Origin of the sequence: Mycolicibacterium duvalii, from assembly GCF_010726645.1 — a bacterium.
Lineage (GTDB): Bacteria > Actinomycetota > Actinomycetes > Mycobacteriales > Mycobacteriaceae > Mycobacterium > Mycobacterium duvalii.
The window spans coordinates 2,505,684-2,621,026 of record NZ_AP022563.1 but is presented as its reverse complement, the minus strand read 5'-3'; the positions used below and the strand labels follow the sequence as shown (position 1 = coordinate 2,621,026).

Genomic DNA, 115,343 nt, shown 5'->3' with positions numbered 1-115,343 from the left:
GGAGCTGTCGGTGGCGCTGGACTTCTACCTGACCGAGACCACCGCGCAGTGCGACTACGTCCTGCCGGTGACCACGATGTACGAGCGCGACGACTTCCCGCTGACGTTCCAGCTTTTCCAGGCCACGCCGTTCCGGCAGGCCACCGAGGCCGTGGTGGCGCCCGTCGGGCAGTCCCGGCCGGAGTCACAGATCGTCGGTGAGCTGATCGGGCGGCTGTCCGGTCGGGTGCCGGCGTTCACGGCGCTGACCGCGATGGGCACGGTGATGAGCCGCGTCGGCGTCGGCGTGACGGCGCGGCGGTTCGCCGACGGCATCATCCGGGTCGCTGGAGGCGGCGACCGGTTCGGGCTGCGGCGCGGCGGGCTGACGTTCGACCGGCTGACCCGGGAACATCCCCACGGCAAGATCCTCGACCCGCATCTGGGCACCGGCCGCCTGCGGCGGGTGATCGGTTACCCGAACCGTCGGATCCAGCTGCGTCACAACGCCATCGCCGAGCAGATCGCGACGCTGTCGGGCCAGCAGTACCCGGCTGACTATCCGCTACGGATGATCGGTATGCGCGAAACCCGTTCGGAGAACTCGTGGATGCACAACGCGCCGTTGTTGATGCGTGGCGAGCGCGGTCACCATGGCTTGATGAACGCCGATGACGCCGCCGAGCTGGGCGTCGAAGACGGTGCGCACGTGCAGGTCACTTCGCCCTACGGGCAGATCACCGTGCCGGTGAAGCTGACCAAGGATCTCACGGCAGGGGTGGTGGCGCTGCCGCACGGCTGGGGACACAAGGGCACCGGCGGGTGGCAGCTGGCCAACAAGGCCGGCGGCGCCAACGTCAACCAGCTGACGTCCAGCGATCCCGCCGACGTCGAGCCGCTCAGCGGAATGGCGTGGTTGACCGGCGTCCCCGTGCGTGTCGAACCGGTCTAGCGACCTCAGGCGATGGCGCCGCTGTCCTTGAGCGCCTCGATGCGGTCCCAGTCCATCCCGAGCTCCATCAGCACGATCTCGGTGTGCTCGGACGCCTGCGGCGCACGCGACGTCTCCAGCGGTTCGTGGTTGAACTGCACCGGACCGCGCACCACTTTGAACGGCTTGCCGCCGTCGGCGGCCTCCACCTCGACGACCATGTCGTTGGCCAGTGCCTGCTCATCGGTGCCCAGGTCGATCAGACTCTGGAACGGCGCCCACTGGCCCTTCATCGTCTTCAGATGCTGGCGCCAGTACTCGAACGGCTTGCTGCGAATCGACTCGGCGATCAGCCGGGCCGCCTCCTCGGAGTTCTGGATCAACGGCATGACGTCGTTGAACCGCGGATCGTCCGCGAGCTCCGGCAAGCCGAGGTGCTCGAAGGCGTCCCGGATGTAACCGGTCGGGCTCACGATGCACAGGTTGATGGTGCCGCCGTCGGCGGTCAGGTAATTCGCCATGAACGGATTGACCGCGCTGACCGAATCCGGCATCAGCGAGCGCATCGTCTCGCCGGTTTCCATGCCCTGGGTGACGCTGGCCCCGGCTGCCCACCACGCGGTCGAGAGCAACGACACGTCGATCTCGACGGCCTCACCGGTGCGCTCGCGGTGGAAGAGGGCCGCCGAGATACCGCCGGCGATGTTCATGCCGCCGATCGAGTCGCCGAACGCCGGAATGCCCTGCGAGAGTGCGCCACCGATCTCCTCCGGCGTCAACGCGTGCCCGACACCACTGCGAGTCCAGAACGCGGTGCCGTCGAAGCCGCCGGTGTCTCGTTCGGGTCCCTTGTCGCCGTAGGCGCTGCCGCGGGCGTAGATGATGTTCGGGTTCGCCGCGCGGATGTGCTCGACGTCGAACTTGTTCTTCTGCCGCTGAGCCGGCATGTAGTTGGTGAGGAACACGTCGGCGGTCCGGGCGAGTTCGTAGAGCACTTCCTGCCCCTCCGGGGTGGACACGTCGATTCCCACGCTGCGCTTGCCCCGGTTCGGATGCTCGATCAACGGGTGACGATCCGGGTCGAGTTGAAAGCCGCCCATGTTGATGAAGCCACGCTGGGTGTCACCCCGCACCGGATGTTCCACCTTGATCACGTCGGCGCCCCAGTCGGCCAGGACGGCGCCGGCAGCCGGGACGAACGTGAACTGTGCAACCTCGAGGACGCGGACGCCCTCCATCACCTTGATCAAACCCGTGGCCTTCCTGACGACGTTGTCGAACGGTAGACGGGAGTCTAACCCAGCCTCGATACTGTAACCTTTACCGTTGCGCGTCCGAGATGCGGTCGCGCTGCCCCGCGACCAAAAGGTGCCCGATGAGCGACGCCGTCACCGAGACCGGCCCGACCAGCGAAACCAGTATCGACATCGGTCGCCGCGCCGGTGCGCGGGCCGAACGGCGGATGCTCATCGCCGGTGCACTCGTCGACGCTGCCTCGGGTGCGGAATTCGACAACGTCAGCCCGGCGACCGGGGAGGTGCTGGGTACCGCGGCCGCGGCCGGGGCTGTCGACATGGAGCGGGCCATCGATGCTGCCCGGTCGGCCTTCGACACGACGGACTGGTCGACGAACCCCACACTGCGGCGCCGCTGCCTCGAGCAGCTTCAGGCGGCGCTGGAATCCGAAAAGGAGCTGCTGCGCGAGGAACTGGTCGCTGAGACCGGATGCCCGGTGATGACCACACAGTCCGCACAACTCGACTGGCCGCTGGCCGAGTCGTTGCGCTATCCGGCTCGGTTGATCGACAGCTTCGAGTGGGAGCGCCTCCTCGACGGAGGTGGCCTGTTCGGCGAACGCAACATCCGCGTGGTGGTCAAGGAGCCGGTCGGCGTCGTCGCGGCGATCACGCCGTCGAACTTCCCGATCGAGGTCATCCTCAACAAACTGGGCCCGGCGCTGGCGACCGGCAACACCGTGATCCTCAAACCCGACCCCCACACGCCGTGGAACGCCACCCGGCTGGGCCGCCTCATCGCCGAGCGCACCGACATCCCGCCCGGTGTGGTCAACGTCGTCACCACGCCGTCGAACGACGTGGCCGGTCAGCTCGGCACCGACCCCCGCGTGGACCTGGTGTCGTTCACCGGCTCCACCACCGTCGGCAAGCTGCTGATGCGTCAGGGCGCGGACACGATGAAGCGGATGTTCCTCGAGTTGGGCGGCAAGTCGGCGGCGATCGTGCTCGACGACGCCAATCCCGCAGTGATCGTGCCGACCGCGATCGGGGTGTGTGTGCACGCCGGGCAGGCATGCGCGGCGACCAGCCGGATGCTGGTGCACCGCTCGCTCTATGAGCAGGCCGTCGCCGATATCACCCTGGCGTATCAGCATGTGCCGGTGGGTGATCCGGTCGACCCCGCAACTCTGGTGGGACCGGTGGTCAGCGCCGCGCAGAAAGACCGGGTGCTCCGCGCGCTCGACGGCGCCCTTCGCGACGGGGCGGAGATCACCGTCGGCGGAGGGTCGGTCGACGGGTTGCCGGAGCACCTGATGCACGGCCACTTCGTGGCGCCCACCGTGGTGACCGGAGTGCCCAGCAGTGCCGCCATCGCGCAGCAGGAGATCTTCGGGCCCGTGCTGGTGGTGCTGCCGTTCGACGATGACGACGAGGCCGTGCGGATCGCCAACGACAGCGCGTTCGGGCTGGCCGGCGCGGTGATGTCGCGCTCGGAGGAGCGGGGCATGCAGATCGCCCGCCGCGTGCGCACCGGTGCGTTCGGCGTCAACGGCGGCATGTTCTACGGCGCCGATGCCCCCTTCGGCGGTTATAAGAGCAGCGGTGTCGGACGGCAGTGCGGCATCGAGGGTTTCGGACAGTATCTCGAGACCAAGACGATCGCACGCCGGGAGCGCCGGCGCAGTTGAGCCCTGTCCGTGAAAGTGAGGCCAAGGCTGCGATCTGGCGGAAAACGCAGCCGGGAACACTATTCCGCGGGGCGGAAGGTGACTGGCAGAACGGTGGGGGACCGGAACGGCTGGCCGTGGATGTGCGGATCGCCGTCGGTGGCCAGCGTGATGTCGGTCAGTCGGGTCAGCAGGCATTCGACGGCCACCCGAGTCTCCATCCGCGCGAGGTGCAGGCCCATGCAGGTGTGCTCACCGGCGGCGAACGAGATGTGCGGCGTCCTAGGGCGGAAGATGTCGAACTCTTCGGGTCGATCCCATCGCTTCTCGTCGCGGTTGGCCGATCCGATGCACACGTCGATGACCGATCCGGCGGGGATCGGCATCCCGTCGAGTTCGGTGTCGTCGGTCGCGAAGCGCTGGACGGTCGTCAGCGGTGTCTCGTAGCGCAGCCCCTCTTCGATCGCTGCGCCGATGAGGCTGTGGTCGGCGTTGACCGCGTCGAACTGGTCGCGGTGGGTCAGCAACAGGTACAACAGGTTTCCCGATGACCGGTAGGTGGTCTCCAGGCCGGCCGGCAACAGCAGCCGCAAGAACGAGTAGATCGCCTCGTCGGTGAGCTTCTCACCGTCGATCTCCGCGGCCACCAGATCGCCGATGATGTCGTCGGTCGGGGTGCGGCGGCGCTGCTCGATCTGGGCCAGGAAGTAGTCCTTCAGCGCCGCCGACGCCTCGAAGGCCCGTTGGTACTTGACCGTGTAGCTGATCAGTTCCTCGGCGCGCCGGCGGAACCACGGCAGGTCGTCTTCGGGCAGTCCGAGCAGCCGGGAGATGACGCGGGTCGGGAACTCGAAGGTGAAGTCGTGCACCAGGTCTGCTCGGCCCGCATCGATGAACTCGTCGATGAGTCCATCGACCACCGGCCGGACGATCTCGGGCTCCCACCGCGCCAGCGACCGCGTCTTGAAGGCCGCCGAGACGAGATTGCGGTGCGCCCAGTGCGGTTTGCCTTCCATGGCCAGAATGGTCGGCCCGATGAACAGACCGATGGTCGAGTCATAGATCTGGGAGTTGAAGATCCTGCTGTCGCGGAAAACCCGGTTGACCGCGTCGAAGGACACCGCGGCATAGAGGTTTTCGGGTTTGAGTGACGCCGGTGTCTTGGACCAGTCCATGACCGACCCGCGGAACACCCCGCCTTCGGCGCGTCGACGGGCGAACATCGGGTAGGGGTCGCGCAGGTCGATGGGTAGCTCGACTGCGACATCCGGCACCGGAGTCTCCATATAATTACTGTAACGCTTACAGTAGGGCGTGTACAGGAGTTGCGCGGCGACTCAGCGCGTGGCGGCGGCGCGCAATTGGGTCGCCGCATCTCCGATCGCGGGTCCGGCGTGGCCGGGCCACGCCGCGGCGGGGTCAAGCTCGGCCAGTTTGAGGATCGACTCCCGGGCGAGTGCCGTGTCGACGTTGTACGCGCAATGCGGCGGCCGGGGTTCGCAGCGGCGTCCGGTTTCGGTGTCGAGGGTGAAGAAGCAGTCGCTGACCAACGCCGTCCGGTCCGACGCGCGCCAGAGTCCGATCAGGCCCGGGGTGTGGCCGGGCAGGTGGAGCACTTCGAAGTCGGCAATCCGATCGCCGTCGGACAGTGTTTCCGAGATCTGCACCGGCCCTCCGTCCAGCATCCATTTCAGCGGAGTGCTCAACACGCGGGTACGTCGGCGCACCAGGGCGAGGTTCACGTTGTGCGCGCCACCGTCACCTTCTGCATCGGCCCGTTCATCGCGATGGCACAGCACGGGCACTCCGAGCGCCGGCGCCGCACCGCGGTGGTCGAAGTGCGCATGTCCCAGCACAATTCGCGTCAGGCCGCCCAGGCTGTGCGCGGCAGCGGCGATCCGGCGCGCCATCGGCTTGACTCCGGCGTCGAATGCCAGGACACCGGACCCGTCGCGGACCAGGTACACGTTCATGGTGTTCGGGGCGAAGCCACCGCGGACCAGCCAGACGCCGTCGGCGATGCGCTGCGGAGCCCGGGAGCCGAGACGCGGATGCTTTCCGATCCCACCTGCCGAGCACTCGATGAAATCACCCTCCCCAGCCGTGCAGCCGCCCGCCCGTGCATCCATACTGCACTCAAAACTGTAATACTTACAGTAGTTCGCAATACACTGGTTGTGCCCGCACACGGGCAGCGCTGGGAGGAGTCGGCAGTGGGTTCAGGCGTGCGTCGGATCGTCGTGGTCGGTGCGGGATCGGGTATCGGAGCGGCAACGGCGCGGTGGTTCTCCGGGCGCGGCGATCACGTGTTGGCCGTCGACGCTCGACCTCGCACCGAGAGCGTGGCCGCCGAGTGGCTGGTGTGCGACCTGCGCGACGCCGACCAGGTCGCGCAGACCCTCGCGACCATCGGCGACGGATGGGATGTGTTGGCACATGTGGCCGGCATTCCGGGCACGGCCGAGGCCGCCGACGTGTTGTCGGTCAATTATCTCGGCGCCCGAAGGATGCTCGACGGCATGTTGTCCCGGATGAACCGGGGCGGCGCCATGGTCGCCGTGGCCTCGACCGCGGCTCTCGGCTGGGAGAGCAACCTCGAGTTGCTCTCCACCCTGCTTGCGGTCGAGGACGACGCCGCGCTGAGTCACTGGCTCACCACCCAGGATCCGGCGATGGCCTATTACCTGTCCAAACAGGCGCTGGTGCTCTACGCCAAGCGACTGAGCGGCATCGCATGGCGAGAGTACGGCGTGCGAGTCAACACCGTCAGTCCCGGCCCGACCGAGACGCCGATCCTCGGCGAGTTCGAGCGGTCGATGGGTAAAGAAATGCTCGACGGCGTGCGCGCGACCATCGGGCGCCACGGCACGGTCGACGACATGGCGCCCGCCATCGGTTTCCTCGCCTCACCGGAGGCGCGCTGGATCAACGGCCAGGACATCCAGGTCGACGGCGGCTTCAACGCCACGCTGATGTATCCCATGCCGGCCAAGGCCGGCGCGTGAGCGCCGCGACTGCTGCGCTGACCCGCGCGGACAAGATCCTCTGCGCGGTCTACGGCGTGACCGCGCTCGTCGCGCTGGTCGCGACGTGGTGGCACAACGTCGCGTTCATCCTCAGCGGTCAGGGCCGCAGCATCACGGACTTCATCGCGGCGGCCTACGCGAACCACGCGGCCGCATCACTGACCAACGACGTGGTCCTGGTGGCCGTCGCCGCGGCCGTGTTCATGGTCGTCGAGGCGCGCCGGCTCGGAATCGCGCATGTATGGGCCTATCTCGTGATGAGCGTATTCATCGCCATCAGCGTGGCGTTTCCGGTGTTCCTGATCGTCCGCCAGGTCGTGCTCGCCCGTGGCCGACCTAGTGGGAGTTGACGGTGGCTGATCCGATGACTGCGCTCTTGGAGCGCCAGCGCGCATCGTTCCTCGCCGACGGGCTTCCCGACCTGGCGTTGCGACGCAACAGGATCGACCGATTGTTGGCGCTGGTTCTGGACCACGCCGACGAGTTCGTCGAGGCCATGTCCGCCGATTACGGCACCCGGCCGCGGGACGGTTCCCTGTTCACCGAGATCCTCGGCATGATCTCGGTGATCGAGCACACAAGGACCCACGTCAAGAAGTGGATGCGGCCAACCACGGTGCTGCCGTCGGGGCGGTTGTTAGCGGTGAAGGGCGAAGTGCAGCCGACCCCGAAGGGGGTCGTCGGCATCATCGGTCCGTGGAACTTTCCGCTCAACCTCGTTGTGCTGCCCGCATCCGCGGCGTTCGCGGCGGGCAACCGCGTCATGATCAAGATGTCGGACGTGACGCCGCGCACCGCGGCGCTGATGGCGGCGCTGGCGCCGGAGTACTTCGACCCGGCCGAACTGGCCATCGTCACCGGCGATGTCGACGTGGCTGCCGCCTTCTCGGCCCTGCCGTTCGACCACCTGTTCTTCACCGGCTCGCCGTCGGTCGGTGCGCTGGTGGCGCAGGCCGCTGCGGAGAACCTGGTGCCGGTGACACTGGAGCTGGGCGGCAAGAACCCCGTCGTCGTCGGCCCTGCTGCCGACATCGGTCGGGCCGCGTCCCGAATTGCGCAGGGCCGCATGATCAACGGGGGACAGGTGTGCGTGTGCCCGGACTACGTCTTCGTCCCCGCCGAACACCTGGAGAAGTTCTGCGCCGTCGTCCGCGACACCTGGCGCGCGATGTTCGGCTCGATCGTCGACAACCCCGACTACTGCTCGGTGGTCAACCGGGCCAACTTCGATCGGGTCACGGGGTTGATCGAGGATGCACGTGACAAAGGGGCGTGCGTGGAGGCGGTGATCCCGCCCCGGGAGCACCTGCCCGATCCGGCCACCCGGAAGATCGCCCCGACGCTGGTGCGCGGCGTCGACGAGACCATGCGGTTGGCCACCGAGGAGACGTTCGGTCCGGTGCTCACCGTGCGTCCGTACCGGAACCTGCGCGAGGTCGTCGACTACGTCAACGCGCGTCCGTCCCCGTTGGTCGCGTACTGGTTCGGTCCCGACGACGAGGATTTCCGCGGGTTCGTGCGTCGCACCCGCACCGGGGGTGTGGCGCGCAACGACTTCGGCGCGCAAATGATCCCGTCGGCCGCCCCGTTCGGCGGGGTGGGACGGAGCGGGATGGGCGCCTACCACGGCAAGGCCGGGTTCGACGCCTTCACCCACCACCGGTCGGTGGTGGGCAGCGATCTGCCGTTCACGGTCACCGGCCGCGCCGCCCCGCCGTTCTCGCGGGCGACGCGGTGGATGACCGCACTGGCGCTGCGCAGCGCCCGCAACCGCACGCGCCGCCGGCTGACGTGAATCAGCCGCCGCTGATCGCCTGTTCGCGCGCCCACCGGTAGTCGGCCTTGCCGGCCGGACTGCGCTCGATGACCGGCCGGAACACCACCGCCTTGGGCAGCTTGTAGCGTGCGATGACCTGGCTCGCGTGCTCGATCAATTCCTCGGCGGAGATCTGTGCGCCGTCGGCCAGCGCGACCACGGCCACCACCTCCTGCCCCCAACGCTCGCTCGGGCGGCCCGCGACGACCACGTCGGCGACTGCCGGATGGGAGGCCACCGCCGATTCCACCTCCTCGGCGAAGATCTTCTCGCCGCCGGAGTTGATGGTCACCGAGTCGCGGCCGAGCAGTTCGATCGATCCGTCGGCGAGATGGCGGGCCCGGTCGCCGGGCACGGAGTACCGCACGCCGTCGATCACCGGGAACGTCGCCGCGGTCTTGGTCGCGTCACCCTTGTAGCCCAGGGGCACGTAGCCGCGTTGTGCCAGCCAGCCGATGCCGTCGTGCCCGGGGGACAGCATCGCGCTGAGATCCTCTGCGGCGACGTAGGTGTCGGGTCCGGCATTGAACTTCCCCGTCGACACCGCCCCCGGCGCCGACATGTGCGTCATCTGGGCCCCGGTTTCCGAGGAGCCCACGCCGTCGACGACCATCAGGTTCTCTTTGGCGTCGATCAGCCGCTGTTTGGCCGTCGGAGTGAGTTGTGCGCCGCCGTTGGCGACGACGGCCAGCGAGGACAGGTCGGCGCTGGTGCGCTCGAACGCCTCTGCCAGCGGTCGCGCCATCGCATCCCCGACGACCGTGACAGCGAGGGGTTTCTCGCGCTCGATGGTCGCGATGACGTCGTCGACGTCGAGGTGGCTGGTGACCGCCGAGAACACCACGGTCTGGCCGGTGTTCATCGCGGTGAACACGGCCCACTGTGCAGCACCGTGCATCAGTGGCGGCAGGATCAGCAGGGAGGTTCCCGGGGACTCGGCGCAGCGCTGGGCGATCTCGTCGTAGGTCGACACCAGTTCGCCGGTGTAGAGGCTGCGCCCGCCGAACGAGGCCATGAAGATGTCGTGCGCACGCCACAACACGCCCTTGGGCATGCCGGTGGTTCCGCCGGTGTACAGCACGTACAGATCATCGGGCGACGGCGTGACCGGCGGCGGATCGGCCGGTCCCTGAGCCACGATCGAGTCGTAATCCACGGCGCCGGGCAACAATTCGTTGCCGGAGTCGTCGGCGATCTGGATCAGCACCCGCAGCTGCGGGAGGTCCGGCAACACCTCGGCCAGCCGGGGCGCGAACGCGGAGTGATACAGCAACACGGTGGCACCCGAGTCGGCCAGCAGGTACTGCAGCTCGCTCTTGACGTAGCGGTAGTTGACGTTGAACGGCGCGACGCGGGCCCGCCACGCGCCCAGCATGCCCTCGACGTACTCGGGCCCGTTGTGGGCGTAGATGCCCAGCAGGTCCTGCCCGACCTCGTGGCCGCCCAGCTGCGAGCGTTCGGTGTGGCAGCCCAGCCCCTGGTCGTGGAGGAAGCGTGCCAACCGGTTGGACCGCTCGACGACCTGGGCATAGGTCAGGCGGCGATCCCCCTGGACGATGAACTCGCGGTCGCCGATGACCGCCGCGATGGCGTCCGCGGCCGCAGGAACGGTGAACTGGGTCGTCTCAGACATACGGCCTCTCAGCGCTGGGGCGGAACAATCATTGAGGACTCTATCCTTCGAGTGTGCGGGCCGTCACTGCCGCTGGCCCATGCCGTCCTCACGCGGTGCCGGCGGGCGGTACCTCGTAGAACTGCTGAGCCCACCTGCGCATCGCCATGTAGGGCTTGGCGTCGACCTTCGCCAGCGGCGGATTCTCCACGTACTTCTGGTAACGCCAGATGTCGCAGTCCTCCCACACGGTCTTCAGGAACTGCTTCTCGACCTTGGCGCGCACCTCGGCCGGCGGGACGTCCGACGTCTCGCCCGGCACTTTGGGCCACCAGATCGAATAGAACATGTCCGAGACCTCGTCGTCGACCGGGGTGCAGGCGAAGATCAGCCGGTGGTTCGAGGAGCCCTCGAACGCGCTCATCGCGAAGCCGAGGCCGGAGAAATGGCTGTGGATGCGCAGTGCCATCGTGTCGGGGTCCTCGCTGCGGGCGTCGGGCCACCCGGTCAGGAAGCGCCACTCCTGGTCCACGTGCTCCCAGTGCAGACACACCGGGGTCACGGTGGCGCCGTGCACGTACCGGAAGTGCGAACTGTCCGGGCCGTTCTCGGCCACGATCTGCGGGTGCACCGGGATCGCGTCGGCGCGGCTGGAGAACTCCGGATAGGGCCGGTAATAGGCGTTGGCGTCGGTCTCGAACTGGGGGAACTTGTGAAAGATGTCGGGGAGCTCCCACTGCGGTTCCTTACCGTGCGGTTGGTACCACATGAAGATGCAGCCGTACTGCTCCTTGACCGGGTAGGAGCGCAGTCGCAGGCCGCGGTTGGGGCGGTCCGGCTGGTACGGGATGTAGGTGTTGGCCCCGTCGGGACCCCAGCGCCAGCCGTGGAACGGGCATTCCACGCAGTCGCCGACCACCTTGCCGCCATGTCCGATGTGGGCGCCGAGATGCTTGCAGTGTGCTTCGAGCACATGCAGTTCGCCGGACTCGTCGCGGTAGGCGGTCAGATCCTCGCCGAAGTACTTCAGCGCCTTGACATCGCCGACCTCGAACTCGGCCGACCACCCGATCATGAACCAGCCGGTGACCTTCCATGTGAACGGAACTTTCACGACATCTCCTTCGAAAGGGCCGGGGGCGCCGGCGAGGTGGCGGCCAGCGTGCGGCGGCGGATCACGGCCGAACCGAACGCGTCGATGAACTCCCGCGCGGCCCGCGGAGACCGGCCGTCGGCGCGGATCAGTGCCCAGGTCGCGCCGGCGGCGGCGAGTGCTTCGAGTGTCTCGAGCGTGCGGGCCGTCCCGGCGGCGTCGCCGACGTCGACCGCCGGGCAGATCACCTGCACATCCAGCGTGCGCGGATCGCGGCCGGCAGCGGCCATCCGGTCCCGCAGCCGCGTCACCGACCGGGAGAAGGCGTCGACGTCGGGAATCGCCGTCGTGCGCATCGTGGCGGCCAGCACCTCGGGAGCGATGATCGGCATCCACCCGGTGCCGTACTCGACCACGCGGCGCTGCGCTGCTGCGCCGTTGCCGCCGATCCAGATCGGGGGATGGGGCCGCTGTGCCGGCCGCTGCAGCCAGACCGGTCCCACCGTGGCGAACCCGCGGCCGCGCACCGGGGTGTCGGGATCCACCCAGATGCTCCACAGGGCCGCCAGTGCCTCGTCGAACAACGCTGCGCGGTCGGAGAATTCGACACCGAGCGCGGCGAACTCCGAGCGCAGGTAACCGGCGCCCAGCCCGGCGATGAGCCGGCCCCCGGACAGTCGGTCCAGCGTGGTCAGCGCCTTGGCGGCGAGGTAGGGGTTGCGGTACGGCAGCACGAACAGGTTGGTCATCAGGCTGATCCGTGTGGTCACGGCCGCCATGAAGCTCAGCGCCGCGACCGGGTCGAGGGTGTCGTGCCCTCCGTGGGCGCGCCACTTCATCGACGGGGCGGGGTGGTCGCTCAACGCCACCGCGTCGAAACCGGCCGCTTCGGCGGCGGTCACCACATCGGCGATCACCCCCGGACGGCCGAAGTCGGCGCTGGCGGCCGGCAGGTCGCCGGGATACTCCAAGGTGTATCGCATTGCCTCCGCCTCCGGCGTCGCAGTGGCTCGATCGCCGAATCCGTCCCATGCTCGGCGCCACTACTGTAATAGTTACAGTATCAATCGCAAAGCGACGCCGGCCACGAGCGGGCAAGGAAGAGTGACAGTGCCGCCGACGACTGCCGAACCGACCGGTCCCGACCAGTGCGACCCTTTCGACGTCATCGTCGTAGGCGCCGGGTTCTCCGGGCTTTATGCGTTGCACCGGCTGCGGGACCTGGGTTGTCGGGTGCGGGTGCTGGAGAAAGCCGACAGCGTCGGCGGCACCTGGCTGGTCAATCGCTATCCCGGCGCCCGATGCGACATCGAGAGCATCGAGTACTCCTATTCCTTCTCCGACGACATTCAGCAGGAGTGGGTCTGGACCGAGACGATGCCGGCGCAGCCGGAGATCGAGGCCTACCTGAATTTCGTCGCCGACCGCCTCGACCTGCGCCGTGACATCACCTTCGGTGCGGAGGTGGTGTCGATGACCTTCGACGAGCCGGGCGCCACCTGGAGGCTCGCGCTGGCGTCGGGGGAGACGGTCGCCGCGCGCTACGTCGTCGCGGCCACCGGCATCCTGTCGACCCCGCTGGAACCGGCCATCCCCGGCATGGACGACTTCACCGGAACCTCGCTGCACAGCAGCCGCTGGCCCCGCGACGGCGTCGACCTCGCAGGTCGGCGCGTCGGGGTCATCGGGACCGGCTCCACCGGCGTGCAGCTGATCCCGGTGGTGGCACGAGAAGCCGCCACCCTCACCGTGTTCCAGCGCTCACCGGCCTACACCCTGCCGTGGGAGGTCCGGGCTTTCGAGCCCGGCGAGCTTGACGACCTGAAAGCGCGCTACCCGGAGATCCGGGCCGCCCAGCGTGCGCACCCCGTCGGGGCAGCACGGCTCAGCGCGTTCTCAGTGATGCTGGAGATGCTCACCAAACCTCCGGTAAAGACGGCGACGCGAGAAGAGCAACTCCGCGCGGTCGACGAGGGTGGCGTGATGGGTGCGCTGAACTGGGGCGACGTGTTCTTCGACATCGAAGCCAACCGCATGGCCACCCGCCTCTACGGGGAGGCGGTGGCGCGCATCGTCAAGGATCCCGCGACTGCGCGGGCCCTGACCCCCAGCCATCCGTTCGGCTGCAAACGGCCCATCATCGATCAGGGATACTACGAGACCTTCAACCGCGACAACGTGACCCTCGTGGATCTGCGCGAGGATCCCATCGTTGCGGTGCGGCCCGACGGCATCGAGACGCAGCGCGGCCTGCATGAGCTCGACGTCATCGTCTATGCCACCGGATTCGACGCGATGACCGGCGCCTTGACGCGCATCGACGTGCGCGGCCGGGGCGGGAGGTCGTTGCGGGATTTCTGGTCCGACGAGGGGCCGCTGAGCTACCTGGGCCTGGCGGTGGCGGGCTTTCCCAATCTGTTCATCATCCAGGGGCCCGGCAGCCCCTCGGCGGCAACCAATTTCGTCGCCGCGTTGGAACAGCACGTGGAATGGATCGGTGATTGCGTCCGTTACCTGCGCGAGCACGGATTCCGCACCATCGAAGCGCAACCCGACGCGCAGCGCGAGTGGATCGAGCATGCCACCGCGCTGGTCGAGCCCACGGTGCTGGTGCATCCGTCGTGTCACTCCTGGTACAACGGCGCCAATGTGCCGGGCAAGAAGCGCATGTACATGGGCTACACCGCCGGCATCCCGGAGTACCGCCGCCGGTGCGACGAGATCGCCGCTGCCGGCTACACCGGGTTCACGCTGGCATGAAGGCGCCCGAGCGGGTCTGGCGGGTCACGGCCGATTTCGCCGGGGTGCTGCCTCGGGCGCACACCGCGCTCACCGCGTCCGGGGATTGGAACGCGTGGTCCCTGTCCGGCGCCCGCCAACTCGGTGAGGTGGTGCTCGACCAACTGGCGTTGACCGGCCTGACGCTGACCGCGCCGCCGCCGCGGCTCGAGCGCACCGCCGTGTCGTGCGCTCGGATCGTTGAGCAACTCGCCGGGGACAGCGTGGCCGAGGTGCACGCCGAACCGAACCCGTTGCGCGTCAGGTCACGTCGGCGCCGCCGGTTCGGTCGGCACAGCTACGAACAGGTCACGTTCGACCACGACCCCCTGCTGCCGGAGCCGTTGGCCGCCGAGGGCTTCGGCGGCCCGTCGACCGCCGTGCTGCACCTGTGCCGCGACGACGACCGGCCGCGGCCCTGGCTGGTGTGGGTGCATGGCGCCGGACAGGGCCAGCCCATCGACCTGCTGGTCTCGCGGGCCCGCCGACTCCAGGACGAGCTCGGCTTCAACATCGCGCTGCCGGTGCAGCCGGGCTGCGGCGTACGGCAGTCCCACTGGCCGCGCTATCCGGGCATGGATCCGGTGGCCAATGTCGCCGGGATGATGCGCGCGGTGTCGGAGGTGCGCGCCGTGGTGCGTTGGCTGCGACCGCAGGCCGAGGCCACCGTCGTCTCGGGGGTCTCCATGGGCAGCCCGGTGGCCGGGCTGGTGGCCCACCTCGAGCCGGTCGACGCCGTGGCGGTCTACACACCGATCGCCGGACTCAACGCGATGATCGCAGCCCATCTCGGGCGGTGGGGCCCGTCGGTGCGCGACACCGTCGGGGTTCTGCAATCCGGCGCCGCCGAGAAGATGATGACGGTGGTGGACTATCAGTCGGTCACGCCGAGCGCGCCGCCGGAGCGCCGGTTGGTCGTCGGCGCGTGGTATGACCAGATGGCGCATCGGGAGACCGCCCAGTCACTGCACGAGCGCTGGGGTGGCCGATTGCATTGGCACCGCGGAAGTCACGTCGGGCATCTGTTCGCGCCGGGGGTGCAGCGGGCCGGCGAGGAGCTGCTACGTGCGGTCAGTCGAAATGCCGCTGACCGTACGAGTCGATGATCCGGTCCCGGGCCGCCTGCAGTTCGGTCGGCAGGTGGTGGTCCTCGGCGACCACCACCCATTGGTACGCGATGCCGAACACCGCAGCGGTGATGTCACGCACCGCGGCGTCGACGTCGATGTCGGCGCGGACCGATCCGTCGACGATGCCGTTGCGCAGGCCGGCATCGACCTTGACCGCCCCGCTGCGTAACTGTGCGCGGACCCGGTCGCGCAGTGGTGAGGTGGTCTTGACCGCCTCGAAGGTCGCCACGAACATCGCTTTGAGCAGTGCGGGATCAGTGCCGTAGATCTCCTCGATGCGGTCGAAGTGGGCAAGCACCTGGGCCATCCCGTCACTGCCGGGGTCGGGGTCGGGGTTGAGCCGCTTGACGTACTCGCCGAGGAACTCCTCGAGGATCGCGTCCTTGCTGCCGTACCGCGCATGGACCATCGCCCTGCTGTACCCGGCGCGCCGCCCGATCTCGGCGGCCGTCGTTGCCTCCCAGCCTTTTTCGACGATCAGATCCGCGGCGGCCCGCAGCATGCGCCGGTTCGACGTCTCGACGCGCTGGGACTGGCGCAGGCCGCGCACGGGCGAAGGCACGCTTGCATGTTAAACCGTCGGCAACTAACTTAGTTGTTCAGCGTCAAATTATCCTGGGGAGGTCGATCGGTGACCATCGGGCACGCCGAGGTCCCCTCGGGGATCGGGGAGGTCACCGCCGAATGGCTCACCGCGGCCCTCCGGTCTGACAGCGGTCTGTCGAACGCGTTGCAGGTCAACGAGGTTCGGGCACAGCGTATCGCCGCGGACTCCGGCTTCTCGTCGCTGTTGTACCGCTTGAGCCTGGACGGAAGCCCTGAGGTACCGGCCACGCTGATCGCAAAACTGCCGGCCGACTCGGACGCGCGCGGCGCGATGGATCTGCTGGGCGGGTACCGGCGCGAAGTCGCCTTCTACCGTGAGGTGGCCACCCAGGCGCCGATGGACACCCCTGCGGTCTTCAGCGCCCGGATGGCCGCTGAGTCGGCAGACTTCGTCCTGTTGCTCGAAGATCTGCAAACGTGGGAGAACGCCGATCATCTGGCCGGTTTGTCGCTCGATCGGGCCCGGGTGGCCATCGCGCAACTGGCAGGTCTGCACGCGTGGTCGGTGCAGCCGGCCAATGTGACGTCGTTGCAGAGCTTTCCGAGCTTGGACGCACCGGTGGTCCGTGATCTGCTGCTACCGGCATTCGGTCCCGGGTGGCAGGTGTACCGCGAGCACACCACGGCCGCGATCCCGCGCCCCGTCGCGCGCTTCGCCGAACGTTTCGCCGAATGCGCCGGGGAGGCGCTGTCGGTGCTCGCCGAGCACACGATGCTGCTGCACGGCGACATCCGGGCCGACAACATGTTCTTCGACGGTGACCGGCTCAAGGTCGTCGACTTCCAGTTCGCCGCGACGGGCTGCGGCATCGCCGACATCGCGTATCTGGTCAGCCAGGGCCTGCGCACCGAGGTCCGCCGCGGGCACGACGAAGCGCTGGTCCACGAGTATCTGCAACAACTCGCGGCACGCGGCGTGACGGAGTATCCGTTCGACGACGCCTGGCGACGTTACCGTTACGCCGTCGTCTACTTCATGGTGCTGCCCGTCATCACCCTGCTCGGCTGGGATGCGCTGCCGGTGCGGTCACGGGCGTTGTGCCTCGAGCTGACCGACCGGGCGGTCGCGGCGATCACCGACGTCGGCGCGCTGGAGGTCTTCGCATGAGCCGATCCGCGCGCGAGGTGGTCGAACTGTACAACCTCGTGGTGTGGAACCGGCGCGACTTCTCCTTGGCGGCGGAATTGATGGGCGACAGCGTCATTCGCCACGATGTGGGGGAGTCGACGACGCTGACCCACCAGCAGGCCGTCGCGCGCATCGTCGATCACTGGGCGATGTTCGAGACCATTCGCTTCGACCTGAACCTGGTCGTGGCCGGTGACGACGGCGAGCACGTCGCGATCGTCTACCAATCCCCGATGACGCTCAAGGACGGCAGCGAAATGACCATCAGCAGCATGGAGATCTTCCGCGTGGTCGAGGGCAGGATCACCGAAGTGTGGAATTGCGGCTACAAGCAAGGAGTTTGGGCGTGACAGAGAAAACCCTCGACGAATTGGGCTTCTACCTGCTGGCCGGCGCCGGCGGTGAGGGCCCCGCCACGCTGATGGACGAAGCCCGCCGCGGCGAAGAGCTCGGCTTCGGAACCGGGTTCATCTCCGAGCGCTGGAACGTCAAGGAGGCGTCGTCGCTGACCGGCGCCGCGCTGGCGGTGACCAGCAGGATGCAGATCGCGACCGCGGCCACCAACCACAACACCCGCCATCCGCTGATCACGGGGTCGTGGGCCACCACCATGCACCGACTGTCCGGGGGGCGTTTCACGCTGGGCATCGGACGCGGTATCGGGGCGATCTACAACGCCTTCGGAATCCCGAGCGTGACCACCGCGCAGATGGAGGATTTTGCGCAGGTGATGCGCAAGCTCTGGCACGGCGAGCTGATCTTCAACCACGACGGACCGCTCGGCAAGTACCAGGTGCTGTTCCTCGACCCGGACTTCCGGGAGGACATCCGGCTGGCCATCGTCGCGTTCGGACCCCAGACCCTGGCGCTGGGCGGGCGGGAGTTCGACGACGTCATCCTGCACACCTACTTCACCCCGGACACGCTGCAGCGCGCGGTCCGCACCGTCAAGGAGGCCGCCGAACAGGCGGGCCGGGACCCGGCCCGCGTGCGCGTCTGGTCCTGCTTCGCGACCGTCGGCGACCACTTGCCCGAGGAAGTCCGGCTGAAGAAGACCGTGGCCCGGCTGGCGACCTATCTGCAGGGCTACGGCGACTTGCTGGTCCGGACCAATGGCTGGGATCCCGCCGTGCTGCAACGCTTCCGGGACGACGCGGTGGTGCAGTCGGTCGGTGGCGGGATCGACCACAAGGCCACGACGGAGCAGATCGAGCACATCGCCACGCTGATTCCCGACGAATGGCTCGAGCCGGCGGCCACCGGTTCTCCGCAGCAGTGCGCCGACCGGGTGCGCAAGGAATTCGATTACGGCGCCGACGCGGTGATCATGCACGGCGCCACTCCCGACGAACTCGCGCCGGTCGTCGCCGCCTACCGCGCCTCGTCGTCGTGATTTCGGCGTGATTGTCGTCGCCCAGCGTCGATAAACACGCCGAAATCGCGGAGGATCAGGGGGTGATGACGGTGCGGGTCACCGGTTGGGCCGCGGCCTGGCGGCTGGAGAGCCCCCGCTCGAGCGCGTCGAGCAGCACGTCGCGGGTCTCCTCGGGGTGGATCAAATCGTCGAAGCCGAGATGGCCCGCCGACCGGAACGACGCGTCGACCTCGGCCTGCCGCAGCTTGGCCTCGATGTCCTCGGTGGCGTGCGAGGCGCGGCTCAGCGCCGCCGCGCTCATCGCCCCCATCGTCGCCCCGGGGTAGGCGAACGTGGCGCTCTGGTTGTCGAAGCCCAGCAACGACATCACCATCGAGCCGAAGCCGTACGCCTTGCGCAGTGTCACATGCAGTTTCAGCGTGGTGGCGGCGGTCTGGGCGGCGAACATCCGGGCACCGCTGCGCAACACGCCCGTCTTCTCCGAGCGGCTGCCCGGCAGCATGCCCGGGTTGTCGGCCAGGAACACGATCGGCAGATGGAACGCGTCGGCGACCATGATGAAATGTGCGGCCTTGTCCGCGGCATCGGCGTCGATGGACCCGGCGAGCACCTTGGGCTGATTGGCCACCACGGCGACCGGATGCCCGCCGAGATGGGCGAGCGCGGTGATCATCGCGGGACCGAACTTCGGCTGCACCTCGAACCAGTCGCTGTCGTCGAAGACGACGTCGAGGACGGCGCGCATGTCGTAGACCTGGCGATTGCCGCGCGGCACGATGTCCAGCAGTTCCGGGGTCGTCCGTCGTGCCGTGGCCTCGCCGGCCGGCAGCGACGCCGGATACGACCACGCGCTGGACGGAAAATAGGACAGGTAGCGGCGGATGTCGTCGAGCACTGCCGCGTCGTCCTGGCCGAGGTTGTGGATCACCCCACTGGCCAGCGCCACCGCCGGCCCGCCCAGGTCCTCTTTGGTGATCTCCTCGCCGGTCGACTCCTTGACCACCGGGGGCCCCGCGGTGAAGATCGCGCCCTGGCCGGTCATGATCGTCCAGTCACACACCGGCGCGACCAACGCACCGTGTCCGGCTGACGGCCCGAACAGTCCGCTGACCGTGGGCACCTTGCCCGAGCACTGAGCCTGGGCCAGCAGGTCGGTGGGAGTGCGCCCGTAGTGTTCGCCGCTGGGCCGGAAACCCGCGCCCTCCAGCAGCATCACCATCGGAACCCGGTCGCGCAGCGCGAGTTCGGCCAGCCGGTACCGCTTGGCGTTGCCGCCGGGACCGATACTGCCGGCCAGGGTGGTGAAGTCCTCCGCTCCGACGAGCACCGGCCGGCCGTCGATGCGTCCGGAGCCCGTGACGATGCCGTCGGCGGCGATGTCGCCGCCGACCAATGTGCCGAACTCCCGGAACGAACCCGCGTCGAGCAGGTGGTCGATGCGGCCGCGCGCGTCGAGCTTGCCTTTGCCGTGGTGTTTGGCCAGCCGCTCGTCGCCGCCCATGGCCCGGGAACGGGCACGGCGGCGCGCGAGTTCGTCGAGTGTGTCCTGCCAATCCTCGGCACTGGCCATGCCCAGACTCCTGTTCTCCGGCGGCGCGCGACGTTGCGGCGTTGACCCTACTGAATTGCTTACTGTAGCTTCGTTCAGCATGGGTGCTGAAGGCGGCCTGAAGGTGGACGCCGCCGTCGTCAGTCAGTTGTCCCAGGTTCCGGTTGCAGCCAGAGCGCTGGAACGTCGCGGGTACGACGGGTGCTGGACGGCCGAGATCAACCACGATCCGTTCCTGCCGCTGACGCTGGCCGCCGAACACACCCACAGCATCGAACTCGGCACCAGCATCGCCGTCGCGTTCGCGCGCAACCCGATGACCGTGGCCCAGATCGGTTGGGATCTGCAGGACTACTCGCACGGCCGGTTCATCCTCGGGCTGGGGTCGCAGATCAGGCCCCACATCGAGAAACGGTTCAGCATGCCGTGGAGTAAGCCGGTGGCCCGGATGCGGGAGTTCGTCGAGGCGCTGCGCGCGATCTGGGCATGCTGGAACGACGGCACCCGGCTGGACTTCGACGGCGAGTTCTACACCCACAAGCTGATGACGCCGATGTTCGTGCCCCCCGGGCAACCGCACGGTGACCCGCGCGTGTTCGTCGCCGCGGTCGGGGACCGGATGACCCAGATGTGTGGCGAGGTCGCCGACGGCCTGCTGGCGCACGCCTTCTCGACACAGCGCTACATGCGTGAGGTCACCATCCCGACCTTGATGCAGGGGGTGGAGCAGGCCGGACGGCGACGCGGTGACATCGAGGTGGCCAGCCCGCTGTTCGTGGTGACCGGTCACGACGAGCAGGGACTGGCCGATGCGGCGGCGGCCGCCCGCAAGCAGATCGCGTTCTATGCGTCGACGCCGGCCTATCGCAACGTGCTGGAACTGCACGGCTGGGGTGACCTGCAGACCGAGCTGCACCGGCTCTCCCTGACGGGCGACTGGGACACCATGGGCTCGCTGATCGATGACACCACCCTCGGGGAGTTCGCGGTCGTCGGGTTGGTCGACGACATCGCCGGCAGGATCCGCAGCCGGTGCGACGGTCTGATCGACCGGGTCCTGGTGGGTTTTCCGGCATCCATCGACGAGGCGACGGTTGTCGACCTGGTCACCGATTTGCGCACGGGCGCATGACGAAGGAGACACCATGAGCGTTCGAATAGCCGATGAGGCAGCCAGGGTCTTCGCTGACCCGACGGCCTACGCCGACGAATCGAGATTGCATGCGGCGCTGGCCCATCTGCGCGCCCACGCGCCGGTGTCCTGGGTGGACGTGCCCGGCTACAACCCGTTCTGGGCGATCACCAAGCACGCCGACATCATGGCCGTCGAGCGCGACAACACGGTCTTCACCAACTCACCGCGGCCGGTGCTGACCACCGCCGAGGGCGATGCCCAGCACGCGTCGATGGGCATCAGCACGCTGATCCACCTCGACGACCCTCAGCACCGCAAGGTGCGGGCGATCGGCGCGGACTGGTTCCGGCCCAAGGCGATGCGCGCGTTGAAGGTCCGGGTCGACGAACTGGCCAAGACCTTCGTCGACCAGATGGCCGAGCGCGGCGGGCAGTGCGACTTCGTCTCCGAGGTCGCCGTCAACTTCCCGCTGTTCGTGATCATGTCGCTGCTCGGGATTCCGGAATCGGACTTCCCCCGCATGCTGACCTACACCCAGGAGCTCTTCGGCAACGACGACGCCGAGTTCCAGCGTGGCGAGAGCATGGAGGAGCGCGGCCTGGCGCTGTTCGACATGTTCAACTACTTCAACGAGATCACCGCCGCGCGGCGCGCCCATCCCACCGAGGATCTCGCGTCGGCGATCGCCAACGCCCGCATCGACGGTGAACCGCTGTCCGACATCGACACCGTGTCGTACTACCTCATTGTCGCCACCGCCGGGCACGACACCACCAGCGCGACCATCTCCGGCGGGCTGCAGGCCCTGATCGAGAACCCTGACCAGCTGCGCAGGCTCCAGCAGCACCCCGACCTGATGCCGCTGGCGGTCGAGGAGATGATCCGCTGGGTCACACCGGTCAAGGAGTTCATGCGCACCGCCCAGCAGGACACCGAGGTCCGCGGCGTGAAAATCGCTGCCGGCGAATCGGTTCTGCTGTCCTACCCGTCGGGCAACCGGGACGAGGACATCTTCTCCGACCCGTTCAATTTCGACATCGGCCGAGATCCCAACAAGCACATCGCGTTCGGCTACGGAGTGCACTTCTGCCTCGGTGCGGCGCTGGCCCGCATGGAGATCAACAGCTTCTTCAGCGAGCTGCTGCCCCGCCTGGCATCGGTCGAACTGGCCGGCAGGCCCGAGCACACCGCCACCATCTTCGTCGGCGGACTCAAGCACCTGCCGATCCGCTACACGATGTCGGGTTAGGCCCAATACCGTTCAGTTAAGACTACATGGGTGTAGTTTGTTGGTATGCCTCGCGCGGGTTGGCGGAAGCCTGAATCGGATCGTCGGTTGTCGGATCTGGTGTCTGTGGGTGTCCTGACGAGGGTGTTCCCGCCGGCGATGGTTGATGAGGTGATCGAGGCGACGGGGCGTACTCAGGTGCGTCATCGTGCACTGCCGGCACGGGTGATGGCGTATTTCGCCATCGGCATGGGCCTGTACTCCGATGGCTCCTACGAGGATGTGTTATCCCAGCTCACGGATGGTTTAGCGTGGGCTTCCGGGTGGCGTGAGCAGTATCAGTTGCCGGGGAAGTCGGCCATTTTCCAGGCGCGGGAGCGATTGGGGTCCCAGCCGTTGGCTGCGTTGTTCGCGAGGGTCGCTCGTCCGTTGGGCGCGGCGGATACGCCGGGGACGTGGGTGGCCGGACGCAGGGTGGTCGCGATCGACGGGACGTGCCTGGATGTGGCGGATAGCCCGGTCAATGAGGAGTTCTTCGGGCGTCCGGGGGTGAACAAGGGTGAGAAGTCGGCGTTTCCGCAGGCGCGGTTGTTGGCGGTCGCCGAGTGCGGCACTCATGCGATCTTCGCGGCCACGATCGGCGCCTACCGCGACGCGGAGTCCACGATGGTCGAGCACGTGCTCGATGCACTGACACCGGAAATGCTCGTGCTGGCTGATCGTGGATTCTTCTCATACGCGTTGTGGCGTAACGCTTCCGATACCGGAGCCGATCTGCTGTGGCGCGTGAGCACCGGACGCAACGGCCCGACCCCCACTCACGTCGAGGATCTCGCCGACGGTTCGTGGCTGGCCCACCTGCGCGCGGCCAAGGACCGACACGGCGAGCCAATGCTGGCTCGCGTCATCGACTACACCGTCGACGACGGCCGCGACAACCCGTGGCCTACCGGTTGCTCACCACGCTGACCGACCCGGACACCGCACCCGCGGTCGAGTTGGCGGCCGCGTACGCCCAGCGCTGGGAGATCGAGAGCGTCTTCGACGAACTCAAGACCCACCAGCGTGGGTCGAAGGTGGTGCTGCGGTCGAAGTCGCCCGACCTCGTCCTGCAGGAGATCTGGGGATACCTGTGCTGCCACTACGCGATTCGCTCGTTGATGAGCCAAGCCGCACACCACAGCGGACACGACCCGGACCGACTCAGCTTCACCGCCGCGTTGCGCGTCGTGCGCCAATCCGTCGCCCATCAGGGCGCTTTTTCCCCCTAACCGGCGCCGATCCGCCGACCCTCACTGGCAGGCGTTCCTCCGTCGCCTCCTCGACCGCATCAACCCGGCACGCCGCACACGGTCAGCTCCCCGCGTGATCAAACGCAAAATGCCCAAGTGGCATGTCAAAAGATCAGCGCACCAACACTGGCCACAACCCGAACACCCACCCAGCGTCACCGTCATCAGCCACTAACTGAACGGTATTGGGGTTAGGCCCCCGAGTTGCCGCGGGCCGCGGCGTGCAACGCGTCGCCGCGGCTGCCCTTGTCGTGATGCGACAGGGCGCGGATGGAGACGTCGTGTCCTTCGGCGGCTTGGCGCAGGGCGCCGACGGTGGCTTGGTCTTTGGGGATGTGGGTGAACGGGTCCCAGTGATACCAGCGCATCGCGTTCTGGTAGGTCATCTTGTTGATCTCGGCGTCGGGGACGTTGTTGGCGGTGAGGACCTCGTCGAGTTGTTCGGGCGCCCCGGGCCACATCGAATCGCTGTGCGGGTAGTCGGCCTCCCAGCAGATGTTGTCGACCCCGATCTGATGGCGCGTGCTGACCCCGACCGGATCGGCGATGAAACAGGTCAGGAAATGCTCCCGGAACACCTCTGAAGGCAGCTTGCCGCCGAAATCCTGACCCGTCCACGTCGAATGCATCTCATAGGTGCGATCCACCCGCTCCAGGAAATACGGAATCCAACCCGTCCCGCCCTCGCTCAGCGCGATCTTCAGATCCGGGTACTCCTTGATCGGACGCGACCACAACAGATCCGCCGCGGCCTGCACGATGTTCATCGGCTGCAACGTGATCATCACATCCATCGGCGCATCCGGCGCGGTGATCGCCAACCGCCCCGACGACCCGATATGCACATTGAGCACCGTGTCGGTATCGACGAGCGCATCCCACATCGGCTTCCAATGCTCGAAATCATGGAAACTGGGATACCCCATCGCCGCCGGATTCTCGGTGAACGTCAACGAATGCACCCCACGGGCGGCATTACGCCGAATCTCGGCCGCACACGCCTGCGGATCCCAGATCACCGGCAACGTCATCGGAATGAACCGCCCCGGATAGGCCCCACACCACTCCTCGACATGCCAATCGTTGTAGGCCTGCACCAACGCCAGGCTGAACTCCTGATCCTCGGTGGCGAACAACCGCCCCGCGAACCCCGGAAACGACGGAAAACACATCGACCCCAAAATCCCGCCGGCGTTCATGTCCTTGACCCGCTCATCGACCTGCCAACACCCCGGCCGAATCTCATCCAACCCCTGCGGCTCCAGCCCGTACTCCTCCTTCGGCCGCCCCGCCACCGCATTGAGCGCCACATTCGGAATCACCACATCCCGAAACTGCCACGTATCCGAACCATCCTCGTTGTGCACCAACCGCGGCGCCTCATCCAGATACTTCCTCGGCAAATGATTGGCGAACATATCCGGCGGCTCAACGATGTGATCATCCACGCTGATCAAAATCATCTCGTCTTTATGCATGGCGGCTCTCCTGTTGGTGCTTACCGTATGGCCGACAGTTTAGCGCGGGATCAGCAGCACCGCGCCGCCGGATTGGCGTCGGTTTCGGCGTGCCGATGGCGCCAGTACTCGCGTTCGGACATCACCGCCTCGCCGGCGTGCGCTCGCGCGCGGTGTTCGACGTAGCGCTGATAGTGGTTGTCGCCCATCAGTGTTTTGCAGTACCAGCCGAGTGCCCGGACGGCCCGGACCGCGCCGCCAACGACCGACTGGGCAATGCGTCCCATCGCTTCTGCACCTCCTTCTCGGCTGTGGTCATCACCATGCCGGACGGCGAGAAGATCCGCGACGGTATCGGCTCCTCTTCGGTCAGCGGACGGCCGCGGCCCCGTATGGCGTGGGAAGCCGCGATCACCCCGGCGGTGAAGACGATGATCACCAGCACGGCGAACACGATCGACAACGTTCCCTGGATGAAGGTGTTGCGGATCACCGCGTCGAGCTGGCCGGCGTCCTTCGCGGCGCCGAAGCTCATGGCACCGGCATCGCGGGCGTTGCGGTATTGGAAGTGCTGCGTCCAGTAGCCGACTCTGGGGTCGCCGGAGAAGATCTTCTGCCACGACGCGGTCATGGTCACCACGAGGTCCCAGATCAGCGGGATGCCGGGAATCCAGGCCCACTTGAGCAGGCCGCGTTTGATGATCACCACCGTGACCACGGTCAGTGCGATCGCGGCCAGCAACTGGTTGGCGATGCCGAACAGCGGGAAGAGCGTGTTGATGCCGCCCAGCGGGTCGGTCACGCCCATCAGCAGGATGCTGCCCCACGCAGCGACCACCACCACGCTGCAGCTCCATGCACCGACGCGCCAGCTCGGGTTGCGCAGCTTCCGTAGCGGCCCACCGAGATTCCCGAGACCGTCGGACAGCATGAACCGCGCGACGCGGGTGCCGGCGTCGACCGTGGTCAGGATGAACAGTGCCTCGAACATGATCGCGAAGTGGTACCAAAACGCTTTGAGCGCCTGCCCGCCGAAGACCTGGTGGAGCACCTCGGACATGCCGAAGGCCAGCGTCGGCGCTCCTCCGGTGCGCGAGATGATCGACTCCTCACCGACACTGCGGGCCGCGTCATCGATCTCCTGCGGGGTGATGGCCGCACCGGAGAGGCCGAGCCCGTTGACGTAGTCGGCTGCCGATTGGGCGGTGGTGCCGGTCGACGCCGACGGCGCGTTCATCACGAAGTAGAGGTGCTGGTTCAGGATCGCCGCGGTGATCAACGCCATGATCGCCACGAACGACTCGGTCAGCATGCCGCCGTACCCGATGAGCCGCATCTGACTCTCTTTTTCCAGCAGCTTCGGTGTGGTCCCCGACGAAATGAGCGCGTGAAAGCCCGACAGCGCCCCGCATGCGATCGTGATGAACAGGAACGGGAACAGCGATCCGGCGAAGACCGGACCGGAGCCGCTGGCGGCGAACTGCGAGATCGCCGGTGCCTCCATCACCGGCCGGGCGATCAGGATGCCGACCGCCAGTAGCCCGATCGTGCCGACCTTCATGAAGGTCGACAGGTAGTCGCGCGGGGCGAGAAGGAACCACACCGGCAGGACGGATGCCGCCAGCCCGTAGATGATCAGGCACCACGACAGGGACACCTTCGAGAGGGTGAACCATTCGACACCCCAATCGGTTTCGGCGACCCAGCCACCGGATGCGACTGCCAACAGCAGCAGGACCATGCCGATGAGGGAGACCTCGGAGACCCGGCCGGGGCGCAGGAACCGCAGATACAAACCCATGAAGATCGCGATGGGAATGGTCATCGCGATCGAGAAGACGCCCCAGGGGCTTTCGGCCAGCGCGTTGACCACCACCAGGGCCAGCACGGCCAGCAGGATCACCATGATGACCAGGACGCCGACGATGGCCGCGATGCCGCCGACCAGGCCGAGTTCGTCGCGGGCCATCTGGCCCAGCGATCGGCCCCGGCGCCGCACCGAGATCGAGAGCACCAGGTAGTCCTGCACGCAACCGGCCACCACCGCGCCGATGATGATCCAGATCGTGCCCGGCAAATAACCCATCTGCATCGCCAGCACAGGTCCGACCAGCGGCCCGGCCCCGGCGATCGCGGCGAAGTGGTGGCCGTAGAGCACCCGCCGGTCGGTCGGCATGTAATCGGTGCCGTTTTCGAAAACCTCAGCCGGAGTGGCGTATTCGTCGCGAGGTCGAACTACCTTCAGTTCGATCAGCCGAGCGTAGAACCGGAATCCGATCACGTACGTGCAGATCGCGGCGAGCACGAACCAGACGGCGTTGACGGTCTCGCCCCGGAAGAACGCGATGACCGCCCACGCGGTGGCGCCGAGCAGTGCGATGACGGCGAAAAGGATCTTGTGCTTGGTGGTGATGGGGGACCGGTCGATGATCGCCACCGGTGGCAGGTCCTTGTCGGTGCGGACATAGGTGATGTCGCCGACGGTCTCTTCGATGCGCTCGGATGGTGTGGCAGTGGGTGTGGCCACGCTGACTCCCTGTCGGTTCGACTGTCTGGCTGACTGTCATATACCGGGATCGATCCTTGCATCGGAGTCCGCGGGGCTGGGCCGAAACAGCATTTTCGGCGGTCATGAAGCGCGACCGTCAGTTGGCCTTCTCGTAGAGCGCCCGCACGGTGTCGATGGTGTCGGCCTCGGTTGCGGGCTTGTCGTGGCGGTAGCGGATGACGCGCGCGAACCGCAGGGCCATCCCGCCCGGGTAGCGCGAGGACGTCTGGATACCGTCGAAGGCGATCTCGACGACCTGTTCGGGCCGAACCGTCACGACGTAACCGTCGGTGGGGCCGGCGGCCAGTGCGAGGAAGCGCTCGGTCTGCCACGCCAGCATCTCGTCGGTCATGCCCTTGAACGTCTTGCCCAGCATTACGAAGTCGCCGGTGCGCGGGTCGCGGGCGCCCAGATGAATGTTGGACAGCTTGCCGGAGCGCCGCCCAGAGCCCCACTCGACGGCCAGGACAACGAGGTCGAAGGTGTGCACCGGCTTGACTTTCAACCAGCCGGCCCCGCGCCGGCCGGCCTCGTACGGCGCGGTCGGCGACTTCGCCATGACCCCTTCGTGCCCGGCCGCCAGCGTCGCATCCAGAAAAAGCTGTGCGGCCGCGGGATCAGAGGTCAGCAACCGGTCGACGCGCTGGCCGGCCGGGACGACCGCGTCGAGTGCGGACAGGCGCTGCTTAGCCGGACGGTCGAGCAGATCGGCGCCGTCGACGTGCAGCAGGTCGAAGAAGAACACCGACAGCCGTGGGGCCTGGGCCTCGGCGGCACCGCCGCGGCGGCCGAAGCGCGACGCGGTCACCTGGAATCGGTGCGGTCGCCCGTCGGGCCGCAGCGCGATGGCTTCGGCGTCGGCGATGACCTCGGTGACCGGCAGCGCCAGCACCGCATCGACCACCTCGGGCAGCCGAGCGGTGACGTCGTCGAGGCTGCGAGTGTAAATCGACACCGACTGTCCGGCCCGGTGGATCTGCACCCGCGCGCCGTCGAGCTTGGCCTCCAGAACTGCTGTCCCACCGAGCCGTTCGAGCGCATCGCCCACACCGGTGGCCGTCTGCGCCAGCATCGGTCCGACCGGCCTGCCGACCTGCAGGGTGAACTGCTCGAGGGCGGCTTCCCCACCCGTGAGCGCCGCCGTGGCGACGGCGGGCAGGGCGCCGCCGAGCATCGCGGCGCGACGGACCGCGGGCGCCGGGACTCCTGAGGCGGCGGCGACGGCGTCGACCATCACGCCGATCAGGGCGCCCTGGCGTAACTCGCCGGTGAGCAGGCGACGCAGAAACGTCTGCTCGATCTCGGTGGCCCGGCCGAAGAGGTCGGCCAGCAACTCGGCACGACGCCTCTGCGAGCCGCGGCCGGATACGGCGCCGATCTCTCCGAAACGGCGATCGACGCCCAGCACCGTCAGTGACGGCTCGCCGGCCGGCGCGGGAAGGGACCGCAGACTGGCCCATCCGACACCGATCTGGCGCTGCGTCAGTTCACCGGAAAGCCAGGACACGACGACCGTGACCGCCCTCGGATCCGGGTGGGCGCCGGCACGGTCCAGCACGCCGGCGATGTGCGCGGCCTTGGCCAGCCGTGACGACGACGCGGCGACGTCGGCCGACACGGAGGCCACGTCGAGGAGCAACACCGCGTCACCGGACCGCGAACGTGATGGTGTGCCAGCCGGTGGCGCCGTCGGGGACGGGGTCGACGCGCTCGGAGGTCTGGGTGTAGCCGGTGTTGTCGGTGGCGCGCACCGAGATCGTGTGCAGTCCGGGGTCGCGGGCCTCCCAGTCGAAGCTCCACATCCGCCAGGTCTGCCCGGAATAGCCGTCGCCCAGCGTCGCGGGCTGCCACGGACCGTCGTCGATGCGGACCTCCACGGTGCGGATGCCGCGGTTCTGGGCCCAGGCGACGCCGCCGAACACCGTCGGGCCGACGGGTACGTCCTGTCCGGCGCGGGGGACGTCCACCCGGGAGGCGGTCTTGATCGGGCCACGCTCGGCCCACCCCAACCGCGTCCAGTACGCCTGCGCACGGTCGAAGCGGGTCACTTCCAGATCGACCACCCACTTCGTCGCCGACACATAGCCGTACAGTCCCGGCACCACCAAACGGGCCGGATAGCCGTGCTCGACCGGCAGGGGCTCGCCGTTCATGCCCACGGCCAGCAGCGCGTCTGCGCCGGTCAACGCGTCGATCGGCGTGCCCGCGGTCCAGCCGTCCACCGACTGCGACAGCACCATGTCGGCGTCCTCGGAGACACCGGCCCGGGCCAGCAGGTCCCGCACCCGGTAGCCGGTCCACACCGCGTTCGACACGAGGTCGCCGCCCACCGGGTTGGAGACACAGGTCAGGGTGACCACTTCCTCGACAACCTCGAACTCGTCGAGATCGTCGAAGCGGTAGGTGATCTCACGGTCGACCATCCCGTGGATGCGCAGTTGCCAGTCGGCGCGGCTGAGCTGAGGCACCGTCAGCGCGGTGTCGATGCGGTAGAAGTCGGCGTTGCTGGTCACGAAGGACGGCAGTTGCACACCGGCGGGCTGCACCGACGGCGGGATCGGGGCTGCGGGCTCGTCCACCGCCGGCAGCGCAAACGCCTCGCGGTCCCCGGTGACCGCCGTCGTCAGACGGGTGAGCACCACTCCGGCGACCCCGCTGACGGTGCCTGCCGCCAGAAAGCCCAGCCCCAGCAGTGACGCCCGCCGCCCAGCATCGGGGGCGTCCGGCTCGACGCGCCTCGGCGAGGTCAGGTAGCGGAGGACGGCAACGCCGCAGGCGGCGCCGATCAGCGTGGGAAGAACATCGACCGCGGTGGAGTTCGGACGGGACAGTACCGCCGCGCAGCCCAGTACCGCGGCCGCGACGATCATCGCGCTGCCGACGGGGCGGCGAGGCCTCTCGGCCGCGCCCGCGACCGCCGCGAGGAGCGCGACGACGATCAGCACCGCGATTGTCAGCACGGACTTGTTCGCGGTCCCGAGGGTCTGGATCGCCCATTCCTTGACCGGGCCCGGGGTCAGTTCGATCACCGATGAGCCCACCGCGGTGCGGACGTCGGCCTCGGGCCCGAACGCCACGGCGGTCAGCCCGGCCACCCCGACCGCCGTGGCGGCTGCGGCGACTCCGCCGAGAACTCGCGCGCCGAGCGTGGTCATGGCCGCCAAACTACCGCCGCGGGGAACCCGAAGGCCTTACAGAACGATGATCGGCTAGGTTGCTTTACGATTCGAGCACTTTTTGGAAAGGGGATAGGCGTGGAGATCTCGGGCAAGAAGGCCATCATCGTCGGCGGAGCCTCCGGCTTCGGCAAGGCGACGGCCGAGCTGTTGGCGCAACGCGGCGCGGATGTCGCGGTGTTGGACCGTCCACAGTCGAAGGGCAAGGAAGTCGCCGATGCGATCGGCGGAAAGTTCTTCGAGGTGGACGTCACCGACTTCGAGGGCACCGAGAAAGTCCTGCAGCAGGCGATCGACGCGCTGGGCGGCCAGTTGCACATCATCGTCACCACGGCCGGTGGCGGCGCAGCCGAGCGCACCGTCAAGAAGGACGGCCCACACAGCCTGGAGTCCTTCCGCAAGTCCGTTGACCTGAACCTCATCGGCACCTTCAACATCAGCCGCCTGGCCGGATGGCAGATGAGCCAGCAGGATCTCGTCGACGACGAGCAGGAAGAGCGCGGCGTCATCATCAACACCGCCTCGATCGCCGCCTTCGAGGGGCAGATCGGCCAGGTCGCCTACACCGCCTCCAAAGCCGCCATCGCCGGCATGTGCCTGACGATGGCCCGCGACATGGGCAGCCTCGGCATCCGTGCGCTGGCCATCGCGCCCAGCCTGTTCGCCACCGGCCTGACCGAGGGCATCCCCGACGAGTTCGCCAAGGCGCTGACCAAGGACGCCGCGTTCCCGAAGCGTCTCGGCAAGCCCGAGGAGTACGCCAAGCTGGTGACCGCCATCGTCGAGAACCCCATGCTCAACGGGCAGTGCCTGCGGCTGGACGCCGGCCAGCGGTTCGCCCCGAAGTAGGCATCGTCCGGCGCGTCGGCCCGCCGGCGCGCCGGATTGCTTGCTGTGCAGCCGCTTTCGTACCGTTGCCCGGTTCGGCGCCGCCGCCCTCCGGGGACCTGACACCATGTCGGAATGCCCGTCGACGTGATGCTCAGTGAGTCCGACCAGCACGCATTGCAGGGGTGGGTGCGCCGTATCGGCCTCGGGTCCACGGTCTCGGAGGTGGTGCCGCTGACCGGCGGATCACAGAACATCGTGGTGCGCCTGCTCGTCGACGGGCGGCCGATGGTGTTGCGGCGCCCGCCCGAACATCCACGGCCGACCAGCGACAACACCATGCGCCGCGAGATCGCCGTGCTGACGACGCTGAAGGGCACCACCGTGCCGCACCCGGCGTTCATCGCCGGGTGTGAAGACCTCGACGTGCTCGGCGTGGTGTTCTACCTGATGGAGGCCGTCGACGGATTCAACCCCGGCACCGAGGTCGACGACGCCTACGTGCGCAGTCCCGAGATGCGCCACCAGGTGGGGTTGTCCTACGCCGCCAGCCTGGCCCAGTTGGGGGAGGTGCCCTGGGAGGGCAGCCCCCTCGCCGAGATCAAGCGGCCGGGATCGTTTCTGGCGCGCCAGGTTCCGCAGTTCATGCGGTTGCTGGAGAGCTACCGCCATGACAACTATGCACCCGAGTCCTTTCCGTCGGTGCACGCGCTGGCCGACTGGTTGGAGAGCCGCCGGCCCCCCGACGCCGAACCCGGAATCATGCACGGCGACGCACACCTGAACAACGTGTTGCTGCGCCGCGACACCCCCGAACTGGCCGCGTTCATCGACTGGGAGATGTGCACCGTCGGAGACCCGCTGCTGGACCTGGGCTGGATGCTGATCTGCTGGCCGGATGAACCGAACCCGATCGACGCCGGATCGGCCCTGGCCGCGCTGGGAGGGCTGGCGACCCGCGCCGAACTGCTGGAGGCCTACCGGCAGACCAGCGGACGGTCCATCGCGCACGTCGACTGGTATCTCGCGATGGCCTGCTTCAAGCTGGCGATCGTCATCGAGGGCACCTGGTCGCGCTACCTGGCCGGACAGGCGAGCTCCGAAGCGGGGCAGCGGCTGCACACCTCGGCGCAGAACCTCGTCGAGCTGGGCGCGCGGGTGGCCCGCGGGGACAACCCGTTCCTCTGACCGGTCACCGGTAGGCGTCCCAGCCCAGCTGCAGCGTCAGCGCCAGCCCGGCCAGCCCGATCGCGATGCGCAGCGACCGCTGCGGTGCGTGCCGGACGACCACCGGCCCCAACCGCGAACCGACCAGACAACCCAGGCCCAGCACGATCGCCGCGTCCCAGCGCACCGGCGCGGCCACGGCGAATATCCCCGCGGCCACGGTGTTGGCGATTCCCAGCACAACATTCTTGGTGGCGTTGGCGTCGGCCAGATGCGTCCGGCCCGCGCGCAGTAACAGCGCCAGCAGCAGCACGCCCGCGGCGGCGCCGAAGTATCCGCCGTAGATGCAGATGGCCATGATCGCCGCGCCCTGCAGAAGCGTGGTCACGCGGCGACGACGCGGACTGGTGACGCGGGCGGGATGGACACGCACCGGCACCAGGATCGCCGCCGACGCGAAGCCGAGCAGGACCGGCACGATTCGTTCAAATCCCTCTGCCGGCGTCGACAACAGCAGGATGGCGCCGACCGCGCCGCCGGCCAGGGCGGCCGGGATGAGACGTTTCACGTCGGCGGTCTGGCGGGCCAGCTCGGGCCGCGAACCCGCGATCGAGCCGACCGCGTTGAAGACCAGCGCGGTGGTGTTGGTGACGTTGGCGGTCACCGGCGGCAGACCGAACAGCAGCAGCGCCGGATAGGTCGCCACCGAGGCCAGCCCGGCGATGCTGCCGGTCAGACCGCCCAGGATGCCCGCACCGACCAGGAGCAGCGCCTGCGACCACGACATCTGCGCCATTGTGTCAACGACGGCTGCGTGCCCGCGCAGCCCGCCGCGGCGGCGCCGAAAAGCATTTGCGCCCGACGTGTAGACCGGCTTAGGATCGCGGACGTGCCGAGACGACTCGTAGTAGCCACCCGCAGCGGGGTCTGATCCTGACCGACCCCTCGCTGTGGGTCGTCGCTACTTCGTCGGTCACCTTCTCTCGATCCGCAAGGCCGGCACCATGACTTCTCAACTCGCATCTTCTGCGGTGTGTTTCGCCGCCCACATCGACGCTCCGATGCCCCGCGCGCTGCGCGAACACGCCGCGCGCCGTTCCTTCGCGGACTTCGTCGACGAGTACGCGCCGTCGGCCGGGCCGGTGAAGCTGGGGCAGTGGACATGCGTGGACGCGGAGCGTCCCGCCGGGCGGCTGGGCCCGCAGGCGCGCAACTATCAGGCCACGCTGGCCGTCGGAGACCGGATCAGCACCTCACGCGCGGCGGCGTGCGGACCCGTCGCCGCGCTGACCGAGATGTTGCACGATTGCGGTGTCGCGGTGGAGATGACGGCCTTTCATCAGCTTCCGGCCGGCGCGCATACCGCGACGTTCATCCAGGGCAGCCGCGACGGCCGCGCCGAGTGGGCGCTGGGTTGGTGCCAGGACCCGACCAGTTCGGCGCTCAATGCCGTGATCGCCTGCGCCAACCGACTGCTGACCTGACGGCCGAGAGCCCGCCGGAACGCATGTTCCGACGGGCCCCAGGGCGATTGCGGTGCGGCTGATCAGTGCAGCGGGCGCAGCACGATCGGCATGCCGTCGATCGGCACCGACATGCCGCCGTGGTCGTAGCGCGGCGTGTAGTTCGGGTCCACCAACTCGAGCCGGTACTTGCGCAGCAGCCGGTGCATGACGGTCTTGATCTCGAGCTGGCCGAACACCATGCCGATGCACTTGTGGGCACCGCCGCCGAACGGCGCGAACGCGTACCGGTGCTTCTTGTGCTCATTGCGCGGCTCGGAGAACCGCTTCGGGTCGAACTTCTCCGGGTCGGTCCACAGCTCGGGCAGCCGGTGGTTCAGCGCGGGCCACGTCATGATGTTGGTCCCGGCCGGGATGTAGTAGCCCAGCAGGTCGGTGTCGCGCACCGCCTGGCGGAAGTTGAACGGCAGCGGCGTCATCATCCGCAAGGCCTCGTTGATCACCAGGTCGTAGGTCTCGAGCTTCTCGAGGGCCTCGATGTCCAGCGGGCCGTCCCCGATCCGCGCCGACTCGTCGCGGCAGCGGTCCTGCCACTCGGGGTTGGCGGCCAGGTGGTAGGCCATGGTCGTCATCGTCGAGGTCGACGTGTCGTGGGCCGCCATCATCAGGAAGATCATGTGGCTGACGACATCCTTGTCGGTGAAGCTGCCGCCGTCCTCGTCGCGAGCATGACACAGCACGCTGAACATGTCGGTGCTCTCCGAGGCGCGCTTCTCGGCGATGCGTTCGTTGAAGTAGTTCTCCAGCGTCTTACGGGCCTGAATGCCGCGCCACCAGGTCAGCGGCGGCACCGGCTTGCGCACGATCGCATTGCCGGCCCGGGTGGTGGTGGTGAACGCCTCGTTGACGGTGGTGACCAGCTCGGTGTCGGTGCCGGCCTGGTGGCCCATGAACACGACCGACGCGATGTCGAGCGTGAGCTCCTTGACGGCTGGATGGAACAGGAAGCGGGGGTCATCGGCGACCCAGTCGTTGGCCACGACCGCCGACGCCACCGAGTCGATGTGCTCGACGTATCCGGCCAGCCGGGTGCGGGTGAACGCCTCCTGCATGATGCGGCGGTGGTAGAGGTGGTCGTCGAAGTCGCGCAGCATCAGCCCGCCCTCGAAGAACGGCCCGATCACCGGGTCCCACGCGCGCTGGGAGAAGTCCTTGTTGCGATTGGTGAACACCGCCTGCGTGGCGTCGGGGCCCAGCGCCGCGACGGCCGGCAACACCTGAGAGCCCGAATAGTAGATCGGTCCGTAGCGGCGGTACTGGTGCAGGATGAAGTCCGGGCCGCCGCGGAACATCTCGATCATGTGGGCGATCACCGGCAGACCGTTGTCGCCCTTGACCGCCTTGAGGCCGCTGCCGGGGGGCGGGTCGGCGAGCGTGATCTCCTTGAATTCGGTCTCGAGGAGCTTCTTCTCCAGAGCTCCCATCCCCGGGATGGTGACCGGTGTCGGCTTGAGTCGTCGTTTTGCCTGGTCAATCCAGTAGTCTCGGGTGCTGATCGTCGCCATTGAACGCTCCTGAACAGAAGTGCTTGTGGTGGATGTCACCTTTACCCCATCCTGGTAGGGGGACTTGACGCATGTCAAGTTTGAAGTGAGCCAAATGCGAATGAAAAGGTCTTCAGTCATGACCGCCGAACCGACACCCTCTGCTGCGGAGGACCGGCGCAGCCGGGGCGACCGGCAGCGCGACGCGATCGTCGCCGCCGTACGCGAACTGCTCGAGGAGCGTTCGTTCGCCGAACTGTCGGTCAGCGCGATCAGCGAGCGGGCCGGGGTGGCCCGCTCCGGGTTCTACTTCTACTTCGAGTCCAAGTACGCGGTGCTGGCAGTGATCCTCGACGACGCGCGCGACGAGCTCACCGAGCTGACCCACGACTTCGCGCCGCGCGAACCGGGGGAGACCCCGTCGGAGTTCGCCACCCGCATGGTCGGGAGCGCCGCCAAGGTCTACGCCAGCAACAACCCCGTGATGCAGGCCTGCGCGGTCGCCCGTAACACCGATGCGCAGATCCGCACGATGATGGACGACTTCGGCGACAAGATCATCGACCGTATCGTCGCGCTGGTCCAGCAGGACGAGGGCGCACGGCCGATCACCGGCGATCTGCCGGCCCTGATCCGCACCCTCGCGGCGACCACCACGATGACGCTGCTGCATGACAGCTCGTTCATCGGCCGCGACACCGACATCGCCCGGGCGGTCGAGATCGTCGAGCGGCTCTGGCTCTATGCGCTTTGGGGCGGCGGCGACCTGCGCAGCTGATCTGCTGACGAGGTCGCATCCGGGCCGCCGGTAGGGTTGGCTTCCATGGCCCGACGCAGCGGACCCCGCAGACCTCTCCGCGACGGCTACGCCGGTAAGCGGTGCCTCATCACCGGCGCGGCCAGCGGCATCGGCCGCGCGACCGCGCTGCAGCTGGCCGAACAGGGCGCCGAGCTGTACCTGACCGACCGAGACGCCGACGGACTGGCCGACACCGTCTCCGACGCCCGCGCGCTGGGCGGCACCGTCGCCGCTCATCGGGCCCTGGACATCAGCGACTACGCCGCGGTGACCGAGTTCGCCGCCGACATCCACGCCGAGCATCCCGCCATGGATGTCGTGATGAACGTCGCCGGGATCTCGGCGTGGGGGACCGTGTCCACGCTGACCCATCAGCACTGGAAGTCGCTGATCGACGTGAACCTGATGGGCCCGATTCACGTCATCGAGGCGTTCGTGCCGCCGATGGTCGCCGCCCGGCGTGGCGGTCAGCTGGTCAACGTGTCCTCGGCCGCGGGGCTGGTCGCGCTGCCCTGGCACTCCGCGTACTCGGCCAGCAAGTACGGCCTGCGCGGGCTCTCGGAGGTGTTGCGGTTCGACCTGGCGCGTCACCGAATCGGTGTCTCGGTGGCGGTGCCCGGTGCGGTGAAGACCCCGCTGGTGCAGACCGTGGCCATTGCCGGAGTCGATCGCGAGGACCCGCGCGTGCAGTTCTGGACGCGCCGTTTCGGTGGGCACGCGGTGTCCCCGGAGGTGGCCGCGGCCAAGATCCTGCGCGGCGCGGCCCGCAATCGCTACCTGATCTACACCTCGCCCGACATCCGGGCGCTGTATTTGTTCAAGCGCACCATGTGGCTGCCCTACAGCGTCGCGATGAAGCAGGTCAACGTAGTGTTCACCCGGGCGCTGCGTCCGAAACGAAAGGCGCGCTGAGTCTTAACGGGAGCCCCAGTCCCAGCGCGGGGTGGCGAGCAGACCTTGACCGGCTATCGTGGTCTCGCCCCAGTCTTTGACCAGCTCGATCTCCCAGGCGTCGGCGTCGGATCCGAGGGGACCGGCGCCCAGCGCGCTGCGCAGCGCCGCCGAGTGGGTGACGACGACGACCTGGGTACGGGTCGCCGCCGCGATGATCATCTGCGCCAGCGGCGTGACGAGTTCGGGATGCAATGACGTCTCGGGTTCGTTGAGCACCATCAGCGACGGCGGTTCCGGGCTCAGCAGCGCCGCGGTCCACAGCAGAAAACGCAGTGTGCCATCGGACAATTCGGCGCTGCGCAGCGGGCGCAGCATGCCGCGCTGATGCAGCAGCAGGTCGAACAGCCCGTCGTTGACCGACACCGACACCGTCGCACCGTCGAGTGCGGAGTCGACCGCACCCGCCAGATCTTCGGTGCCGGTCTCCAGGATGGTCTGGACCGCCGCGGCGAGGTCGGCGCCGTCGTTGGCCAGCACCGGGGTGCGGGTGCCGACCTGCGGACGGCGTGCCGGTGCGTCACCGTCGGCGCGGAAACCGTCGTAGAACCGCCAGTCGCGCAGGCGTTCTCGCACCACAGCGAGCTCGGGCGCCGCACCCGCCCAGTCGTTGAGCACACTGCGGTGCGTCGCCAGGTTTCGGGCGAGCTCGTCGAACCGGCCGGGAGTCTCGCCGGCGACCTCGACGTGCGCCCGGACGCGGCGCACCAGCGTCGCCGCGGGCCGCGCGACCGCGCCGGCGAAGATGATCTCCCGCTTGATCTCCGGGTCACGGTAAAACGCGGTATTACCGTTCTGGGGGAGGCCCAGGTCGATCAGATAGCCGAAATCGTCACTGGCATAGCCCAGTTCGATCGAGACGCTGCGGGTACGCCGGCCGCCTTCGGCGACTCCGGTGCGACGCGCTCCCGCCAGGTTCTCGGGGCCGGCCCACAACGCCGACTCCACGCCGCCCTCCCGCGCGAGCGAGGAGATGACCTCACCGCGACCGCAGTCGGCGAGCAGTCGCAACGCGCGGTACAGCGAGGACTTGCCTGCACCGTTGGCGCCGGTGAACACCGTCAGCCGCCGCAGCGGCACCACGACATCGCGCAGCGAACGGTAGCCGCGGATCGCCACTGTCTCGAGCATGGTCCGACGCTAGCGGCCGGCGCCGACAACGTCGGTTCCGGTCGCCGCCGCCGGGGTCGCGAGCTCCAGCCGTACGCCCAGCAGCCGCACCGGGCGGTCCAGATCGAACAGGCTCAGCAGCTCGCATGCAGTGGTCACGATGATCTCGGCATCGGTCCCGGGGGTGGCGAGCTTGCGGATCTTGGTACGGGTGAAGAACGTCTTGGTACGCACGGTGACCGCGACGCGGGTGACGATGCGTTGCTGTTCGACCACTTCGGTGAGGGTCCGGCGGGCCAGTTCGGTGACCGCCCGGGCCATCTCCTGCGGATCGGTCAGGTCCTCGGGGAAGGTCACGACGTGGCTGCGGGAGCGCGGGATCCACGGCTGTGCGCTGACGGTGCTGTCGCCGCCGCCTTTGGCCAGCAGTAGGATCCACAGCCCGGTGGTCGGCCCGAACGCCTCGGTGAGCACCTGCGCATCGGTGGCGGCCAACTCTGCGATGCTGTTGATCCCCATGGTGGCAAGCCTTTTCGCAGTTTTCGGCCCCACTCCCCATAGGTGCGAGACCGGGTGTTCCCCCATGGTCGCCATCCAGTTGTCCTCCGTGAGGACGTGGATGCCCGCCGGTTTGGCGAAACCGGTGGCGACCTTGGCGCGCTGCTTGTTGTCGCTGATGCCGACCGAACACGACAGGCCGGTCTGGGTGCCGATGACCGCCCGGATGCGTTGTGCCAGTGCGATGGCGTCGGGCAGCGTCGGCACCTGCGCGCCAACATACGCCTCGTCCCAACCCCACACCTCCACCGGATGGCCCAGATCGCGCAGCAATCCCATCACCTCCTCCGATGCAGCGTCGTAGGCCGCGGAGTCCGAGGGTAGGAAGGTGGCTTCGGGGCAGCGCCGGACCGCGGCGCGCAGCGGCATCCCGGCCCGCACGCCGTGGGCGCGTGCCTCATAGGACGCGCAGGTGACCACTTTCCGCGGTTCGTTCGGGTCTCCGCTGCCGCCGACGATGACGGGTTGTCCGACCAGTTCCGGTCGGCGGCGCAGTTCCACCGCGGCCAGGAACTGGTCGAGGTCGACGTGCAGAATCCACCCGCCGGTCTGTTCGGTCATGTCCCGCACAACTTGCGCGCCACTGCTTCCCACGCGTCACCGAGATCCTCCAGGGTGCGTCCGCGCTCGGAGGTCTGGTGGTGGACGTAGTCGGCGTCGAGTAGGGCCAGCAGCGCCGCGGCCTGGGCGTCGAGGTCACCGGTGGTGTCCGCGGCTTCGAGCAACACCCGGATATGGCTGTGGTGCAGTGTGTTCGGTGCGTTGAACCGCGTCTGCGGATCGCGACCGACATCGGAGAGCAACGCGAAGTGCGAGTCGACGAACGACAGCCGCGCGCGGCCGTAGGCCAGCAGGCGATCGAGGGGAGGGGCGCCCGGGCCCAACGGGGGCGGCCCGAACAGGAGCGCGTGCTGATGGGCCCTCTCGTCGTCGTCGAGCAGCACGATCATCAACCCGGCCCGGCTGCCGAAGCGCCGGAACAGCGTGCCCTTGCCGACCCCGGCTGCGGCCGCGATGTCGTCGGTGGTCACCGCCTCGGCGCCGCGCTCGGCGACGAGGCGGCGGGCGGCCTCGAGGATGCGGCCGCGGTTGCGTGCCGCATCGCCGCGCTCGGGCGGGCCCGGATCGATCACCGGCAGCGTGACGGGACGCGCAGACGCACTCACCTCGGCCACTGTAATCCAGCCGGAATAATTCGGACTGCGGTCCGGTTATCTCGGGCGACGACCCGTCAACTCGAGAAGGAGATGCGAATGCCGGACAACACCGTTCTGGTCCTGGTGGGTAGCTTGCGCGCCGCGTCGGTGAACCGCCAGCTCGCCGAGCTCGCCGTGGAGAGCGCCCCCGCCGGCACCACCTTCGAGCTGTTCGACCGGCTCGGCGAGCTCCCGTTCTACAACGAGGACATCGACAACGATGTTGTCCCGGAACCGGTGGCGGCGCTGCGTGCCGCCGCGGCCCGGGCGGGCGGCGCGCTGGTCGTCACACCTGAGTACAACGGCAGCATCCCCGGTGTGCTCAAGAACGCGATCGACTGGCTGTCTCGGCCGTGGGGCAACGGTGCGCTCAACGACAAGCCGCTGGTGGTCATCGGCGCCGCACTGGGTCGCTACGGCGGCCGCTGGGCGCACGACGAGACCCGCAAGTCGTTCGGCATCGCCGGTCCGCGCGTGGTCGAGGACCTCACGCTGTCGATCCCGACCGGCACCCTCGATGGCAAGCACCCCCGCGAGAACGCCGAGGTCGTCGAGGGCCTCAACGGCGTGATCGGGAAGCTGGTCAGCGAGATCGGCTGACGGCCGCTCGTTGCGGCCGAGCCCCGGGGCCGGGTTGCCGCCGGCCCCGGGGATCGCTTGCTGCTGGCCTGTCGACCGTGGCGGAGGCCGTCGGCGTGTCCAGAGCCGGACTTTGCTGGCCCGGCGGCGGGGGCTCTCGGTCGTTTGCTGAGGGCGGTGGCGGAGGCGCCGGGGCGGTGCGGCGATGTCGGTGGGTGCTGCTACACCTGACATAAGCCCGGCGACACGGTCGATTGTGACGTGCGACACGCCGGGGCGGTGGACGGCGAAAGGCTTACGACCTGGGAATTTCAAAAATGTCATTCAGAACATCTTGTATCCCTTCGTAATGTCGGACACTAGGTGTAGTGTTTCGACCACCGAAGGACCCCCAAGATATGGAGTCCGGACGAGCCTGAAGAATCCGGATCTGTCGGCCCGCCGATCACCCGGAGTGTGGGCCGGACGGCGTGGAATTTTGATGGTCCCCGGGTCGCTGAACTCCAGCGAAACGCAGTAGTCACGATGTTGCCAGCTCGCTCTCTCCACCCTCGGATCACCCTCAGACAGCCTCACGACAGGAGCCGATCGCAGATGACTCAGCCAGCACCCGTCACCGTGTACACGAAGCCGGCCTGCGTGCAGTGCAACGCCACCTACAAGGCGCTCGACAAACTGGGCGTCGCTTATGAGGTCATCGACATCTCGGTCGACGACGAGGCGCGTGACTACGTGATGGCGCTGGGCTACCTGCAGGCCCCGGTCGTGGTGGCCGGTGCCGAGCACTGGTCGGGCTTCCGCCCCGACCGCATCAAGTCGCTGGCCGGCGCCGCCGCGGTCACCGCTTAGATCATCCGCCGACCCGACAGAGAGGAGACGACAGTGGGCAACCTCGTCTACTTCTCCAGCGTGTCGGAGAACACCCATCGTTTCGTACAGAAGCTCGAGCTTCCTGCCATCCGCATCCCGTTGAAGGAACGGATCCAGGTCGACGAACCCTATGTGCTGGTCGTCCCCACCTACGGTGGCGGGCACGCCAATGGTCCTGATCCTGACCGTGGGGGTTATGTCCCCAAGCAGGTGATCGCCTTCCTGAACGACGAACACAACCGGTCGTTGATCCGCGGCGTCATCGCCGCGGGCAACACCAACTTCGGCGCCGAATTCGGCTATGCGGGGGTCGTCATCTCCCGCAAGTGCGGCGTCCCCTTTCTGTACCGCTTCGAATTGATGGGCACCACGGACGACGTCTTCGCCGTACGCCAGGGCCTGACCGATTTTTGGGCCGACGCCCGGAAGGAAGAGACGTGCCACCAACCGTCACAGCTGCAGAACCTGTAACCACAGGCACCCACGCGCTCCCGGGGGAGACCGACTACCACGCGTTGAACGCGATGCTGAATCTGTACGACGCCGACGGCAAGATTCAGTTCGACAAGGACGTGCTGGCCGCCCGGGAGTACTTCCTGCAGCACGTTAACCAGAACACCGTCTTCTTCCACAGCCAGGACGAGAAGCTCGACTACCTGATCGAGAAGGAGTACTACGAGCGCGAGGTGCTCGATCAGTACTCCCGCAACTTCGTCAAGACGCTGCTCGATCGCGCCTACGCCAAGAAGTTCCGGTTCCCGACCTTCCTGGGCGCGTTCAAGTACTACACGTCCTACACACTCAAGACGTTCGACGGGAAGCGCTACCTGGAGCGGTTCGAGGACCGCGTGGTCATGGTGGCGCTGACGTTGGCCTCCGGTGACACCGCACTGGCCGAGAAGCTTGTCGACGAGATCATCGACGGCCGCTTCCAGCCGGCCACCCCGACGTTCCTGAACTCGGGCAAGAAGCAGCGCGGCGAGCCGGTGAGCTGCTTCCTGCTGCGCATCGAGGACAACATGGAGTCCATCGGTCGCTCCATCAACTCGGCCTTGCAGCTGTCCAAGCGCGGCGGCGGGGTGGCGTTGCTGCTGAGCAACATTCGTGAGCACGGCGCACCGATCAAGAACATCGAGAACCAGAGCTCGGGCGTCATCCCGATCATGAAGCTGCTCGAGGATTCCTTCTCGTATGCCAACCAGCTCGGCGCGCGGCAAGGGGCGGGCGCGGTGTATCTGCACGCCCACCATCCCGACATCTACCGCTTCCTCGACACCAAGCGGGAGAACGCCGACGAGAAGATCCGCATCAAGACCCTGAGCCTGGGGGTGGTGATTCCCGACATCACCTTCGAGCTGGCCAAGAAGAACGAGGACATGTACCTGTTCTCGCCGTATGACGTCGAGCGCGTCTACGGGGTGCCGTTCGCCGACATCTCGGTCACCGAGAAGTACTACGAGATGGTCGACGACAGCCGGATCCGCAAGACGAAGATCAAGGCGCGCGAGTTCTTCCAGACCCTGGCCGAGCTGCAGTTCGAGTCCGGCTACCCGTACATCATGTACGAGGACACGGTCAACAGAGCCAACCCGATCGAGGGCAAGATCACCCACTCCAACCTGTGCTCGGAGATTCTTCAGGTCTCCACGCCGTCGGAGTTCAACGACGATCTGTCCTACAAGAAGATCGGTAAGGACATCTCCTGCAACCTCGGTTCGCTGAACATTGCCAAGGCGATGGACTCACCGGACTTCGCGCAGACCGTGGAGGTGGCCATCCGGGCGCTGACCGCGGTGAGCGACCAGACCCACATCACCTCGGTGCCGTCGATCGAGCAGGGCAACAACGACTCGCACGCCATCGGGCTCGGGCAGATGAACCTGCACGGCTACCTGGCCCGCGAGCGGATCTTCTACGGCTCCGACGAAGGCATCGACTTCACCAACATCTACTTCTACTGCGTGCTCTACCACGCGTTGTGTGCATCGAATCGCATTGCGATCGAACGCGGTTCGCACTTCGCCGGCTTCGAGCGGTCGAAGTACGCCAGCGGTGAGTTCTTCGACAAGTACACCGATCAGGTGTGGGAGCCCAAGACCGGCAGGGTCCGCCAGCTCTTCGCCGACGCCGGTATCCGCATCCCGACCCAGGAGGACTGGAAGCGGCTCAAGGAGTCGGTGCAAAAGCACGGTATCTACAACCAGAACCTGCAGGCCGTGCCGCCCACCGGGTCGATCTCCTACATCAACAACTCGACCAGCTCGATCCACCCGGTGGCCAGCAAGATCGAGATCCGCAAGGAAGGCAAGATCGGCCGGGTCTACTACCCGGCGCCGTACCTGACCAACGACAACCTGGAGTACTACCAGGACGCATACGAGATCGGGTACGAGAAGATCATCGACACCTATGCCGCGGCGACCCAGCACGTGGACCAGGGGTTGAGCCTGACGTTGTTCTTCAAGGACACCGCGACCACCCGCGATGTGAACAGAGCTCAGATCTACGCCTGGCGCAAGGGCATCAAGACGCTGTATTACATCCGGCTACGCCAGATGGCGCTGGAGGGCACTGAGGTGGAGGGTTGCGTCAGCTGCATGTTGTGACGACCGGTCCCTGACGGTACGGAGGTCCGGCACTTGGCCGGACCTCCTGCGTCGGTGTCGGAGCCGTTACGCGCGAAGGTGATGTGATGTCGACAGCCACTGAGGCGATGCTTGTTGCGGCGCTGGTCTTCGGCATCGTCGCCGCACTGTTCGTCGCGATCTACGCGTGGGAGAAGTGGGTCAAGGACAGTCCGTTGGAGCGGCGCCTCGACGACTTCTTCGACCGGCTCACCGAGAAGTTCTTCCGTTGATGTCCCGAAATGAAAGGAACTGCCATGGCAGCCACGTCGTGGAAAGACATCCCTCCGGCGGGCAAGGCAACGATCGTCGTCGTGGCCGTGCTCGACGCGGGCCTGCGGGCGTGGGCGCTGCGTGATCTCGCCGACCGCAACGCCGCTCAGGTCAACGGTCCACGGTGGCTGTGGCGGGCCGCGCTGGGCGTCGTCTCATCGGCCGGCATCTTGCCGGCTGTGTACCTCCTGCGTGGACGCGCTCGGGGGACTGCTTCGGTAGTCCCCGAGAAGTAACGACGCTGATCAGGCGCCGTGGTCGAGCGCGGAGGCCCGGTCCGACTGCGCCCTTCTGATGCGGGCGCAGCGGTTTGCGTATGAAACCGCACAGCGGGCTGCCGCACGCCCGGCTGCCCGCATGCCCCGCTGCCGGAGGGGTCAGCCCTCGCGAGCCTTCTCGGCCCGCACGGCCTTCAGCCGTCGCTCCTCGCGGAGCACGCTCTGGTAGCTCTCGCGCTCGGCGACCAGCCAGTCCGGCTTGTCGTCGAGGAGCGCAGTGATCTGCTCGGTGGTCAGCGCCTCGGTGATCCCGCCGCGCGCCAGCCCGGCGATCGACACGCCCAGCTTGGCCGCCACCAGATTCTTCGGGTGGGGGCCGCTCTTGCGGAGGTCCTTGAGCCATTGCGGCGGGTCGGCTTGTAGCGTCTCGAGTTCGGAGCGGGTGATCGGGTTGGCCTGAAACTCTGCCGGTGTCGCGGGCAGGTACACGTCCAGCTTCTTCGCCGCGGTGGCGGGTTTCATGGACTGCGCGTTCGGCCTGCTCATCAGCTCAGGGTATCGGTAGCCTGAAGCGATGGCTTCGTCGTCGCTCGCGCTGGGTTACATCCCGGGCGCGACGCCCGCGAAGTGGGCGCGGATCTGGGCGCAGCGCCACCCCGACGTGCCGCTACAGCTGTGCAGCCTGAACGCGGGCGACGCCGCCGACGCCGCGCGCGCCGGCACGGTCGACATCGCGTTGCTGCGTCTGCCGGCGGACACGTCCGGGCTGGCCGTGATCCCGCTCTACGAGGAGACCACGGTGGTTGTGGTGCCGACCGACCACCTGCTCAGCGCCGCCGACGCGGTCACCGCCACCGACCTCGACGGGGAGCCCAGACTGATCCCGCGCGACGACGCCGTCGTCTGGGCCGACGCGCCCGGCGTCGTCGTCGGGCACCGGCCCGAGAACACCGAGCAGGCAACGGAACTCGTCGCCGCCGGGGTGGGCGTTCTCATCGTCCCGCAGTCACTGGCGCGGCTGCACCACCGCAGAGACCTCACCTATCGCCAGATCACCGATGCGCCCACCTGCCCCGTGGCGCTCGCCTTACCGGAGGGGCCGCAGTCGGCGCTCGTCGAGGAGTTCATCGGTATCGTGCGCGGGCGCAAGCCCGGGTCGTCGCGAGGACAGACGCCGCCCGCACCGAAACGCACCGCGCGAGAGAAGGCCTTGGCCAAGCAGGCTGCGCGGGCCGCCGCGGGTAAGGTGGCCCGCACCCCCGGTAGGGCCAAGCGCGCCCGACGGTGAGCACTCAGATCGTCAGGGTGCCGTCGTCGTTGATCGTCCAGAAGGGGTTCATCGCCACCTCCCACACGTGGCCGTCCGGGTCGGCGAAGTAGCCGGAATAGCCGCCCCAGAACACCTTCTCGGCCGGTTTGAGGATCTGCGCCCCGGCCGCCTCGGCCTGCGCGAGCACCGCGTCGACGTCGCGTTCGCTGCGCTCGTTGATCGCGATCGTGACGCCGCTGAACCGGCCGTCGATCGGATGGCGGGCGTCGTGGGCAAGGTCGTCGCGGCCGAACAACGCCAGCGCGATGCCGGGCAACTGGTAGAAGACCACGCCCTCGGGTGCGTCCTTGGGTATCCAGCCCAGACCCTGCTCGTAGAACCGCCGCGACCGTTCGAGATCGTCGACACCCAAAGTGATCAGGCTGACTCGTTGCTCCATGGGGGCACCGTAGCGCCGCGTGCCGACAGTGCACAGATTCGCACTCGTAGCAACGGAGCGTGCATTAGCCTGACCCCATCGTCAGTATCACCGCGGGGGCCGGCGCGTGTCACGAATTTTCCTCAGTCATTCCAGCCGTGACGCGCGCCAGGCCGTCGCTCTCAAACAGTGGCTGGTCGAGCAGACGCCGCCGCTGGCCAACGAGATCTTCCTCGATGTCGACCCCGCCTCCGGCTTGCGAACCGGCACCCGCTGGAAGGATGCGCTGCGACAGGCGAACGCCCGGTGCGAGGCCGTCGTCTGCCTACTGTCGACCAACTGGGAAGCGTCGCACGAGTGCAAGGTCGAGTACCGCACCGCGGAGAACCTGAACAAGCAAATCTTCGTCGCCCGGCTGCAACCGTCGACGGGTGACGATCTGACGTCGGAATGGCAGCGTTGCGACCTGTTCGGTGACGGTCCGGTCACCGCGGTCGATATCGGCGGCGGTCCGCCGGTCGAGTTCTCCACCGCTGGTCTGTACCGGCTGCGCGACGGTATCCGCGGTGCCGGCATCGGCGCAGAGTCGTTCGTGTGGCCGCCGCCGGACGATCCCGACCGCGCGCCCTATCGCGGCTGGGAGCCGCTCGAGGAGTCCGACGCGGCGGTGTTCTTCGGGCGTGACGCGCAGATCGTCCGAGCTCTCGACACCATGCGCGGCATGCGCGTGGCCGCGATCGACGCCTTGCTGGTGATACTGGGGCCGTCGGGAAGCGGCAAGTCCTCGTTTCTCCGCGCCGGCCTGTTACCTCGGTTGCGACGTGAAGACCGGCGGTTCGTCCTGATGGACATCGTGCGCCCGGAGCGCAACGCGCTGACGGGGACGTCGGGCTTCGCCGCCGCCCTGGCCGGCACGCGGCGACAGTTCGACCTGCCCGCAGCGGCGCTCGGCGACATCAAGCAGCGGTGCGCAGTCGGCGACGTCGACGCGGTGGCGGGATGGATGTCCGAGATCCGCCAGGCCGCGGCGCGGCGCCTGCTCGACCGCGACACCGGCGAGGCCGCCGTGTCCGCACCGACGTTGGTGCTCCCGCTGGACCAGGCCGAGGAACTGTTCGGCGCCGACACCGGTCCCTCTGCCGAGGGTTTCCTGCGGCTGCTCGCCGGCGTCGCCGAGATCATGAACGCCGATGACCTCGGACTGGTCGTCACGGCGACCATCCGCACCGATCGCTACGAGGTCATGCAGACCCACCCCGCCCTCGCGGGACTCGGGACGGTGTTGTTCGACGAACTCAAGCCGATGCCACCGACCCAATTCAAGGAGGTGATCACCGGCCCGGCCGCGCGGGCCACCGAATCCGGCCGTCCGCTGCAGGTCGCCCCCGACCTGGTGGACCGCTTGCTGGCCGACTCCGCAGAGGGCGCCGACACCCTGCCGATACTGGCGCTGACGCTGTCCCGGCTCTACGTCGACTACGGCGGCACCGGCGAGCTCACCCTGAGAAGCTACGAAAACCTGGGCGGCATGCGCCGGGTGGTGCAGACCGAGATCGACGAAGTGCTCTCCCGCGATCCGCAGCAGCGCGCTGCCGAACTGTCGGCCCTGCGCGCGGCGTTCATCCCATGGCTGGCGACGATCAACGCCGACAGCGATCAACCGATGCGGCGTGTCGCCCGCTGGGCGGACCTTCCGGCCGAGAGCCGGCCGCTGATCGACGCGCTCGTCGCGAAACGTCTGATGGTCAAGGACAACCGGGACGGCCAGGTGGTCGTCGAGGTCGCCCTGGAAAGCCTGCTGCGCCAATGGGACGAGCTCGCCGGCTGGCTACGCGACGAGCGCAAGGACCTCAAGGACGCCGACGATCTCGAACGCGCCGCGGCCGCCTGGTCCGGGAACGACCACAACCCCTCGTGGCTCTTGGAGGGCAGCCGACTGGCCGAGGCGATCCGCTTGGCCAACGAGCCGGGTTTTCGCGAGCGACTGGCCTCGACGCATCCGTTCCTCGACGCCTCGCATCAGCGGGAACAGCAGCGCCGCGCCGCCGAGGAACAGCAGCGCCGCGCCGAGCTGACCGCAGCGCAGGAGCGTGCCCAACACGCCCAGGAGCGACAGGCCACCGCGGAAGCTCATGCGGCGACGCTGCGGCGCCGTTCGACGGTGCTGCGTGCGGTGCTCGCCGGTACCGCCGTGGTGGCCGTCGTGGCCGTGGTGACGTCGATCGTCGCGGTGCTCGCCCGCGGTCAGGCCCAGCACAGGTTCCAGCAGGCCACCGCGGTCCGGCTGGTGTCGGAGGCCGACGGAATCCTCGCCGGCTCCCGGTTCGGCAGCGACGAGCAGGCGTTCCAACAAATTCTCGCCGCACGGGTACTCGATCAGCAGATCGGTGACGACGCGGTGTACCGGGCGGTGGTCAGCCGGGACGACACGGTCCGCATCATGCGGACATCCACCCCGATGGACGCGGTGGCCGTCAGTCCCGACGGTCGCCTCATCGCTGCCGGAGGGCGCGACGACGGTGTGCGGGTCTGGAATCTCGACAGTGGCGAGCTGATCGCCGAGCGCCTCGGTCAGCACCGGGACGACGTGCTGGCGCTGGCGTTCAGTCCCGACGGCGCGACGCTGGCCAGTGCGGGCAGGGACACCGTGTTGCTCTGGGCCGTCGACGATCTCGGGGCGACCCCACGCGAGGTGAAGGGCCGCACCGGGGCGGTGGGGGCGGTGGCGTTCAGCCCTGACGGTCGCCGCATCGCCACCGGCGGCTGGGACGGCAACCTGCAGATGTGGGACGGCCGGTCGGGCGCCGCCATCGGTGCACCGCTGCCCGCGCACGCGGACGGGATCTACGCCCTGGCGTTCAGTCCCGACGGGCGGCAACTGGCCACAGGCTCGGGCGACGAGAGCGTCCGGTTATGGGATGTCGAGTCGAGCCGGGAGATCGGTGCGCCGCTCACCGGGCACTTCGCGTCCGTGCGGTCAGTGGCCTTCAGTCGCGACGGGAAGTTCCTGGCGTCGGGCAGCCTCGACGGCACAGTGCGCATCTGGGACGTCGCGGCCGGGACGCTGGCGGCGCTGCCGCTGACCGACCATCGGGACGGCGTCTTCAGCGTGGCCTTCAGCCCGGACGGATCCGTTCTCGCCTCGGGCGGCGGGGACAACGCCGTCCGCCTGTGGGACACCCAGAGTTTCACGCCGCTGGGAGAACCCCTGATGGGCCACCAGTTCGAGGTTTTCGGCGTGGCGTTCGCGCCCGACGGTCACCGGCTGGTCAGCTCCAGCTACGACCAGTCGGTGCGGCTGTGGGACATCCAGCATCTGATCCCAGCCCAGCAACGGGGCGTATGGAGTGTCGCGGTGAGCCCGGACGGATCCCGGATCGTCAGCGGGGGTCTCGACGGGACGGTGCGCTTCTGGGACGCGGCCACCGGACGCGGCGTCGGCGCTCCGCTCACCGGACACGAGAACAGCGTGGGTCCGGTGGCTTTCAGTCCCGGCGGCGATCGGGTGGTGTCCGGATCCGACGACCGGACGTTGCGGATCTGGGACGCCGAAAGCGGCCGGCCCATCGGCGGCCCGCTGGTGGGCCACACCGGCGCCCTGTACAGCGCGGCGTTCAGCCCCGATGGCACGCGCATCGTCTCCGGTGCCGACGACCGAACGGTGCGCCTGTGGGACGCGCGCACCGGTGAGCAGATCGGTGCTCCGCTGACAGGCCACACCGGTGCCGTCCTGACCACGGTGTTCAGTCCGGACGGCGGTCGTGTCGCGTCGGGAAGTGCGGACCAGACCATCCGGCTGTGGGACACCACGACCGGTGAACAGATCGGGGACACCATCGGTGGGGCCATCGACTGGGTCAACAGCATCGTCTACACCGCCGACGGAGACCGCTTCGTCAGCGGCACCGGGGACGGCCAGCTCAGGGTCTGGGACGCCGGCACGGGACAGCAGGTCGGGGAGCCCCTGCGGGGGCACACCGACTCGGTGATGTCGGTCGCGATCTCGGGAACGTCGCTCGCCTCGGGAAGCGCCGACCGCACTGTGCGGCAATGGGATTTGGCCTCGCTTCGGCCCGTCGGCGAGCCGCTGACCGGACACAGCCAAGCGGCTCGCAGCGTGGCAATCGACCACGAACGTGGTCTCATCGTCTCGGGAAGCGCAGACGGGACGGTCCGCCTGTGGCCCACGCGCGGCACAGCGGAGGAGCTGTGCGCGAAGCTGACGTCGAACATGAGCCGACAACAGTGGGACCAGTGGGTGTCGCCCGAGATCGACTACGTCGCGACATGTCCGGGACTTCCGACGCTGTGAACGTCAGAACGCGCGACGAGCACCTGTTCGGGGAGGGCCCCAAACGGCTGCTGGCTCTCGACGGTGGGGGCGTCCGCGGTGCGCTCACCTTGGGCTACCTGGCCCGCATCGAGACCATTCTGCGCGACCGGCATGGCGGCGACCCGGAATTCCGGTTGTGCGACTACTTCGATCTGATCGGCGGGACATCAACCGGTTCCATCATCGCGACCGCGCTCGCGATGGGCTTCGCAGTGGACGACCTCGTGGTCCTGTACCGCTCGCTGGGGGACAAGGTATTCGACAAGGGGATCCTGCGGTTCGGACTGCTCGGGGCGAAGTTCCCGAAAGAGCCGTTGCTGGATGCGCTGGACCGGCACTTCGGTGATGCCACGCTGGGCGGAGATGAGCTGCGGACCGGTCTGATGGTGATGACCAAGCGGCTGGATACCGGAAGCCCGTGGCTGTTGCACAACAACCCCCGCGGAAAGTACTTCGACGGTGACGGGGAAAGCTATCCCAATCGAGATCTCCTGCTACGCAACGTCGTCAGGGCAAGCACTGCTGCCCCCCACTATTTCGAGCCGGAGATGCTGCGCCTGGCTCCCGAGGTCGCGGGTGCTTTCGTCGACGGAGGCGTCAGCCCGTACAACAACCCGGCGCTGCAGATGCTGATGCTCGCCACGTGCAGCGGTTACGGCCTGAATTGGGCCTTCGGTGCCGACAACCTGCTGCTGGTGTCGGCAGGTACGGGGATGCGGCCGCTGCAGATGCCGGCCGCCGAGGTCATGAAGATGCCGGCGGTGCTGCTCGCCGCGCAATCGATGCTGTCGATCATGGCCGACGCGAACTGGCTGGGTCAGGCGGTACTGCAGTGGATCTCGACCAGTCCGACATCGTGGCAGATCGACGGGGAGGTCGGCGATCTGCGCGCCGACCGGTTGGGTGGCGGGCCCGACATGATCACTTATCAGCGATACGAGGTGGTGCTGGAACCCACCTGGCTGCGGGCGACCCTGGGGTGGCATCTCGACGAGTCCCAGTGCGATGCGCTCTACGCGATGGACAATCCGCGAAACCTATCCCAGCTGTCTCGTCTCGGGGTGGCGGCGGCGGCCAAACAGGTTGCGCCCGATCATTTCCCGCGAGTGTTCGACCTGTCCTGATCGGCACGCTCGTAGCGGCGCTGAAATTCGTCGTGGGGTACCGCCCAGACATCGCCATGATCACCCTGCACGATCCAGGATCTCGACGGAGCGGTGATGGCCCCCTCCAGAGTGTGGACGGTCTCCCCGTCGCGGGCCGGTCTGGCCAGTACCGTTCCCAGCCGGCGCCATCGCCGCCCGCCGAGATGCCGGTGTGTCGCGTGGAAGATGTCGTCGCGCACCGACCATGAGTCCCCGCCCGACTCGTCGCGCACCTCCCAGTCGCCGGGCTCGGCAGTCATGGTGGACCCGTCGTGCGCGGTCCATGTCCACGCCGTCGGTCGCTGCTCGGCCACCACGGCCCCCGTTCTGCGGAACGGCAGCCAGTCGGCGTTCGAAGCGGGTCGTGAGCGATAGCCCAGTTCCCGGAGTTTGGTCAGCGTGGCGGCCAAGCTGCGCAGCGCGGCGTCGAGCAGCGTCGGATCCGCCGCGATGTGCGACCAGTCGACGAGCTTGTCGTGCACCTTGGCGTCATCGTCGCGCTGCGGACCGTATCGCCAACCGTGCTTGCGGTAGAAGCGGCACCAGTCCTCATGCTCGGCTCGCGCCATCGCTTCCGCGGTGGTCTTCTCGAAACCCAGCGCGTGCAACTGGTCCTGTGCCGGCAGTTCCCGCAGCTGAGCGGTGGTGACGCCATCGAACGGCTCGCCCCACGTGTTCCAGGTGTGGCCGCCGATCTTCTCCACCATCCACAATGCGTTGCGCACCTGGCGGCGATTGGATTCGCGGTAGAACTCGTCGAGCTGGCGCCACGGGACTGCTGCCGGGCCTACGGTGGCTGATTCGGCGACGTACCGATTGTGGATCAACGCGGCGGCGCGCTCCCATGCGTCGTGCGCCTGGCCGCCGGGCAGGTCGAGGCTGAGCCGGTAGGTGAACAGACGCCCGACCACCGGAACGCGCTCGTGGGTGGCGTCGGCCCTCGGATCGTGGACGTGGATCACGGTGTGGGGCAGCCGGGCTGCGATCCGGGTGGCGGTGCCGACGTCGGGACCTGACTCCACCAGAATCAGAGCGGTGGCCGCAGGGTCCCCCCTCCGCGCCATGTCGATCAGCGAAGCGGCGGTCGGGTCCTCGTCGACGGCGACGATGTCGCGCGCTCGGTCGGGGTGCCCCAGCTGGGCCGACGCGAACTCGTAGTCCTGGCGATACTCGGATGCGTCGGCAGCGACCACGTGCAGCGCGGGAAGCCGGCCCTCGCCGCTGTATTCGAGTTCCAGTCGTCGGGTGAGCATGTCGGCGCACAGCGCGGTGGTGAGCCGGGACGAGCCGCATACCAACAACCGGTCGACCTGCGGGCCGGCGACGATCCGGTCGAGCAGGCGACGTGCGGTCACCTCGTAGACCCCGACGGTGTCGGCGGCCCACCGGTTGTGGACGCCGCCGAAGTGCTGGGCCCGCCACGCCGCAGCTTGCCAAGGATCGTCGATCCGCACGACCAGCGGGATGCGCTGGCGCTGCCCGCCGCCGTGCGCGGTGATCGAGCGCAACCGCAACAGGTTGGTCGACGGATCGGGTCCCAGCAGGTAGAGCCGGTCGAGTTTATGCCAGATCGGCACGGTGACAAGCGATTCCGGTGCATCGACATCCAGGGCCAGCACGCGCGCGCCCACCGCCCTCGCGCGTGCGGCAGGCGCGCCGTCAGCGCTGTCGGTGATCACGACCAGAGCGCTCGCCCGGCGCAACGTACGCGCGGCGGCGGCGACGAGCGGTGCGGCGTCGTCGTCGAGACCGACCACCGCGGTCACGGACCGGGCCATGCGGGTGCGTAGTCGGTCGAATCGTGATCGGAACAGCGCGATGCCGACACCGAGGACAGACGTGAACAGCGCGGCCAGCGCGGAGATCTGGGCGACGTTCAGCGCGACCGGCATGGGCGATGGACAGGTGCCGCCGGCCAGCGCACGCGCCGGATCGCCGCCCTTGACCAGGGCCGCCGTCCACAGCAACGGGGTGAAGAAGTCGGGGTGGGACTCGTCCTGACATCGCCAGTACGAGGCGACGCCCAACACTGCGGTGGCCACGGCCAGACCACCGACGATCGCCACCGGTGCCTCCGACCGCCCGCGGTCGGAACCCCGCGTCATCGCAACGCCCAGCGCGATCATCGCCCCGACCACGATCGCGATGGTGACCGCCGAGTTGGGTGCACCGAACCAGCGCACCCCGGCCGGCAACCGTTCGCGCACCGCGGGCCACGCCGCGATCACAGCCAGATAGCCGATCAGACCGGCGGTCAGCAGCGACAGGCTGGTGCGCGCACCGCCGATCCCCACCGCCGGGCCTTTCGCGATGCGCACCGTCGGATTCTATGGGCTTCGACGACGCCGACGTGGCAGGTCGGGCCGGTCGCTCAGAAGGTGTGCTGCGGCCCCTGGGCCTTCTTGTAGAGCGCCTTGAGCATCCGGTCGCGGAAGGCGGCCTTGTCGATCAACTTCACCCCGGCGGCGGCCAGCCGGGGCTGGCCGATCAGCTTGTGCATGTAGCGGCCGCGCCGGTACTCCCTGCCCCAGGCGGCTTCCATCCGCTGCGCATAGTTGGTGAAGTCGTCGGGGCCGCCGTTCTCCAGCGCCATCATCGCGCATTCCCCTGCAGCCAAACCGGATTCGAGCGCCTTGGAGATCCCGGCACCCGAGGCGGGCTTGCCTGCGCCCAGGGAATCGCCGGTGAACAGCACCCCAGGCCGCCACGGCGGCCACGCGGTGAAGCCCATCGGCAGCCGCCACGCCCGCACACTCTTGTTCTTCTTCAGTTCCTCGATCGGCGGCAGATCCCACTCGGCCGGCAGGGTGCGCAGGAAGTCGCCGAGGAACTGGGTGGCGTTGATGGACTGCCAGTTCTTGTAGCTGTTGACGTAGCCCAGCCCGATGTTGAACATGCCGTCGCCCATCGGGAACACCCAGCCGTACCCGGGCAGCTGGTCGCCCTGGAACAGCAGCTTGAGGTAGATGTCCAGCGAGTCCGAATCCGGCCGGTTGGCGTGCATCTCGGATCGGATGGCGATCGCGGAGTAGCCGTTGTACTCCGAGTCGATCTTGAGCGCGCGCTTGATGGGCGAGTAGGCGCCGTCGGCGGCGATCACCGCGTCGCCCAGCACCGTCTCGCCGCTCTTGAGCTTCACGCCGACGACCCGGCCGCTGGCGTCGAGCTCGGGTCCGGCGACCTCCGCGCCCTGGCGGATTTCCGCGCCCGCGGACTCGGCGTGCTTGAGCAGCACGGTGTCGAGGTGGGTCCGGCTGACAGTGTGTCCGTGGTCGGGCATGCCCGGTCGCTTCGGGAACGACAGCTCCCAGCGGCTGGGGCTGAACACCGTCACCCGGTTCACCCGGTGATAGGTGGCGACCTCGTCAGCCAACCCCATCTTCTGCAGATAGCTGACCGCGCGCGCGGTCAGGCCGTCGCCGCAGGGCTTGTCGCGCGGGAACTGGGCCTTGTCCAGCACCACCACTTTCGCGCCGGTTTGCGCGGCCTGCCACGCCGCGGCGGAGCCCGAAGGGCCTCCACCGGCAATGACCAGGTCGTATCGCTGCGTCATAAATCTCGTCTCGTTGCGCGGTTGTCGCCCGAGATAGTACCCAAACCAGCTGCAGACCTCCCGGCGAAGCGATCACCGTCACCAACAGCACACCCCGGTCCGACCACCGCCGGTCTTGGCAGGTCAGCGACGGTGGAACGGGTACAGTGAGCCGGGTGCGACGAGGGTCGAGGACGCGCTCCGCTGACGAACCGGGTGTCAAGGTCGACGCCCGCAGTGAGCGCTGGCGCGAACACCGGAAGAAGGTGCGCTCCGAGATCGTCGACGCCGCGTTCCGCGCGATCGATCGGCAGGGGCCCGACGTGTCGCTGCGCGAGATCGCGGAGGAGGCCGGCACCGCCAAACCCAAGATCTACCGGCACTTCACCGACAAAGCCGACCTGTTCCAGGCCATCGGGCAACGCATGCGCGACATGCTGTGGTCGGCGATCTTCCCGTCCATCGACATCTCGACCGACCCGGCGCGCGCCGTCGTGCACCGTGCGGTCGAACAGTACGTGCGGCTGGTCGACGAACACCCCAACGTGGTGCGCTTCCTGATGCAGGGCCGGTTCGCCGAGCAGAGCGAGTCGGCGATGCGCGCGGTCAACGAGGGCCGCGGCATCACGCTGGCCATGGCCGACATGTTCAAGAACGAGCTCAGCGACATGGAGCTCGACTACGCGGCCTTCGAACTCGCCGGATTCGCGACGTTCGGCGCGGCGGCGTCGGCCACTGACTGGTGGCTCGGTTCCGAACCGGACAGCCCGCGGCGGTTACCGTCGGCGAAATTCGTCGACTACCTGACCACCATCATGATCGGATCGATCAACGGGACCTGCGAGGTGCTGGGCATCCGGATCGACCCGGAGCTGCCGCTGCACGAAGGGGTGCGCCGGTCCGAAGAGGTCGCCTGACCTGAAACACGGTACCGGCGTTCCCAGGTACAGTCGGGGGCATGACCGTCGCGGAGCAGGCCGACCGCACCCCCGCCGCCACCGTCCCGGTGCGCACCCGGACCGTGATCATCGGATCGGGGTTCTCCGGGCTGGGCATGGCCATCGAGCTGCAGCGGCGCGGGGTCGACTTCGTCATCCTGGAGAAGGCCGACGAGATCGGCGGCACCTGGCGGGACAACACCTATCCGGGATGTGCCTGTGACATCCCGTCGCACATGTACTCGTTCTCGTTCGAACCCAAGCCCGACTGGACCCACATGTGGTCCTTCCAGCCCGAGATCCAGGACTACCTGCTCGGCGTCACGGAGAAGTACGGGCTGCGCCGCTACATCCGCTTCGGCGCCCACGTCGACCGCGCCCAGTGGGACGACGCCGAACAACGCTGGCATGTCTTCACCACCGGCGGCGACGAGTTCGTCGCGCAGTTCGTGGTGTCGGGCGCCGGTGGACTGCACATCCCGTTGATCCCGGAGTTCGAGGGGCTCGACGACTACCTGGCCGCCGGCAACGCCGCTTTCCACTCCGCGCAGTGGGACCACGACGTGGCCATCGCCGGCAAACGCGTGGCGGTGATCGGGACCGGGGCCAGCGCCATCCAGATCGTGCCCGAGATCGTCGGCGACGTTGCGGAGTTGTACCTGTACCAGCGCACGCCCGCCTGGGTGATGCCCCGGCCCAACAACCCCATCCCGGAGCGCATGCAGCAGGTGTTCGCCAACGTGCCCGGCACGCGGCCCGCGATGCGCGCGGCCATCTACTGGCTGCACGAGGCCGTCGGTTTCGCGATGACGCAACAACCCCGGCTACTCAAGCTCGGCGAGCTGGCCGGCAAATGGAACATCCGCCGCTCGGTCAAAGACCCGCAGCTGCGCCGCAAGCTCACCCCCGACTACCGCGCCGGCTGCAAACGCATCCTCAACTCCGACACCTACTACCGCGGCGTCGCCGACCCGAAAACCGAGGTCGTCACCGAGCACATCATGCGGTTCACCCCGCGCGGCATCGTCACCGCCGACGCGCAGGGGCACGAGACCGAACGCGCCGTCGACGTCGTCGTGTTCGCAACCGGATTCCACGTCACCGACTCCTACACCTACGTCGACATCAAGGGACCCGGGGGAGAGGATCTGGTCGACCGGTGGAACCGCGAGGGTATCGAGGCGCTGCGCGGCATCACCGTCGCCGGCATGCCGAATCTGTTCTTCCTGCTCGGTCCCAACACCGCGCTGGGGCACAACTCCGTGGTGTTCATGATCGAAAGCCAGATCCGCTACGCCGCGCAGGCCATCGCCGCGGTGGATCGCGCCGGCGCGCAGGCGCTGACCCCCACCCGCGCCGCGCAGGACCGCTACAACGCCGAGCTGCAGCGGCAGTTGGCGCCCACGGTGTGGAGCACCGGCGGCTGCCACAGCTGGTACCTCGACGAACACGGCGTCAACCGCACCTTGTGGAGCGGGATGACCTGGCAGTACTGGCTGGCGACCCGGCGGTTCAAAGCCTCGGAGTACAGCTTCTGCTGAACTTCGGGTGATCCTCACCGCGACACGCCAACACAAGATGTTGCGTCGTCGCACGTTTGTCGCCCCCACAAGTTGTAGTGTCGGAGCCGGCGAGTAGAACTGGCTGCACCACCGAAAAAAGCAGTGTCGAACTCGAAGAACAATCGGCGAAATGGGGTTCTGGTGTCCGAAGGAATCAAACTGATCGACCGCGTTTCTGCGATCAACTGGAACCGCCTGCAGGACGACAAAGACGCCGAGGTGTGGCACCGGCTCACCGGCAACTTCTGGCTGCCCGAGAAGGTGCCGGTGTCCAACGACATCCAGTCCTGGAACACCCTCAACGACCACGAAAAGCAGCTCACCATGCGGGTGTTCACCGGCCTGACACTGCTGGACACCATCCAGGGCACCGTCGGCGCGGTCAGCCTGATCCCCGATGCCGTGACCCCGCACGAGGAAGCGGTGCTGACCAACATCGCGTTCATGGAGTCGGTGCACGCCAAGAGCTACAGCAACATCTTCTCCACGCTGTGCTCGACCGCCGAGATCGACGACGCGTTCCGCTGGTCGGAGGAGAACCCCAACCTGCAGCGCAAGGCGTCGATCGTGATGCAGTACTACAAGGGCGACGAGCCGCTCAAGCGCAAGGTGGCCTCGACCCTGCTGGAGAGCTTCCTGTTCTACTCCGGGTTCTACCTGCCGATGTACTGGAGCAGCCGGGCCAAGCTGACCAACACCGCCGACATGATCCGGCTGATCATCCGCGACGAGGCCGTGCACGGCTACTACATCGGCTACAAGTACCAGCGCGGGCTCGCCCTTGTCGACGAGGCCAAGAAGCAGGAGCTCAAGGACTACACCTACGAGTTGCTGTTCGAGCTCTACGACAACGAGGTCGAGTACACCCAGGACCTCTACGACGGCGTGGGCCTGACCGAGGACGTCAAGAAGTTTCTGCGCTACAACGCCAACAAGGCGCTGATGAACCTGGGCTACGAGGCCCTGTTCCCGCGCGACGAGACCGATGTCAACCCGGCGATCCTGTCCGCGCTCAGCCCCAACGCCGACGAGAACCACGACTTCTTCTCCGGCTCGGGGTCCAGCTACGTGATCGGCAAGGCCGTCAACACCGAAGACGAGGACTGGGACTTCTGATGTGCGTGGCCAGCTTCTGTGAGTGGCCCGCATAGCCGCTCGGTGGCTGCTGGGTCTTTCTATTTCGCGAATTGCGGATAGTTGTCGCGCAACCAGGTCCTTGTAACGAACGTTTGAGGATTCTGTGCGTCGCCTTGCTCGTTGGACACCCAGGTGGTGCTGCCGCCCGCCGTGTCGCTCTGGGTTGCGATCACCCTGTTGGCGCCCTTGACGAATTCGCCCTCGAAGTAAGGTCCGAGCACCCACTCCAGCGTGGTGGTGTAGGTGGAGGTCGCTGTCTGTTGCGACTGAGCCGCTATCTTGGCGGCCTCGTCTTCCATCCATTGCGCGAGAGCGGCGTCATAGTCGTAGTTTTCGTCGGTCTCGTCTGTGGCGGTGGGTGCGCTGGTCGTGGCAGGCGGTGTCGCATTTCCGTCGGTGGTGGTGGTTCCGTCGGTGGTGGTGTTTCCGTCGGCAGTCGTGTTCCCCGCGATGCGAAGCGTTCCGCCCCAGGAAGCGACATAGCCCGTGTTGCAGCCACCCTCTATCCCTTCGGCCTGCACCCCGATCGTGTGAGGCCCCGGCGTGACCGGGATCTCGTATCCGCCGTCACTCTCTCCAGGCCCGACGCGGTTGGACCCCCACTCGTCACCATCGAAGATGATGTGGGCGATCATGTCGGAGCAGTGACTCTGGCTGGCGGTGAATTCGACCAGGATCGAGCGTTCTTCGTCCACCGTGAAAAAATCGACGCTGGGAATCGGTGTGCACCATTGTGTCTGGGGCTGGTCGCAGTCCGACACCTCGATGTACTGCGTGATGTCGACGGCCGATGCCGGGGCTGCAAACGAGACTGCGGCAACGCCGGCCGCCACAATGCCGATGGCGGTCCGCTTGGAGAACACAACGGCGCAGGAGCTGACTCTCGACGATCTCGGCATCGCATGAACCTGGTTTCACGAGGCTATCTGGGCACTTGCAGTCAACCCCTGCCACCCCATATCGCGTAGAGCACAACTGATCCACTCTTGAGGTCCAAAGTCCCTAATCGAGCAAACGTGACGCAGGGAAGCCATCTACCGTGCGCCGCGCCCATGGGGCGCCGCTGCCATCGTCATGATCGCCGTCGGAGCCGCCGCCCGTCGGGTGAGGGCCGGAGCAAACCGGCGTCGACTGCGCGCGGGCTGTCTTCTGTCATCGTGCGGCAAGGCCGCAACACCGACGACGAGGACTGGCACTTCTGAGCGGCTCCGCCGACCCGGCAGGTGCCGACGAGCAATAGCTCGAAAAGACGACCGCCGGAGCTCGCCGACGCGAAGAATGGGATTGGCCTGCTACCGGAAGAGGACGCATGACCGCCACGCCCGTCGACCCGCCGTCGCCCGACGATTTTCGCCGCAAGCTGGCCCACGTCGACCGCGAGTTCGCCGACGCTCGCCGCTACTTGTCGGCATTGCATGCCGACGACACCGAGGCGCTCGGTGCGTTGATGGCGGAGATCCACCACGAAGGACGCGCGATGAAGGTGCTGGCTGCGATGGCGGTGCAGGCCCTTGACTTCGCCGAGTTGTCCGAAGATCGACTCGGCGGCGATGTCCAGAAGTGGCTCGACGAGTCGACGATGCCTCAGGACAGCGCCGAAAACGAGCGCGACCAGTCCGAGCTCGGTGGCGAGGCATGAGCCGCCGCGGTCCCCGTCGGCGTACCGGCTACCGCAGCGGTGACGTGTCGATGACGAAGCGGTAGCGCACGTCGCTGGCGAGTACGCGGTCGTAGGCCTCGTTGATGTAATCCGGTGTGATGACTTCGATTTCGGGCGTGACGTCGTGTTCGGCGCAGAAGTCGAGCATCTCCTGGGTCTCGGCGATGCCGCCGATCAACGAGCCGGCGATCCGGCGGCGGCCGAAGATCAACGCGCCGGCGGGCACCGACATCGGGTGTTCGGGCATGCCCAGTTCGACGAGGGTGCCGTCGAGCTTGAGCAGCTTGAGGTAGCGCTCCAGGTCGAGGTTGGCCGAGACGGTGTTGAGGATCAGGTCGAAGCGGCCCCGCAGCTCCTTGAACGTGTCGGGGTCGCTGGTCGCCCGATAGTCACCGGCGCCCAGGCGCAGCCCGTCCTCCATCTTCTTCAGCGACTGGCTCAGCACCGTCACCTCGGCGCCCATCGCGACGGCCAGCTTGACCGCGACGTGGCCCAGCCCGCCCAGGCCGATCACCGCGACATGCTTGCCCGGGCCGGCGTCCCAGTGCCGCAGCGGCGAGTAGGTGGTGATGCCGGCGCACAGCAGCGGCGCGGCCTTGTCCAGCGGGAGGGCGTCCGGGATGCGCAGCACGTAGTTCTCGTCCACCACGATCGCGCCGCTGTATCCGCCCTGGGTGGGCTCACCGTCGCGGCCCACCGAGTTGTACGTGCCGACCATGCCCGGGTTGTCGCAGTACTGCTCCTCGCCTGCGCGGCACTGCGGGCACTCGCGGCACGAGTCGACGAAACAGCCGACGCCGACCCGGTCACCCACGGCGTATCGGGTCACCTCGGAGCCGACCGCGGTGACCACGCCGGCGATCTCGTGCCCCGGCACCACCGGGTACTTCGCACCACCCCATTCGCCGCGCACGGTGTGGATGTCGGAGTGGCAGATGCCCGCGAAATGAATGTCGAAGGCCACGTCATGGGGCCCGACCGCACGACGGGTGATGGTGGTGGGCGTCAACGGTTCGGTCGGGGAGGTGGCGGCGTAGGCCGATACGGTGGTCATTCACATCCTGTTCGTCGTCGTTCACAGTGCGCATCAATGCGAAGTCGCGGCGACGCCGCGAAACGCTCAAACAACACACAACCCACCCGCCGGCGGTCTTAATCCGCGATTCCGGTGTGATCTGTGTCAGTTGATCGGCGCGTTGAGCCAGCGCAGATCGGCGAGGATCCCGCGCGCGGCCACGATCCCGTCGCCGGCTTGCCAGACCTCGTTGTTGACCGCGAACACCCGAGAATCCCGGTTGGCGGACAACCGTTTCCACGCGTCGCCGCGCATCACCTCGACGGCCCGGTCCTTGGCCTCGGCGGTGGCGAACGACACATACACGATGTCGCCGTCGACCACCGACAGGTCGGATCCGTCGCTGAGATCGGCGTCGGAGATCTCGAGGAAGGGTTTGTCGGAGAACCGTTGCGTCACCGGGCGATCCACCCCGGTGGCGGCCAGCACGCTACCGGGAAAGTTGTCGGTGCCGAACACGCGCAACGTGGTGTCGGTGAATTGCACCACCGAGGCCTGGAAGTGGGTCGCGTCGTTGTCGACGCCGGTGCGGGCGGCCGCCCGGTCGAAGTCGTCGATCAGGCGGTTGGCGGCGTCGACGCGGCCGACGGCGGCGCCGACCGCGCGCAGGTTGTCCTTCCACACGGCGCCGGGTGGGGCGGTCAGCACCGTCGGGGCGATGTCGGCCAGGTCGGGAAACTGCCCGGCCACCTGCTCCACCGACCCGAGGATCAGGTCGGGGCCGGCGTCGCGGATCGCGGCGATGTCGGGCTCGCTGCGGTGTCCGACCGCGGGCAGGTCGTGGATCGTCGTCCCCAGGTAGGCCGGCTGGTCGTCGTGTCCGTCGGGCAGGGCCGCAGCCACGATGCGCGACTGCAGTCCCAGCGCGCACAGGGTGTCGAGGTGGTCGCCGGAGAGCACCACGATGCGCTGCGGGTCGGCCGGCACCAGGGTCGTCTCGGGCACCGGTGGGGTGACGCCGTGGGCGGCCGCGTTACTCACTTCGCGCTGCGGCGGTCCGTCATCGAGCGGGGCGGGTTCCGCGGCACAGGACTCGTCGGGCCGGCGGTCGTTGCCCAGGACCCCGGCGTCGGCGATGCGGGTGGTGCTCGTCACCACCGATCCATCCGCGGTCGTCACCGAATCGTCACCGCTTCCGCAACCACTGGCCGCCACCACGACCAGGCCGGCGGCCAGCGCGACAGCCCGCTGCAGCACCCCTGCCCGCGATCCGGTCCCCAGCACGTCGCCGACGGTAACACCTGTCCGTAGCGGCTGGTCAGATCCTGTCGGAGGACTCGTCGTAGGCTGAGTACGACCGTTTGTAGGACCACCCACTGCGCGTCCGGGAACAGAAGCTAGGATTCGTAGTCGATGCAGGAAGGCCGGGCGTCCCGGCGAAGTGCTCCGGACCCGGGGCATACGAAAGGTTGGAGGACCTGTTGGTAGCCGAAGCGCCCCCAATCGGTGAACTCGAGGCTCGGCGTCCGTTCCCGGCGCGGCTCGGCCCCAAGGGCAATCTGATCTACAAGCTGATCACGACGACCGATCACAAGCTGATCGGCATCATGTACTGCGTCGCCTGCTTCATCTTCTTCTTCATCGGCGGGCTGATGGCGCTGTTCATCCGCACCGAGCTTGCCGTGCCGGGTCTGCAGTTCCTGTCCAACGAGCAGTACAACCAGCTGTTCACCATGCACGGCACGGTGATGCTGCTGTTCTATGCGACCCCGATCGTGTTCGGGTTCGCCAACCTGGTGCTGCCGCTGCAGATCGGCGCCCCCGACGTGGCGTTCCCCCGGCTGAACGCGTTCTCGTTCTGGCTGTTCCTGTTCGGCGCGCTGATCGCGCTGGCCGGGTTCATCACCCCCGGCGGGGCGGCGGACTTCGGCTGGACGGCCTACTCGCCGCTGACCGATGCCGTGCACTCGCCCGGTGCCGGAGGGGACCTGTGGATCATGGGCCTGGCCGTCGGCGGTCTGGGCACCATCCTGGGCGGGGTCAACATGATCACCACCGTGGTGTGCATGCGCGCGCCCGGCATGACGATGTTCCGGATGCCGATCTTCACCTGGAACATCCTGGTGACCTCGATCCTGGTGCTGATCGCGTTCCCGATCCTGACCGCGGCGCTGTTCGGGCTGGCCGCCGACCGTCACCTCGGCGCGCACGTCTACGACCCGGCCAACGGCGGGGTGTTGCTGTGGCAGCACCTGTTCTGGTTCTTCGGCCACCCCGAGGTGTACATCATCGCGCTGCCGTTCTTCGGCATCGTCAGCGAGATCTTCCCGGTGTTCAGCCGCAAACCGATCTTCGGCTACACCACGCTGATCTACGCCACCCTGGGCATCGCCGCGCTGTCGGTCGCGGTGTGGGCACACCACATGTACGCCACCGGTGCGGTGCTGCTGCCGTTCTTCTCGTTCATGACGTTCCTGATCGCCGTCCCGACCGGGATCAAGTTCTTCAACTGGATCGGCACCATGTGGAAGGGCCAGTTGACGTTCGAGACACCGATGCTGTTCTCCATCGGCTTCCTGGCGACGTTCCTGCTCGGTGGTCTGTCCGGGGTGCTGCTGGCCAGCCCGCCGCTGGACTTCCACGTCACCGACAGCTACTTCGTCATCGCGCACTTCCACTACGTGCTGTTCGGCACCATCGTGTTCGCCACCTATGCGGGGATCTACTTCTGGTTCCCGAAGATGACAGGCCGGCTGCTCGACGAGCGGTTGGGCAAGCTGCACTTCTGGTTGACGTTCATCGGGTTCCACACCACGTTCCTGGTGCAGCACTGGGTCGGCGATGAAGGCATGCCGCGCCGCTACGCCGACTACCTGCCCAGCGACGGCTTCACCACGCTGAACATCGTGTCGACCATCGGGGCGTTCATCCTGGGTCTGTCGACGCTGCCGTTCGTGTGGAACATCTTCAAGAGCTGGCGCTACGGCGAACCGGTCACCGTCGACGATCCGTGGGGTTACGGCAACTCGCTGGAGTGGGCGACCAGTTGCCCGCCGCCGCGGCACAACTTCACCGAGCTGCCCCGGATCCGTTCCGAGCGCCCGGCGTTCGAGCTGCACTATCCGCACATGATCGAGCGGATGCGCGCCGAAGCCCACGTCGGCCGTGCCCACGGGCCCGAGGACGGCGACGTGACACGGCTCGACGACGAGAACGTCCGTACCTGACCCGTCGACGGTGAGCGCATCCGAAGCGTCGTCTGACCGCCCCTCGGCGCGCGACCGCTCGTCGCTGTTGATCACGGTGACCGGCCGTGATCAGCCGGGCGTCACCTCGGCCTTGTTCGAGGTGCTCTCGCGGCACCGCGTCGACCTGCTCAACGTCGAACAGGTGGTCATCCGCGGACGGCTGACGCTGGGTGTGCTCGTCGCGGCCCGCGTCGAGGTGGCGGCCAGCCCGGCGCTGCGCGACGAGGTGACGGCCGCCATCCGCGGGGTGGGTCTAGACGTCAGCATCGAGAGCAGCGACGGCCTGCCGGTGATGCAGGGTCCGTCCACCCACACCATCGTCGTGCTCGGCCGTCCGATCACCGCCGGCGCGTTCGGGGTGGTGGCGCGCGAGGCCGCAGCGCTCGGGGTCAACATCGACTTCATCCGCGGCGTCTCCGATTACCCGGTGACCGGGCTGGAGCTACGGGTGTCGGTGCCGCCGGGGGTGTTCAGCGAGTTGCAGCGGGTGCTTGCGCGGGTCGCCGTCGAGGAGAGCGTCGACATCGCGATCGAGGACTACAGCCTGTCCCGGCGGGCCAAACGGCTCATCGTATTCGACGTGGACTCGACCCTGATCCAGGGCGAGGTGATCGAGATGCTGGCCGCCCATGCCGGCGCGGAGGCCGCGGTCGCCGAGGTCACCGAGGCCGCGATGCGCGGCGAACTCGACTTCGCCGAGTCGCTGCACCGCCGGGTCGCCACGCTGGCGGGTCTGCCCGCCGAGGTGCTCGACCGGGTGGCCGAGCAGATCGAGCTGACGCCGGGCGCGCGCACGACGCTGCGGACCCTGCGTCGCCTCGGGTACCACTGCGGCATCGTTTCCGGTGGCTTCCGGCAGGTCATCGAGCCGTTGGCGCACGATTTGATGATGGATTTCGTCGCGGCCAACGAGCTCGAGGTGATCGACGGGAAGCTGACCGGCCGGGTGATCGGCGAGGTTGTCGACCGCCCCGGAAAGGCCAAGGCGCTGCGTGACTTCGCGCAGCAGGCCGGAGTGCCGATGGAACAGACGGTGGCCGTCGGTGACGGCGCCAACGACATCGACATGCTGTCCGCCGCCGGGCTCGGCGTGGCGTTCAACGCCAAACCGGCCCTGCGTGAAGTGGCCGACGCGTCGTTGAGCCACCCGTACCTCGACACCGTGCTGTTCGTGCTCGGGATCACCCGCGGCGAGATCGAAGCCGCCGACGCCCTCGACGGCATGGTGCGCCGGGTCGACATCCCCGACTGAGAATCGGCGTCACACCACCACGGTGACGGGCTCCGGCGGGGCGGCGCCGGTGATGCTGTGCCACGCTCTGGCCAGCAATGTGACGGCCTCGTCGAGGTGCTCCTCCGGCAGCGCATAGGGCAGGCGGACGAAGCGCTCCAGCGTGCCGTCGACTCCGAACCGGGGACCGGCGGGCACCTGCAGGCCGATCCGTGATGCCGCCGCCGACAACGCCGTGCTCATCGGGGCCGGCAGGCGCACCCACAGCGACAATCCGCCGGCACCCGGGCCGGGTTGCCAGTCGGGCAGACGCTGGGCCAGCAGGTCTCGCAGAAACTCCCGGCGACTCCGCAGCATGGCGCGCCGCTCCGGCAGCACCTCGTCGGCCATCGCGAGAAGCTTTGCCGCAGTGAGTTGTTCGAGAATGGCGGTGCCCATGTCCACCGTCGGGCGGATCTTGGTCAGCGTGGCGATGGTGCTGCGCTCGGCCCGGATCCATCCCACCCGCAGTCCACCCCAGAACGATTTCGACATCGAACCGACGGTGAGCACGAGGTCGCGGCGTGCCGTCAGCTCGGTGACCAGAGGCGGGGGCGACGGTTCGTCGAGCCACATGTCGCTCATCGTCTCGTCGACGATGGTCCGCGTGCGGCTGTCGGCGATCAGTCGGGCCAGTTGTCGGCGATCATCGCCGGCCAGCGTGTGCCCGGTGGGATTGTGGTTGTCCGGGATCAGGTAGGCCAGATCGGGGGCCAGTTGGGCGATGGTGGTCTGCATCGCGGCGAGATCCCACCCGTCGTCGATCATCGGCACCGGCAGGGTCTGGGCGCCCGACGCGGCGATCGCCGCCAGCGCCCCGTGATAGGTCGGCTGCTCGACCAGCACCCGGCCGCCCGGGTGAACGTAGGTCCGCAGGATCAGGTTGATCGCGTGCAGCGCCCCGGTGGTCACCATGATCTCGTCGGGGTCGGTGGCCAGGCCCCGTTGGCAGTACCTTTCGGCGATGGCCGCCCGCAGCGGCGTGATTCCGACCAGTTCGTGACCCATGCCCTGCAGGTAGGGCGCGATCTCGGTGGCGGCCTGGGCGTAGGCGGCCAGCACCGCCGACGCCGGGGCCGACAGCGCGGCCGCGGACAGGCCGGCGGTGGGCATCGTGGGCAGCGCGTCCGCACCGCCGGCCGGCGCCGGCAGTGCGGTGGTACTCCGCGCGCCGCGCCGCGCGACGAGGTAGCCGTCCTCGCGCAACGCGCTGTAGGCGGCGGTGACGGTGGTGCGGGAGACGTGCAGACCCTCGGCCAGCGCGCGTTCGCTCGGCAGGCGGGCGCCCACCGGCAGCCGGCCGTCGACGATGAGTAGGCGCAGCGCGTCGGCGAGCCCGTGATACACCGGGCCCGTGCGGTTCGACGTCCGCCAGTTACCGAGTTCGCGGACGACGAGGTCCACTTCAAGGGATCGGAGCGGAGCGGCGGCGGTCATCTGAGCCAGTATCCGACAACTGGCTATTGAAGGGCAAGCCACTTCCGGCTGATGATGGCCAGCATGTCGAACTGGATTTCTCGGCTGGCTCATCGTCTGGCCGACCTCTACCACCTGCCGCCGGTCGACGGGGGAACCGGCGACTGCGATCCGGAGACTCGCCGTATGCGTAGTGAACTCGACGCGATCCGCATGCGCTTCCCTGACCACGCGTAGCGACGCATCGGTCGAGCGGTGGATTCTCGGCGCCGCTGCGCCGATGATGAACACCACGATGACCCACGATGGGGAACCGACCGCTTCCGACGCCGTCGCAGAGCTGGCCGCCGACGCGATGGCCCTGTGTGCCGATCGCCGCCGCGCGATCCTGGGCATCGCGGGCAGCCCGGGGGCAGGCAAGTCGACATTGGCCGCGCTGCTGTGCCGCCACGTCGCCCGGGCGTGGGGCAGGGACGCGATCGCCTCGGTGCCGATGGACGGCTTCCACCTCGCGGACGCGCAACTGCACCGGTTGGGCCTGCGCAACCGCAAGGGCGCCCCGGAGACCTTCGATGCGTACGGATACGCCCACCTGCTCGGCCGCATCCGCTACGAGGGCGACGTGGAGGTCTACGCGCCGGGCTTCGACCGGCAGCTCGAGCAGCCGCTGGCGGGCGCGGTCGCGGTCCCGGCGGCGACGCGGCTGGTGGTCACCGAGGGCAACTACCTGCTGCACGCGGATCTGCCGTGGCGGCGCGCCCGAGCGGTGATGGACTGCGTCTGGTTCGTCACCGCCGAGCACCGCACCCGGCTCGACCGGTTGGTCGCGCGGCACGTCGCGTTCGGCAAGACCGCCCAAGAGGCGCGGGACTGGGTGGCCGCCGTCGACGAACGCAACGCCGAGTTGGTGTCGGCCACGGCCGGCGCGGCCGACCGCGTCGTCGTCAACGGTGTCCACGGGTGGTCGGTCTCGCCCTGACACCGCACGGGCGAGCTCAGCTGACGGCCTCCCTGAACGCCAGACCTTCCTGCGCTGCCCGGACCGTGTCGGCCACGTCCTGGACCGGATAGAGCTGATACTCGACCAACGGGCCGAACTTGGCCGTCGTCACGGCCAGGTCGTCGGGGTTGTCCGTCTCGACCACAGCGAAAGTGCCGCCGCCGTCGAGCCGTCCGACGAACTGATGGAATGTCGTGCCGTCCGGAGGGCTCCATTTCGAATAGAGGTCGAGCAGTCGCTTGGTGGAAGCTTCGTTCTCCGCCGCAGATCCGCTGTTGCGGAACGTCATCGCAATTACGTACTTCATCGTCGTCCCCTTCTCGCCGACGGGCGTCCCCAACCGGACGCGGGTTCGTCGCGCACGTTGATGCTGACCCCCGACGGCCGGCGCCGGCGGCGGAATGGGCCAACCCGAACGGTGCTGGTTCACCTCGAAACAATCAGCGCGACAAACATTTTGTTGCTCCGCGCCCGGGTGGATCCGCCACCGCACGGGGATCTGTTCGTAGCCAGCGGGGTACCGCGCGGGGATGGTCCTCCGCTGCGGTCATCCCCATAGCTGGATGGTCCGAATCGCCCGGGGTGCTCAGACAAAACGATTGGGCACAGGGTGGGCGACGGCCCGCCCGCGCGCGTTCGGCCCCGATCTCCGGGCGCTGCGGCGGGTGGTCGGTCGCGCCCTGACTACGATGGCCGGGTGGCAGTCGACAGGTCTGAGAACGAGGCAGAGACGACCGACCCCGACCTGCTGATCGACTTCACCGACGTCACGCTGCGCCGTAACGGCAGGCTCATGGTCGGCCCCGTGTCGTGGTCGGTGGAGCTGGACGAGCGCTGGGTCATCGTCGGTCCGAACGGCGCAGGTAAGACGTCGTTGCTGCGGATCGCCGCCGCTATGGAACACCCGTCGTCGGGGACGGCCTGGGTGCTGGGGGAGCGGCTGGGCCGGGTGGACATGTCCGAGCTGCGCTCCCGCATCGGCCTGAGCAGCGCCGCGCTGGCGCAGCGGGTGCCCGACGACGAGATCGTGCGCGACCTGGTGGTGTCGGCCGGGTACTCGGTGCTGGGACGGTGGCGCGAGCGGTACGAGGACCTGGATTACCACCGCGCCCTGGACATGCTCGAGAGTGTCGGGGCCGAACACCTGGCCGATCGCACCTACGGCACGTTGTCGGAGGGTGAGCGCAAGAGGGTGATGATCGCCCGGGCGCTGATGACCGACCCCGAGCTGCTGCTGCTCGACGAACCCGCCGCCGGACTGGACCTCGGCGGCCGGGAAGAGCTCGTGGCCCGGCTGAGCGATCTGGCCGACGACCCCGATGCCCCCGCGATGGTGCTGGTGACCCATCATGTCGAGGAGATCCCGCCGGGGTTCTCCCACTGCCTGCTCCTGTCCGAGGGCACGGTCGTCGCCGCGGGCCTGCTCCGCGACGTGCTGACCGCGGAGAACCTGTCCCAGGCGTTCGGCCAGTCCATCTCGCTGGATTTCCTCGACGGCCGCTACTTCGCGCGCCGCACCCGCATCCGTGCGGCACACCGACGCCGGGCCTGACGGCCAGACTGCAGAGGAGCAGACATGACCGCCCCACTCGACCCCGCGGCCGAGGCCCCGCTGGTGCCGCGGCCCGCCGCGACCGTGATGCTGATCCGCGACGAGACCACCGGCTCCGCTGACGGCCTCGAGGTGTTCCTGATGCGCCGCCATTCGGCGATGGACTTCGTCGCCGGGGTGATGGTGTTTCCCGGCGGCGGCGTCGACGACCGGGACCGCGACGCCGACGTCGCCTGGCACGGACCCGACCGCAACTGGTGGGCGCACCGCTTCGGCATCGATGCCGGACTCGCCGCGGCGCTGGTCTGCGCCGCGGCCAGGGAGACCTTCGAGGAGTCCGGGGTGCTCTTCGCCGGGGCCGCCGACGACCCGGATCTGCTCGTCGACGACGCGTCGGTGTACCGCGAACAGCGCGCTGCACTGGAGAACAAGTCGCTGTCGTTCGGCGAGTTCCTGCGCTCGGAGAACCTGATGCTGCGTGCCGATCTACTGCGACCGTGGGCGAACTGGGTGACGCCGAAAGAGGAACGCACCCGCCGCTATGACACGTACTTCTTCGTCGGGGCACTGCCCCAGGGCCAGCGGGCCGACGGCGACAACACCGAGACCGACAAAGCGGGCTGGGTCACGCCGCAGGCCGCGCTCGACGATTTCGCCGAGGGCCGCACGTTCCTGCTGCCGCCGACCTGGACGCAACTCGACGCGCTCAACGGTCGCACAGTCGGGGAGGTGCTGGCCGTCGAGCGGCAGATCGTCGCGATCGAGCCGTCGCTGGCCGCCGAGAAGAACGGCAACTGGGAGATCGAGTTCTTCAACAGCGACCGCTACAACCAGGCCCGCAACCGGCGCGCACCCCAGGGATACACCGACGGGGCCCCGCTCGCGTGACCGAGTTCGTCAGCGTGGTGCCCGCGGCGGGCGACGTCCCCGACGGGCTGGCCACGCTGTTGTGGTCGCGGCCGCCCACCAACGCCCTCACCCGGCAGGTGTACCGGGAGATCTCCGCCGCCGTCGCCGACCTCGACCGGCGGGACGACGTCACCGCCGTGGTGCTCTTCGGTGGCCACGAGATCTTCTCCGCCGGTGACGACATGCCGGAGCTGCGGACGTTGAATCCCGCGGAGGCGGACCTGGCGGCGCGGGTACGCCGGGACGCCGTCGAGGCGCTTGCCGCGCTGTCCAAGCCCACCGTCGCCGCGATCACCGGCTACGCCCTCGGTGCGGGCATGACGCTGGCCCTGGCCGCGGACTGGCGCGTCAGCGGCGACAACGTCAAGTTCGGGGCGACGGAAATCCTCGCCGGGCTGGCCCCCGGCCCGGTCGGCAGCCGGCGCCTGGCCGAGACGATCGGGCAAAGCAAGGCCAAAGACCTGGTGTTCAGCGGGCGGTTCGTCGACGCCCGGGAGGCACTCGCGCTCGGGCTCGTCGACGAACTGGTGGCACCGGACACGGTCTACGACGCGGCGGTGGCCTGGGCAGCGCGCCTCCTGGAGTACCCCTCACGGGTACTGGCCGCGGCCAAGGCAGCGTTCGGTGCCCAGGACGTGCTCGCCGCCGGCCCGCCCGGCCCCGGACGTTAGGCTGCCCTGCATGACGGAAACGAAGGAAACCGGCGCCCACCCTGAGGTCGCCCTCCCGGCTCCGCAGCCGCACGCCACCCAGGAGCAGGTCGAGGCCGCGATGCACGACTCGAAGCTGGCCCAGGTGCTCTACCACGACTGGGAGGCCGAGACCTACGACGACAAGTGGTCGATCTCCTACGACCAGCGGTGCGTGGACTACGCCCGGGGCCGGTTCGACGCTGCGGTGCCCGAGGACGTCCAGCGAGAGCTGCCCTATGACCGGGCGCTCGAGCTCGGGTGCGGTACCGGCTTTTTTCTGCTCAACCTCATCCAGGCCGGGGTGGCGCGGCGCGGGTCGGTGACCGATCTGTCGCCGGGCATGGTCAAGGTCGCCACCCGCAACGGACAGTCCCTCGGTCTCGACATCGACGGCCGCGTCGCCGATGCCGAGGGGATCCCCTACGACGACAACACGTTCGACCTGGTCGTCGGGCATGCCGTGCTCCACCACATCCCCGACGTGGAGCTCTCACTGCGCGAGGTGGTTCGGGTGCTCAAGCCCGGGGGACGCTTCGTGTTCGCCGGCGAGCCCACGACCGTCGGTAACCGCTATGCGCGTGAATTGTCCACGCTGACATGGCGCCTCACGACGAACGTGACCAAGTTGCCGGTGCTGGCCGGCTGGCGCCGCCCGCAGGAAGAGCTCGACGAGTCCTCACGCGCCGCGGCGCTCGAGGCCGTCGTCGACCTGCACACCTTCGACCCGGCCGACCTCGAGCGCATGGCGGCCAATGCCGGCGCGGTCGAGGTCCGCACGGCCAGTGAGGAATTCACCGCGGCGATGCTCGGATGGCCGGTCCGCACCTTCGAGGCCGCGGTGCCGCCCGGCCGGTTGGGCTGGGGTTGGGCGAAATTCGCGTTCAACAGCTGGACCACTTTGTCGTGGGTCGACGCCAACCTCTGGCGCCGGGTGGTGCCGAAGGGCTGGTTCTACAACGTGATGATCACCGGGGTCAAGCCGTCGTAGAGTTCACCCTCGAGGACGTGCGATACCTCGGCAGCCGGACCGGCCGCGAGGCACTGGTACAGGTCGGTGCCCGGGCGCTGAGCACATCGACGTTGATCGCCGACATCGCCGCGCTACGAAGGGATTTCGGTGATCGGGCGGCGGTGCTGGTGGAGACGGTGCAACTGCGCCGCAGGGCCCTGGCCAAATTGCCCGGCTCCGCGCAGTGGCTGTTCACCGACGCCGCGCTGCAGCAGGCCACCGCCGCGACGGTGGCGGCACACCGCGCCCGTCGCCTGGCCGGGCGGACGGTGCACGATGCCACCTGCTCGATCGGAGCCGAGCTCGCGGCCCTGAAAGATCACGCGGAATTCGTGCTGGGAACCGACATCGACGCGGTGCGGCTCGCGATGGCCCGGCACAACGTGGGTCCGTCGGTGCCGCTGTGCCGGGCCGATGCGCTGCGACCGGTCACCTCCGATGCCGTGATCGTGGCCGACCCGGCCCGCCGCGACGCGTCGGGCCGGCGGTTCGATCCTCGCGCCTATGCGCCGCCCCTCGACGATCTCCTCGAGGTCTTGCGTGGCCGGGACTTCGCGGTGAAGTGCGCTCCCGGAATCGATTTCACCGCCGTCGAGGCCATGGGATTCGACGGCGAGGTGGAGATCACGTCGATGCGCGGCAGCGTGCGTGAAGCGTGCCTGTGGTCGCGCGGACTCGGCGCCGGGGTGCGCCGCCGGGCGACCGTTCTGGACTCCGGCGAGCAGCTCACCGACGCCGATCCCGACGACTGCGGTGTCGCGCCCGCCGGACGGTGGCTGATCGATCCCGACGGGGCGGTGGTGCGCGCGGGACTGGTGCGCCATTATGCGGCGCGGCACGGGCTGTGGCAGATCGACCCCGACATCGCCTACCTGTCCGGAGACCGGTTACCGGCCGGCATGCGCGGTTTCGAGGTGCTCGAGCAACTGGCGTTCAGTGAACGTCACCTCCGGCAGGCGCTGTGGGCGCGCCGGGTCGGGGCCGTGGAGATCCTGGTGCGCGGCGTCGACGTGGACCCGGATGTGCTGCGCAAGCGGCTGCGGCTGCGCGGGCCCGAGCGAGCATCGGTGCTGATCACGCGGCTGGGGGCGAAAGCGTCAAGCCGGGCAACGGCATTCATATGTCGTCCGTCACGTTGATCGCTGACGTACCCTGGCGTCAGGTGCGCCGAAGTCCGATGCGGCGCCGAAGGTGAGGACGTCCATGCGCATTGTCGCCACAGCGTTGCTGACCGCCGGTGTCGTCGCCGGCTGGTTGGCCGCTCCGGCAGCCGCGGCCCAGCCGGCGTGCACACAGCTCGGGGGTGTCGTCGACGCCGACCAGATCTGCCGGGTGCACATGGAGCAACCCTCCTACCGGGTCGACTTCACCTTCCCCGTCGACTACCCCGATCAGCAGGCGCTGGCGGCGTACCTGACCCAGACCCGAGACGGTTTCGTCAACGTCGCGGACATGTCGGGGGCCTGGAACCTGCCCTACGTGCTCGACGGCCGGGGGACCGGTTATCGCAGCGGCCCCGATGACGCCGGCACGCGCAGCGTGGTCTTCGAGGTCTACGAGAACGTCGGCGGCGCCCATCCGCAGACCTGGTACAAGGCGTTCAACTGGGATGTGGTCAAGCAGGCGCCGATCACGTTCGACACGCTGTTCAAACCGGACACCCAGCCGCTCGAGGTGATCTATCCGATCGTGCAGTCCGAGGTGTCGCGCCAGCTCGGGGTGGACTCGCCGATCACACCGGCCGACGGCCTCGATCCGGCCAAGTACCAGGAATTCGTGCTGACCGACGATGAAGTGATCTTCTTCTTCGGTCAGGGCGAGGTGATGCCCGGTGCCGGTGGTGCTCTGCGTGCGGCCGTGCCGCGGTCGGCGATCGCCGACGTGCTGGCGCTGCCGCCGGTGGTCACGCCGTAGACGTCGGCGCCTTGTCCTTGCCGGCGGGCTTGTAGTTCTCCCAGAAGGCGGCGTTCTTGATGCCCAGAGCCACGGGGTCGAACGTCGGGTCCAGGCCCTGCTTCTTCTGCTTCTCGTAGTCCCAGAGGGCCTTGTAGGCGGGTTGCTGCAGGATGATGATGCCGATGATGTTCAGCCAGGCCATCAGGCCGACGCCGATGTCACCCAGCGTCCATGCCTCCGACGCCGTCGAGACCGCGCCGATCGTGACCGACACCAGGACCAGGGCCTGCAGCAGCATCGTCACGTTGGAACCCACGGTGCCGCGGATCAGCGGCACCTCGACGGTGGCCGCCTTGCCCAGCAGGAACCGCAGGTTCGTCTCGGCCATGTAGTAGTAGGCGATGATCGTGGTGATGCAGAAGAACATCAGCGACACCGCGATGAAGCTGGACCCCGCACCGCTCCACAGCGTGTCGAAGCCGGTCTGGGCGAACGCCGGCCCGACCTCGGCACCGGCCGGCAGGATGTCGCCGCCCTCGCGGATCACCGCCCCGTCGGCGCTCTCACCCTCGAAAACCCGGTACGCCCCGGTCGAGAGGATCAGGAACCCGGTCGCCGAGCAGATGAACAGCGTGTCGACGTAGACCGCGAACGCCTGCACCAGGCCCTGCTTGGCCGGATGGGACACCTCGGCGGCGGCCGCGGCGTGCGGGCCGGTGCCCTGGCCGGCCTCGTTGGAGTAGATGCCGCGCTTGACGCCCCACATGACCGCCGCGCCGATGATCGCGCCGAACGCCGCGTCGACGCCGAACGCACTCGAGAAGATCAGCGAGATGATGCCCGGAACCTCTCCCGCGTTGAGCAACACCACCACCAGCGCCAACAGGATGTAGACGGCGGCCATGAACGGCACCACGATCGAGGCGAACGTGGCGATCCGCTTGACGCCGCCGATGATCACGAAGGCCAGCACGATGACGGTGCCGACGGCCACCCACCATTTCGAGAACCCCCAGGCGGAGTTCATCGCCGAGGCCATCGAGTTGGACTGCACGCTGGGCAGCAGCAGACCCATCGCCAGAATGGTGACCGCGGCGAACACGTAGCCGTACACCTTCATCGCGCCGGCCGCCGCCGTGTGGGACAGCGCGGTGCTCAAGTAGTACGCCGGGCCGCCGCGGTATTCACCGGTGAGCCTGTCGCGTTGCTTGTAGATCTGGCCGAGCGTGCACTCCACGAACGACGTGGACGCGCCGAGGAACGCCACCGTCCACATCCAGAACAGGGCACCGGGCCCGCCGAACGCGATCGCGGTGGCGACACCGGCGATGTTGCCGGTTCCGACCCGTCCGGCCAGCGACATCGTCAGCGCCTGGAAGCTGGACACACCGGACGGCGACTTCTCGCCCCGGAGCATGAGGCGCACCATCTCCGGAACCTGGCGCACCTGGACGAACCGTGACCTGACCGAGAAGTAGATGCCGGCGGCCAGACACAGATAGACCAGGGTCTCGTGCCAGACCAGGTCATTGAGCGCACTGAGGAATTCCGACACCCGCGTCCCCTTGTTCGGTTGCTCGACATGCTCGGCCCATCTGAGTGTGCATGCTGGCACCCGCTCGCAAGATCGGTATTACCGACTCGTGACGCGTGTGTTGCGCTTCGCCGCGGTCAGGACGGAGCGAAGCCGTACACGCGGCCGTCGCTGGTGGCGGTCACGACGCGACCATCGTGGGCGACCGAGACGCCCACCGGCCACCCGGTGGCGCCCGGCAGGGGATAGGTGTCGATCTGCTCTCCGTCGTCGGGGTCCACGGTGGCCAGCGCCAGTCCGTCCGCGCCGTCCCGGACGACGACGTAGCCGACGCCGGCGAGGCTGGTGGTGGTCAGCGGCTCGACGTCATCGCGGGTCCAGGCGATCTCGGCGGCGTCGCCGTTGTCGCGCACCGCGGTCAGTTCGGCGCCCGGGCCGCCGCCGGCCACGACCAGTCCGTCGGGGGCGACCGCAGGCGGGGTCTGCGCCAGATAACCCAGCGGCACCGACCAGCGCGCGGTGCCGTCATCGCTGTTGAGCGCCCACAGCCGCTCGTCGCGCCCGTTGACGTAGACGGTGTCGCCGTCGGCGGAGAGCACGGGGCTGGCCAACGGGCCGCCGCCGACCGCGTCGCTGGTCCATTCGCGCGCCAGCAACGGTGTCTGCCCGGGCCGGTAGCGCAACCCGACCAGCACCGGCTCCGCGGCGCCGGGCTCCCACAGCGTCAGCACCACCAGCCGGGACGCATCGGAGTACGCGGGGGCGGCCGCGACCGGGCACCCCCGCCGGGCGGGCAGACAATCGGCGAGCCCGCGCTCGGAGTCGGTCGGATCCACACCGTCGACCAGATCCAGCGTCGTCCCGACCACAGTCCCGCGGTGGGCGTCGAAGACCAGCGCCTGGCCCAGGTGGGTGACCACCAGCAGATGCCCGGGATCGAGGATGCGCATCGTCGTCGGCATGCCGATCACCGGTCGCCGCCACCGGATCCACTGCGTCGGCGGGAACGCCAGGACCGCACCGGGCTGGCCGATGTAGACGTTGTCGAACCCGTCGAACAGCGGGCTGGACGCCGGACCGCCCTGCACCAAGCGGGTGCACCAGCGTTGCCGCGCCCGATTGTCGGCCTCCCAGACCATCAGCGAGCAGCCAGCCTCGGTCTGGGCGTTGAGCGCCAGGTAGTCGCTCGGGCTGAACGCGGCCTGTGCGCCCAGCTCACCTTTGACCGACCGGCTCCACTCCAGGCGCAGCCGTTCGGCTCCGCGCACCGGTGACCGGCTGCTGTTGGCGGCATCGGCGTATTGCGCAGCCCACGATTCGGCCGGCTTGGCCTCGACCCAGGAGTCGGCGCTACCGCAGCTTGCGACCGTTCCGGTGAGCAGCGTCGCCGCGGCCACCACGATGATTCGCCGGAGCACGGGATCCCTTCTGCTGTCCACGGAGCGGCTCTGCGTGTCGTTGTCGAGCCCACGTGAGGGTAACCGTTGTCGACCCTGCGGCTCGCGTAGGCTTTCCGGCCATGACGACGATGTGGGGAGCGCCGCTGCACAAGCGCTGGCGAGGCTCGCGTCTGCGGGACCCGCGGCAAGCCAAGTTCATCACGCCCGCCTCGCTGAAGTGGGTGGTGAGAAACCGCGCCTACACACCGTGGTACCTGGTGCGCTATTGGCGGCTGCTGAAATTCAAGCTGGCCAACCCGCACGTCATCACCCGGGGAATGGTGTTCTTGGGCAAGGGCGTGGAGATTCAGGCCACCCCGGAGCTGGCTCAGATGGAGATCGGCCGGTGGGTGCACATCGGCGACAAGAACACGATCCGCTGTCACGAGGGCTCGCTGCGCATCGGCGACAAGGTCGTGCTGGGTCGTGACAACGTCATCAACACCTATCTCGACATCGAGCTGGGTGACTCGGTGCTGATGGCCGACTGGTGTTACATCTGCGATTTCGACCACCGGATGGACAGCATCGAGCTGCCGATCAAGGATCAGGGCATCGTCAAGGGGCCGGTACGGATCGGACCCGACACGTGGGTCGGGGTGAAGGTCACGGTCCTGCGCAACACCTCGATCGGTCGCGGCTGCGTACTGGGCTCGCACGCGGTGGTGCGCGGCGAGATCCCGGATTTCTCGATCGCGGTGGGCGCGCCCGCCAAGGTGGTCAAGAACCGCAAGCTGTCCTGGGAGACCTCGGCGGCCCAGCGCGCCGAACTCGCGGCCGCACTGGCCGACATCGAACGGAAGAAAGCCGACCGCTGACAAGCGCTCATCTGTTTTGTTTGCTCTTCGCGCAAGCGCTCATCTGTTTTGTTTGCTCTTCGCGCAAGCGCTCATCTGTCTTGTTGGCTCTTCGCGCAAGCGCTCATCGGCCGGGCAGGGGGCGCTCCGCGATCGGACGCCGCGGCTGCGGCCGACGTTCGGCCCGCTTGGCGGCCAGATACACCTGAGCGGTCTCCGCGGCGACGGTGCCCCACGCGAATTCGGCGGTGAGCCGCTCCCGCGCGGCCACCGCGCGGCGCTGCGCCGCGTCGGGTTCGTCGAGCACGGCGCGGACCGCCGCGGTCAGCGCCGCCACATCCCCGGCCGGGTGCGACAGCCCGGTCACACCGTCGATGACGGCTTCACCGAGCCCGCCGGCCGACGAGGTGACCAACGGCAGGCCGGAGGCGGCGGCTTCCAGCGCGACGATGCCGAACGGCTCGTAGAGCGAGGGCAACACCGCCGCGTCGGCGCGGTGCAGCAGCTCGAGCAGCTGTGAATGATTCACTCGGCCAACGAAATTGGTGGCCTTGAGGACCTTGTGCGCACGGGCCTGCTGTTGCAGGAAGCCCAGCTGGGTCCCGTCGCCGGCCACCGTCAACGTGGTGCCGGGATGGGTGCGCCGGATCCGCGCGAGTGCGGCGATCGCGTCGTGCACACCCTTCTCGTACTCCAGGCGGCCGAAGTACAACAGCTCGGCAGGACCGGGGTGGGGCCGCCGCGGCGCGAAGGGCCATCCGTGCACGTCGATCCCATTGCGGATCACTGCGATCTCGCCCAGCTCAGGCCCGAACAGCGCGGTGATCTCGTCGCGCATCGACGCCGAGCACGTGATCAGCGAGTCGGAGTCGCGGATCAGCCATGACTCCAGCGCATGGACCTGGCGGCTCACCGCGCCGCTGACCCACCCGGAATGCCGGCCCGCCTCGGTCGCGTGGATGGTCGAAACCAAAGGCACGTCGAAGAATTGGGCCAGCGTGACCGCGGGATGGGCCACCAGCCAGTCGTGAGCGTGCACCACGTCGGGCCGCCAGTCGGACAAGCCGAGACCGGCACGGATCATGGCGTGCCCCATCGCCAGCGTCCAGGCCATCATGTCGGTGCCGAAGCTGAACTCGTGCGGGTCCTCCGCGGCGGCGACGACACGCACCCCCTCGCAGACCTCATCGGTGGTGGGGTGCGACATCGGGTCGGTGGCCGTGGGTCTGCGGCTGAGCACGACGACGTCGTGGCCCGCGCCGGCCAGCTCGGTGGCCAGGTGATGCACGTGGCGTCCCAGCCCGCCGATCACCACCGGCGGATACTCCCACGAGATCAGCAGGATCTTGAGCTTCATGCGACCGGCAGCCTGCGCGCATCCAGTGCGCCGAACAGTCCGTCGGCGCGGTTCCAGCCCTCGGCGAGCCGCCGGGCCTGCTCCTGGCGCCCGGCCGCGGCCGCCGCGGCGATCTCCCGCGTGGCGTGGGCGTGCAGGTGGGCGCGGTAGCGCGCGTAGTCGGCCGCCGAATCCTTGCTGATCATGAACGGCCAGTCGCTGGACACCGTCAGCAGCGTCTCCCGCAGTATCTGGTCGGCCACGGGGTTGCGCGGCGTCGGCGCGCCGACCGCCGCGGCCCGGGCGAGCGCCTTGTCCACGGTGGTCAGCGCGGTGTCGACGACCTCATTGTTCAGCTGGACCAGATCGGCGACCCTTTCTCCGGCCCACACCTGCCAGTCCTTGCCCGAACCCCACGAGCTCGGCGGCAGATCGACCCGGCCGCCGAGGTACCCGCCGCGGACCGCATCGGAGAGCGTGCCGACCCGCACACCGGCGGCCGGCAACGCGCGCAGCACTCGCGCCAGCCACTCCGGGCCCTCGTACCACCAGTGCCCGAACAGCTCGGTGTCGAACGCCGCGACCACGTGGGCCGGGCGCCCGATGCGCTCGCTCTCCGCGCGCATCCGCTTCCGCACCGTGTCGACGAAATCGGCGACATGTCCGTCGATGGCCGCGTCGGCGCGGTCAGGGTCATACGGCGCCTTGTCCGCGGAGGGCACCTGTCGACCGGTCACCCGCGCCGGCTTGAGGCCGGTCGCGTGGTCGTAGGTGTGGAAATCGCGATAGGCGGGATGACCGGGGTATCCGGATTTCGGCGACCACACGCGGTAGCTGACCTGCAGGTCACGGCCGAACGCGATGACGTCGGAGTCGGCGACCGGGCGGCCCAGCGCGGTGTCGCCGTGCAGCGACGGCCCGTCGACCATGAAATGGCCGACCCCGGCGGCCGCGTAGTCGGTCTCCATCCCCGGCGCGTAGGCGCACTCCGGTGCCCAGATGCCGCGTGGGGTGTGAGCGAATCGCGCTCCGGCGTCGGCGAGCCCCTCGCGCAGCGCGAATTCACGCAAGCGAGGATGCAGCAGCGGCTGGAACGGGTGGGCCAACGGCCCGCCCAGCAGCTCGATGACCTCACCGTCGATCAGCTCCCGCAGCACCGGGCTGGCACCGTGGCGCCAGTACGCATCGAACTCGACAAGCTCCCGCTCGGCTTCGGCATGCTCACGGGATCCGAAGCGGCGCAGTGCTTCCGGTGCTGACGCCGGCGACGGTCCCGAGGCGGTGCGCGTCGTGGCCGCCTCCAGTGCGCGCAGCTGCCAGTTGGCCAGCCAATGATGCATGCCCTGCAGGCAGTACGGGTCGTCGAGTTGGGCCGCGACCACCGGCGTGATGCCCAGGGTGAGCAGGTGGGTCCGGTTCTCGGCGGCCAGGGCCCGCAGCACCCGCACCAGCGGCAGATAGGACGCCGACCACGATTGGTAGAGCCATTCCTCACCGACCGGCCAGCGTCCGTGGTGGGCCAGCCAGGGCAGGTGGGTGTGCAGGACCAGGGTGAACAGCCCCGGGACGGCACCGTGTTCGGACGTCGTCACGGCCGCACCGCGATCGCGACCAGATCGAGGCTGTCATCAATGTCCCTGTCGGGTCCGCTCCCGGTCAGATCGAAATCGTCGATGTCCACCGAGGTCACGTCGGCCAGCAGGGCAGCGGGCCACGGGGCGTCGGCCAGCGCCCGGGAGATCTGCGCATCGATGATCGAGCCGCCGTGGCGGGCGTCGAGCTCGGCCAGCCGCGCGCCGTGGAACACCCCGAGCATCGACCGCACGGTCAACCCTGCCGACTCGAGCAGCTCGGTCAGTTCGGCGGCGTTGAGTTCACGGGTGTGGAACGGGTTGACCGGGGTGTCGCTGCCGGGGGTGAAGGTGATCCGATTGGGGGTCGACATCAGCAGCAGGCCCCCGGGGCGCAGCACGCGCCGGCATTCGGCGACGAACTGGCCCTGGTCCCACAGGTGCTCGATGACCTGGAAGTTGACCACGACGTCGACCGAGCTGTCGTCGAGCGGCAACTCCGCGAGATTTCCGTGCCGCATGTCCACGCGGGGATACCGCGCGCGGACGTGCGCCACCGCCGACTCGTCGTAATCCAGGCCGATCACCGAGCGCGCCACGTCGGCGATCAGGTCGGCGCCGTACCCCTCCCCGCAACCGGCCTCGAGCACGTCGCGGCCGCGGCAGCGGTCCACCAGCCGGCGGTAGACCACCTCGTGGCGACGGAACCAGTAGTTCTCCTCGGCGACGCCGGGAACGGTTCGCTCGCCGGTCAGGGCCATCGGGGCATCGACGGGGAGACCGGCCGGCCGGTCGCCGCGAGGACCATTGGCAACAGATGCGCTCATCGGAAGGCAGGCTAACCCGTAACTGTCCGATGACGAATAGTTCGCTTGTCTACGGGCTGACAGAACGCCGACGGCGACCAGTTATGGTGTTCTGGCGAACCGCTGCAAGTTACCCGCGGGTAACATGGTGGTGCTTGCTTCAAGCGTGGTATGGCAGGCCGGCTACCGGCCCCTTCGAGGAGGACGAACCAGAGCTATGACGAATATCGTGGTCCTGATCAAACAGGTCCCTGACACATGGTCCGAGCGCAAGCTGTCCGACGGCGACTACACGTTGGACCGTGAGGCCGCCGACGCGGTGCTCGACGAGATCAACGAGCGCGCCGTCGAGGAAGCGCTGCTGATCAAGGAGCGCGAGGGCGGCGACAGCACCGTCACCGTGTTGACCGCGGGCCCCGAGCGGGCCACCGAGGCCATCCGCAAGGCCCTGTCCATGGGCGCTGACAAGGCGGTCCACCTCGTCGACGAGGGCATGCACGGATCCGACATGGTGCAGACCGGCTGGGCGCTGGCCCGCGCGCTGGGCACCATCGAGGGCACTGAGCTCGTCATCGCCGGCAACGAGGCGACCGACGGCACCGGCGGCGCCGTCCCGGCGATCATCGCCGAGTACCTGGGCCTGCCGCAGCTGACCCACGTGCGCAAGCTGTCCGTGGAGAACGGCAAGGTCGTCGCCGAGCGGGAGACCGACGAGGGACTGTTCACCCTCGAGGCGTCGCTGCCCGCGGTGGTCAGCGTGAACGAGAAGATCAACGAGCCGCGCTTCCCGTCCTTCAAGGGCATCATGGCCGCCAAGAAGAAGGAAGTCACCAAGCTGACGCTCGCCGAGATCGGCGTCGAGGCCGACGAGGTCGGCGTGGCCAACGCCGGATCGAAGGTGCTCTCGTCGACTCCGAAGCCCCCGAAGACCGCGGGTGAGAAGGTCACCGACGAGGGCGACGGCGGCACCAAGATCGCCGAGTACCTGGTCGGTCAGAAAATCATCTAGCAGGTCATCCCTTCCGTACTTGAGAAACGAGAGACATCCGAATGGCTGAAGTACTCGTGCTCGTCGAGCACGCTGATGGTGCGCTGAAGAAGGTCACCAACGAACTCATCACCGCCGCCCGGGCCCTGGGCGAGCCGGCTGCCGTGGTGGTGGCCAAGCCCGGCACCGCCGAGGGGCTCACCGATGGGTTGAAGGCCGCGGGCGCGGCCAAGATCTACGTCGCCGAATCCGACGACGTGGAGAACTACCTGATCACCCCGTATGTCGACGTGCTGGCCGCGCTGGCCGAGTCGGCGTCGCCGGCCGCCGTGCTGCTGGCCGCCAACGCCGACGGCAAGGAGATCGCGGGACGGCTCGCCGCCCGCATCGGCTCCGGCCTGCTCTCCGACGTCGTCGACGTCAAGGAGGGCGGCAAGGGCATCCATTCGATCTTCGGCGGTGCCTTCACCGTCGAGGCCGAGGCGGTCGGGGACACCCCGATCATCACGGTGCGCGGCGGTGCGATCGACGCCGAGCCGGCCGACGGCGCCGGCGAGGTCGTCTCGGTCGAGGTGCCCGCCCAGGCCGAGAACGCCACCAAGATCACCGCGCGTGAGCCGGCTGTGGCCGGTGACCGTCCGGAGCTGACGGAAGCGACCGTCGTCGTGGCCGGTGGCCGCGGTGTCGGTAGCGCCGAGAACTTCAACGTCGTCGAGGAACTCGCCGACTCCCTCGGGGCCGCGGTCGGCGCCTCGCGTGCCGCGGTCGACTCCGGCTACTACCCGGGCCAGTTCCAGGTCGGCCAGACCGGCAAGACGGTCTCGCCGCAGCTCTACATCGCGCTGGGCATCTCCGGGGCGATCCAGCACCGTGCGGGCATGCAGACGTCGAAGACGATCATTGCGGTCAACAAGGACGAAGAGGCGCCGATCTTCGAGATCGCCGACCTCGGCATCGTGGGCGACCTGTTCAAGGTCACCCCGCAGTTGACCGAGGCCGTCAAGGCCCGCAAGGGCTGATCGACCTCCGGCCGGGTCGCCCCGGCCAGCGACGCAAAGTCGCCCGTTTCCTGCGGGAATCGGGCGATTTTGCGTCTGATCGCCGAACCACGGCGAGCAACTCGTCATCTGACGCTCACGGACACGTCACTCCCGTGATGCCGACCGGAGACCCCGCTGGGCCACCGTGCTGATCGTGAGCACCGCTTCTGTACTCATCCGATCCGACGACAGCCCGGCGCCGCAGTCCGCGGCACCACGCTATTCGCTGCTGCTGAGCACCGACGCCGACGCCATCGACGCCGCGCAACGTCTGCGCCACGACGTCTTCTCCACCGAACCCGGCTACGCCCTGCCCGCCGCCGCCGACGGCCGCGACGCCGACCGCTTCGACGAATACTGCGACCACCTGCTGGTGCGCGACGACACCACCGGACAGGTGGTCGGCTGCTACCGGATGCTGCCGCCCCCGGGCGCCATTGCCGCGGGCGGGCTGTACACCGCCACCGAGTTCGATGTCGCGGGCCTGGACCCGCTGCGCCCCGGACTGGTCGAGATGGGCCGCGCGGTGGTTCGGGCCGGCCACCGCAACGGTGCGGTGGTGCTACTGATGTGGACCGGGATCCTGGCCTACCTGGATCGCAGCGGCTACGACTACGTGGCCGGATGTGTGTCGGTGCCCGTGGTCGACCCGACGGGCGACCTGGCGCCCGGCAGCCAGCTGCGGGGAGTGCGCGACGTCGTGCGGCGCCGTCACGCCGCCGCGGCCTGCCACACCGTCTACCCGTACCGTCCCGTCGTCGTCGACGGGTGCGGGCTCGATGACATCACCCCACCGTCGCGGTGCAGCGTCCCGCCGCTGCTGCGCGGTTACCTGCGGCTGGGCGCGCAGGTGTGCGGCGAACCGGCCCACGACCCGGTCTTCGGGGTGGGCGACTTTCCCGCGCTGCTCGACAAACGCCGAGCCGATCTGCGTTATCTGCGCCGGTTGCGCTCGGCCGGGGCGGCCGCCGCGATCGCGGGCGGCGCGCGGTGAACGCCCCGCACGCCTGGCTGCCCCGGGCCACCTGCATGTCCGACTGCGTGGCGGGACCCCCGCCCGGGCGGGCCGCCCGGGTGCTGGCCCGGACGGTGTGCCGGAGCGTCCTGGTACTGCTGATGCTGCCGCTGATGCCGCTGCTGGCGGTACCGGTACCGGGTCGGCGGCGCTGGCAGCGCGGGTACTGCCGCGCCGTGTTGCGGTGCCTCGGCATCCGGATCACCGTGTTCGGCGGCCCGGTCCGCAACGTGTCGGGGGTCCTGGTGGTCGCCGGTCACGTGTCCTGGGTGGACGTCTTCGTCATCGGGGCGGTGCTGCCGGGCTCGTTCGTCGCCAAGTCGGAGATGCTGCAGTGGCCGGCGCTCGGCGCGGTGGCCCGCCTGGTCAAGGTCATTCCGATCGACCGCGCCAGTCTGCGCCGGTTGCCCGAGGTGGTGCGCACCGTCGCCGACCGGTTGCGTGCCGGCCACACGGTGGTGGCCTTCCCGGAGGGCACCACCTGGTGTGGCCGGGCACACGGACAGTTCCGGCCGGCGATGTTCCAGGCCGCGATCGACGCGCAGCGGGCCGTGCAGCCGCTGCGGCTGAGCTATCACCACCGCGACGGGGCCCTGTCCACGGCGGCCGCCTACATCGGTGACGACACGCTGTGGGCGTCGCTGCGCCGGATCGTCGCGGCCCGGGGCACCGAGGTGCGGGTCGGCGTCGAGTCCCTGCAGCTGCCCGGACAGGATCGACGTGAGCTGGCGGACCGCTGCCAGCGCGCCGTGCGGGACACCGGTGACGACCCGACCCCGGCGCGGCCGACCGAGCACCGTAGCCACCACACCCTGGCCGCCTGACCGGCGCCAGAGCTGCGGCGACTGAGGCCGGTCGCGCGGCGACGGCTATTCTGGAACGGTTATGTCTTCCCCCGCGCCGGTCTATCTCGACCACGCCGCCACCACGCCGATGCGTCCCGCCGCTATCGAGGCGATGGCGGCTGTGTTGGCCACGGTAGGCAATGCGTCGTCGTTGCACGGGTCGGGACGATCGGCACGGCGCCGCCTCGAAGAGTCCCGGGAGGAGCTGGCGCAGCTGCTGGGCGCCCGGCCCTCGGAGGTGATCTTCACCGCGGGCGGCACAGAAAGCGACAACCTCGCCGTCAAGGGCATCTACTGGGCACGCCGCGACGCCGACCCGCGCCGGCGCCGCATCGTCACGACCCCGGTGGAACACCACGCGGTGCTCGATGCGGTGCAGTGGCTGGTCGAGCACGAAGGCGCCGAGGTCACGTGGCTTCCGGTCGACGAGGTCGGGGCGGTGAGCGCCGAGTCGTTGCGCACGGCGCTCGATGATCCGGACGACGTGGCGCTGATCTCGGTGATGTGGGCCAACAACGAAGTCGGCACCGTGCTCCCGATTAGTGAACTAGCCGCTGTCGCAATGGAATTCGAAATACCTATGCACAGCGATGCGGTGCAGGCGGTGGGGCAGCTGCCGGTTGATTTCGCTGGAAGCGGGTTGTCGGCGATGAGTGTGACCGCGCACAAGTTCGGCGGACCGACCGGGGTGGGCGCGTTGTTGTTGCGCCGCGACGTCGGTTGCGTGCCGCAGCTGCACGGCGGAGGCCAGGAACGCGACGTGCGTTCGGGTACCCAGGACGTCGCGGGGGCCGCGGCGATGGCCGCGGCGGCCCGCGAGGCAGTCCGGACCATGGACGGCACCGCATTCCGGATTCGGGCACTGCGTGACCGCCTGGTCGACGGGGTGCTCGGGTCGATCGACGGGGTGCACCTCAACGGCGCCCGCGGCACGCGGCGACTGCCGGGCAACGCGCACTTCACCTTCGCTGGTTGTGAGGGCGACTCATTGCTGATGCTGCTCGACGCCAAGGGAATCGAATGCTCGACCGGCTCGGCGTGCACGGCCGGGGTGGCGCGACCCTCGCACGTGTTGATCGCGATGGGGGCGGAATCGGCCAGCGCACGCGGCTCGCTGCGCCTGTCCCTGGGACACACCAGCACCGACGCCGACGTCGACGCGGCGCTGGCGGTGCTGCCCGCGGCGGTGGAGCGAGCCCGCCAGGCAGCGCTGGCCAGTGCCGGGTTGCACTCCTCGCGCGAGCGCTCGTCGGACACATACTCCTCGCGCGAGCGCTCGTCGGACACATACTCCTCGCGCGAGCGCTCGTCGGTCGGAGGCGGCTGACATGCGGGTCCTGGTCGCGATGAGCGGCGGCGTCGACTCCTCGGTGGCCGCGGCCCGGATGGTCGACGCCGGCCATGACGTCACCGGTGTGCATCTGGCGCTGTCCTCCGCGCCCGGGACACTGCGCACCGGGTCGCGAGGCTGTTGCTCGAAGGAAGACGCGGGCGACGCGCGCCGAGTCGCCGATGTCCTCGGAATCCCGTTCTACGTCTGGGATTTCGCCGACCGCTTCAAAGAAGACGTCATCGACGACTTCGTCTCGTCGTATGCCCGGGGCGAGACGCCGAACCCCTGTGTGCGCTGTAACGAGCGAATCAAGTTCTCCGCGCTGGCCGCTCGCGCCCTGGCGCTGGACTTCGATGCGCTGGCGACCGGACACTACGCCCGGCTCTCCGGCGGCAGGTTGCGTCGCGCCGTCGACCACGACAAAGACCAGTCCTACGTCCTGGCGGTGCTGACCGCCGAGCAGCTGCGGCACGCCGTGTTCCCGATCGGGGACACCCCGAAGGGGCAGATCCGCCGGGAAGCGGCCGAGCGTGGGCTGGCGGTGGCCGAGAAGGCCGACAGCCACGACATCTGTTTCATTCCCTCGGGGGACACCCGTGCCTTCCTCGGAGCCCGCATCGGGGTCCGGCGCGGACCCGTGGTCGACGGTGCCGGGACGGTGCTCGCCGAACACGACGGGATACACGGATTCACCGTCGGTCAGCGCAAGGGCCTGGGCATCGCCGGCCCCGGACCCGATGGGCGCCCCCGCTACGTCACCGGCATCGACGCCCAGACCGGCACCGTCCGCGTCGGCGACGTCGCAGATCTCGACGTCACCACGCTGGTCGGCGACGCGCCCGTGGTCACCTCCGGTGTCGCGCCCACCGGCCCGGTGGAATGCCAGGTCCAGGTGCGCGCCCACGGCGGCGTCGTCGACGCCGTCGCCCACCTCTACGACGACCGGGTCGTGGTCGACCTCCGCGCCCCGCTGCGAGGCGTAGCGCCCGGGCAGACGCTGGTGCTCTACCGGCCGGACCCGGACGGGGACGAGGTGCTGGGCTCGGCGACGATCCGTTCGGCGCGCTAACCCGGGATGTTGGCCGCGATGTTCGCCATCACGATGTCGGGCACCGAGTCGGGAAACGCGCAGAACGTCACCTCGATCAGCACCGCCGATTTCACGAGGTAATCCCGGCCGCAGCCACCGGGGCGGGTCCGCACCGAGTCCGCGGTGGTGGTCACCTCTCCGACCATGGCCGGACCGGGACTGGTGTCGCCGCACTGCTGGATCAGCCCGACGAGCTGGCCGAATGCCCGGCGGGCGGTCTCGGCGTCGCGGTAGCCGGCGGCCGCCTGGGAGATGAGACCACCATCGGGCGGGTTCTGGTAGGTCGTCTTGTGGAACTCCTCGATCTCGCTGCCGAACACCTGCGTCTCGGCGAACACCCAACGGCATTGCGCCGGAACCTTTTCAGCGAGCGGATCGATGTCGAGCGGAGTTTTGCTCTGCATCCCGGGGACCGGCGTCAGGTCCGCGCCGGCGCCGGTGACCGCCTGCATCTGCGCCCGATCCAGCAGCACGGTGTCGACGTCGACCGGGGACTGTGAATCCTCGTCGGGGAGCGGCGCCGAGCGCACCGCCACGCCGTCGACCGTGTGGGCGCAGCTGACCGTCAGTGCCGCCGCCACGCCCAGCAGACAACCCGGCCACCAGGTGCGGCGGACCGACGTGCATCCCCGGGCCGTCATGACCTGACTTTAATGCGTCGCATATCGTCGGGCGAGTGAGTGTGTTCGCCACCGCCACCGGCATCGGGTCCTGGCCCGGAACGTCTGCGCGGGAGGCCGCCGAAGTCGTCGTCGGGGAACTGCACCGGCTGCCGCACCTGGTCGAATTGCCCGCCCGGGGCGTGGGCGCCGACCTCATCGGGCGAGCCGGTGCGCTGCTCGTCGACATCGGGATCGACGTCGTGCCGCGGGGTTACCGGATCGCCCCGGGGCGCAGCTCAGCGGTCCGGCGCGCGGTCAGCCTGCTCGACGAGGATCTCGACGCGCTCGAGGAGGCCTGGGAGAGCGCCGGTCTGCGCGGCGGCGACCGGGTGATCAAGGTGCAGGCGCCCGGGCCGGTGACGCTGGCAGCACACCTGGAACTGAGCAACGGCCACCGGGCCATTACCGATCCCGGGGCCCTGCGCGACGTGACGATGTCGCTGGCCGAAGGCGTGGACCGGCATCGCGCCACCGTCGCGCGCCGCCTGGGAGCCGCGGTCGCCGTACAGTTCGACGAACCCTCGCTTCCTGCCGCGGTGGCCGGCGCGCTGTCGGGAGTGACGCGTCTTAATCCGGTCGCGGCGCTGGAGGAGTCGGCGGTCACCGCCATGCTCGACACCTGCGCCGCCGCGGCGGGTCCCGACGTCGCGGTGCATTGTTGTGCAGCGGGTCTGCCATGGAAGGCATTGCGCGAGAGCACGATCACCGCCGTCTCGGTGGATGTCCAGGCCTTGGACGCCGGCGACCTCGACGGCATCGGCGAGTTCGTGGAGTCGGGCCGCACCGTCCTGCTGGGCGCGGTGGCGGCGACCGAGACCCTTGCGCGGCCCTCGGTCGAGATGATCGCGAAATCGGTGGCATCGATCACCGACCGACTGGGCTTCCCCCGCACGGTGTTACGCCACCGGATCGGTATCACGCCGGCGTGCGGCCTGGCCGCAGCCACCCAGGGGTGGGCACGCACGGCGATCGAACTGGCGCAGCGCACATCCGACGCGCTGCGCGACGAGCCCGACGCGGTCTGACGCCGCGTCGGCGGGTGTCACGTCGACCGCAGGTCCTTGCGCAGGATCTTGCCCGACGCCGATTTAGGGATGGCATCGATGAAAGCCACCTCGCGGACCTTCTTGTACGGCGCGACCTGTCCGGCGACGAACTCGATGACGTCTGCGGCGCTGAGCTCGCTGCCGGGCTGGGCGACGACGAACGCCTTCGGCACTTCCTCGCCGCTGTCGTCGGGCGCCCCGACGACAGCGGCATCGGCGATCTGCGGGTGGGTCAGCAACACCGCCTCCAGCTCGGCCGGAGGCACCTGGTAGCCCTTGTACTTGATCAGCTCTTTGAGCCGGTCGACGATGTAGACGCACCCGTGCGCATCCACCTGGGCGAGATCGCCGGTGTGCAGCCAGCCCTGGGCATCGATGATCGCCCGCGTGGCCTCCTCGTTGTTGAGATAGCCGGCCATCACGTTGGGCCCCTTGAACCACAACTCACCGGTCTTGCTCAAACCTTCTGCGGGAGGATGGATTTCGTCACCGGTTTCCGGGTCGACGATCTTGGAGGCGGCGTTGGAGACGGTCCACCCGACCGAGCTCAGTGGTGCGTCGACCTGCATGTCGTGCCGGCCGGCGTCGAAGGGGGTGATGTGGCTGACCGGGCTCAGTTCACTCATCCCGTAGCCCTGAACCACCTTGCAGCCCAGGCGTCGGGCCACCGCATGGCCGAGGTCGGCATCCAGCGGCGCGGCGCCGGACATCACCACCTTCAGCGAGGACAGGTCGTAGTCGTCGACCAGCGGGTGCTTGGCCAGTGCCACGGCGACCGGCGGCGCGATGAACGCGATGGTGGCCCGGTGCTCGGCGATGCCGGCCAGGAAGTCGCCCAGATCGAAAGCGGGCATGATCACCAGTTTCGCGCGGGCGTGCAGCGCGGCGTTGAGCAACACCGTCATCCCGTAGATGTGGAAGAACGGCAGCACTGCAAGCACCACGTCGTCGGGCGTCATGCCGTGCAGCGGGCGGATCTGGGCCACGTTGGCGACCAGGTTGCGGTGGGTCAGCATGACGCCCTTGGGATTGCCGGTGGTGCCGGAACTGTAGGGCAGCACCGCCAGATGCGAGGACGGGGCGAAGTCGACCGCCGGTGCCTGCGGCGCACCTGCGAGCAACTCCTCGGCGTTGGGGTGCCCGTCGGTGTCGCGGCCCGCGCCGTCTAGCACCACCAGGTTCTCGTCGGCGATACCTGCCGCAGCGGCACCTGACTTGGCCTGCTCCAGGAGCGGGGTGACGGTGACCAGCATGCGGGCCCCCGCGTCTTTCAGCTGTTTGGCGATGTCGTTGGCAGTGAACAACGCGTTGACCGTGGTCGCCGTCGCGCCCGAGCGCAGGATGCCGTGAAAGGCCACCGCGAACGCCGAGCTGTTCGGCGCGAGCAGACCGACCACTTCACCGACACCGACGCCCCGGGCGGCCAGCGCGCCGGCGAAGGTGTCGATGCGGCCGATCATCTCGCGGTAACTGGTGTGCCGCTTGGATTTCGTGTCGATCAGCGCGACGCGGTCGAGGTCGCTGTCCTCGATCCCGGTGAACAGGTAGTCGAAGATGCTGGCCGTCGGGATGTGGACTTCGGGGAAGGGGCTCGAGAAACTCATGATGGTCTGATCGAATCACGTCCGGCCGCCGCAGGGGTCAGCGTTGGTCGAGCTGCCTGATGGATTTCTTCGACGCAACCCTCCGGTAGGAGGCATCGACGAGCTCGGTGACTTCGCTCCAGTCGACTTCAGCGGCGTCCAGATCCAGCCCCAACCAGCCGAACGGTCCGAGGTAGGCCGGGAAGAAGAAGCGGCTGTCCTGCTCGAGTGCCGGCCGATCGCTCTCGTCGACCTTGACGAGCACACTGTGCGGATACTGACGGTGTGCGCCCGCCGTCCCGGTCTTGGCGCTGCCGCCGTAGACGGCGAACATCTTCGGCGCGCAGAACACCGGTCTGCCCCAGGAGACCTTCTCCGCGGCCCCGGGAAAGGCGAGCGCGACGGCGCGCAGTTCGGCCAGTCCGGGGTCGTCGTCGTCGAACATGAGAGGGTGCGCCCTCGGGTGCGCCCTGGAGTTCGCCATGGTGGCAGCCTACGCACGCGGTACGGGAGAGCCGGGGATCCGATGTCGGGGGGTTTCGATAGCCTGCCAGGGTGAGTCCCGAGGCGACCCCGGATCCCCAGGCAGTATTGGCCGACCAGGCCGATGACGCCCCTGACGCCGCGTTGCGCCGGCGCTGGCAGGAACTCGCCGACGAGGTCCGCGATCACCAGTTCCGCTACTACGTGCGCGACGCACCAATCATCTCCGACGCCGAGTTCGACGCACTGCTCGGGCAGTTGCAGGCACTCGAGGACGAGCATCCCGAGTTGCGGACACCGGATTCGCCGACCCAGCTGGTCGGGGGAGCGGGATTCGCGACTGACTTCACCCCCGCCGAGCACCTCGAGCGAATGTTGAGTCTGGACAACGTCTTCACTCCCGACGAGCTCGCGGGCTGGGCCACCCGGATCCAGGGTGAGATCGGCGCCGACGCGCACTATCTGTGCGAGCTGAAGATCGACGGCGTGGCGCTGTCGCTGGTCTACCGGGACGGCCGGCTGGAACGCGCCGCCACCCGCGGGGACGGGCGCACCGGCGAGGACGTCACGCTCAATGCGCGCACCATCGATGACATTCCTGAAAAGCTCAGCGAGGCAGCTGATTTCCCGATTCCCAAGGTGCTGGAAGTCCGCGGCGAGGTGTTCTTCCGGGTGGCCGATTTCGAGGATCTCAACGCCGGGCTGGTCGCCGAGGGAAAACCGCCGTTCGCCAACCCGCGCAACAGCGCGGCCGGGTCGTTGCGTCAGAAGAACCCCGCCGTGACCGCGCGCCGCCGGCTGCGGATGATCTGCCACGGGGTCGGGCGCACAGAAGGCGCCGGTGGCTCGCCGTTCGACTCCCTGCACGACGCCTACCGCGCGCTCGATGCGTGGGGCCTGCCGGTCTCCGACCACACCGTGCGCGTGCACGGCCTCGACGCGGTGACCGAGCGCATCGCCTACTGGGGTGAGCATCGCCACGAGGTCGACCATGAGATCGACGGCGTGGTGGTGAAAGTCGACGAGGTGGCGCTGCAGCGGCGGTTGGGTGCGACGTCGCGGGCCCCGCGGTGGGCGGTGGCCTACAAGTATCCGCCGGAGGAGGCGACCACCAAGCTGCTCGACATCCGCGTCAACGTCGGCCGCACCGGGCGCGTGACCCCGTTCGCGTACATGGAGCCGGTGAAGGTCGCCGGCTCCACCGTCGGGCTGGCGACGCTGCACAACGCCTCGGAGGTCAAACGCAAGGGCGTGCTGATCGGCGACACCGTGGTGATCCGCAAGGCCGGCGACGTCATCCCCGAGGTTCTCGGTCCGGTGGTGGACCTGCGCGACGGGTCGGAGCGGGAATTCGAGATGCCCACCCACTGCCCGGAATGCGGCACCGAACTCGCGCCGGCCAAGGAGGGTGACGCCGACATCCGCTGCCCCAATTCCCGCACCTGTCCCGCGCAGTTGCGTGAGCGCGTCTTCCACGTCGCCGGCCGCGGCGCGTTCGACATCGAGGGCCTGGGTTACGAGGCCGCGATCGCGCTGCTGCAGGCGCAGGTCATCACCGACGAGGGGGACCTGTTCACCCTGACCGAGGACGATCTGTTGCGCACCGACCTGTTCACCACGCAGAAGGGTGAGCTCTCGGCCAACGGCCGCCGGCTGCTGACCAACCTGAGCGCAGCGAGAAGCCAACCGCTGTGGCGGGTGCTGGTGGCGCTGTCGATACGGCATGTCGGACCCACCGCGGCGCGGGCGCTGGCTACCGAGTTCGGCAGCCTCGACGCGATCGTCGAGGCTTCCGAGGAACAACTGGCCGCCGTCGAGGGCGTGGGCCCCACCATCGCGGCGGCGGTGACCGACTGGTTCACCGTGGACTGGCACCGGGCGATCGTCGACAAGTGGCGGGCGGCCGGCGTGCGGATGGCCGACGAACGTGACGCCAGCATCGAACGCACTCTGGAGGGCCTGTCGATAGTCGTGACCGGTTCGTTGACCGGATTCAGCCGCGACGACGCGAAGGAGGCGATCATCGCGCGCGGCGGCAAGGCGGCCGGCTCGGTGTCGAAGAAGACGGCGTTCGTGGTCGCCGGTGACGCGCCCGGGTCCAAGTACGACAAGGCCGTCGAACTCGGCGTGCCGGTCCTCGACGAAGCGGGGTTCGTGCGTCTGCTCGACGGCGGCCCCGACGCGGTGGCGCCGCCCGCTACCTGATGATGGTCGCGATGATCCCGGTCAGATAACCCAGCCGCGCCACCTCGCTGGGCCGGAAGGCCGGACCGCCCGGACGCCCCAGCACCACCGCCGTATGCACATCACCCAGTGGCGCGGCAGCCAACGTGGTGTCCATGTCGCGCCACACCTGCGGCACCCAGGCCGCGGCGTCGTCCAGCGCCACCGGCCGTTCGATGGGCAGCCACGGGGTCTCGGCGGCCAGGGTTTCCGGTGCCCCGGCGCTGCCGACCACCCGGCGGGGTCCGCTGTCGGTCAGCGCGGTCACCGTGCACCAGCCGACCCGCAGGACCCTCGGAGCCTCGTCGACGAGCACCTGGAGCCGGGCCTGCCGCCCGTCGGCGGCGGCGACGTGATCGATGAGCTCCAGCTCGCGGTGCGCTTCCAGCAGCCCGGTATGCGGTCGGATGCTGTCGACGTAGACGCCTTTGAGCTGTTCGGCGGCGGTGATCAACATGTCCGGCATGGCCCCGGGCGCCAACTCGACCACCAGGTCGTCGACGGCGTAACCGGCCGCGCGCTCGACCACGTCCAGCGACAGGATGTCGGCGCCCGCGGTGCCCAGCGCCACGGCCAGCGAGCCCAGGCTGCCTGGCCTGTCCTCGAGCTCGACGCGCAGCAGATACGTTGGCACGGCCAACACTGTGTCACGGACCCGCGCAGGTCGGCGACTCGGCCGCGGTCGGGGCGAGCGTCGTGAACTAGGCTTCGTGGTCGTGTCACAGATCTCCCGAGACGAGGTTGCCCACCTGGCGCGGCTGGCTCGGCTCGCCCTGACAGACAGCGAGCTCGACAGCTTCGCCGGTCAGCTCGACGCCATCCTCGGCCATGTCAGCAAGATCCGGGCCGTCGATGTCACCGGCGTCGATGCCACCGACAATCCGCTCAAGGACGTCAACGTGTTTCGTCCCGATGACGTCGCGCCGGGCCTGGGCCAGCAGGAGGCGCTTGCGGAGGCGCCCCGCCCCGAGGAAGGCCGGTTCGCGGTGCCACGGATTCTGGGGGAACCCGAATGAGCGATCTGATCAGGTTCGACGGAGCCGAGTTGGGTGCCAAGATCGCCGCCAAAGAGGTGTCGTCGACAGAGGTGACGCAGGCCTGTCTCGACCAGATCGCCGCCACCGACGACCGCTTCCACGCATTTCTGCACGTCGCCGCCGAGCGGGCACTGGACGCCGCGGCCGCCGTCGACAAGGCAGTCGCCGCCGGTGAGAGGCCGGCCTCGCCGTTGGCCGGGGTTCCGCTGGCGCTCAAAGACGTCTTCACCACCACCGATATGCCGACCACGTGCGGATCGAAGATCCTCGAAGGCTGGACGTCGCCGTATGACGCCACCGTCACCGCACGGTTGCGCGCCGCGGGCATCCCGATCCTGGGCAAGACCAACATGGACGAGTTCGCGATGGGGTCGTCGACCGAGAACTCGGCCTACGGTCCCACCCGCAACCCGTGGGATGTCGACCGGGTGGCCGGCGGCTCCGGCGGGGGCAGCGCAGCGGCGCTGGCCGCGTTCCAGGCCCCGCTGGCCATCGGGTCGGACACCGGAGGTTCGATCCGCCAGCCCGCGGCACTCACCGCGACGGTCGGCGTGAAGCCGACATACGGCACGGTGTCCCGCTACGGCCTGATCGCATGCGCGTCGTCGCTGGACCAGGGCGGACCGTGCGCCCGCACCGTGCTCGACACCGCGATGCTGCACGCGGTGATCGCCGGTCACGACCCACGCGATTCGACGTCGGTCGACGCGCCGGTGCCCGACGTGGTCGCCGCCGCGCGGGCGGGCGCGGCCGGGGATCTGACCGGCGTGCGCGTCGGCGTGGTCAAGCAGCTGCGCAGCGGGGAGGGCTACCAGCCGGGGGTGCAGGCGTCGTTCACCGCCGCGGTCGAGCAACTGACCGCACTCGGTGCCGAGGTCACCGAAGTCGATTGCCCGCACTTCGACTATTCGCTGGCCGCCTACTACCTGATCCTGCCGTCGGAGGTGTCGTCGAACCTGGCCAAGTTCGACGGCATGCGGTACGGCCTGCGCGCCGGTGACGACGGCACCCGCAGCGCCGAGGAGGTGATGGCCCTCACCCGCGCCGCCGGATTCGGTCCGGAAGTCAAGCGGCGCATCATGATCGGCACCTACGCGCTGTCGGCCGGCTATTACGACGCCTACTACAACCAGGCCCAGAAGGTGCGCACGCTGATCGCGCGCGATCTGCAGACGGCCTACGAGAGCGTGGACGTGCTGGTGTCGCCGGCAACCCCCACCACCGCGTTCCGTCTCGGGGAGAAAGTCGACGACCCGCTGTCGATGTATCTGTTCGACCTGTGCACGCTGCCGTTGAACCTGGCCGGGCACTGCGGAATGTCGGTGCCGTCGGGCCTCAGCGAGGACGACGGGCTGCCCGTGGGCCTGCAGATCATGGCGCCGGCGCTGGCCGACGACCGGCTCTACCGCGTGGGCGCCGCCTACGAGGCCGCGCGCGGTCCGCTGCCGAGCGCACTCTGACAGGGGAGGATGGGACGCATGCGTATCGGAGTACTGACCGGTGGCGGTGACTGTCCCGGCCTCAACGCGGTGATCCGCGCCGTGGTGCGGACCTGCGACGTGCGGTACGGCTCGTCGGTGGTGGGGTTCCAGGACGGCTGGCGCGGCCTGCTGGAGAACCGTCGCATCCAGCTGCGCAACGACGACCGCAACGACCGGTTGCTGGCCAAGGGCGGAACCATGCTGGGCACCGCGCGGGTCAACCCCGACATACTGCGCGCCGGCCTGGACCAGATCAAGCAGACCCTCGAGGACAACGGCATCGACGTGTTGATCCCGATCGGTGGCGAGGGCACCTTGACCGCCGCGCACTGGCTCTCCGAGGAGAACGTGCCCGTGGTCGGGGTGCCCAAGACGATCGACAACGACATCGATTGCACCGACGTGACTTTCGGCCACGACACCGCGCTGACCGTCGCGACCGAGGCCATCGACCGGCTGCACAGCACCGCGGAGTCGCACCAACGGGTGATGCTCGTGGAGGTGATGGGACGCCACGCCGGCTGGATCGCGCTGAACGCCGGTCTGGCCTCGGGCGCGCACATGACGCTGATCCCCGAGCAGCCGTTCGACGTCGAGGAAGTGTGCCGCCTGGTCAAGGAGCGGTTCGTGCGCGGTGACTCCCACTTCATCTGCGTGGTCGCCGAAGGGGCCAAACCGGCCGAGGGGTCGATGCAGCTGCGCCAGGGCGGCATCGACGAGTTCGGGCACGAACGGTTCACCGGGGTCGCCCAGCAGCTGGCGATGGAAGTCGAGAAGCGGATCAACAAAGACGTCCGGGTGACCGTCCTGGGCCACGTGCAGCGCGGGGGTACCCCGACGGCCTACGACCGGGTGCTGGCCACCAGGTTCGGGGTCAACGCCGCCGACGCCGCGCACGCCGGCGAGTACGGAATGATGGTGTCGCTGCGTGGCCAGGACATCGGCCGGGTGCCGCTCGCGGATGCCGTGCGGGAGCTCAAGCTGGTGCCGCAGAGCCGTTACGACGACGCCGCCGAATTCTTCGGCTGAGCCCGCCCGGCCGGCGTCACGATGTGTACTCGAGGTAGGTCGCCATTCCGGCCTCGAGGTGATACTCGTTGTGGCAGTGCGAGATCCACTTTCCGGGGTTGTCGGTGTCGAAATCCACCTCGACGGTCGCCTCCGGCGGTACCAGCACCGTGTCCTTGCGTGCCCGCGGGCCGTCGGCGCCGACCACCTCGAAGGTGTGTCCGTGTAGGTGCATCGGGTGGAACATCATCGACTCGCTGACGAAGCGGAGGCGGACGCGTTCGCCGGGCCGCACCGGCAGCCCCGGGCCGGCGGGGTCGTAGACCTCGCCGTTGATCAGCCACCGGTAGCCCTCGACGGGCCCTGACAACCGCAGGTCCACGGTCCGGTCCGGCGCCTTTGCGGGCAGGGTGACCGCCTCGGTGGGGGTCAGCGTCGCGGTGTTCAACGGCACCTGTCGGGACAGCGTCGAGGCGAATGCCTGAACATCGGTCGCGTCGCCGGCCAGGGGCGCGCCGCCGACTTGCAGGTTCAGCTGGGCATATCCGTCTTTTCCGTAGGGCGCCGCGACGACGGGCACCGACGTGTCACCCAGTGTGACGATCGCGTCGGCGCGTTCGCCCATGCCGAGCAGCACCGAGTCGACCTGCCGGGGCATCACGGGGAAGCCGTCGGTGTGGGTCACCCGCAGGGGGACGCCGGGAATCCCGACCCGGAAGGCCGAGTCACCCCCGGCGTTGATGATGCGCAGTCGCACTCGTTGCCCGGACCGGTACCCGGCGACGACGGGATCGGCGGGCACGCGTCCGTTGATGAGGAAGTGGGGGTAGGTCACGTCGCCGCCGTCTGCGCCCAGCGGCGCCACCGGTGTGACGCCGGGGCCGCCGGGCTCCATCGGTTTCATCCCGGTGCGTTGCAGCGTCCGGAGCACCTCGTCGGGGTTGGTTCCCGTGCCGTCGAGCCAGTCGTCGACGATGAGGGTCAGCTCGTCGTCGTAATCGGCACCGTCGGCGGGGTCCTCGATGATCACCGGTGCATACAGGCCGCGGTCGAGTTGGGAGCCGTAATGCGGATGTGCCCAGTAGGTGCCGGCATCGGGTACGGAGAACTCGTAGCGAAACGATCCGCCGGGTTCGACGGGTTGCTGGGTCAGGACGGGCACGCCGTCCATCGCGTTCGGCACCGCCAGTCCGTGCCAGTGCACGGTGGACGGCTCGGGCAGGTTGTTGGTCAGGGTGATCTGTAGCGTCTGACCGCGGGTGAGCCGGATCTCCTCGGCGGGCAGTCGGCCGTTCCACACCCAGGTGGGCACGACGACGCCCCCGCCGAGGTCCACCTCGGACTGGGCGGCGGTCAAGACGGGGCCCTGTGCGGGGCCGGTGGAGCGGGAGCACGCGGAGACTGCGGCACTTCCGGCCAGGGTGGCGAGGGCGCCGGCGCGGAGGAACGTGCGCCGATCCAACGCCATGGCAGGATTCAATCACGAATAGGATTCCGGTATGACCGTTGCGGCAAACGCTGACCTGCTGGACTACGACGAGGTGGTCGCCGAATTCGAGCCCGTGATGGGCATGGAGGTCCACGTCGAGCTCTCCACGGCCACCAAGATGTTCTGCGGGTGCGCCAACCGGTTCGGAGCCGAGCCCAACACCCAGGTGTGCCCGGTCTGTCTGGGCCTGCCCGGCTCGTTGCCGGTGCTCAACCAGGCTGCCGTCGAGTCGGCGATCAGGATCGGGCTCGCGCTGAACTGCGAGATCGCCTCCTGGTGCCGATTCGCCAGGAAGAACTACTTCTATCCCGATCAGCCGAAGAACTACCAGATCTCCCAGTACGACGAGCCGATCGCGTTCGACGGTTATCTCGACGTCCCGCTCGACGACGGCACCACCTGGCGGGTGGAGATCGAGCGGGCCCACATGGAGGAAGACACCGGCAAGCTGACCCACCTGGGCAGTGACACCGGACGCATCGCCGGTGCGACCACCTCGCTGGCCGATTACAACCGGGCGGGCGTGCCCCTCATCGAGATCGTCACCAAGCCGATCGAAGGCACTGGCGAGCGCGCTCCGGAGATCGCCCGCGCGTACGTCACCGCGCTACGGGATCTGTTGCGCGCGTTGGACGTCTCCGACGTGCGGATGGATCAGGGCTCCATGCGCTGTGACTCCAATGTGTCGCTGCGCCCCATCGGCCGGGCCGAGTTCGGCACCCGCACCGAGACCAAGAACGTCAACTCGCTCAAGAGCGTCGAGGTGGCCGTCCGCTACGAGATGCGCCGCCAGGCCGCGATTCTGAAGTCCGGCGGTCAGGTGGTGCAAGAGACGCGCCACTTCCACGAGGACGGGCACACCTCCCCGGGCCGGAGCAAGGAGGAAGCGCAGGACTACCGCTACTTCCCCGAGCCCGACCTCGAGCCGGTGGCCCCCGGTCGGGAACTCGTCGAACGGCTGCGGGGGACCATCCCGGAGCTTCCCTGGCTGTCGCGCAAGCGCATTCAGCAGGAGTGGGGGATCTCCGACGAGGTGATGCGCGACCTGGTCAACATCGGAGCGCTCGACCTGATCGCCGCGACGGTCGAGCACGGTGCCTCCAGCGACGCCGCGCGCGCCTGGTGGGGAAACTTCCTGGTGCAGAAGGCCAACGAAGAGGGTGTGGCGGTATCCGACCTGCCCATCACGCCGGCGCAGGTGGCCGCGGTGGTCGGGCTCGTCGACGACGGCAAACTCTCCAACAAGCTGGCCCGGCAGGTCGTCGAAGGGGTGCTGGCCGGGGAGGGTGAGCCGGAGCAGGTGATGGCCGACCGCGGTCTGGCCGTGGTCCGCGACGACTCGCTGATCCAGGCCGCCGTCGACGATGCGCTGGCCGCCAACCCCGACGTCGTCGAGAAGATCCGCGGCGGCAAGGTGGCGGCCGCCGGGGCGATCGTCGGTGCGGTGATGAAGGCGACCAAGGGACAGGCCGACGCGGCCCGGGTACGCGAGCTGGTGATGGCCGCCTGCGGCCAGGGGTGACCCGCTCCGCCGGCACACCAGTGTGATGTCGGTCGTACCGCGCGAGGCCCGTCGTCCCGACGCCGCATCCCCGCCGCGCCCCGAATGCGGTTCATCGCCAACGCATTTCGACTATGTGCCGCCCACGTGAACCGCGGGCGTCACCGACCGGGGTGCATCCTTGCCCTAGCCGATCGGCTAGCTGAGCGCCTTGCCGATCGGCTAGGGTGGCCGTGACTCGTCAGCCAGGGAGGACCTCCACGATGCGCGTGCCGCCGCTGCCAGCCGACCAGTGGGACGATGAGAAAGTCCAAGCCGTCATCCGCACGGCCTGTGCACCCGACCGGCGCGAGCCGGGCGAGTCCGGCAACGCGATCGCCACCCTGGTCCAGCATCCCGACCTGGCGGGCGCCTATCTGCCGTTCTCGGCTTATCTGCTGACCGAGTCGACGCTGCCCCCGGCGTTGCGCGAGTTGGCGATCCTGCGGCTGGCGCACCGCGCCGACTGCGCCTACGAGTGGACCCACCATGTGCCGATGGGCCGAGCGGTCGGACTCACCGACGCCGACATCGACGCCGCGCGCGGCGCCGACGCCGCCACTGACCTGCATCGCCTGATCATCGCCGCTGTGGACCAATTGTTCGATCGCACAACGATCTCCGAGCAGACGTGGCAGGCGCTGACCGGGTTCCTCGAGCGTCGGGCGCTGATGGACCTGGTGTTCACCGTCGGCGGCTACCTCGCCCTGGCCATGGGCCTCAACAGCTTCGGGGTGCAGCCGGAGAGCGCGCAGTGGCGCGAAGACGCCCACCAGGCCCGACCGGCCGCCGAGCCCGGCCCCGCCTAGGTCTTCTCCTCGTTGGTCCGCGGGAACCCGCCGCCCTGCGGGAACAGGGGGAAAACCACGTCGTCGAGAGGTTGCGCATCCCCGGCGGTCTTGTTGATGGTCGCGCCCCACACATTGCCGTCCGGTGAGACCTCCAGCGCCCACGCGTGGCCGCGCTGGTCCTGGCGCACCACTTCTGGTTCGCCCGTCACCGCGCCGGTGTCCGGCGACAACCGCACCGCGACGGTCTGCTGGCTGTTGACCAGGTTCACCAACACGGTGCCGTCCGAGGCGGCGCACCCCGCGACCCCGGGCCGGTCCGGCCACGTCCACACCGTCGACACCTTCGAATCCTTGGTGATGCGCTGCAGGCGATCAGCCGTCGGCGTGCGGTCGGTGACGTAGAGCGACTCGTCGGAGGGGTCCTTGCACAGGCCGCCGGCCGCGCCGAGGCCCGACAACGCCGTGGTGAGCGGCGCCTGGTTCACCGTCGTCGGCTGCTCGATACGCAGTAGTTTGCCCGCCGTCGACCCCGGATCCGCGGCCTGCCCGGGGTCGCCGGCGTCGCCGGTCTGCACCAGCAGCGTGGTCGGGCTGGTGAAGATCAGCGAACCGGCGTTACCGGTCGGCCCCTTCGGGATGCCCGTCAGAATCGGCTTGGGCACGTCGCCGTCGGCGATGCGGATCACCCGGTTGTCGGTCGGGGTGCTGACGTAGGCGTACATCAGCCGGTCCTGGGCGTAGGTCGGCGACAGCACGATGTCCCACAGCCCGCCGTCACCGCTGCCGTCGACCGGGAGGACGGTCTTGACTTTCGGTTCGGCGCGAACCGAGATCTCCTTCACCGCCCCGGTGGTGCGTTCGGCGACCAGCGCCGACTGGCTGTCCGGCAGCATGATCAGCCCGCTGGTGCTCTCCAGGCAGCCCTGCATCACGCCCGGGGCCGGGCATTCCTTGGGGAACGGGACGGCCGGCAGCGGCGGGGGCGGGGGAGGCGACGACGTCGGTCCGGGCGCCAACTCGGGTTCGGTGGTGAAGGGCTGCGACTGCGCGGAATCAAAGCGTGCGCACCCGGCGCCGGCAAGCACGGCGGCGCACAACAGGACGGCGAATGCCCGCAACGGCCGGCGCTGACTCATGGCAGCCAGATTACGGATCGCTGAGCACGGCCCGCCACGCGCGCCCACCGGGAACGGCCTCGCGACCTGCGGGGCGGCCGGAAAACACGTGCTCAACGCGCCGGGCGATTTCCCGGCCCCGCGTCGAACTGCCCTTACCCTGGCAGTCGTGACCAGTCCTCACGATTCCGGACTCTGGCAGCGGCCCGACGACGCCGGCGGCCGTCCCGCGTCGGCCCGCCTGGTCGACCCTGAAGACGATCTGTCGTCGCACTATGGCGGCGACTTCGAGACCACCGCCATCCCGCGCTACGACGTGGCCAAGCCGGCCGACGCCCAGCCGTTCAGCCTGACCGGCGACCCGGATCCGCTGCCCTACGTGCAGCCGGGGGCCGGCCTGGGGGCCGGTGCCTACGGCACCCCGGCGACGCCGACCGAAGTGGCCGTCGACGAGTCCCGCCACGACGGCGATCGTCGGGGCACGCAGAACCTGGGCCTGCTGCTGCTGCGCGTCGCGGTCGGCGTGCTGCTGGTCGGCCACGGCCTGCAGAAGATGTTCGGGTGGTGGGGCGGTGAAGGCCTCAGCGGTTTTCGCGAGTATCTGACCGACGTCGGATTCCGCCACGCCGACATCCTCAGCTACGTCGCTGCCGGCGGTCAGATACTCGCCGGTGTCCTGCTGATCGTCGGCCTGTTCACCCCGGTGGCGGCCGCCGGCGCGCTGGCCTACCTGGTGACCGCGATTCTCGCCGAGGCGATGGACGCACACAACGAGGCCCGCTTGTCGTCGTTCTTGACCGACGGCCACGAGTACGAGGTGCTGTTGCTGCTCGTGGTCGCAGCGATGGTGCTGCTGGGACCGGGCCGCTACAGCATGGACCGGGGCCGCGGATGGGCGCGGCGCCCCTTCATCGGCTCCTTCGCCGCCCTGGTGCTCGGGATCGGGGCGGGCATCGGGATCTGGGTGCTGCTCAACGGCGCCAACCCGCTGGGCTGATCGTCACCGGACGGTCACTCGTAGGGGTTGGGCACCCGCCCGCCGGAGGCCAGGGTCAGTGACGGCAGCGTGTTGAACGTCACCGCCGGCAGCATGACTTCCGTGCCGTCGCGCAGCCGGGCCATCGCCCACACCTTCTTGCCGAAGCGCAACCCGTCGATGTCGTCCCACCGAATCCGCCGACTGCTCCACAGGCCGCGTGCGGTGACGCCCTCGCGGTCGGCGACGGTCCGGTACCGCACGATCGCCACTGACAGCAGGACCGGGATCACCAGCAGCAGCACCCCCCACGACGGCGTGGCCAGCACCACCGACAACAGGGCGAACGCCAGCAGCAGCACCGCCACATGGGCCATCTGGGAGATTTTGATGACGATCGGGGCATCCACCGACGGTTCAGCCATGAGGCCATCATCGCACCGGACGGATCGGTGCCCGCCGCGGTGCGGCCGGCCGGAGAGCCAGATTTGACCGCAGGCCTGGTCGGGGGCTACCGTCGTCTGCTATGCAGACCCCGGGCATGCTCGTAGTAATTGGGTTGCGCGTTGATTCCGCGCTAGCCCCAAGTCGGGCATAGCACAACCGGATCGACGCGCAACCCTCGTACAGCCGCTGGGCTGACGGGGGTTTTTTCGTTGCCCAGCACCGTCAGGATTCGCACGAGCAGGCCATCTCCGGCCAGAAGGATCAAGAGGACATCGTGAGCGCACCCACGACACGACCCCCCGAACAGTCGGCGACCCCGGCCAACGGGACTCACACACCGGGCACCCACAAGGTGAATGCCGAGAGCGGCTCCGGTTCCGCAGGGCAGCCCAGAAAGGTTGCTCCGCAACAACTCACCGGCGCACAGGCGGTGGTCCGATCGCTGGAAGAACTCGGCGTCGACGTGATCTTCGGCATCCCCGGCGGGGCGGTGCTGCCGGTCTATGACCCGCTGTTCGACTCGCAACGGCTGCGGCACGTGCTGGTCCGCCACGAACAGGGTGGCGGCCACGCCGCCAGCGGCTACGCCCATGCCACGGGCCGGGTCGGGGTGTGCATGGCCACCTCGGGTCCGGGCGCGACGAACCTGGTGACACCGCTCGCCGATGCCTACATGGACTCGATCCCGGTGGTCGCGATCACCGGTCAGGTCGGTCGCGGGCTGATCGGCACCGACGCCTTCCAGGAAGCCGACATCTCCGGCATCACGATGCCGATCACCAAACACAACTTCCTGGTCCGCGACGGCGACGACATCGCGCGGGTGATCGCCGAGGCGTTCCACATCGCCGCCAGCGGCCGGCCCGGGCCGGTGCTGGTCGACATTCCCAAGGACGTGCTGCAGGGGGAGTGCACCTTCAGCTGGCCGCCGCAGTTCGAGCTGCCCGGCTACAAGCCCAACACCAAGCCGCACAACCGGCAGATCCGCGAGGCCGCGAAGCTCATCGCCGCCGCCCGCAAGCCGGTGCTCTATGTCGGCGGCGGTGTGATCCGCGGGGAAGCCTCCGAGCAACTGCTCGACCTGGCCGAACTGACCGGGATCCCGGTGGTCACCACGCTGATGGCGCGCGGCGCGTTCCCGGACAGCCATCCGCAGAACCTGGGGATGCCCGGCATGCACGGCACGGTCTCGGCGGTGGCCGCACTGCAGCGCAGCGACCTGCTGATCGCGCTGGGCACCCGCTTCGACGACCGGGTGACCGGCAAGCTCGATTCGTTCGCACCCGAGGCCAAGGTCATCCACGCCGACATCGACCCGGCCGAGATCGGCAAGAACCGGCATGCCGACGTCCCGATCGTGGGCGATGTGAAGGCCGTGATCACGGACCTGATCGAGGCCCTGCGCCGGGACGGCGCGATCGGGTCGATGCAGATCGACACCTGGTGGGAGTACCTGCGCGGCCTGCAGGAGACCTACCCGCTGAGCTACGGTCCGCAGAGTGACGGCAGCCTGAGCCCGGAGTACGTCATCGAGACGCTGGGCAAGATGGCCGGGTCCGATGCGATCTACGTCGCCGGCGTCGGACAGCATCAGATGTGGGCGGCCCAGTTCATCTCCTACGAGAAGCCCAAGACCTGGCTGAACTCGGGCGGATTGGGCACCATGGGCTTCGCCGTGCCCGCGGCCATGGGCGCGAAGATGGGCTGCCCGGACACCGAGGTGTGGGCCATCGACGGCGACGGCTGCTTCCAGATGACCAATCAGGAGCTGGCCACGTGCGCCATCGAGGGCGTGCCGATCAAGGTGGCGCTGATCAACAACGGCAACCTGGGCATGGTGCGCCAGTGGCAGACGCTGTTCTACGAACAGCGCTACAGCCAGACCGACCTTTCCACCCACAGCCGCCGTATCCCGGACTTCGTCAAACTCGCGGAGGCACTCGGTTGTGTCGGGTTGCGGTGCGAGCGTGCCGAAGACGTCGCCGACGTCATCAGCCAGGCCCGCGCGATCAATGACCGGCCGGTGGTGGTGGAGTTCATCGTTGGCGCCGACGCGCAGGTCTGGCCCATGGTGGCCGCCGGCACCAGCAACGACGAGATTCAAGCGGCACGAGGGATCAGGCCGCTGTTCGACGACCCGGAAGAGGGCCACGCATGAGCACCACCTCCGCCCCGCGGCGCACACACACGCTGTCGGTGCTCGTCGAGGACAAACCCGGCGTGCTCGCCCGGGTGGCTTCGCTGTTCTCCCGACGCGGCTACAACATCACCTCGCTGGCCGTCGGGGCCACCGAGCAGAAGGACCTGTCCCGGATGACGATCGTCGTCGATGTCGAGGAGTCACCGCTCGAGCAGATCACCAAGCAGCTCAATAAGCTCATCAACGTGATCAAGATCGTCGAGCAGGAGGACGACAACTCCGTCTCCCGCGAACTCGCGCTGATCAAGGTCCGCACCGACGCGGTGACCCGCGGACAGGTCATCGAAGCGGTGAACCTGTTCCGGGCCAAGGTCGTCGACGTGTCCAACGAGTCGCTGACCATCGAAGCCACCGGCACACCCGGCAAGCTCGAAGCTTTGCTCCGGGTGCTCGAGCCGTACGGTATCCGTGAGATCGTGCAGTCCGGTGTGGTGTCCCTCTCGCGCGGCCCGCGCGGAATCACCACCAAGTAACGCCGGGAGCGGGCGCTCCCGACAGCTGTGAACCACAAGACAAGAAAGAAGATTCACGAATATGGCAGTTGAGATGTTCTATGACGACGACGCGGACCTGTCGATCATCCAGGGCCGCAAGGTCGGCGTCATCGGCTACGGCAGCCAGGGCCACGCGCACTCGTTGAGCCTGCGCGACTCCGGCGTCCAGGTGAAGGTCGGTCTCAAGGAGGGCTCCAAGTCCCGCGACAAGGTCACCGAGCAGGGTCTGGAGGTCGACACCCCCGCCGAGGTCGCCAAGTGGGCCGACGTGATCATGCTGCTGGCACCCGATACCGCGCAGGCCGAGATCTTCGCCAACGACATCGAGCCCAACCTCGAAGACGGCAACGCGCTGTTCTTCGGTCACGGCCTGAACATCCACTTCAACCTGATCAAGCCGCCGGCCAACGTCACCATCGGCATGGTCGCGCCGAAGGGCCCCGGCCACCTGGTGCGCCGGCAGTTCGTCGACGGCAAGGGTGTGCCCTGCCTGATCGCCGTGGACCAGGATCCCAAGGGTGAGGGTCAGGCGCTGGCGCTGTCCTACGCCAAGGGCATCGGGGGCACGCGCGCGGGCGTCATCAAGACGACGTTCAAGGACGAGACCGAGACCGACCTGTTCGGTGAGCAGGCCGTGTTGTGCGGCGGCACCGAGGAACTGGTCAAGACCGGCTTCGACGTGATGGTGGAGGCCGGCTACGCGCCCGAACTCGCCTACTTCGAGGTACTGCACGAGCTGAAGCTGATCGTCGACCTGATGTACGAGGGCGGCATCGCGCGGATGAACTACTCGGTCTCCGACACCGCCGAATTCGGTGGTTACCTGTCGGGCCCGCGGGTGATCGACGCCGACACCAAGAAGCGGATGCAGCAGATCCTGTCCGAGATCCAGGACGGCACCTTCGTCAAGCGGCTGGTCGCCAACGTCGAGGGCGGCAACAAGGAACTCGAGGACCTGCGCAAGCGCAACGCCGAACACCCGATCGAGGTGACCGGAAAGAAGCTGCGCGATCTGATGAGCTGGGTGGACCGGCCGATCACCGAAACCGCGTAACCCGCTGCCGCGGAAGCGCATTCCCGGTCGTGATCGCCCCGCTGATCGCGACCGGGAATGCTATTCCGCGAGCGGGCAGTACCCCCAATACCGCGGGGGCCGGCAGGGGATCTCAGGGGGCGAGGCCGGGCATCTGCTTGATGCCGAACTCCCGGCGCAGCGCCGAGCGCGCCGCGAAATAGCCCGCCATGCCGTGCACCCCGCTGCCGGGCGGCACGGCCGACGAGCACAGGTAGGCCTTGTCGATCGGGGTCGACCATGGGTTCCACCGCAGCGCCGGGCCGGTGACCGCGCTGAACATGTTCGCCCCGCCCACCCCGATGTCGCCGCCGACCAGATTGGCGTTGTGATCGGACATGTGGGCCGCGGGCACACTGCGCACACCCACCACCAGGTCGCGGAAGCCCGGCGCGAAACGCTCGAACACGCCGATGACGGTGTCTGCGATGTCGACGGTCGACCCCGACGGCACATGCGCGTAGGTCCACAGCGGCCGTCGGCCCTGCGCATCGATGCGGCCGGGATCGCTCAGATGCGGCAGCGCGGCCAGAATCATCGGCCAGTCGGCATGGCGCCCCGCGGCGACCTCGCGTTCGGCGCACGCCATGGTGGCCCTGTCCCCGCCGAGGTGCAGCGTCGGCACCTGCGCCAGGCGGCTGTCCCGCCACGGAATCTCCCCGGACAGCACGAAATCGACCTTCGCGACGCCGGGGCCGTAGCGGTAGCGCCGCAGCGTCCGCGCGTAACCCGCGGGGACGGCATCGCCGTAGATGCGCAGCAGCGCGGTCGGCGCGGTGTCGTAGAGCACCACCCCCTCCGGCGGGCTGGTGACCTCTTCCCCGACCACGAGCTCGCCGCCGTGGCGGCGCAGGTCGGCGACCAGTGCGTCGGGGATGGCCTGCGAGCCGCCGACGGGGATCGGCCAGCCGGCGGCGTGGGCCAGCGAGGCCAGCATCAGTCCGGCGCCGGCGCTCACCAGCGACGGCATCTGCGAAATCGCATGTGCGGCAACCCCACTGAACAGTGCCCGGGCGTCTGCACCGCGCAGGGCGTTCCAGGCCGGGCTGCCCTGGAGCAGAATGCGCGGCGCGAAGTGCAGCGCCGCGGTGATGCTCGGAGGGATCGACCGCTTGTCCCCGAGGATCAGGCCGACGACGCCGTCGCTGTCGTCGGCCAGCGGGCCGAGTAGGCGTCGCCACGACGCGCCGTCCTCGAGCTCGGCGCAGGTGCGGTCCAGGTCGCGGTAGGCGATCGCGGCGGGCCGGCCCGGCAGCGGGTTGGCGTAGGAGATCTCGGGGGCGGCCAGCGTCACCCCGCGGGCCGGCAGATCGAATTCGGCGAAGAACGGAGACGCCAGCCCCAGCGGGTGCACCGCCGAACAGACGTCGTGGGTCACCCCGCCGAACTCCGGGTCGGGCAGGGTGCGTGCCCCACCGCCGAGCGTGGGCTGGGCCTCGATCACCCGGACCGCCAGACCGGCCCGTGCGCAGACCACCGCAGCTGCCAACCCGTTGGGGCCGCTTCCGACGACCGTGACGTCGACATCCATGCCCGGTCGGTCCCCTGTCCTCGCGTCGGTCGGTCGCAGCGCCCGCTCCTGCCCTCACCGTCGAAAGTACCGCCCTTTAGGCTGGGCGGGTGAGTCTGCCTGTTGTATTGATCGCCGACAAGCTGGCCCCTTCCACGGTGGAAGCCCTGGGGGACCAGGTCGAAGTCCGCTGGGTCGACGGCCCTGATCGGGAGAAGCTGTTGGCCGCGGTGGCCGACGCGGACGCGCTGCTGGTGCGTTCGGCGACCACCGTCGACGCCGAGGTACTGGCCGCGGCGCCCAAGCTGAAGATCGTGGCGCGGGCCGGCGTCGGCCTGGACAACGTCGATGTCGACGCTGCCACGGCGCGCGGTGTGCTGGTGGTCAACGCGCCGACGTCGAACATCCACAGCGCCGCCGAACATGCGCTGGCGCTGCTGCTGTCCACCGCCCGCCAGATCCCCGCCGCCGACGCGACGCTGCGTGAGCACACCTGGAAGCGGTCGTCGTTCATGGGGACCGAGATCTACGGCAAGACCGTCGGCGTGGTGGGGCTGGGCCGCATCGGCCAACTGGTCGCCCAGCGGCTGGCCGGGTTCGGCGCCCACGTCACCGCCTACGACCCCTACGTGTCGCACGCCCGGGCGGGACAGCTGGGCATCGAGTTGCTCTCGCTCGACGAGCTGCTCTCGCGCGCCGACTTCATCTCCGTGCATCTGCCCAAGACCAAGGAGACCGCCGGTCTCATCGACCGCGATGCGCTGGCCAAGACCAAACCCGGCGTGATCATCGTCAACGCGGCACGGGGCGGCCTGATCGACGAGCAGGCACTGGCCGACGCGATCGCCGACGGGCACGTCCGCGGCGCGGGTCTGGACGTGTTCGCCACCGAGCCGTGCACCGACAGCCCGCTGTTCGAACTGCCCCAGGTCGTCGTGACACCCCACCTGGGCGCATCGACCGCCGAGGCCCAGGACCGGGCCGGCACCGACGTCGCGGCCAGCGTGAAGCTGGCCCTGGCCGGTGATTTCGTGCCCGACGCGGTCAACGTCGCCGGCGGCGCGGTGGGCGAGGAGGTCGCGCCGTGGCTGGAACTGGCCCGCAAGCTGGGCCTGCTGGCCGGCGTGCTGTCGAGTGAGGCTCCGGTCTCGTTGTCGGTCCGGGTCTGCGGCGAGCTCGCCTCCGAAGAGGTCGAGGTGCTCAAGCTCTCGGCGCTGCGCGGCTTGTTCTCCGCCGTGATCGAGCACCCGGTCACGTTCGTCAACGCGCCCGCCATCGCGGCGGAGCGGGGGGTCGAGGCGTCGATCACCGCCGTCACCGAAAGCCCGAACCACCGCAGCGTGGTCGACGTCCGGGCGGTCAGCGCCGACGGCGGCTCGGTCAACGTCTCGGGCACCCTCTCCGGGCCTCAGCTGGTCGAGAAGATCGTGCAGATCAACAGCCGCAACTTCGACCTGCGCGCCGAAGGCGTCAACCTGATCATCAACTACGACGATCAGCCCGGCGCCCTGGGCAAGATCGGCACCCTGCTCGGCGGCGCCGGGGTCAACATCCATGCCGCCCAACTGAGCCAGGACGCCGACGGGGCCGGCGCCACCATCATGCTGCGCCTCGACCGCGACGTACCCGCCGACGTCCTGGCCGGTATCGGCCACGACGTGCATGCCGCAACCCTGGAAGTGGTCGACCTGTCATGACACAGACGTTGAGGCTGGGCGTCATCGCCGGCGACGGCATCGGGCCGGAGGTCATCGGCGAAGCCCTCAAGGTGCTCGACGCCGTGCTCCCGGACGTCGACAAAACCGAGTACGAGCTCGGGGCACGCCAGTACCACCGGACCGGAGAGGTACTGCCCGAGTCGGTCCTCGAGGAACTCAAGGGCCACGACGCGATCCTGCTCGGCGCGATCGGTGACCCGTCGGTGCCCAGCGGTGTGCTTGAGCGCGGGTTGTTGCTCCGTATCCGATTCGAACTCGACCACCACATCAACCTGCGGCCGGGTCGCCTCTATCCGGGTGTGGCCAGTCCGCTGGCCGGCAATCCGGAGATCGATTTCGTGGTCGTCCGGGAAGGCACCGAGGGGCCCTACACCGGAAACGGGGGGGCCATCCGGGTCGGCACCCCGCACGAGGTCGCCACCGAGGTCAGCGTCAACACCGCCTACGGCGTGCGCAGAGTCGTGCAGGACGCGTTCGGCCGGACCATGCAAAGGCGTAAGCACCTGACGCTGGTGCACAAGAACAATGTGCTCGCCTACGCCGGGTCGCTGTGGTGGCGCACCGTGCAGGCCGTGGCCGCCGAGTACCCCGACGTCGAGGTGGCCTATCAGCACGTCGACGCCGCGACCATTCACATGGTCACCGACCCGGGCCGATTCGACGTCATCGTGACCGACAATCTGTTCGGCGACATCATCACCGATCTGGCGGCTGCAGTGTGCGGCGGTATCGGACTGGCCGCCAGCGGCAACATCGATGCCACGCTGACCAATCCGTCGATGTTCGAACCGGTCCACGGCAGCGCGCCCGACATCGCCGGGCAGGGCATCGCCGATCCTACCGCCGCGGTCATGTCGGTGTCGCTGTTGTTGTCCCACATCGGCGAGATCGACAAGGCCGCCCGCGTCGACCGGGCCGTCGCCGAGCACCTGGCCACCCGCGGGCAGGAAACCTTGTCCACCACGCAGATCGGCGAACGCATCCTGAGCAAGCTCTAGAGATCCTCGGAGATGGCGCCGCTGACACGGCAGTGTCTGCTGTTCGCTGTCGGGTCGTCGCTGTTCGCGCTGGCCACGATGCCGGGATTCCCATCCTGGGCCGGCGCCGGGGCGGCCAACGCCGCCTGCTTCGTCGGGTCGTGGTTCTTCACCACCGCTGCAGGTCTGCAGCTGGCGGCGGCGGATCGGCACAGGCGGCCCGAATGGTACTCAGCAGCAACGCAGTTCGTCGGCACGCTGCTGTTCAATCTGAGTACCGGCGCGGCGGTGTGGGCGCATGTGGTCACCGAGCAACGTCGCTACGTGTGGACCCCCGACGCCACCGGATCGCTGGCGTTCCTGATCAGCGGGGTCCTGGCGATGGCGGCGGTGATCGCCACGTCCGGGCTAGTCGCGGTGCGGTCACGTGCCTGGTTGGCCGCGGCGCTGAACCTGATGGGGTGCCTGGCCTTCGGTGTCTCGGCGACCGGAGCGTTCATCCGGGAAAGCGGTGTGACCGCCGACGAACGGCTGGCCAACCTCGGCACCTTCGTCGGTGCGCTGTGCTTTCTCGCGGCCGCGTTGACGAGTCTGCCGCGATCGTCGCGCCGGTGAACGCGCGGTGGTCAGTGCCGGCGTACCGGCACCGCCGGAACCGCCAGCAGCGGGAACAGCGCACAGACCGCGAACGCGACTGAGAACCCGGCGATTCCGATCAATCCGCCGAACAGCGGTGGCGCGATTCCCTGGGTCAACAGCTGGCTGGTGTTCTGGGTGCCCAGCGCACGGCCACTCCAGAACGGCCCGGCGAACTCGGCGATCGCGGTGAAGGCCAGCCCGTTGTCCGACACCGTGATCACCGAGGCGACCACCATCACCGCGACGCTGACCGGAGAGTCGAACCAGTCGCTGACCGCGAGCAGGCCCATGGCCAAAGCCGCGGCCATCGCGATCGTCCGGATCGGTCGCAGGCGGGCGTCGAGCACGTCGCCACGGCGGCGCAGGACGCTGTCCGACCATCGGCCGGCGGTGATTCGTCCGCCGGCTCCGAGGAACTGGGCCGCCATGACCAGCGCACCGGCGGATCCGGGCGACCATCCGCGCTCGGCGATCAGCCACACCAGCGTGAACGTCCAGATCAACACCTGGGGGACGACCAGCAGCACCGAGGTGACGTGGATGCGCCACAGCAGCGACGACCCGCGGTACGGGTTGGTGAGGTCACTGTCGGCGGCCTCGGCGCGCGGCGGCCGTGGCGGATCGATCACCATCACCGCGCACATCACCGCGGCGGCCGCGCACACCACGGCCGGGAACAGCAGCGCGGCAGCGACTCCGGAGAACTCGGCCAGCCGCGGGATCACCAGGGCGCCGACCCCGACACCCAACGGCTGTGCCGTCTGCCGAATGCCCATGACCAGGCCGCGGCGTTGCGCGTCGAACCACCCGACGACCAGTCGTGCGCTGGCGGTGTTGCTGCTGGCGGCGGCCATGCCGCCCAGGAACAGGAAGACGCCGATGGTGACCAGCGAGTCTGCCGCGGCCGCGGCGAAACCGGCCGCGGCGGTCAGCGCCGAGCCCAGCGTCAGCACCAGGCGTTCGCCGACCCGGTCCACGACGTACCCCCAGGCGATCAGCGTCGTCACCATGCCCAGACTCGGGAGCGAGGACATCAGCCCCGCCGCAGCCAGGTCCAGCCCGCGTTCGTCATGCAGGGTCGGAATCAGGAACGCCACCCCGTTGATGAACACGTTGGCGCACAGCGTCGCCAGCAGAGCGACCACCAGCATGACCCAGCGCCGCAGCGAACCGACCGCCAGCGTGGACATGCGGCCATGGTTCCACAAGCTTCCCATGATGTTGAATACCGGTCTCAAGATATGAGATGTCGAGGAAGCAGCGGCCACCACGCCAGGGCGTCACCGGACGGGCACTAGGCTGACTCCATGCGTCTCGGCCGAATAGCCAGCCCCGACGGGGTCGCCTTCGTCGCCATCGAGGGCCCACCCGACGATCCCACACAGGCGATCGCGCGCGAGATCGCCGAGCATCCCTTCGGCACCCCCACGTTCACCGGCCGGCAGTGGCCGTTGGCCGATGTCCGGCTGCTGGCGCCGATCCTGGCCAGCAAGGTGATCTGCATGGGCAAGAACTACGCCGCCCACATCGAGGAAATGGGCGGCGGCACGTTCGACGACCCCATCATCTTCCTCAAGCCCAACACTGCGATCATCGGACCCAACACCGCGATCCAGCTTCCCGCCGACGCGCACCCGGTGCACTTCGAAGGCGAGCTGGCCGCCGTCATCGGCCGGCCCTGCAAGGACGTACCGGCCGCACGGGCGGCGGAGAACATCCTGGGTTACACCATTGCCAACGATGTGTCGGCGCGCGACCAGCAACAGCAGGACGGGCAGTGGATGCGGGCCAAGGGACATGACACCTTCTGCCCGGTCGGACCGTGGATCGTCACCGATGTAGATCCCGACGACCTGGAGATTCGCACCGAGGTCAACGGAGAGGTCAAGCAGCGCAGCCGAACCTCGCTGATGATCCACGACGTCGGCGCCATCGTCGAATGGGTCTCGGCGGTGATGACGTTGTTGCCCGGAGACCTCATCCTGACCGGGACTCCGGAAGGCGTCGGTCCGCTGGAACACGGCGACCAGGTCAGCATCACCGTCGAAGGTATTGGCACTCTGACCAATCCCGTTGTGCGCAAAGGAAAATCGTGACCGTACGGGTGAGAT

General features: G+C 68.5%; 105 protein-coding genes and 1 pseudogene (2 of these 106 cut by a window edge). 65 read left to right on the top strand and 41 right to left on the bottom strand.

All coding sequences use genetic code 11. From position 1 onward, the window contains the following. Positions 1-931: the 3' portion of a molybdopterin-containing oxidoreductase family protein gene (locus G6N31_RS12320; protein WP_098004896.1), read on the top strand. It extends 1,265 nt beyond the left edge of the window; the window shows 931 of its 2,196 coding nt (coding positions 1,266-2,196); its start codon lies off the left edge, out of view; it ends in the stop codon at positions 929-931. Positions 932-936: 5 nt separating this feature from the next. On the opposite strand, the gene G6N31_RS12315 is transcribed toward G6N31_RS12320, so the two are convergent. Further along, positions 937-2,148 carry a CaiB/BaiF CoA transferase family protein gene (locus tag G6N31_RS12315; protein ID WP_098004938.1) on the bottom strand — a complete coding sequence of 404 codons (1,212 nt, stop codon included), beginning with the start codon at positions 2,146-2,148 and terminating at the stop codon, positions 937-939. Between the two features lie 137 nt (positions 2,149-2,285). Between G6N31_RS12315 and G6N31_RS12310 the strand changes: the two genes are divergently transcribed. Then, positions 2,286-3,836: an aldehyde dehydrogenase family protein gene (locus G6N31_RS12310; RefSeq protein ID WP_098004895.1), complete on the top strand. Its 1,551-nt coding sequence runs from the start codon at positions 2,286-2,288 to the stop codon at positions 3,834-3,836. 59 nt (positions 3,837-3,895) lie between these two features. Here the strand turns inward: G6N31_RS12310 and G6N31_RS12305 are convergent, their stop codons facing one another. Together G6N31_RS12305 and G6N31_RS12300 are read right to left on the bottom strand one after the other, a co-directional pair. After that, the gene (locus G6N31_RS12305; protein WP_098004894.1) at positions 3,896-5,101 is read right to left on the bottom strand and encodes a cytochrome P450; all 1,206 of its coding nucleotides are present in this window, start codon (positions 5,099-5,101) and stop codon (positions 3,896-3,898) included. A 51-nt stretch (positions 5,102-5,152) separates the two neighbouring features. Beyond that, on the bottom strand, positions 5,153-5,944 hold the full coding sequence (locus G6N31_RS12300; protein WP_098004893.1) for an MBL fold metallo-hydrolase: 792 nt from the start codon (positions 5,942-5,944) through the stop codon (positions 5,153-5,155). 84 nt (positions 5,945-6,028) lie between these two features. On the opposite strand from G6N31_RS12300, the gene G6N31_RS12295 reads away from it, so the two are divergent. Genes G6N31_RS12295 through G6N31_RS12285 form a run of 3 tightly spaced genes read left to right on the top strand, consistent with a single transcriptional unit; the run spans position 6,029 to position 8,636 of the window. Next, positions 6,029-6,820 carry an SDR family oxidoreductase gene (locus G6N31_RS12295; RefSeq protein ID WP_098004892.1) on the top strand — a complete coding sequence of 264 codons (792 nt, stop codon included), beginning with the start codon at positions 6,029-6,031 and terminating at the stop codon, positions 6,818-6,820. After that, a complete protein-coding gene (locus G6N31_RS12290) occupies positions 6,817-7,191 on the top strand; it encodes a DUF2834 domain-containing protein (protein WP_234815421.1) in 375 nt (124 codons plus the stop codon). Before G6N31_RS12295 ends, G6N31_RS12290 begins: the two co-directional genes overlap by 4 nt. Before the next feature lie 14 nt (positions 7,192-7,205). After that, the gene (locus G6N31_RS12285; protein ID WP_098004936.1) at positions 7,206-8,636 is read left to right on the top strand and encodes a coniferyl aldehyde dehydrogenase; all 1,431 of its coding nucleotides are present in this window, start codon (positions 7,206-7,208) and stop codon (positions 8,634-8,636) included. Between the two features lies 1 nt (position 8,637). Here the strand turns inward: G6N31_RS12285 and G6N31_RS12280 are convergent, their stop codons facing one another. From G6N31_RS12280 to G6N31_RS12270, 3 genes are all read right to left on the bottom strand, one after another. Continuing rightward, positions 8,638-10,290: a medium-chain acyl-CoA ligase Mig gene (locus G6N31_RS12280; protein WP_098004891.1), complete on the bottom strand. Its 1,653-nt coding sequence runs from the start codon at positions 10,288-10,290 to the stop codon at positions 8,638-8,640. An 88-nt stretch (positions 10,291-10,378) separates the two neighbouring features. Beyond that, the gene (locus G6N31_RS12275; protein ID WP_098004890.1) at positions 10,379-11,383 is read right to left on the bottom strand and encodes an aromatic ring-hydroxylating oxygenase subunit alpha; all 1,005 of its coding nucleotides are present in this window, start codon (positions 11,381-11,383) and stop codon (positions 10,379-10,381) included. Then, positions 11,380-12,345, bottom strand: coding sequence for a TIGR03619 family F420-dependent LLM class oxidoreductase (locus tag G6N31_RS12270; protein ID WP_098004889.1), 966 nt, complete (start codon positions 12,343-12,345; stop codon positions 11,380-11,382). Before G6N31_RS12270 ends, G6N31_RS12275 begins: the two co-directional genes overlap by 4 nt. A gap of 127 nt (positions 12,346-12,472) precedes the next feature. Here G6N31_RS12270 and G6N31_RS12265 point away from each other — a divergent pair, with 127 nt between their 5' ends. Together G6N31_RS12265 and G6N31_RS12260 are read left to right on the top strand one after the other, a co-directional pair. After that, positions 12,473-14,122 (top strand): flavin-containing monooxygenase, encoded by a 1,650-nt coding sequence (locus G6N31_RS12265; protein WP_098004888.1) that lies wholly within the window; start codon positions 12,473-12,475, stop codon positions 14,120-14,122. Further along, positions 14,119-15,246 (top strand): alpha/beta hydrolase family protein, encoded by a 1,128-nt coding sequence (locus G6N31_RS12260; RefSeq protein WP_098004887.1) that lies wholly within the window; start codon positions 14,119-14,121, stop codon positions 15,244-15,246. Before G6N31_RS12265 ends, G6N31_RS12260 begins: the two co-directional genes overlap by 4 nt. On the opposite strand, the gene G6N31_RS12255 is transcribed toward G6N31_RS12260, so the two are convergent. Next, a complete protein-coding gene (locus G6N31_RS12255) occupies positions 15,212-15,832 on the bottom strand; it encodes a TetR/AcrR family transcriptional regulator (RefSeq protein WP_098004886.1) in 621 nt (206 codons plus the stop codon). The two genes, G6N31_RS12260 and G6N31_RS12255, sit on opposite strands and share 35 nt — an antisense overlap. A 69-nt stretch (positions 15,833-15,901) precedes the next feature. Here G6N31_RS12255 and G6N31_RS12250 point away from each other — a divergent pair, with 69 nt between their 5' ends. Genes G6N31_RS12250 through G6N31_RS12240 form a run of 3 tightly spaced genes read left to right on the top strand, consistent with a single transcriptional unit; the run spans position 15,902 to position 18,398 of the window. Then, positions 15,902-16,984, top strand: coding sequence for a phosphotransferase (locus G6N31_RS12250; RefSeq protein WP_098004885.1), 1,083 nt, complete (start codon positions 15,902-15,904; stop codon positions 16,982-16,984). Then, entirely contained in the window at positions 16,981-17,355 is a 375-nt protein-coding gene (locus G6N31_RS12245; RefSeq protein ID WP_098004884.1) for a nuclear transport factor 2 family protein, read from the top strand. Before G6N31_RS12250 ends, G6N31_RS12245 begins: the two co-directional genes overlap by 4 nt. Continuing rightward, positions 17,352-18,398, top strand: coding sequence for a TIGR03857 family LLM class F420-dependent oxidoreductase (locus G6N31_RS12240; RefSeq protein WP_098004935.1), 1,047 nt, complete (start codon positions 17,352-17,354; stop codon positions 18,396-18,398). Before G6N31_RS12245 ends, G6N31_RS12240 begins: the two co-directional genes overlap by 4 nt. A 55-nt stretch (positions 18,399-18,453) precedes the next feature. On the opposite strand, the gene G6N31_RS12235 is transcribed toward G6N31_RS12240, so the two are convergent. Continuing rightward, a complete protein-coding gene (locus tag G6N31_RS12235; protein ID WP_098004883.1) occupies positions 18,454-19,950 on the bottom strand; it encodes an acyl-CoA carboxylase subunit beta in 1,497 nt (498 codons plus the stop codon). Between the two features lie 79 nt (positions 19,951-20,029). On the opposite strand from G6N31_RS12235, the gene G6N31_RS12230 reads away from it, so the two are divergent. From G6N31_RS12230 to G6N31_RS27730, 4 genes and pseudogenes are all read left to right on the top strand, one after another. Further along, positions 20,030-21,061 (top strand): LLM class F420-dependent oxidoreductase, encoded by a 1,032-nt coding sequence (locus G6N31_RS12230; protein ID WP_179964298.1) that lies wholly within the window; start codon positions 20,030-20,032, stop codon positions 21,059-21,061. Between the two features lie 13 nt (positions 21,062-21,074). Further along, positions 21,075-22,313: a cytochrome P450 gene (locus G6N31_RS12225; RefSeq protein ID WP_098004882.1), complete on the top strand. Its 1,239-nt coding sequence runs from the start codon at positions 21,075-21,077 to the stop codon at positions 22,311-22,313. Positions 22,314-22,358: 45 nt separating this feature from the next. Next, positions 22,359-23,165: pseudogene (locus G6N31_RS12220) on the top strand (IS4-like element ISMfl1 family transposase); the annotation flags it as partial. Then, a complete protein-coding gene (locus G6N31_RS27730) occupies positions 23,072-23,563 on the top strand; it encodes a transposase (RefSeq protein ID WP_342355828.1) in 492 nt (163 codons plus the stop codon). The pseudogene G6N31_RS12220 and the gene G6N31_RS27730, both read left to right, overlap by 94 nt. A gap of 212 nt (positions 23,564-23,775) precedes the next feature. On the opposite strand, the gene G6N31_RS12215 is transcribed toward G6N31_RS27730, so the two are convergent. From G6N31_RS12215 to G6N31_RS12195, 5 genes are all read right to left on the bottom strand, one after another. Further along, a complete protein-coding gene (locus G6N31_RS12215) occupies positions 23,776-25,062 on the bottom strand; it encodes an amidohydrolase family protein (protein WP_163722147.1) in 1,287 nt (428 codons plus the stop codon). A 50-nt stretch (positions 25,063-25,112) separates the two neighbouring features. Next, entirely contained in the window at positions 25,113-25,250 is a 138-nt protein-coding gene (locus G6N31_RS27835) for a CstA-like transporter-associated (seleno)protein (RefSeq protein ID WP_234815472.1), read from the bottom strand. Next, positions 25,250-27,568: a carbon starvation CstA family protein gene (locus G6N31_RS12205; protein WP_098005895.1), complete on the bottom strand. Its 2,319-nt coding sequence runs from the start codon at positions 27,566-27,568 to the stop codon at positions 25,250-25,252. Before G6N31_RS12205 ends, G6N31_RS27835 begins: the two co-directional genes overlap by 1 nt. 118 nt (positions 27,569-27,686) lie before the next feature. After that, complete coding sequence (locus tag G6N31_RS12200; RefSeq protein ID WP_098005898.1) at positions 27,687-29,231, bottom strand: ATP-dependent DNA ligase; 1,545 nt, start codon at positions 29,229-29,231, stop codon at positions 27,687-27,689. A 4-nt stretch (positions 29,232-29,235) separates the two neighbouring features. Beyond that, positions 29,236-30,744 (bottom strand): molybdopterin-dependent oxidoreductase, encoded by a 1,509-nt coding sequence (locus G6N31_RS12195; protein ID WP_098005949.1) that lies wholly within the window; start codon positions 30,742-30,744, stop codon positions 29,236-29,238. Positions 30,745-30,843: 99 nt separating this feature from the next. Here G6N31_RS12195 and G6N31_RS12190 point away from each other — a divergent pair, with 99 nt between their 5' ends. Together G6N31_RS12190 and G6N31_RS12185 are read left to right on the top strand one after the other, a co-directional pair. Beyond that, positions 30,844-31,614 (top strand): SDR family NAD(P)-dependent oxidoreductase, encoded by a 771-nt coding sequence (locus tag G6N31_RS12190; protein ID WP_098005900.1) that lies wholly within the window; start codon positions 30,844-30,846, stop codon positions 31,612-31,614. A 114-nt stretch (positions 31,615-31,728) separates the two neighbouring features. Next, positions 31,729-32,781, top strand: coding sequence for a phosphotransferase family protein (locus G6N31_RS12185; RefSeq protein ID WP_098005902.1), 1,053 nt, complete (start codon positions 31,729-31,731; stop codon positions 32,779-32,781). A 4-nt stretch (positions 32,782-32,785) separates the two neighbouring features. Here the strand turns inward: G6N31_RS12185 and G6N31_RS12180 are convergent, their stop codons facing one another. After that, positions 32,786-33,547: a sulfite exporter TauE/SafE family protein gene (locus G6N31_RS12180; RefSeq protein WP_098005951.1), complete on the bottom strand. Its 762-nt coding sequence runs from the start codon at positions 33,545-33,547 to the stop codon at positions 32,786-32,788. 217 nt (positions 33,548-33,764) lie between these two features. Between G6N31_RS12180 and G6N31_RS12175 the strand changes: the two genes are divergently transcribed. Beyond that, complete coding sequence (locus G6N31_RS12175; protein ID WP_179964297.1) at positions 33,765-34,244, top strand: 2-isopropylmalate synthase; 480 nt, start codon at positions 33,765-33,767, stop codon at positions 34,242-34,244. Between the two features lie 62 nt (positions 34,245-34,306). On the opposite strand, the gene G6N31_RS12170 is transcribed toward G6N31_RS12175, so the two are convergent. After that, positions 34,307-35,788: a cytochrome P450 gene (locus tag G6N31_RS12170; RefSeq protein ID WP_098005904.1), complete on the bottom strand. Its 1,482-nt coding sequence runs from the start codon at positions 35,786-35,788 to the stop codon at positions 34,307-34,309. A gap of 118 nt (positions 35,789-35,906) precedes the next feature. Between G6N31_RS12170 and G6N31_RS12165 the strand changes: the two genes are divergently transcribed. Together G6N31_RS12165 and G6N31_RS12160 are read left to right on the top strand one after the other, a co-directional pair. Beyond that, positions 35,907-36,545 carry a TetR/AcrR family transcriptional regulator gene (locus G6N31_RS12165; protein ID WP_098005906.1) on the top strand — a complete coding sequence of 213 codons (639 nt, stop codon included), beginning with the start codon at positions 35,907-35,909 and terminating at the stop codon, positions 36,543-36,545. A 45-nt stretch (positions 36,546-36,590) separates the two neighbouring features. Then, a complete protein-coding gene (locus tag G6N31_RS12160; protein ID WP_098005908.1) occupies positions 36,591-37,478 on the top strand; it encodes an SDR family oxidoreductase in 888 nt (295 codons plus the stop codon). A gap of 3 nt (positions 37,479-37,481) precedes the next feature. Here the strand turns inward: G6N31_RS12160 and G6N31_RS12155 are convergent, their stop codons facing one another. From G6N31_RS12155 to G6N31_RS12145, 3 genes are read right to left on the bottom strand one after another with little or no spacing between them, the layout of a single operon-like run. Beyond that, complete coding sequence (locus tag G6N31_RS12155) at positions 37,482-38,648, bottom strand: AAA family ATPase (protein ID WP_098005910.1); 1,167 nt, start codon at positions 38,646-38,648, stop codon at positions 37,482-37,484. Positions 38,649-38,657: 9 nt separating this feature from the next. Continuing rightward, on the bottom strand, positions 38,658-39,746 hold the full coding sequence (locus G6N31_RS12150) for a DNA polymerase IV (RefSeq protein ID WP_098005955.1): 1,089 nt from the start codon (positions 39,744-39,746) through the stop codon (positions 38,658-38,660). Continuing rightward, positions 39,743-40,351, bottom strand: a complete 609-nt coding sequence (locus G6N31_RS12145; RefSeq protein WP_098005957.1) for a TetR/AcrR family transcriptional regulator — start codon at positions 40,349-40,351, stop codon at positions 39,743-39,745. The genes G6N31_RS12150 and G6N31_RS12145 overlap by 4 nt, the downstream gene beginning before the upstream one ends. Before the next feature lie 87 nt (positions 40,352-40,438). On the opposite strand from G6N31_RS12145, the gene G6N31_RS12140 reads away from it, so the two are divergent. The 6 genes from G6N31_RS12140 to G6N31_RS12120 all read left to right on the top strand — a co-directional run bounded on the left by G6N31_RS12140 (position 40,439) and on the right by G6N31_RS12120 (position 44,963). Then, positions 40,439-40,981 carry an NAD(P)H-dependent oxidoreductase gene (locus G6N31_RS12140; protein ID WP_098005912.1) on the top strand — a complete coding sequence of 181 codons (543 nt, stop codon included), beginning with the start codon at positions 40,439-40,441 and terminating at the stop codon, positions 40,979-40,981. A 573-nt stretch (positions 40,982-41,554) separates the two neighbouring features. After that, on the top strand, positions 41,555-41,809 hold the full coding sequence (gene nrdH, locus G6N31_RS12135) for a glutaredoxin-like protein NrdH (RefSeq protein ID WP_098005914.1): 255 nt from the start codon (positions 41,555-41,557) through the stop codon (positions 41,807-41,809). A gap of 33 nt (positions 41,810-41,842) precedes the next feature. Beyond that, positions 41,843-42,301: a class Ib ribonucleoside-diphosphate reductase assembly flavoprotein NrdI gene (gene nrdI, locus G6N31_RS12130; RefSeq protein WP_098005916.1), complete on the top strand. Its 459-nt coding sequence runs from the start codon at positions 41,843-41,845 to the stop codon at positions 42,299-42,301. Next, a complete protein-coding gene (gene nrdE / locus G6N31_RS12125; protein ID WP_098005919.1) occupies positions 42,268-44,436 on the top strand; it encodes a class 1b ribonucleoside-diphosphate reductase subunit alpha in 2,169 nt (722 codons plus the stop codon). The genes nrdI and nrdE overlap by 34 nt, the downstream gene beginning before the upstream one ends. Positions 44,437-44,522: 86 nt before the next feature. After that, positions 44,523-44,687, top strand: a complete 165-nt coding sequence (locus G6N31_RS27025) for a hypothetical protein (protein ID WP_165776274.1) — start codon at positions 44,523-44,525, stop codon at positions 44,685-44,687. Positions 44,688-44,711: 24 nt separating this feature from the next. After that, positions 44,712-44,963, top strand: a complete 252-nt coding sequence (locus G6N31_RS12120; RefSeq protein ID WP_098005921.1) for a hypothetical protein — start codon at positions 44,712-44,714, stop codon at positions 44,961-44,963. 141 nt (positions 44,964-45,104) lie between these two features. On the opposite strand, the gene G6N31_RS12115 is transcribed toward G6N31_RS12120, so the two are convergent. Beyond that, on the bottom strand, positions 45,105-45,491 hold the full coding sequence (locus tag G6N31_RS12115; protein WP_098005922.1) for a DUF5997 family protein: 387 nt from the start codon (positions 45,489-45,491) through the stop codon (positions 45,105-45,107). A gap of 28 nt (positions 45,492-45,519) precedes the next feature. On the opposite strand from G6N31_RS12115, the gene G6N31_RS12110 reads away from it, so the two are divergent. Further along, on the top strand, positions 45,520-46,233 hold the full coding sequence (locus G6N31_RS12110; RefSeq protein ID WP_098005924.1) for a LysR family substrate-binding domain-containing protein: 714 nt from the start codon (positions 45,520-45,522) through the stop codon (positions 46,231-46,233). A 4-nt stretch (positions 46,234-46,237) separates the two neighbouring features. On the opposite strand, the gene G6N31_RS12105 is transcribed toward G6N31_RS12110, so the two are convergent. Next, positions 46,238-46,654 (bottom strand): VOC family protein, encoded by a 417-nt coding sequence (locus G6N31_RS12105; protein ID WP_098005926.1) that lies wholly within the window; start codon positions 46,652-46,654, stop codon positions 46,238-46,240. 106 nt (positions 46,655-46,760) lie between these two features. Here G6N31_RS12105 and G6N31_RS12100 point away from each other — a divergent pair, with 106 nt between their 5' ends. Continuing rightward, positions 46,761-50,945, top strand: a complete 4,185-nt coding sequence (locus tag G6N31_RS12100) for an nSTAND1 domain-containing NTPase (protein WP_098005928.1) — start codon at positions 46,761-46,763, stop codon at positions 50,943-50,945. Continuing rightward, positions 50,942-52,090, top strand: coding sequence for a patatin-like phospholipase family protein (locus tag G6N31_RS12095; RefSeq protein WP_098005930.1), 1,149 nt, complete (start codon positions 50,942-50,944; stop codon positions 52,088-52,090). The genes G6N31_RS12100 and G6N31_RS12095 overlap by 4 nt, the downstream gene beginning before the upstream one ends. Here the strand turns inward: G6N31_RS12095 and G6N31_RS12090 are convergent. After that, positions 52,060-54,429: a RyR domain-containing protein gene (locus G6N31_RS12090; protein WP_098005932.1), complete on the bottom strand. Its 2,370-nt coding sequence runs from the start codon at positions 54,427-54,429 to the stop codon at positions 52,060-52,062. The two genes, G6N31_RS12095 and G6N31_RS12090, sit on opposite strands and share 31 nt — an antisense overlap. A 53-nt stretch (positions 54,430-54,482) precedes the next feature. Then, entirely contained in the window at positions 54,483-55,664 is a 1,182-nt protein-coding gene (locus tag G6N31_RS12085; RefSeq protein WP_098005934.1) for a geranylgeranyl reductase family protein, read from the bottom strand. Between the two features lie 155 nt (positions 55,665-55,819). On the opposite strand from G6N31_RS12085, the gene G6N31_RS12080 reads away from it, so the two are divergent. From G6N31_RS12080 to nrdF, 3 genes are all read left to right on the top strand, one after another. Beyond that, positions 55,820-56,560 (top strand): TetR/AcrR family transcriptional regulator, encoded by a 741-nt coding sequence (locus G6N31_RS12080; protein ID WP_098005936.1) that lies wholly within the window; start codon positions 55,820-55,822, stop codon positions 56,558-56,560. 41 nt (positions 56,561-56,601) lie between these two features. Beyond that, the gene (locus G6N31_RS12075) at positions 56,602-58,122 is read left to right on the top strand and encodes a flavin-containing monooxygenase (protein ID WP_098005937.1); all 1,521 of its coding nucleotides are present in this window, start codon (positions 56,602-56,604) and stop codon (positions 58,120-58,122) included. A gap of 162 nt (positions 58,123-58,284) precedes the next feature. Continuing rightward, a complete protein-coding gene (gene nrdF / locus G6N31_RS12070) occupies positions 58,285-59,259 on the top strand; it encodes a class 1b ribonucleoside-diphosphate reductase subunit beta (protein ID WP_098005940.1) in 975 nt (324 codons plus the stop codon). Between the two features lie 59 nt (positions 59,260-59,318). On the opposite strand, the gene G6N31_RS12065 is transcribed toward nrdF, so the two are convergent. Beyond that, a complete protein-coding gene (locus G6N31_RS12065; RefSeq protein WP_098005941.1) occupies positions 59,319-60,143 on the bottom strand; it encodes a hypothetical protein in 825 nt (274 codons plus the stop codon). A 446-nt stretch (positions 60,144-60,589) separates the two neighbouring features. Here G6N31_RS12065 and G6N31_RS12060 point away from each other — a divergent pair, with 446 nt between their 5' ends. Further along, a complete protein-coding gene (locus tag G6N31_RS12060) occupies positions 60,590-60,919 on the top strand; it encodes a hypothetical protein (protein ID WP_098005943.1) in 330 nt (109 codons plus the stop codon). A gap of 28 nt (positions 60,920-60,947) precedes the next feature. Here the strand turns inward: G6N31_RS12060 and G6N31_RS12055 are convergent, their stop codons facing one another. Then, complete coding sequence (locus G6N31_RS12055; protein ID WP_098005945.1) at positions 60,948-61,994, bottom strand: NAD(P)-dependent alcohol dehydrogenase; 1,047 nt, start codon at positions 61,992-61,994, stop codon at positions 60,948-60,950. Between the two features lie 126 nt (positions 61,995-62,120). After that, positions 62,121-63,239 carry an ABC transporter substrate-binding protein gene (locus G6N31_RS12050; protein ID WP_179964296.1) on the bottom strand — a complete coding sequence of 373 codons (1,119 nt, stop codon included), beginning with the start codon at positions 63,237-63,239 and terminating at the stop codon, positions 62,121-62,123. A 197-nt stretch (positions 63,240-63,436) separates the two neighbouring features. Here G6N31_RS12050 and ctaD point away from each other — a divergent pair, with 197 nt between their 5' ends. Continuing rightward, positions 63,437-65,182: an aa3-type cytochrome oxidase subunit I gene (gene ctaD / locus G6N31_RS12045; protein WP_163722144.1), complete on the top strand. Its 1,746-nt coding sequence runs from the start codon at positions 63,437-63,439 to the stop codon at positions 65,180-65,182. A 10-nt stretch (positions 65,183-65,192) separates the two neighbouring features. Continuing rightward, a complete protein-coding gene (gene serB / locus G6N31_RS12040) occupies positions 65,193-66,455 on the top strand; it encodes a phosphoserine phosphatase SerB (protein WP_098005055.1) in 1,263 nt (420 codons plus the stop codon). Positions 66,456-66,464: 9 nt separating this feature from the next. Here serB and yczR read toward each other — a convergent pair whose 3' ends face one another. Then, positions 66,465-67,910, bottom strand: coding sequence for a MocR-like transcription factor YczR (gene yczR, locus G6N31_RS12035; RefSeq protein WP_098005056.1), 1,446 nt, complete (start codon positions 67,908-67,910; stop codon positions 66,465-66,467). Between the two features lie 63 nt (positions 67,911-67,973). On the opposite strand from yczR, the gene G6N31_RS27020 reads away from it, so the two are divergent. Further along, positions 67,974-68,126 carry a hypothetical protein gene (locus G6N31_RS27020; RefSeq protein ID WP_098005103.1) on the top strand — a complete coding sequence of 51 codons (153 nt, stop codon included), beginning with the start codon at positions 67,974-67,976 and terminating at the stop codon, positions 68,124-68,126. Positions 68,127-68,184: 58 nt separating this feature from the next. After that, positions 68,185-68,868, top strand: coding sequence for a nucleoside/nucleotide kinase family protein (locus G6N31_RS12030; RefSeq protein ID WP_098005104.1), 684 nt, complete (start codon positions 68,185-68,187; stop codon positions 68,866-68,868). Positions 68,869-68,884: 16 nt separating this feature from the next. Here the strand turns inward: G6N31_RS12030 and G6N31_RS12025 are convergent, their stop codons facing one another. After that, complete coding sequence (locus tag G6N31_RS12025) at positions 68,885-69,196, bottom strand: DUF3303 domain-containing protein (protein WP_098005057.1); 312 nt, start codon at positions 69,194-69,196, stop codon at positions 68,885-68,887. Between the two features lie 390 nt (positions 69,197-69,586). Here G6N31_RS12025 and G6N31_RS12020 point away from each other — a divergent pair, with 390 nt between their 5' ends. The 6 genes from G6N31_RS12020 (at position 69,587) to G6N31_RS11995 (ending at position 74,965) form a co-directional block, all read left to right on the top strand. Next, on the top strand, positions 69,587-70,441 hold the full coding sequence (locus G6N31_RS12020) for an ABC transporter ATP-binding protein (RefSeq protein ID WP_098005058.1): 855 nt from the start codon (positions 69,587-69,589) through the stop codon (positions 70,439-70,441). Positions 70,442-70,465: 24 nt separating this feature from the next. Then, positions 70,466-71,329, top strand: coding sequence for an NUDIX hydrolase (locus G6N31_RS12015; protein WP_098005059.1), 864 nt, complete (start codon positions 70,466-70,468; stop codon positions 71,327-71,329). After that, entirely contained in the window at positions 71,326-72,021 is a 696-nt protein-coding gene (locus G6N31_RS12010) for an enoyl-CoA hydratase (RefSeq protein ID WP_098005060.1), read from the top strand. The genes G6N31_RS12015 and G6N31_RS12010 overlap by 4 nt, the downstream gene beginning before the upstream one ends. Positions 72,022-72,031: 10 nt before the next feature. Next, complete coding sequence (locus G6N31_RS12005; RefSeq protein WP_098005061.1) at positions 72,032-73,030, top strand: class I SAM-dependent methyltransferase; 999 nt, start codon at positions 72,032-72,034, stop codon at positions 73,028-73,030. Then, positions 72,988-74,190 carry a THUMP-like domain-containing protein gene (locus tag G6N31_RS12000; protein ID WP_420091139.1) on the top strand — a complete coding sequence of 401 codons (1,203 nt, stop codon included), beginning with the start codon at positions 72,988-72,990 and terminating at the stop codon, positions 74,188-74,190. Before G6N31_RS12005 ends, G6N31_RS12000 begins: the two co-directional genes overlap by 43 nt. A gap of 64 nt (positions 74,191-74,254) precedes the next feature. Further along, positions 74,255-74,965 (top strand): esterase, encoded by a 711-nt coding sequence (locus tag G6N31_RS11995; protein ID WP_098005063.1) that lies wholly within the window; start codon positions 74,255-74,257, stop codon positions 74,963-74,965. Here the strand turns inward: G6N31_RS11995 and G6N31_RS11990 are convergent. Together G6N31_RS11990 and G6N31_RS11985 are read right to left on the bottom strand one after the other, a co-directional pair. Beyond that, positions 74,955-76,502: an alanine/glycine:cation symporter family protein gene (locus G6N31_RS11990; RefSeq protein WP_098005064.1), complete on the bottom strand. Its 1,548-nt coding sequence runs from the start codon at positions 76,500-76,502 to the stop codon at positions 74,955-74,957. The two genes, G6N31_RS11995 and G6N31_RS11990, sit on opposite strands and share 11 nt — an antisense overlap. A 116-nt stretch (positions 76,503-76,618) precedes the next feature. Further along, positions 76,619-77,899, bottom strand: a complete 1,281-nt coding sequence (locus tag G6N31_RS11985) for a BamB-related PQQ repeat family beta-propellar protein (RefSeq protein WP_098005105.1) — start codon at positions 77,897-77,899, stop codon at positions 76,619-76,621. Positions 77,900-78,000: 101 nt separating this feature from the next. Between G6N31_RS11985 and G6N31_RS11980 the strand changes: the two genes are divergently transcribed. After that, positions 78,001-78,738 (top strand): acyltransferase, encoded by a 738-nt coding sequence (locus G6N31_RS11980; protein ID WP_098005065.1) that lies wholly within the window; start codon positions 78,001-78,003, stop codon positions 78,736-78,738. Between the two features lie 103 nt (positions 78,739-78,841). Here the strand turns inward: G6N31_RS11980 and G6N31_RS11975 are convergent, their stop codons facing one another. From G6N31_RS11975 to G6N31_RS11965, 3 genes are read right to left on the bottom strand one after another with little or no spacing between them, the layout of a single operon-like run. Next, positions 78,842-80,074, bottom strand: a complete 1,233-nt coding sequence (locus G6N31_RS11975; protein ID WP_098005066.1) for a glycosyltransferase family 4 protein — start codon at positions 80,072-80,074, stop codon at positions 78,842-78,844. Continuing rightward, positions 80,071-81,645: a 1,4-alpha-glucan branching protein domain-containing protein gene (locus tag G6N31_RS11970; RefSeq protein WP_098005067.1), complete on the bottom strand. Its 1,575-nt coding sequence runs from the start codon at positions 81,643-81,645 to the stop codon at positions 80,071-80,073. The genes G6N31_RS11975 and G6N31_RS11970 overlap by 4 nt, the downstream gene beginning before the upstream one ends. After that, complete coding sequence (locus G6N31_RS11965; protein WP_098005068.1) at positions 81,642-82,451, bottom strand: class I SAM-dependent methyltransferase; 810 nt, start codon at positions 82,449-82,451, stop codon at positions 81,642-81,644. The genes G6N31_RS11970 and G6N31_RS11965 overlap by 4 nt, the downstream gene beginning before the upstream one ends. A 196-nt stretch (positions 82,452-82,647) precedes the next feature. Here G6N31_RS11965 and G6N31_RS11960 point away from each other — a divergent pair, with 196 nt between their 5' ends. The 6 genes from G6N31_RS11960 to mnmA all read left to right on the top strand — a co-directional run bounded on the left by G6N31_RS11960 (position 82,648) and on the right by mnmA (position 88,720). Further along, complete coding sequence (locus G6N31_RS11960) at positions 82,648-83,439, top strand: electron transfer flavoprotein subunit beta/FixA family protein (RefSeq protein ID WP_098005069.1); 792 nt, start codon at positions 82,648-82,650, stop codon at positions 83,437-83,439. Between the two features lie 41 nt (positions 83,440-83,480). Beyond that, complete coding sequence (locus G6N31_RS11955) at positions 83,481-84,437, top strand: electron transfer flavoprotein subunit alpha/FixB family protein (protein ID WP_098005070.1); 957 nt, start codon at positions 83,481-83,483, stop codon at positions 84,435-84,437. Positions 84,438-84,612: 175 nt separating this feature from the next. Beyond that, positions 84,613-85,452, top strand: coding sequence for a GNAT family N-acetyltransferase (locus tag G6N31_RS11950; RefSeq protein ID WP_098005106.1), 840 nt, complete (start codon positions 84,613-84,615; stop codon positions 85,450-85,452). Positions 85,453-85,487: 35 nt separating this feature from the next. Continuing rightward, positions 85,488-86,297, top strand: a complete 810-nt coding sequence (locus G6N31_RS11945) for a lysophospholipid acyltransferase family protein (protein WP_098005107.1) — start codon at positions 85,488-85,490, stop codon at positions 86,295-86,297. 61 nt (positions 86,298-86,358) lie between these two features. Then, a complete protein-coding gene (locus tag G6N31_RS11940) occupies positions 86,359-87,645 on the top strand; it encodes a cysteine desulfurase family protein (protein ID WP_098005071.1) in 1,287 nt (428 codons plus the stop codon). 1 nt (position 87,646) lies between these two features. Continuing rightward, entirely contained in the window at positions 87,647-88,720 is a 1,074-nt protein-coding gene (gene mnmA, locus G6N31_RS11935; protein WP_098005072.1) for a tRNA 2-thiouridine(34) synthase MnmA, read from the top strand. Here the strand turns inward: mnmA and G6N31_RS11930 are convergent. Next, positions 88,717-89,382, bottom strand: a complete 666-nt coding sequence (locus G6N31_RS11930) for a sensor domain-containing protein (RefSeq protein ID WP_098005073.1) — start codon at positions 89,380-89,382, stop codon at positions 88,717-88,719. The genes mnmA and G6N31_RS11930 overlap by 4 nt on opposite strands. Before the next feature lie 35 nt (positions 89,383-89,417). Between G6N31_RS11930 and G6N31_RS11925 the strand changes: the two genes are divergently transcribed. Further along, positions 89,418-90,428 carry a uroporphyrinogen decarboxylase/cobalamine-independent methonine synthase family protein gene (locus tag G6N31_RS11925; RefSeq protein ID WP_098005074.1) on the top strand — a complete coding sequence of 337 codons (1,011 nt, stop codon included), beginning with the start codon at positions 89,418-89,420 and terminating at the stop codon, positions 90,426-90,428. A gap of 17 nt (positions 90,429-90,445) precedes the next feature. Here G6N31_RS11925 and G6N31_RS11920 read toward each other — a convergent pair whose 3' ends face one another. Both G6N31_RS11920 and G6N31_RS11915 read right to left on the bottom strand, forming a co-directional pair. Continuing rightward, a complete protein-coding gene (locus G6N31_RS11920) occupies positions 90,446-92,053 on the bottom strand; it encodes a 4-coumarate--CoA ligase family protein (protein WP_098005075.1) in 1,608 nt (535 codons plus the stop codon). Positions 92,054-92,090: 37 nt separating this feature from the next. After that, the gene (locus G6N31_RS11915; RefSeq protein WP_098005076.1) at positions 92,091-92,516 is read right to left on the bottom strand and encodes an MmcQ/YjbR family DNA-binding protein; all 426 of its coding nucleotides are present in this window, start codon (positions 92,514-92,516) and stop codon (positions 92,091-92,093) included. A gap of 71 nt (positions 92,517-92,587) precedes the next feature. Between G6N31_RS11915 and ligA the strand changes: the two genes are divergently transcribed. Further along, a complete protein-coding gene (gene ligA, locus G6N31_RS11910) occupies positions 92,588-94,720 on the top strand; it encodes an NAD-dependent DNA ligase LigA (protein ID WP_098005077.1) in 2,133 nt (710 codons plus the stop codon). Here ligA and G6N31_RS11905 read toward each other — a convergent pair. Beyond that, complete coding sequence (locus G6N31_RS11905) at positions 94,713-95,381, bottom strand: ACT domain-containing protein (RefSeq protein WP_179964295.1); 669 nt, start codon at positions 95,379-95,381, stop codon at positions 94,713-94,715. The two genes, ligA and G6N31_RS11905, sit on opposite strands and share 8 nt — an antisense overlap. 73 nt (positions 95,382-95,454) lie before the next feature. Between G6N31_RS11905 and gatC the strand changes: the two genes are divergently transcribed. The 3 genes from gatC to G6N31_RS11890 are packed head-to-tail and all read left to right on the top strand — an operon-like array spanning position 95,455 to position 98,285. Continuing rightward, the gene (gene gatC, locus G6N31_RS11900) at positions 95,455-95,754 is read left to right on the top strand and encodes an Asp-tRNA(Asn)/Glu-tRNA(Gln) amidotransferase subunit GatC (protein ID WP_098005109.1); all 300 of its coding nucleotides are present in this window, start codon (positions 95,455-95,457) and stop codon (positions 95,752-95,754) included. Further along, positions 95,751-97,235 carry an Asp-tRNA(Asn)/Glu-tRNA(Gln) amidotransferase subunit GatA gene (gatA, locus tag G6N31_RS11895; RefSeq protein WP_098005078.1) on the top strand — a complete coding sequence of 495 codons (1,485 nt, stop codon included), beginning with the start codon at positions 95,751-95,753 and terminating at the stop codon, positions 97,233-97,235. Before gatC ends, gatA begins: the two co-directional genes overlap by 4 nt. Positions 97,236-97,253: 18 nt before the next feature. Continuing rightward, the gene (locus G6N31_RS11890; protein WP_098005079.1) at positions 97,254-98,285 is read left to right on the top strand and encodes an ATP-dependent 6-phosphofructokinase; all 1,032 of its coding nucleotides are present in this window, start codon (positions 97,254-97,256) and stop codon (positions 98,283-98,285) included. A gap of 16 nt (positions 98,286-98,301) precedes the next feature. Here the strand turns inward: G6N31_RS11890 and G6N31_RS11885 are convergent, their stop codons facing one another. Then, positions 98,302-99,732, bottom strand: a complete 1,431-nt coding sequence (locus tag G6N31_RS11885; RefSeq protein WP_098005080.1) for a multicopper oxidase family protein — start codon at positions 99,730-99,732, stop codon at positions 98,302-98,304. A 31-nt stretch (positions 99,733-99,763) separates the two neighbouring features. Between G6N31_RS11885 and gatB the strand changes: the two genes are divergently transcribed. Both gatB and G6N31_RS11875 read left to right on the top strand, forming a co-directional pair. After that, complete coding sequence (gene gatB, locus G6N31_RS11880) at positions 99,764-101,275, top strand: Asp-tRNA(Asn)/Glu-tRNA(Gln) amidotransferase subunit GatB (RefSeq protein ID WP_098005081.1); 1,512 nt, start codon at positions 99,764-99,766, stop codon at positions 101,273-101,275. A 242-nt stretch (positions 101,276-101,517) separates the two neighbouring features. Then, positions 101,518-102,102 carry a carboxymuconolactone decarboxylase family protein gene (locus G6N31_RS11875; protein WP_098005082.1) on the top strand — a complete coding sequence of 195 codons (585 nt, stop codon included), beginning with the start codon at positions 101,518-101,520 and terminating at the stop codon, positions 102,100-102,102. Here G6N31_RS11875 and G6N31_RS11870 read toward each other — a convergent pair. Beyond that, positions 102,099-103,220: a PQQ-dependent sugar dehydrogenase gene (locus tag G6N31_RS11870; protein WP_098005083.1), complete on the bottom strand. Its 1,122-nt coding sequence runs from the start codon at positions 103,218-103,220 to the stop codon at positions 102,099-102,101. The two genes, G6N31_RS11875 and G6N31_RS11870, sit on opposite strands and share 4 nt — an antisense overlap. Before the next feature lie 148 nt (positions 103,221-103,368). Between G6N31_RS11870 and G6N31_RS11865 the strand changes: the two genes are divergently transcribed. Continuing rightward, the gene (locus G6N31_RS11865) at positions 103,369-104,196 is read left to right on the top strand and encodes a DoxX family protein (RefSeq protein WP_234815437.1); all 828 of its coding nucleotides are present in this window, start codon (positions 103,369-103,371) and stop codon (positions 104,194-104,196) included. Positions 104,197-104,210: 14 nt separating this feature from the next. Here the strand turns inward: G6N31_RS11865 and G6N31_RS11860 are convergent, their stop codons facing one another. Then, a complete protein-coding gene (locus G6N31_RS11860; RefSeq protein WP_179964293.1) occupies positions 104,211-104,600 on the bottom strand; it encodes a PH domain-containing protein in 390 nt (129 codons plus the stop codon). A 296-nt stretch (positions 104,601-104,896) separates the two neighbouring features. Between G6N31_RS11860 and G6N31_RS11855 the strand changes: the two genes are divergently transcribed. From G6N31_RS11855 to ilvC, 3 genes are all read left to right on the top strand, one after another. Then, positions 104,897-106,780 (top strand): acetolactate synthase large subunit, encoded by a 1,884-nt coding sequence (locus G6N31_RS11855; RefSeq protein WP_098005085.1) that lies wholly within the window; start codon positions 104,897-104,899, stop codon positions 106,778-106,780. After that, a complete protein-coding gene (gene ilvN, locus G6N31_RS11850) occupies positions 106,777-107,295 on the top strand; it encodes an acetolactate synthase small subunit (protein WP_098005086.1) in 519 nt (172 codons plus the stop codon). The genes G6N31_RS11855 and ilvN overlap by 4 nt, the downstream gene beginning before the upstream one ends. A 61-nt stretch (positions 107,296-107,356) precedes the next feature. Then, positions 107,357-108,370: a ketol-acid reductoisomerase gene (gene ilvC / locus G6N31_RS11845; RefSeq protein WP_098005087.1), complete on the top strand. Its 1,014-nt coding sequence runs from the start codon at positions 107,357-107,359 to the stop codon at positions 108,368-108,370. Between the two features lie 112 nt (positions 108,371-108,482). Here ilvC and G6N31_RS11840 read toward each other — a convergent pair whose 3' ends face one another. Then, entirely contained in the window at positions 108,483-109,919 is a 1,437-nt protein-coding gene (locus G6N31_RS11840; protein WP_098005088.1) for a phytoene desaturase family protein, read from the bottom strand. An 89-nt stretch (positions 109,920-110,008) separates the two neighbouring features. Here G6N31_RS11840 and serA point away from each other — a divergent pair, with 89 nt between their 5' ends. Genes serA through G6N31_RS11825 form a run of 3 tightly spaced genes read left to right on the top strand, consistent with a single transcriptional unit; the run spans position 110,009 to position 113,208 of the window. Further along, complete coding sequence (gene serA / locus G6N31_RS11835) at positions 110,009-111,595, top strand: phosphoglycerate dehydrogenase (RefSeq protein ID WP_098005089.1); 1,587 nt, start codon at positions 110,009-110,011, stop codon at positions 111,593-111,595. 8 nt (positions 111,596-111,603) lie between these two features. Continuing rightward, positions 111,604-112,614: a 3-isopropylmalate dehydrogenase gene (locus tag G6N31_RS11830; protein WP_163722449.1), complete on the top strand. Its 1,011-nt coding sequence runs from the start codon at positions 111,604-111,606 to the stop codon at positions 112,612-112,614. 12 nt (positions 112,615-112,626) lie between these two features. Next, entirely contained in the window at positions 112,627-113,208 is a 582-nt protein-coding gene (locus tag G6N31_RS11825) for a hypothetical protein (protein WP_098005091.1), read from the top strand. 11 nt (positions 113,209-113,219) lie between these two features. Here G6N31_RS11825 and G6N31_RS11820 read toward each other — a convergent pair whose 3' ends face one another. Further along, positions 113,220-114,422 (bottom strand): MFS transporter, encoded by a 1,203-nt coding sequence (locus G6N31_RS11820; RefSeq protein WP_098005111.1) that lies wholly within the window; start codon positions 114,420-114,422, stop codon positions 113,220-113,222. A gap of 117 nt (positions 114,423-114,539) precedes the next feature. Between G6N31_RS11820 and G6N31_RS11815 the strand changes: the two genes are divergently transcribed. Beyond that, positions 114,540-115,328, top strand: coding sequence for a fumarylacetoacetate hydrolase family protein (locus tag G6N31_RS11815; protein WP_098005092.1), 789 nt, complete (start codon positions 114,540-114,542; stop codon positions 115,326-115,328). Beyond that, a protein-coding gene (gene gltX, locus G6N31_RS11810) for a glutamate--tRNA ligase (protein WP_098005093.1) crosses the window boundary here: on the top strand, positions 115,325-115,343 show its 5' end (the start). It continues 1,457 nt past the right edge of the window; only the first 19 of its 1,476 coding nucleotides appear in the window; its start codon is at positions 115,325-115,327; its stop codon lies beyond the right edge, outside the window. Before G6N31_RS11815 ends, gltX begins: the two co-directional genes overlap by 4 nt.

Coding starts and splice junctions, on each gene's coding strand:
- G6N31_RS12120 (WP_098005921.1), top strand. CDS start 44,712: ATGGCAGCCACGTCGTGGAAAGACATCCCTCCGGCGGGCAAGGCAACG.
- G6N31_RS12085 (WP_098005934.1), bottom strand. CDS start 55,664: ATGACGCAGCGATACGACCTGGTCATTGCCGGTGGAGGCCCTTCGGGC.
- G6N31_RS12260 (WP_098004887.1), top strand. CDS start 14,119: ATGAAGGCGCCCGAGCGGGTCTGGCGGGTCACGGCCGATTTCGCCGGG.
- G6N31_RS11960 (WP_098005069.1), top strand. CDS start 82,648: ATGACGAATATCGTGGTCCTGATCAAACAGGTCCCTGACACATGGTCC.
- G6N31_RS12060 (WP_098005943.1), top strand. CDS start 60,590: ATGACCGCCACGCCCGTCGACCCGCCGTCGCCCGACGATTTTCGCCGC.
- yczR (WP_098005056.1), bottom strand. CDS start 67,910: ATGACCGCCGCCGCTCCGCTCCGATCCCTTGAAGTGGACCTCGTCGTC.
- G6N31_RS12165 (WP_098005906.1), top strand. CDS start 35,907: ATGACCGCCGAACCGACACCCTCTGCTGCGGAGGACCGGCGCAGCCGG.
- G6N31_RS11945 (WP_098005107.1), top strand. CDS start 85,488: ATGTCCGACTGCGTGGCGGGACCCCCGCCCGGGCGGGCCGCCCGGGTG.
- G6N31_RS11875 (WP_098005082.1), top strand. CDS start 101,518: ATGCGCGTGCCGCCGCTGCCAGCCGACCAGTGGGACGATGAGAAAGTC.
- G6N31_RS11965 (WP_098005068.1), bottom strand. CDS start 82,451: ATGAGCGCATCTGTTGCCAATGGTCCTCGCGGCGACCGGCCGGCCGGT.
- G6N31_RS11920 (WP_098005075.1), bottom strand. CDS start 92,053: ATGAGTTTCTCGAGCCCCTTCCCCGAAGTCCACATCCCGACGGCCAGC.
- G6N31_RS12170 (WP_098005904.1), bottom strand. CDS start 35,788: ATGGCGACGATCAGCACCCGAGACTACTGGATTGACCAGGCAAAACGA.
- G6N31_RS12155 (WP_098005910.1), bottom strand. CDS start 38,648: ATGCTCGAGACAGTGGCGATCCGCGGCTACCGTTCGCTGCGCGATGTC.
- gatA (WP_098005078.1), top strand. CDS start 95,751: ATGAGCGATCTGATCAGGTTCGACGGAGCCGAGTTGGGTGCCAAGATC.
- G6N31_RS11930 (WP_098005073.1), bottom strand. CDS start 89,382: ATGACGGCCCGGGGATGCACGTCGGTCCGCCGCACCTGGTGGCCGGGT.
- gatB (WP_098005081.1), top strand. CDS start 99,764: ATGACCGTTGCGGCAAACGCTGACCTGCTGGACTACGACGAGGTGGTC.
- ilvN (WP_098005086.1), top strand. CDS start 106,777: ATGAGCACCACCTCCGCCCCGCGGCGCACACACACGCTGTCGGTGCTC.
- G6N31_RS12110 (WP_098005924.1), top strand. CDS start 45,520: ATGGCTTCGTCGTCGCTCGCGCTGGGTTACATCCCGGGCGCGACGCCC.
- G6N31_RS11840 (WP_098005088.1), bottom strand. CDS start 109,919: ATGGATGTCGACGTCACGGTCGTCGGAAGCGGCCCCAACGGGTTGGCA.
- G6N31_RS11980 (WP_098005065.1), top strand. CDS start 78,001: ATGACGACGATGTGGGGAGCGCCGCTGCACAAGCGCTGGCGAGGCTCG.
- G6N31_RS12215 (WP_163722147.1), bottom strand. CDS start 25,062: ATGCATAAAGACGAGATGATTTTGATCAGCGTGGATGATCACATCGTT.
- G6N31_RS11825 (WP_098005091.1), top strand. CDS start 112,627: ATGGCGCCGCTGACACGGCAGTGTCTGCTGTTCGCTGTCGGGTCGTCG.
- G6N31_RS11995 (WP_098005063.1), top strand. CDS start 74,255: ATGCGCATTGTCGCCACAGCGTTGCTGACCGCCGGTGTCGTCGCCGGC.
- G6N31_RS12025 (WP_098005057.1), bottom strand. CDS start 69,196: ATGAAGTACGTAATTGCGATGACGTTCCGCAACAGCGGATCTGCGGCG.
- nrdH (WP_098005914.1), top strand. CDS start 41,555: ATGACTCAGCCAGCACCCGTCACCGTGTACACGAAGCCGGCCTGCGTG.
- G6N31_RS12285 (WP_098004936.1), top strand. CDS start 7,206: ATGACTGCGCTCTTGGAGCGCCAGCGCGCATCGTTCCTCGCCGACGGG.
- G6N31_RS12030 (WP_098005104.1), top strand. CDS start 68,185: ATGACCCACGATGGGGAACCGACCGCTTCCGACGCCGTCGCAGAGCTG.
- G6N31_RS11890 (WP_098005079.1), top strand. CDS start 97,254: ATGCGTATCGGAGTACTGACCGGTGGCGGTGACTGTCCCGGCCTCAAC.
- G6N31_RS12105 (WP_098005926.1), bottom strand. CDS start 46,654: ATGGAGCAACGAGTCAGCCTGATCACTTTGGGTGTCGACGATCTCGAA.
- G6N31_RS27025 (WP_165776274.1), top strand. CDS start 44,523: ATGTCGACAGCCACTGAGGCGATGCTTGTTGCGGCGCTGGTCTTCGGC.
- G6N31_RS12245 (WP_098004884.1), top strand. CDS start 16,981: ATGAGCCGATCCGCGCGCGAGGTGGTCGAACTGTACAACCTCGTGGTG.
- G6N31_RS11975 (WP_098005066.1), bottom strand. CDS start 80,074: ATGAAGCTCAAGATCCTGCTGATCTCGTGGGAGTATCCGCCGGTGGTG.
- G6N31_RS12270 (WP_098004889.1), bottom strand. CDS start 12,345: ATGCGATACACCTTGGAGTATCCCGGCGACCTGCCGGCCGCCAGCGCC.
- G6N31_RS12160 (WP_098005908.1), top strand. CDS start 36,591: ATGGCCCGACGCAGCGGACCCCGCAGACCTCTCCGCGACGGCTACGCC.
- G6N31_RS12115 (WP_098005922.1), bottom strand. CDS start 45,491: ATGAGCAGGCCGAACGCGCAGTCCATGAAACCCGCCACCGCGGCGAAG.
- G6N31_RS27835 (WP_234815472.1), bottom strand. CDS start 25,250: ATGGGCGACAACCACTATCAGCGCTACGTCGAACACCGCGCGCGAGCG.
- G6N31_RS12175 (WP_179964297.1), top strand. CDS start 33,765: ATGACTTCTCAACTCGCATCTTCTGCGGTGTGTTTCGCCGCCCACATC.
- G6N31_RS12150 (WP_098005955.1), bottom strand. CDS start 39,746: ATGACCGAACAGACCGGCGGGTGGATTCTGCACGTCGACCTCGACCAG.
- G6N31_RS12185 (WP_098005902.1), top strand. CDS start 31,729: ATGCCCGTCGACGTGATGCTCAGTGAGTCCGACCAGCACGCATTGCAG.
- G6N31_RS12230 (WP_179964298.1), top strand. CDS start 20,030: ATGGGTGCTGAAGGCGGCCTGAAGGTGGACGCCGCCGTCGTCAGTCAG.
- G6N31_RS11870 (WP_098005083.1), bottom strand. CDS start 103,220: ATGAGTCAGCGCCGGCCGTTGCGGGCATTCGCCGTCCTGTTGTGCGCC.
- G6N31_RS12005 (WP_098005061.1), top strand. CDS start 72,032: ATGACGGAAACGAAGGAAACCGGCGCCCACCCTGAGGTCGCCCTCCCG.
- G6N31_RS12315 (WP_098004938.1), bottom strand. CDS start 2,148: ATGGAGGGCGTCCGCGTCCTCGAGGTTGCACAGTTCACGTTCGTCCCG.
- G6N31_RS11955 (WP_098005070.1), top strand. CDS start 83,481: ATGGCTGAAGTACTCGTGCTCGTCGAGCACGCTGATGGTGCGCTGAAG.
- G6N31_RS12075 (WP_098005937.1), top strand. CDS start 56,602: ATGACCGTCGCGGAGCAGGCCGACCGCACCCCCGCCGCCACCGTCCCG.
- G6N31_RS12015 (WP_098005059.1), top strand. CDS start 70,466: ATGACCGCCCCACTCGACCCCGCGGCCGAGGCCCCGCTGGTGCCGCGG.
- G6N31_RS11815 (WP_098005092.1), top strand. CDS start 114,540: ATGCGTCTCGGCCGAATAGCCAGCCCCGACGGGGTCGCCTTCGTCGCC.
- G6N31_RS12280 (WP_098004891.1), bottom strand. CDS start 10,290: ATGTCTGAGACGACCCAGTTCACCGTTCCTGCGGCCGCGGACGCCATC.
- G6N31_RS12195 (WP_098005949.1), bottom strand. CDS start 30,744: ATGACCACGCTCGGCGCGCGAGTTCTCGGCGGAGTCGCCGCAGCCGCC.
- G6N31_RS12235 (WP_098004883.1), bottom strand. CDS start 19,950: ATGGCCAGTGCCGAGGATTGGCAGGACACACTCGACGAACTCGCGCGC.
- G6N31_RS11915 (WP_098005076.1), bottom strand. CDS start 92,516: ATGGCGAACTCCAGGGCGCACCCGAGGGCGCACCCTCTCATGTTCGAC.
- G6N31_RS11860 (WP_179964293.1), bottom strand. CDS start 104,600: ATGGCTGAACCGTCGGTGGATGCCCCGATCGTCATCAAAATCTCCCAG.
- G6N31_RS12225 (WP_098004882.1), top strand. CDS start 21,075: ATGAGCGTTCGAATAGCCGATGAGGCAGCCAGGGTCTTCGCTGACCCG.
- G6N31_RS12140 (WP_098005912.1), top strand. CDS start 40,439: ATGCCGGACAACACCGTTCTGGTCCTGGTGGGTAGCTTGCGCGCCGCG.
- G6N31_RS12180 (WP_098005951.1), bottom strand. CDS start 33,547: ATGTCGTGGTCGCAGGCGCTGCTCCTGGTCGGTGCGGGCATCCTGGGC.
- mnmA (WP_098005072.1), top strand. CDS start 87,647: ATGCGGGTCCTGGTCGCGATGAGCGGCGGCGTCGACTCCTCGGTGGCC.
- G6N31_RS12055 (WP_098005945.1), bottom strand. CDS start 61,994: ATGACCACCGTATCGGCCTACGCCGCCACCTCCCCGACCGAACCGTTG.
- G6N31_RS11885 (WP_098005080.1), bottom strand. CDS start 99,732: ATGGCGTTGGATCGGCGCACGTTCCTCCGCGCCGGCGCCCTCGCCACC.
- G6N31_RS12305 (WP_098004894.1), bottom strand. CDS start 5,101: ATGGAGACTCCGGTGCCGGATGTCGCAGTCGAGCTACCCATCGACCTG.
- G6N31_RS27020 (WP_098005103.1), top strand. CDS start 67,974: ATGTCGAACTGGATTTCTCGGCTGGCTCATCGTCTGGCCGACCTCTAC.
- G6N31_RS12310 (WP_098004895.1), top strand. CDS start 2,286: ATGAGCGACGCCGTCACCGAGACCGGCCCGACCAGCGAAACCAGTATC.
- ilvC (WP_098005087.1), top strand. CDS start 107,357: ATGGCAGTTGAGATGTTCTATGACGACGACGCGGACCTGTCGATCATC.
- G6N31_RS12300 (WP_098004893.1), bottom strand. CDS start 5,944: ATGGATGCACGGGCGGGCGGCTGCACGGCTGGGGAGGGTGATTTCATC.
- G6N31_RS11820 (WP_098005111.1), bottom strand. CDS start 114,422: ATGTCCACGCTGGCGGTCGGTTCGCTGCGGCGCTGGGTCATGCTGGTG.
- G6N31_RS11940 (WP_098005071.1), top strand. CDS start 86,359: ATGTCTTCCCCCGCGCCGGTCTATCTCGACCACGCCGCCACCACGCCG.